Source organism: Amycolatopsis sp. lyj-90, assembly GCF_046549035.1.
In the GTDB taxonomy this organism is placed as follows: domain Bacteria; phylum Actinomycetota; class Actinomycetes; order Mycobacteriales; family Pseudonocardiaceae; genus Amycolatopsis.
This window is the reverse complement of the sequence record NZ_JAJPWP010000010.1, coordinates 169,738-281,708: the sequence shown is the minus strand read 5'-3', so window position 1 is coordinate 281,708 and position 111,971 is coordinate 169,738. Positions and strand designations below refer to the sequence as shown.

Genomic DNA, 111,971 nt, shown 5'->3' with positions numbered 1-111,971 from the left:
AAGGAGCCACCGATGTCTCTTCGACGCATTCTCGCGGCGGTCGCCGCCACCTTCGCCGCCACCACGGTCGCCGTGGTCGTCCCGGCCCAGTCCGCCTCCGCCGCGGACTGCGTGGCACCGTGGAACGCGAGCTCGGTCTACTGGGGCGGCAACTCCGCCTCCCACAACGGGCACAACTGGTCCGCGAAATGGTGGACGCAGAACGAAACCCCGGGTACGGCGCAGGTATGGGCCGATCAGGGCACCTGTGGCGGCGGTTCGCAGAACCCGTCCGGTTTCGTGGTCAGCGAAGCCCAGTTCAACCAGATGTTCCCGAGCCGGAACTCCTTCTACACCTACAACGGCCTGGTCACCGCTCTCAGCGCGTACCCGGCCTTCGCGGGCACCGGCAGCGACACCGTCAAGAAGCAGGAGGCGGCGGCCTTCCTGGCGAACGTCAGCCACGAGACCGGCGGCCTGGTCCACGTCGTCGAGCAGAACCAGGCGAACTACCCGCACTACTGCGACACGAGCCAGTCCTACGGCTGCCCGGCGGGCAACGCCGCGTACTACGGCCGCGGCCCGATCCAGCTGAGCTGGAACTTCAACTACAAGGCCGCCGGCGACGCGCTGGGCCTGCCGCTGCTGACCAACCCGTGGCTGGTGCAGAACGACGCGGCCGTCGCCTGGAAGACCGGCATCTGGTACTGGATGACGCAGAACGGCCCCGGCACGATGACCCCGCACGACGCGATGGTCAACAGCCGCGGCTTCGGCGAGACCATCCGCAGCATCAACGGGAGCCTCGAGTGCAACGGTGGTAACCCCGGCCAGGTCCAGAGCCGCGTGAACAAGTACCAGCAGTTCACCGGCATCCTCGGCGTCAACCCCGGTGGCAACCTGTCCTGCTGACCCACCCGAAGAGCTGAAGGGGCCCTTCACCGCATGCGATGCGGCGAAGGGCCCCTTCGTCACTCAAGGGAGTTCAGCAGCCGCCGCAACGAGGCGTCCAGGACGCCGAGATCCTCGCCCAGCGGCGAAAGCAGCTTCGCGACGTTCGCGGTGTGCTCGGTCATCGCGGCGTCGACGACCTCGAACCCGCGCTCGGTCAGCGTGACCCGGAAGCTGCGCCGGTCCTCGGGGTCGAGCGCGCGCTCGACCAGCCCCGCCGACTCGAGCCTGTCGATCCGGCTGGTCATCCCGGCCCTGGACATCATCAGCGTCGCCGACAGCTCCGACGGGATGAGCGTGTACGGCTTCCCCGACCGCCTAAGCGCCGCGAGCACGTCGAACTCACCCTGCTTCAAGCCATGTTTCACGAACACGGCTTCCACCATCGGCGTGGTCAGCAGTACCGCGCGGCCGAGCCGCCCGGCGACCCCGATCGCGGTCAAGTCCAGTTCCGGTCGCTCACGCCGCCAGGCGCCGACCACCGCGTCGATCGCGTCGGCGTTTCGCTCTTCGTTCACGGGCCCAGTCTATTCGACGGGAGATAGTTTGACAGCGAACTATCAGCAGTGGAACTATCTGGGCATGAACCAGCGCATCGAAACCCGCGAACCCGTCCTCGTCCGCGCAGACGAAGCCGAAACCGTCGGCGCGGCCCCCACACTCGTCACCCTGCTAGCCGACGTCTCGACCACAGGCGGAGTGATGAGCAGTGCGAGAACACAACTAGGCGTCGGCGCCGATGGAGCGGCGCCGCACTATCACACCGGCTCGTCCGAGATGTTCTTCATGCTCGGAGGAAAGCTGGAAGTCCTTGTGGGAGAAGAGATCGTCACCGTTTCCGAGGGCGACATGCTCGTCGTCCCACCGCTGACCACGCACGCCTTCCGCGCGACCGTGGACTCCTCGGCGGACGTGCTGATCGTGTTCATCCCCGGCGTGGAACGGTTCGACTACTTCCGGCTCCTGGAGAAGGTCGGGCACGGCAAAGCGACCGTCCAGGATCTCTTGGACAGCCAGGAAAAATTCGACAACCACTTCACCGAGAGTCCAGTGTGGACGGAGACCGCGAAGGCCCGTCAGTAGCCGCGCGGCGGGTATCCCGGCGGCGGTCCGTACGGCCCGGGCGGCGGATACTGCTGCGGTGGATATCCGGGCTGCGGGTACTGCGGTTGCGGATAGTGGGGCGGCGGGTACTGCGGCTGTGGGTACTGGGGCGGCGGATATCCGGGCTGGTACGGCTGCTGGCCGTACTGCGGCGGAGGCGGATGTTGCTGCGGGTAACCGGGATTCTGCGGTGGATACGGCTGCTGCGGATACTGGGGCTGCTGCGGAGGTGGCGCGGCGGGCTGCCCGCCACCGAGGTGGAACGGCAGCACCGAAACCAGCTGCGCGAGCCTGCCCAGCGTCGCGAGCACCTCGTCCGGTTTGGTCCGGCCGAACGTCGGATTCTCGACATAGACCAGTTCCGCCCCCACCAGCGACCACGTGTGCAGCTTCGACGACCGCATCAGGCCGGCGACCTGCGGTGTGAGCACCTGGACCGCGACGTTCGGATCCGTGTCGATCAGCTTGTACCAGCGGTTGAACTTCCGGTCCGCCGTGGCGGGCTCGGGGTACTGCTCGACGTCCCAAGCGGATTCGATACTCGACACGATCTGGAAGTTCGGCATCGGCGCGGGCAGGGTGATCACCCAGACCGAGTCGATCGAGAGCGTGTCGAGTTCGTTGACCTTCTTGTTCGTCCACCGGGTGTGCACGCTCGTGACCGTCGGGCGGCGGTGGTAGTCGAAAACGTTGAACCGCAACCCTTGGTAGGCACCGCTCAGCGCGCCGAACGCGATCCGCTTGTCCCCGCGCTGGTTGAACGGCAGCACCGTCCAGCGTTCCAGGAGGTTCGGCGCGTCCGGGCTGAACTCCCACCCGTACTGACCGGACATCGCGTAGCGCTCGGCGTTCGTCGCCTCGATCCGCTTGGCTTCGTTCGTTTCCATGACCGGACCAGGCTAGCTGGAATAGGTCGCGGTCACCGGCGCGTGATCCGACCAGCGCTGGTCGTAGGACTCGGCGCGCTCGACCACGACGGAGGTGCACCGCTCGGCGAGGCCGGGGGTGGCGATCTGACAGTCGATACGCCAGCCCGAGTCGTTGTCGAACGCCTTCCCGCGGTACGACCACCAGGTATACGGGCCGGGGCCTTCCGGATCGAGTTTGCGCTGCACGTCGACGTAACCGGCCTCGGTGAACACGCGGCCGAGCCACTCGCGCTCCTCCGGCAGGAAGCCCGAGCTCTTCTGGTTCCCGCGCCAGTTCTTCAGGTCGCTGTTCTCGTAGGCGATGTTCCAGTCGCCCACGACGACGACCTCACGGCCGTCGGCCGCCGCCTTGGCGCGCAAGTCGACGAGGTACGGCAAGAACGCCGCCATGAAGCGTTCCTTCTCGTCCTGACGCGGGGTGCCGACGTCGCCACTGGGCAGGTACAGGCTCGCGACCACGACGTTCGGCAGGTGGATCTCGGCGTAGCGGCCGCTGTCCTCGAATTCCGGCTCGCCGAAACCGATGCGGACCTCGTCCGGCTCGGCACGGCTGAAGAGCATGACGCCGTTGCGCCCCTTCTGCGCCGACGGCGCGTGCACCACGTGCCAGCCTTCGGGCGCGGCGGCACCGGCCGGGAGCTCCTTGAGCTCGGCCCGTACCTCCTGGCAGGCGACGACGTCGGCTTTGGTGGAGCCGAGCCACTCGATGAAGCCCTTTTTCGCGGCGGCGCGGAGGCCGTTGACATTCACAGTGGAGACGGTCAGCACCCTTCGCACGCTACCCGGAGGGTCCGACAGATTCGTCAGGGGTTGAGCCGCGCGGAGAGATCCCGTTCGTAGCGGTCCGAGATCTTCCGCAGCGACGGGCCCATGGTGAACTCCAGCAACCGCAGGAATCCGTGCGTCTCGATGACGACGTCGCAGATCACCTCGGTCCCGGTGCCGGTGCTCTTGAGATGCCAGGCGCCCGACACGGTGACCGGGCCCGGATCCAGCGTGCGGAACGCGACTTCGGCCGGCTTGTCGGCGCGGGTCAACTCGACTTCGCTGTCGATTTCCTTGCCTCGCGGTTTCACCCGCTGGTGGTATTTCGCACCCGGCGTGCCGACCTCTCCGGACGCGAGCGAGCACGACACGACGTCGAAGCGCCATTCCGGCTGGTTGGTGAAGTCGGCGAGATAGGCGTAGACCTCGTCGATCGGCTTCGGGGTGACGACCCGGCTCTGGACCTGCTTCATGACGGACCTCCGGTCACGAAGTCGCCGGAAAGCGCGCGCCGTTACCGCGAGGGTTCTGCGAGACTGCGCGCATGAGCGAGCTGACCGTGCTGGGCAGCTGCGGCGCTTGGCCGGAGCCCGGCCGGGCCTGCGCCGGGTTCCTCCTGGTCCACGAGGGTTTCAAGATCGTGCTCGACCTCGGCTACGGCGCCGCGTCGCGGCTGTTCGAGCACTGCCCGGGCGGCCGGGTCGACGCGGTGGTGGTCACGCACGAACACCCTGATCACTGCGCCGACGTGAGCGCGCTCGGCCGTGCCCGCGCCTACGGGCTGCCGGACGAGCCGAGGATCCCGCTGCACTGCACGCCGGGAACGGTCCGGCGGCTCGAAGCGCTGGAGCCGCGGCCGCATCCGACGACGATTTTCGACGTGTCCGGCCTCGGCCCGCCGCGAGAGGTCGGGCCGTTCCGGATGACCACGTTCTTACTGCCGCACCATGTGCCGAACTACGGGGTCCGCCTGACCGCGCCCGGGCTCACCGTCGCGTACACCGGTGACAGCGGGCCCAGCCCGATCCTGGCGGAGCTCGCGCGCGACGCCGACCTGCTCATCGCCGACGCCACGCTGCAGGGCCCGTCTCCCGACGAGACGCCGCGGCTGGTTTCGACGGCGGGCGAGGCCGGGTACTGGGCCGAACGCGGGGGTGCCCGGCGACTGCTGCTGACCCACTTCTGGCCCGGTTCCGACCGCGAAGTCTCGGTGGCGGAGGCGCGGGAGGAGTTCAGCGGCGAGGTACTGGCGGCCGAGGAAGGCACCCACCTGCGTTTAGCGGGCTAAACGCGATCCCGCAGGTCAGCGCCCACTCGCGTTTAGCGGGCTAAACGCGATCCGGCAGGTCAAGGGCCGCATTTGGACCCTTCGACCGGGGGCGCGAACTGGGCGGAGACCCATTTGCCCTCGGCGATCTTGCGGAAGCCGTTCTCGACCACCGGTTGCGCGTCGATCTTCGCGTCCTTGACGTACTTGCCGACGATCTTCTGCCCGCCGGGGGTGTCGCGCGCGTTGAGCACGTCGGCCGTCACCACGACCTGGCAACCGGTCGGGCTCGATGCGCTCGACTCCCTGTCTTGTCCCGAAATGGCGACGACGACGATCAGCGCCGCACCGGCGCCGAGGAACAAGACCGGTTTCGAGATGGCCATGATGGTCACTCCTCGAACAAGGGAATCGTTTTCTGCCTCGACCAGAGTGGCAGAAGCCGGGGCGGTCGCCCAGTTCCCTGATTGCCAACCACCCGGAGGCGCCAACCGAACGGCGCTCGCGCTACCCACCGTCACAACGGGGCCGGGATACGTGAAGGCCCCCTCCCGCGAGGAAGGGGGCCTTCACGTACTTACCGCGAAACTCAGCCCTGGGCGATCTTCTTGGCCAGGTTGTCGTCCAGCGTCGCGAGGAACTCCTCGGTGGTCTGGAACGCCTGGTCCTTGCTGATCAGCAGCGCGAGGTCCTTGGTCATCTTGCCGCTCTCGACGGTCTCGACGACGACCTTCTCCAGCTTGTTCGCGAACCCGATCAGCTCCTGGTTCGAGTCCAGCTTGCCGCGGTGCTCGAGGCCCCGGGTCCACGCGTAGATGGACGCGATCGGGTTGGTCGAGGTCGGCTTGCCCTGCTGGTGCTGGCGGTAGTGCCGGGTCACCGTGCCGTGCGCGGCCTCGGCCTCGACGGTCCTGCCGTCCGGGGTGCGCAGCACCGACGTCATCAGGCCCAGCGAGCCGAAGCCCTGCGCGACCGTGTCGGACTGGACGTCACCGTCGTAGTTCTTGCAGGCCCAGACGTAGCCGCCTTCCCACTTCATCGCCGCGGCGACCATGTCGTCGATCAGGCGGTGCTCGTAGGAGATGCCCTTGGCGTCGAAGTCGGCCTTGAACTCGGCCTGGTAGATCTCCTCGAACACGTCCTTGAACATGCCGTCGTAGGCCTTCAGGATGGTGTTCTTGGTCGACATGTAGACCGGGTACTCACGGTCGAGGCCGTACTGCAGCGAGGCGCGCGCGAAGTCCTCGATGGACTTGCGGTAGTTGTACATCCCCATGGCGACGCCGCCGCCCTCGGGGAACTTCGCGACCTCGAACTCCATCGGCTCGGAGCCGTCGTCCGGGGTGTAGCTGATGGTCAGCGTGCCGGGACCGGGGACCTTGAAGTTGGTCGCCTTGTACTGGTCACCGTGCGCGTGACGGCCGATGATGATCGGCTTGGTCCAGCCCGGCACCAGGCGCGGGATGTTCTGGATGACGATCGGCTCGCGGAAGATCACGCCGCCGAGGATGTTGCGGATCGTGCCGTTCGGCGAGAGCCACATCTTCTTCAGGCCGAACTCTTCGACGCGCGCCTCGTCCGGCGTGATCGTGGCGCACTTGACGCCGACGCCGTGCTTCTTGATCGCGTTGGCCGAATCGATGGTGACCTGGTCGTCGGTGCGGTCCCGCTCCTCGATGCCCAGGTCGTAGTACTCCAGGTCCACGTCCAGGTACGGGTGGATCAGCCTGTCCTTGATGAACTGCCAAATGATGCGGGTCATCTCATCGCCGTCGAGCTCGACGACGGTGCCCTGGACCTTGATCTTGGCCATGAGCAGCGGTGCTCCTTCCGCGGATCTTCGCGTTCTTCTTAAGTCTCCGGTAGCGGTACAAGCGTACTGCTTAACCGCGCTGGATGGTTCCAGTAGTGGTGGGTATCAAGTCTCCACGAGGCCGATGTGGCCGACGTCACCCGGTCGGACGACGGCCATCCGGCCGTCACGGGACACCGGGGAACCGCGACATCATCGAACCGCACTCCACATCTGGCACAGCCGGCCACCGGAAAGGGCGGTCCCCATGTCCACCAACCCCTACGCGGTGCCACCGCACGAGCAGCCGCCCGCGCCGGAGCCGTACCTCCAGCCTAGGCAAAGCAGCCGCGCCGTGCCTCGCGTGATCAGCGCCCTCGGCGGGGTCCTGCTCACCCCGGTCGCGCTCGGGCTGGTGATCTACGGCGGCTCGCGGCTGCAGCGGATGTACGCGCAGGCCTACACCGTCGGCGAAGACCCGCTGGGCTTGATCCTGATGATCGTCGGCGGCCTTCTCCTGCTCGGCGTCGCGCTCCTCGGCGTGCTGTCCGGCCTCGGGCCGGTGCTCGGCGGGCTGATCTGGGGAGTGGTGCCGGGGCTGACCACGCTCCTGGGCGGGCAGAGCGTCATGAGCACCATGTACGACATCGGCGGCCGCGAACTCGGCGTCGGCCTGGTGACCTGGCTGGTCATGGGCGCCCTGTTCGGCAGCGGCTTCCTCTTGGCGGGGGCAGGCATGGTCGGCACCCTCACCCGGCGCCGCCCCGGATCGCGTTCAGCGGGCTGAACGCGATCCGCGGAGATCGAAGTGAACCGGGTGGGCCTCGGATCCGTAGTCCGGATCAGGGAGGTGGCCCGCCCATGTCATCGCACCGGTACGTCGCGGAGTACGACGACGAGGACTACCAAGAGTACGGCGAGTACGAGCAGCAACCGAAAGACCCGCGAAGGCCCTACGAGGACGTCGAGTCGTACGAACCGTACGAGCCGCCTTTCGACGACGACCTGGGCGTCGAAGACAGCCGTGCCGGCCGTGGCGTGCGCCGGGTGCTCAGCGGCGCGGGCGGCCTGATCCTGACGCCGGTCGCCCTCGGCCTGCTGGCTTGGGGCGGCCTGCGGCAGCAGATGCTCGTCCAGGCGACGCTCAGCACCCAGCGTGACGTCTTCAGCATCGGCCTGCTCGTCGGCGGCGGGATCCTGCTGCTGGCGGTCGGGCTGCTCGGCGCGCTCTCGGCGACCGGCCCGATCCTCGGCGGCCTGGTCTGGGGCATCGCACCCGGCGTGGCCACCGCCGCGGTCCCGGAATGGGGCTTCCGCCTGGTGAAGTACCTGCCGCAGAACGACGTCACCTTCGGCGTCACGAGCTGGCTGTTCATCGGCGGGTTGCTCGGCACGGGCTTCCTCCTCGTCGGCGCGGGCCTCGCGTCGAGACTCGCCCGGCGGCGCCGCTGACCGGGCTGGGACCATCGGCGCATGGGTTTGTTCACCGTTCCTGAAGCCCGCGCCGAACTCGCCCGGCTACGCCCCGTGCTCGACGAGCTCGTCCGCCTCCGCGCCGACGCGGCCGAACTCGCCGCGGCGCTGCGCCCCGGCGGCCGGGAGACCGCGCTCGGCGGGATGCCGGAGTGGAAGGCCGCGCAGGCCAGGCTGGACGATTTGATGACCACGGTCCAGCGAACGGGTGCGGAGCTGAAGGGGTTCGCCCCGCTCCTGATCGACTTCCCCGCCGAGCTCGACGGCGTCGACGTCCTGCTCTGCTGGCTCGAGGGCGACCGGGAACTGTGCTGGTACCACCGCGCAGACCTGGGTTTCGCCGGCAGGCGCCGCCTCCCGGACAGGGTCGCCGTCGTGACCGAGGAGATCGCGGCAGGTCTCTTCGACGGCGTCGCCGCCCACTACGACGAAGACACCTTTCACGGCCTCGTGGCCGACGCGCTCGTCAACGGCCTTGGCCGCACGGCTCCCGAACGCGTTCTCGACGTCGCGACCGGGACCGGCGCGGCCGCGTTCGCCGCGCTGCGCCTGGAGCCGGGCGAAGTGCTCGCGATCGACATCTCGCCGGGCATGATCGCCCGAGCCGAGACGAAGGCCGTGACGCGCGATCCCGGCAAGCTCATCACCTGGCAGGTCGCCTCGGCGGTCCCGTCGCCGGTGGAGGACGACGGTGCGGACGCCGTGCTGTGCGCCTCTTCGCTGCATTTCCTCGGCGCGGCCGCGCTCCGCGACTGGCTGCGGGCACTGCGCCCCGGCGGCCGCGTGGGCTTCAGCCTGCCGCTGGCATCGGCGTTCCGGCCGTCGGAGGCGTTCGCCGCGATCGTCCCCACCGACCTGAAGCTGCCGGAAACCGAGGACGACGCGGCGGAACTGGCCTCCGAAGCGGGCTTCACCGAGGTGACCGTGAAGCGCCTCGACGTCGAGTCAGGCGGCAGGGTCCGGTCGGTGTTCGTGGTGCACGCGACCAAACCCTGAGCGGACCTACAGCGGCGCGAAGAACGGCACGCACTTGGGCGCGGGCGCGCCCGCCGGATCGAGGGCCTTGAGGATCAGGCTCGTCACGTTCGGGTCGATCGCCTGGCTCAGATGCCCGGACACGTCCACTCCGCAGCGGTCCTGCAGCACGATGTCGGTCGTCCCCGGTTCGCCCAGCACCCCGCTGGTGTACGGCGTGACCACTCGATCGTGGCGGCTCACGATGCTCGTGTAGGTCGGCCCCGGCACGCTCACGCCACCACGGGCGAGGTCGTCGAGGAAGTCCGAAGGCGCGAGGTATTCGCGGCACGCCCCGCATACGCCGTCGGCGAGCAGATCGAGGCCGGGCAGCGAAAGCACGGCCCTGGCCAGCCCGGAAAGGCCGTTGAGCGACGTGCCCTTGAAGTTCGAGCCGAAGCCGACGAAGTGCTTCACCTTCTCCGCACCACCCTCGAACTTGAGGTAGTACGCGGGCATCGTCGTGCCCTCGGAGTGGCCGACGATGTCGACCTTGTCCGCGCCGGTGCTCGATCGCACGCGGTCCACGAACGCGCCGAGTTCGACGGCGCTCTTCCGCATGGAGCCGAGCCCGCCGAACAACTGTCCACCCAGGACGGTCGCGCCGTAGGTCAGCGAGTAGACGCAGTAGCCGGCGCTCTTGAGCTTCGGCGCGTGGTAGAACCAGTTGGTCGTCGCGTTGCCGCCGAGGCCGTGCACCAGCACGACGGGCTCGGGGTGCTTCGCGCTCGGCTTGCACGACCAGTCGTTCCAGCCGCTCGACGGGGCCGCGCTCGCGACGGCCGGGGCGGCGATCGTGAACGTCAAAGCCGCGACAAGCGTGGTGAGGATCCTTCTGGTCTTCGTGGCACCGCCGTTGGTGACCCGAGCCCGCATCCCTGCCTCCGGTTACTCGTCAGTATGTGATGCGAGTCATCATGCGTCACAAACCGGCGACCGGAACCGGGAGAACGACCAGACTTACCCGCCACGCCTTGTGACAGATCACAAGGGCAGCAGCACTCGTCGTTCGATCGGACTGGACATGACGATCGACGTCGTCGTCGCCCCCAGCGTGGACAGGTCTTCGAGCAGGTCCTCCAGATGCGTGGTGTCTCGGACGGCGATCTTGAGGATCCAGCAGTCCTCCCCCACCACGTGGTGCAGTTCGAGGATTTCGGGGCGGTCCATGAGCTTCCGGGTGCGCGGATGCCGGACGGTGAACCCGCTGTGCGGCGCCATCCGCACGAACGCCCGCAGCCCGAGACCGACCCCGGACGGCGAAACGAGCGCCGCGTAGCCGGTGATCGTGCCATCGGCTTCGAGGCGTTTGACGCGTTCGCCGACGGCGGCCGGGCTCAGGGAGACGCGGCGGCCGAGCTCACTCAGGGTGATGCGCCCTTCCTCCTGGAGGAGTTCGAGGAGTCGCCTGTCGATCACGTCCAGTGAGCTTTCAGTGGAATCGCGATTTGACCGAGCTTCTTTCAGTGATTCCGCTGATTCGCCCATGTTCTCCCCTTCAAGCGGCTGGATCACCAACGTAACACTGGTCAGCATGAAGAAAGTGCTCGTTCTGGGCGGAAGCCGGTACTTCGGCCGCGGGGTGGTCGAGCGGCTGCGCGACGCCGGACTGGACGTCACCGTGCTCAACCGCGGCTCCACTCCCGCGCCGACCGGCGTCGCCCACCTGATCGCCGACCGCGACGACGAGGCCGGGCTGAAGGCCGCGCTGGGTTCCCGTTCCTTCGACGTCGTGCTCGACCAGGTCTGCTACACCCCGGTCCAAGCGGGCATCGCCCGCCGCGTCATCCGGACGGACCGGTACGTGATGACCTCGACGATCGACGTCTACGACCAGGTCCGGGCGGACACCCCGATGGCCGAATCGCTGGTCTCCCGGTCTCCTGTCGACGTCGGACTTCCTTGGCACGACGCGGATTTCCTAGAAGCGCACTACGGCGAAGGCAAGCGCCAGGCGGAGGCCGTTTTCGCCGACGGTGACGTGGAGTTCGCCTCGGTACGGGTCGCGCACGTCCTCGGCGGCGACGATTTCACCGGACGGCTGCGCCACTACGTCGAACGGCTGGACGTGGGCGACGTCGTCGAGATCCACGCGGAACCGCGGCCGTCGACGTTCATCCACGCGGATGAGATCGCGGACTTCCTGGCCTGGGCCACGCGCGCGGACTTCACCGGCCCGGTCAACGCCGGTTCGCACGGCGAGCTGTCCGCGCTGGATCTCGTCGCCGCCGTCACCGCCGAGCCCCGGTTCAAGATCGTCGAGCGGGACGCTTCGCCGTTCTCCTTCGACCGGTACGCCGTCCTGGACACCTCGCGCGCGACGGATCTCGGCTTTTCGTTCTCCACCACCACCGATTGGCTCGGCGAAGCCATCGAAAACCTCAGAAAGGCTTGAGCGAATGCGCTACCGCAGCATCGGAGACGTCGAAGTGAGCGCGATCGGCCTCGGCGCGATGCCGTTGTCGATCGAGGGCCGCCCGGACGCCGTCCGCGCGATCGCCACGATCCACGCCGCGCTCGACGCCGGGGTCACGCTGATCGACACGGCCGACTCCTATCACTGGCACGCGGGGGAAACCGGGCACAACGAGGTGCTGATCGCCGAGGCGCTGGCGGGCTACGGCGGCGACCCGGACGCGGTGCTCGTCGCGACCAAGGGCGGTCGCGGCAGGCCCGGTGACGGCTCGTGGACCGTCACCGGGACGCCCGCGCATCTCAAGAACGCCTGCGAAGGCTCGCTGAAACGGCTCGGCGTCGACGCGATCGGGCTCTACCAGTTGCACAAGCCCGACGAGAACGTGCCGTGGGCGGAATCCGTCGGCGCGATCAAGGAACTGGCCGACGAAGGCAAGATCCGGCTCGCCGGAGTGTCCAATGTGTCCAGTGCGCAGATTCTCGAAGCGCGGGAGATCCTCGGCGGGAAACTGGTTTCGGTGCAGAACGAGCACTCGCCCGCGAATCTGACGCACGAACCCGAGCTGGCGCTGTGCACCGAACTCGGCCTCGCCTACCTGCCGTGGGGTCCGCTCGGCGGGATCGGCGGGGAATTCCTTGCCGTGGCGGAGGAACACGGCGTCAGCCCGCAGCGGGTGTGCCTGGCTTGGCTGCTCGCGAAGTCGCCGTCGATGATCGCGATCCCCGGCTCGACGAGGCCCGCGACGATCCGCGATTCGGCGGCCGCCGCCGACCTCGTGCTCACCGCCGGCGACCTGGCTCGCCTGCCGTGATCAGGCACTGGCCACCAGCGTCACGCCCATGGCGATCATCATCGCGGCGACCAGGCCGTCCAGCATCCGCCACGACGACGGCTTGCGGAAGAACCCGCTGAGCAGCCTCGCGCCGAAGCCGAGCGCGAGGAACCAGAGCACGCTGGCGGACACCGCCCCGACCCCGAACGCCCACCGGCCGCCGCCGTGCCCCGCCGCGATCGCGCCGAGCAGGAGCAGCGTGTCGAGGTACACGTGGGGGTTCAGCCAGGTGATCGCCAGCGTGGTCAGCACGATGCGGCGCAGGGACCCGCCGGTCTCCGGACCACCGGTTTCCAGCGCCGACGGCTTGAACGCGCGACGGGCCGCGAGAGCGCCGTAGCAAAGCAGGAAAGCACCGCCGACCAGGGCGACGATGGTCAGGGCTTCGGGCGAGGTCCCCACCAGCGCGCCGACCCCGCCGACGCCGAGGCTGACCAGGATGACGTCCGAGACGATGCAGATCAGGACCACCACGGGAACCGCTTCACGCCGGATGCCCTGGCGCAGCACGAACGCGTTCTGCGCGCCGATCGCGACGATGAGGGCCATGGTGGCGCCGAACCCGGCGACCGCGCTGAGCAGAACGTTTCCCATACGAAGGACACTAGGAAGCGGATAGTCAACAGTACAGCTAAAGATTCTTACGTAACATTAGCGTTCGTGACGAAAGAATTGCCGCTGGACCTCGTCCGCACGCTGCTGGCGGTCGCCGACGAAGGCACGTTCGACGCGGCGGCCTCGGCCCTGCACGTGACCCCGTCGGCGATCAGCCAGCGCGTGAAAGCGCTCGAACAACGCACCGGCCGGGTACTGCTGATCCGCACGAAACCGGTGCGCCTGACCGAATCCGGGCAGGCGGTCGTGCGCTTCGGCCGTCAGCTGGCCCTGCTGGAGGCCGACACCCGGGCCGAACTCGGCCTGACCGCCGACGACGAACCGGTCCGGATGCCGATCGCGGTGAACGCCGATTCGCTCGCGACGTGGTTCCTGCCGGCGCTCACGCGGGTGTCGTTCGACCAGAAGATCTGCTTCGAGCTGCATCGCGAGGATCAGGACCACACCACGACCCTGTTGCGGGAAGGCCAGGTGATGGCGGCCGTGACGTCGTCACCCGATCCGGTCGCCGGGTGTTCGGTGCACCGGCTCGGGCACATGCGCTACCTGGCCGTGGCGAGCCCGGCGCTCGGCACGGACCTCGACCTCGCCGAGGCCCCCGTCGTCGTCTTCGGCCGCCGAGACGACCTCCAAGACCGCTTCGCGCGCGAGCGGGGCACGATCGCGAGCTCGCTGCGGCACTGTGTCCCGTCGTCCGAAGGGTTCTACGACGCTGTCGCCGCCGGGATGGGCTGGGGCATGGTGCCGCTCACGCAGATCGGCGACCGCCTGCGCGACGGCACCTTCGTCTGCCTGGACCCGGACCACCCGATCGACGTACCGCTGTTCTGGCAGCGGTGGAAACTCGACTCCCCCGCGCTGGCGGCGGTGTCGGCCGCCGTCACCGCCGCGGCCGCGGACCTGCTCGTCGACCCACACGGATGAGGACGCGCACATTGCGCTCAACGCAACTATCGCAGCGAACAACTATATTCTATTCTTTCTGAAATCAGCTTATCAATCGCCTCCGCAACCTTCAAGAGAAAGATTAGATAGTCGCGCACTTCGGAATAGACAGGCTTTTCAGTCAAGTCGCCATGCGCAATTTTATTTCTTTTACCCACGATCTCTTGCAGCTTAACGCCAACATTGACGTTTGGTAAACTCCCCCGCGAGCACACGTATCCTTGAATGTCACCAATGGGATCTTCGACTCCTGTTAACACTAATGCCGCTCCCAGCGACTCAGGGCCCGCATTAGTAAATTGTCGCGCAAGAATTGCGCCCGAAATCAATTTCGGGTTAATACTTCGATCTTCGTCCCATAAATCAGAGTAGACAGCAAAGAGACGGCGAGTACGGAGGGCACGCTGCTTCCTGTCATCAGTCCGGGAAAGCTCTTGTATTCTCTCTTTGGTAAAGAGCTCCAACAGGGCATCTGGCACCCTCCGAGAAGGTGGTTTGGCATCACATATGGCGTCCACAAACTCTGCGAGCGACGACTTCACGAAGCCCTCAAAGTGAGCAACAAGCATGACTAGACCAGCTCGCGATAGGGCATTCTTCAGATCTCGACTATCCCGTCGATCTCCGGGCTCAGGGAGAGACTTTTCAGGGCGCTCTTCAGCCCTCAAAAGAATCTCAACTTCCTGCATACTGTCAATAAAGCTTTTCAAGGACTCCGTTTTGTAATCACCCATCAGAAGCCTCACTTGAGCGCAATCAGCGGAAGATCACATGGAACTCCTATGCGTTTCAAGCCGTCGGCAAATGCATGAGTCCTGGTTCGCATTCTAAGTCGGTCAGCTGTCGCTCGGCCAATCGCCGTACTAAAGTCGTCGTCAGTTATGAGCTGCTGCCGAAGCTGACGGACTTGATCCCCATTCTTAATCGCTTGAGATCTATCCGCATAAGCCAGCGGCAGCATGATTGCATCAAAGAGCGCCTTATTAAAGGCGCCGAGCTGCTTGCCCGCGCTCTTGGCAGGCAGCCGGAAAGCTTCTTTTCCAAAAATGTAAGACACAGTTCTACAAGTGTCTTCAAAAACTTGGAGTTCACCCTTCTTGGGGCGCTCCTTCCTATGATCGCGCATGTATCCGTTCAACAGTTGCCGCAGCGGTGGCCTATATGAGCTAAAGTCGTCATACAATGCGAAGAACCTCAAAGCAAGCTCGGCGTACTCCATTCGCTGATTCTGTAGCCCACCCAGAATTCCCGTGAAGTACGCATTTTCCGCCAGCTCCTTAAGCGATGTATTTAGCTCCCCGCGATAGATGCAATTCCGCAGCTCTTGATGCGCCAGCCTGGCAGAACCAGTATTAAGCCTCTCGAAGACATCAAATTTAATGTCGGGATGCGAGTCCTCCGTGATAACAATACAGCGCACTGTCCGATTTTGAAGTCGACGCTGGTCCTTGGGTGACATCTGTGAAAATGTCAGCCCGTCCAGCTCCCGAAGAACAGATACACCCCGCAAAGGAAATTCGTCCTCTAAAAACTTCTTGATCGTAGTTATTCGCTGAAGGCCGTCGATCACCTCATAGGTACCATCTTCATTTTCTGCAAAATAGCAAACCGGGACCGGGATGTTGATCAAAAAACTCTCAATCAGCCTGCTCGCCTTGGCGCGATCCCATACATACTTTCTTTGATACTCGATATTCAACAAAAGTCGACTGCGATCAATGTCGTCAACCAACGTGGCAAGCGAAAGATCGTAAGGTTGAGTAACTAGCCGACGCTCAGAAAGACTTATCTCCAAGGGTTCCGATTGATCATCGGCGCCATCCACGTCAAGATCATTTTCGAAGAGGTCTTCCTGCACGCCTTGCTCCCACCCTCATGCCTTCGTTGAACTCGAAAACTTAGCCCACCCACTCGCCGTTTTCCAGGGAAATAAGGCTCTACCACCGATCTGGATCAGCGGTAGAGCCGCAATGCCGCAGGTGACGTTGGGTCCCAGTCATGAGATCCTGGGCGCATGACGCGCGCATTGCACCTGGTCGGGGACGAGGAAGCGGACCGGCTGCTGACCGAAGACCCGTTCGCGCTGCTCGTCGGGATGCTTCTCGACCAGCAGTTCCCGATGGAACACGCGTTCCGCGGCCCGCAGAAGATCGCGGACCGGATGGACGGTTTCGACATCAAGAAGATCCACGCGATGGACACCGAGACCTTTGTCGAGCTCTGTGTGGTCCCGCCCGCGATCCACCGCTACGGCGGTTCGATGGCCCGGCGCGTGAAGGACCTCGCGGAGCACGTCGTCGAACACTACGACGGCGACGCCGCCGGGATCTGGACCGCCGGACGCCCCAAGCCGGACGGCCCCGAGGTCCTCAAGCGGCTCAAGGCGCTGCCCGGCTACGGCGACCAGAAGGCCGCGATCTTCCTCGCGCTGCTCGGCAAACAGCTCGGCGTGCAGCCGAAGGGCTGGCGCGCGGCCACCGGCTCCTACGGCGACCGCGGCTCCCGGCGTTCGATCGCCGACGTCGTCGACACGAAAACCCTCGGCGAGGTGCGGGCGTTCAAGAAGGCGGCGAAGGCCGCTGCCAAGGCGCCCGCGAAGTAGCTACTTCTTCGCGGCTCCTGGCCAAGGCCCCGGCGTCTCCGCGGGCAGTTCGGCCTGCTCGGTTTCGGTGCGGAACAGCCGGAAGCCGCGGGCCTGGTAGTTCTTGAGCGCGGCGGGGCCGTCGGTGGTGCAGGTGTGGACGGTCACGCGACGCGTCGCCGTCTTGCCTGGCCAGCGCTCCGCGAGCGCCCAGGCCTCCCGGAGCGCGACGGTGAGCAGGTGCCCTCCGATGCCCTTCCCGACGAAGGACGACATCAGGCCGAAGTACGCCAGTTCGACGTCACCATCGCCGCTGCCGTCGAGTTCGAAGTAGCCGCACGGCGTTCCCTGCGCGTACGCGACCCAGGTCTCGACGCCCGGCTTCTCCAGCCACTCGATCCACTGCGACCACGTCCAGCCGAGCCTGTCGATCCAGAACCAGTCGCCGCCGACGGCGGAGTAGAGGTAGCGGTTCAGCTCGGGGCTGACCAGCTCGGCGCGGGTGACCGTCACCGGGACGGCGGGCGGTTTCGCCGCGCTCAGGTCGTCCGGCGAGGTCTGTTCGAGGTGCCAGGTCGTGATCTCCATCCGGGCATCATTTCAGCCACACCCGCAGCGGCCCGAGTGCCGTGTAGCCGTTCCGCAGGGCCGCGTCGAGATCGTCGCCGCGTTCGTAGCCGGTGATCGGCGAACCGGGGAAACTCGCCGCGACGGCCGAGGTCGCGCCACGCCAGGCGTCGTCGAGAGCGCCGCGAGTGTGCAAATTGGACAGTCCGGCGAAGTCGCCGTCACGGTTGGCCGTCACCCCCGAGGCACCGTCGGACCACACCGCGACGGACGGATCGCCGAACCGGTCATCGTCCCGGGACCAGCCCGGTTCGAGGGACACCTGGGCCGTACGGCTGATCCACGTGGCTTCGAAGAGCACCTCGAAACCCTCGTGCGAAAGATCGAGGCAGCCGAAGCTGTCCTTCACCGAACAGCCCGGCGAAGTGTCGATCCCTTCCAGCACTTCCGGCATCGTCGCGTCCGGCGTCAGGGTCACCGCGTCCGGGTACAGCGGTGGCGTCCGGCGTGCCGACTTCCAGACGTGACGGGTGAAGGTCCCCGCGAATCCGTGTGCCCGGCAGACCGTGTCGCACCAGCGGGCGTTGACGCGCGCGGCGTCCGCTACGCCCGCGCGAACCACAGGACGTCCGGTTCACCTTGCGGCACCGGGATCTTCAGCTCCCGCACCTCACTGAACCGCGCTCGCAGCCGCCTCGCGAACGACGGCGCCGACTCCGCGCTCCACACCGCGAGCACGCCGCCGGGCCGCAGCCGCGCGGCGAGCATGTCGAGCCCGTCGCTCCGGTACAGCTTCGCGTTGCCGTCGGTGACCGTCCACTCAGGACCGTTGTCGATGTCCAGGCACAGCGCGTCGAACCGCTCCTCCGTCCGGCGCAACCACTTCACCAGATCGGCCTCGACGACGGTGACCCGCTCGTCGGAAAGGGCGTCGTCGTGGACGTCCTTGAGCGGGCCCTCGCGGTTCCAGCCGATCACCGCGGCTTCGCGCTCGACGACCACGATCTCGCCGACACCGGGGTGATCCAGCGCGGCGCGCAGCGAATAGCCGACGCCGAGGCCGCCGATCAGCATGCGCGCCTTGCCCGGCACCAGATCGGCGGCCACCGAGACGAGCAGCCGTTCGGATTCCCCGTTCCGGGTGTCCATCAGGAAGACACCGTTGGCGATGACCTCGAAATCGTTCCCGGCCCGGCGAAGTACCAATTCGCCGCTCTTCCCCGCCACTGTGTCGAGCACGTCGGTCATCCGGGCAGCTTATCGGCGACGGTCACAGCAGGCCCGCCATTTTGTACAACACGAGACTGCCCGCGACGGCGACGTTGAGGCTCGCCCCGATGCCCACCATCGGGATTTCGACGACGGTGTCGAGCAGATCGAGCGCTTCCGGCGGAATGCCCTGTTGCTCGTGGCCCAGCACGACGATCGTCCGGCCCCGTGCGGACGGGAGATCGGCGAGGCGCACGGCTTCGTCGGCCAGTTCGACACCGACGATCGCCGTGCCCGCCGCCCGCTCCCGCGTCAGCCAGCCCGGCGGGTCGTGGACCCAGTGCACACAAGCCGGGCGCCGCAACGTGTTCCCGCGGCGCAGTGCCTCCGGCACCCACGGAAACCTCGGCACGGCGAGGCAGGCGCCCACCGCGTCACAGGTTCGCAAAAGGGTGCCGAGATTCGCGCCGTGCAGCGGCCACAGCGGTGCCGCGACGAGATGTCCCCAGCAGGAGTGGGTTTTCCTTCTTCTGGCCGCACGCAGTTCCGACGGTGTGCGGACCCGGATCGACGGGCTCACCGGCCGTGAGGCGTCGCGCCTCCAAGGATTTCGAGGATCATGCCCACACTGTAGCGGGATCACCTCCGGCACTCCTAACCTTGAAGCCTCGGAGGTGGTAGTCATGCAGGCGACCGTCGGAGACGAGATCCACGTGCACGGGCGCACGGTGGGATCCGTTGGACAGCGCGGCGAAATCCTCGAAGTACGCGGCGAACACGGTGGCCCGCCGTATCTCGTCCGGTTCACCGACGGGCACGAAGGACTGGTCTTCCCCGGTCCTGATTGCGTGGTCCAGTCCCGCGGCGATTAGGCGTCACTCGGCCAAAGCGGGCTGCCTCACGCGGCTTCGCCAGCCCGCCACGACCACGAGAGCGGCGATCGCGGTCAGTACCGCCGCGATCTCGGGCAGCAGGAGCGGTCCGCCGCCGCTGAGCACCGCTCCCCCGACCAGGCCGGAGAGGCCGACGCCGAGATAGATGGCGGACGCGTTGAGGGAGAGGACGAGACCGGCGTTCTGGCTGGAGAGTTCGATCAGGCGGTGCTGGATTGGCGGGTTGATCGACCAGGTGGCCAGTCCCCAGAGGAACAGCACGAAGGCCGCGCCCGCGATGCTGGTCGCCACCAGCGGCAACAGCGCGAGGACCACGGTGATCCCGGCGAACACGACCAGCAGCGGTCCCCTGGCGCCCCAGCGGTCGGTCGCGCGGCCGCCGAGGACGTTGCCGAGCGCGCCGCCGGCGCCGTAGACGAACAGCAGCAGGCTGACCGTCGTGCCGTGGACGCCCGCCGTGGCGGACAGGACCGGCGAGATGAAGGTGTAGACGGAGAACGCGGCGAGGCAGCCGAGCACGGTCGCGCCGAGCATGGCGAGGACGCGCGGGTCCTTGGCGACGGTGAACCGTTCGGCCAGGCGGACCGGAGGCGGCGCCGGGACGGCGGGCAAGACCATCCGGACCGCGAAGGCGCCGAAAAGCGAGAAGGCCGCGACGAGTCCGAAGACGGCCTGGTAGCCGACGCTCTGCGAAAGCACGCTGCCGAGCGGGACCCCCAGGATCGTCGCGATGGTCAGGCCGCCGAAGACGAGCGCGACCGCGCGGCCCCGGCGTTCCGGCGAGGTGAGTTCGGCGGCGACGGCGCTCGCGGCCGGGGTGAAGACCGCCGCGCCGATCGCGGTCACGACCCGCGCGAGGAGCAGGGTCACGTAGCCGGGTGCGAGGGCGGCGAGGGCGTTGCCGATGGCGGTGACGACGAGGGCGGCGACCAGGAGCGTCCGCCGTTCCCAGCGGCCCGTGACCGCGGCGAACAGCGGTGAGCCGACGGCGTACGCGATGGCGAAGGCGGTGACCAGTTGCGCGGCGGCGGTCTCGGAGACCCCGAGCTCACCGGTCAGCGCGGGCAGCAGCCCGGCGACGACGTAGCCGCTGGTGCCGACCGCGAAGGTGCCGAGCGCCAGCACCGCGGTCCTGGGTGGTGCGAAAGTCATGACTCCCCAGCTCCAGACCCCCTTTTGCGCCCGGTCCCGCTCCCAGCCGAGATCGCGATTAGGGGGCGGAAGTCGCTCCGGGCCCCGGTCGCCCAGGTGCCGCCCGGATCGCGATTAGCCCGCGAAAGTCGACCTGGGTCGCGGGGCACCCGGCCGGCGCCGGATCGCGTTTAGCCCGCTAAAGGCGCATGGGGGTCGTTGTTCGACGGTTGTCGTAGTTCGATGGAGACCGTACTACGAACTCGCGGAAAGTTCGAGGGGCGTCGTACTATGGACGGATGGCCGCGACCACGACCCCGCAGTACGTCTACCCCGGGCAGGACGAGATCCGGATCGAGGCGGTCCTCTCCGCACTCGCCGACCCGGTGCGGCTCGACATGGTCCGCCAGCTGGCCGAACCCGGCACCGAGATCTCGTGCAGCGGTTTCGACGTCGCCGTGACCAAGTCCACACTCACTCATCACCTGCGCACCCTGCGCGAAGCAGGCATCATCATGGGCCGCCAGCAGGGCACCGCGCGCTACAACTCCTTGCGCCGCAACGATCTCGACGAGCTCTTCCCCGGCCTCCTCCAGGGAGTGCTCGCCGCCCGCCGCTGAGGGTGGGCAGCCTCACCCGAAACCGGGATGACAAAAGCCCCCGTGATCCGTTGAACTGGACGCAGGACAGCTCGTCGACGTCGGGGCCGAACGCGCTGTCTTCTTTTGTGTCCGAGACCTAAATCGATTCAGTTGCCCATCCGCGACGGTGGGCGAGTAATCGTTTACTCACGTACGACCCTCGAAGGGAGAGCCGTGCCCGTCGCGCTGCTCGCGCTCGCCATCGGTGCCTTCGGCATCGGGACCACCGAATTCGTCATGATGGGCGTGCTGCCCGAAGCCGCCGCCGATTTCGGCGTGTCGATCCCGTCCGCCGGCTACCTGATCTCCGGTTACGCCCTCGGCGTCGTGGTCGGCGCCCCGCTGCTCACCGCGGTCGCCGTCCGGCTGCCGCGCAAGACCATGCTGCTGGCGATGATGGGGCTGTTCACGCTCGGCAACGTCCTCTTCGCACTGTCGCCGAACCAGGAGTTCGGCGTCGCCTTCCGCTTCCTCGCCGGCCTGCCGCACGGCGCGTTCTTCGGCGCCGGCGCGGTCGTCGCGTCCAGCCTGGCCAAGCCGGGCGAACGCGCCAAGGCCGTCTCGATGATGTTCATGGGCCTGACCCTGGCCAACGTCGTCGGCGTCCCGCTGGGGACGCTGCTCGGCCAGAAGGTCGGCTGGCGCGCGACCTTCGGCGTCGTCGCGGTGATCGGCCTGGTCGCCATGGCCGCGATCGCGAAACTGGTCCCCCACCAGGGCAAACCGGTCGAGCCATCGCTGCGCGGCGAACTCGGCGCCTTCCGCCGTCCGCAGGTGTGGCTCGCGCTCGCGATCGTCACCTTCGGCCTGGGCGGCGTGTTCGCCTGCCTGTCCTACATCGCGCCGATGCTGACCGACGTCACCGGCTACTCGCCGTCGGACGTCACCCTGCTGCTCTCGCTGGCCGGGGTCGGCATGACGATCGGCAACTACCTCGGCGGCAGACTCGCCGACAAGGCGCTGATGCCGAGCCTCTACGTCTCGCTGTTCGGACTGGCCACGGTGCTGGCGATCTTCACCTTCACCGCGAACGGGAAGGTCGGCGCGGCGGTGACGATCTTCTTCGTCGGCCTCGCCGGTTTCATGATCGGCCCGATGATGCAGGCCCGGATCATGGAGAAGGCCGGCGGGACGCCGTCGCTGGTCTCCGCGGCCGTGCAGTCGGCGTTCAACATCGCGAACTCGATCGGCGCCTACCTCGGCGGCCTGGTGATCGCGGGCGGCCTCGGCCTGGTCGCCCCCAACTGGGTCGGCGCCTCGCTGGCCGTGCTGGGACTTTCGCTGGCCGTCGTCTCCGGTGGCCTCGACCGCCGCGAAGCCCGGCTCACGCCCGCCATGGCCTCCTGATCGGCCACCGGCGGTCCTCTCAGGACAGAGGGCCGCCGGTGATCGTGAAGGCGATGAAAAGGATCAAGACAGAAAGCGCGCCATAAGTCAGGACGTCGACCGGCTTGCCCCGGATCGCCAGCAGCCCGGCCTTCGCGTTCGGCAGGACCGCCCTCAGCAGCCCCGCGAGCATCAGCGCCCCGCCGATCAGCGCGGCCCCCTGACGCCAGTGGTACTGCCCGATCCGCAGGGCGGCGACGGCCACCACCAGCATCACCAGCAGGAACGGCAGGTGATGGAGCAGTGCCCCACGGTCACGCCGCTGTCCGGCCAACGTCATCAGTCCTCGTCCTTCACGGCCTCGCGGGCAAATCGGGTCACGCCGTCAGTATCCCGGGTGAGTCATCCGGCAGCAGGTCAGGGCGTCTTCCACATTGTCAAGAGCGGCAAAACCCACATGCGGGGTGCACACGAGCGCGGATACGGTCAAAATGTGACCGTGGCACAACCGACGACTCAGCTGAACGCGACCGAGCAGGACACCCTGGTCAAGCAGATCGGCCTCGCCCTGCTGCGGGCCGCGCCTCGTGATTGGCGGAAGGTGACCGCCGAGTACCGAGCCGTCGGCAGGTACCACGAGATGACCGGCGAGATCATCACCGAGGACGGCACCGCGCACGAGTGGGTCGCGACCCACGACATCGCGACGCTGTTCGGCAGGCTGCGTGCCGGGATGTACCGCGACGGCCGCGGCACCTGGTTCAACGCCCGGTACCAGCTCGATCACCCGTCCAGCTACAACCTCGAGTACAACCGCGACGAGCCCCAGTGGCGCCTCGCGCCGCCTCCGCAGGCACTCTCCGACGAACTGCGCATGTTCCCCCGCTCCGAGGAGAACGTGCCCGAATGGCTGATCCGGCGCATGTCCGGCCTCAGCCCCGAGCAGCCCGGACCGCATTTCCGCATCGCCCGCATCTTCGACACCATCGGCCCGGCCGGGCGTCCGGTGATCAACCGGCCCGACCTGGAGATCGAGGAGCAGGACAGGCTGCTCGAATACCTCGACCACGCGCCGCTGGTGGTCACCGAGCGCGGCTACGACATCGACAGGCTCGCGCAGACCCCCGAGGCCACCGTCCCGGTCGCCTTCCACAGCGACGGACAGTGGATCTGGCCCGCCGCCGTCAACTTCTACCTGCGCGAGTACGGCGTTTCGCCGGAGCTCGACCTGATCGACCACGTCCGGCAGAACGGCTTCACGCTGCCGGAGGTCGACGACCCGACGCTGCAGGCCGCTGCGGGGTACCTCACCCGGGGGAATCCGCCCCCGCAGCAGCGCCCCAACGGCCCGGGTGGCCCCAACGGCGGCCCGGGTGGGCCCGGGGGCCCGCCTCCGCAGGGCCCGCCCCAGAACGGCCTCTCGCAGAACGGCCCAGGACCGAACGGACCCGTGCCGCCGCAGCAGCCCGCGGTCAACCAGGGCGGGCCCGGTCAGCCGGGACCCAACGGTCCCGCGGGTCCCGGCCCGAACCAGGCCGCTCAGCCGCCCGTCCCGCCGCCGCACCAGCAGGGCCCGGACCCCGCGGTGGTGGCGGCCGCGGCCGCGGCACCGGTCGCCGCCGCGGCGGCCGTTCCCGCGGCCGAGGCGAGCGTTCCGGACCAGGCCGAGCAGGCCCAGCGGTACGAAGAGGACTACGACACCCAGGACTACCAAGCGCAGGACTTCCACGAAGCCGCCGCCGAGCAGCAGTACGAAGCCGGCTACGAGGACCAGTACGCGCACGAAGAGGCGCCCTTCCGCGAGTCCGAACAGGACGCGTACACCGACGAGGCCCGACAGGACGACGCGCCGCATCAGCACGCGGAGCCCGAGCCGGAGCCTCAGGTCGCCGACCCGGAGGCCACCACGTACGCGCGGGCCCCGCAGGTCGACGCCTACGAGCAGCCTCGCGAGGAAGCTCAGGACGCGTACCCCTCGCAGGAGGAGAACCAGCCGTACACGCCCCCCGAGCTGGAGTCGACCACCGGCTACACGCCCGTCGAGCAGGCCGACGCCGGTCCTGAGCTGCCCCTCCTGACGCACGACGCGGAGCCCGACGTTCCTCCGCTCTCGGACTCCGAGGTCACGCAGGTCGACGGCCCACCGCAGGAGCGGGGGACCTTTGCTACCGCCCCTGTGTCCCGCCCGGAGCCCGAACCGCAGCGTGAAGAAGCGCCGCGCCGCGCCGCCCCGGAGCGGCCTCGCCGCGACGAGCACCCGGTGCCGGCGCTGAACGAGCTGCAGTCGAAGTTCGACGACCTCGACGTGCCCGAAGACGTCTACCGCATCGGCGGCCCCGCGGAGCACGGCTGGAGCGTCGAGCAGGTGGACGGCGGCGGCTGGCGGGTCGGCTGGTACGACGGGAAGCTGACCAATCCGGCGGTGTTCGGTGACGCCGAGGACGCGGCCGCGTTCATGCTCGGCAAGGTCCTGCTGAACCCGAACGGTGCTCCGCCCGCCGACGAGCCGCACTTCGACGAGCCTGCCGCCGTCGAAGAGCAGCCGGTCGAGGAGCCGCCTCCGGCTCCGGCCCGGCCCGTGCTGACGACGCTCTCCCCCGAGATCGCGACCGGTTCCCATCCGGTGCCGCCGCGGGAGTCGATCCCGGCACAGGAGCAGACGGCGTTCACGACGGCCGAGGAACTGCTCGGGGACGATCTGGACGACGAGCCCGCCCCCGCACCGGTCCCGCCCGCGCCTCCGGTGCGGCCGCCGAACCCGGCGCTGGCGAGCCCGCCGCCCGCCCCGCCCCGGCGCGAACCACCGGTGACGCCGCCTCCGCCGCCGATGCGGCGCGAGGAACCGGCCCGCCCGCAGGTCTCGGCGGCCGGACCTCCCGACGCCAAGCAGAACTGGCCGATCTCGCCGCTCAACGGCGAGCCGCCGCTGACGCTGTTCCGCGGCAAGGAACTGCGTGAGCTGCCCGCGGGCAGCGAGCTGGACCGCTTCGGTGGCCCGAACGGCAACCTGACCTACGCGGCCGGGACGCCGTTCGAGGAGCGCTCGCTCGTGCCGGAGTGGGTGAACCGGCCGTACCACGTGTACCGCGTGCAACGTCCGCTCGAAGCGCTGGCCGGTGTCGCGATCCCGTGGTTCAACCAGCCCGGTGGTGGGTCGGCGTACCTGCTGCCGGCGTCCATCGAGGAACTGCTCGCCGAGGGCGACCTCATCGAGCTGGACCCGGGCGAACCGCCGATCGACTAGTCACCTCGCGTGCTATGAAAGGCCCGTTACTTGCAAAATTTGCAAGTAACGGGCCTTTCATAGCGTCCAGGGGGTCAGTGGATGACGAGGCCGTGTGCGGCGGCGTAGGCCACCGCGGTCTCGGTGTCGACGTGGACGCCCGCGAGATTCGCCTGCACCAGGCCGTTGGCGTCGATCCGCGCTCCGCGCAGGTCGGCACCTTCGAATTTCGCTCCGGCCAGCCGGGCACCGGTGAGGTCGGCGCCGCGCAGATCGGCGCCGGTGAGGTCCGCCTCGGTCAGGTTGGCCTCGCGCAGCCGCAGCCCGGAGAGATCCACTTTGGACAGTCGATTGCGGCTCAGCGAGACCAGCGAGAGATCGCATTCGGTGAACGCGACCTTCTGGAATCGGCAGTCCACAAAGGACGATCCGAGCATCGAACAGGAGCTCCACCGGGTACCGGCGAGCACACTGCGGTCGAAGGTGCAGGACCGGAACGCCGACGCCTCGTGGCGTGAGCCCTCGAAGTCGACCTTGGTGAAGTCGCATTGGTCGAAGGTGCAGCCCTGGGTGCGCAGCCCGCGCAGGTCGGCCTCGGTGAAGTCACAGCCGACGAAACTGCGTTTTTCCCACCATTGCTGGGAAAGGACGGCTTCTCGGTAGTCTTCCGCGGTCTCGATCACCCGTTCAGGATCGCATACCCGCTCAAGCCCAGGTGATCCCGTCGAACAACGCGCGCAGCTTCGCCGCCCGCGCCCCCGACGACGCGGCGATCCAGCCGATACGGCCGAGCAGATGGGCACGGAAGTCCGGATGCGCGGCCCGGTTCTGCGCCTCCGGCCCGGTCCGGACGCAGTTGTGGAGCAGCGCGCGCAGGGCGTCGTAGTCGGCGCGCGTCGCGGCGGGCGCGCTGTTGACCACCAGGCCCGCGACCCGTTGCCGCTGGTGTGCGCCCGCGATCGACGTCTTGTCGTCCCGCAGCCGGAAGCCCTCGTCGGTCACGATCCGCCGGACGCCGGGCAGCAACCGGTGCAACGGCAGGAAATCCCCGGAGAACGCCAGATCGTCGGCGTACCGCGTGTAGGCCGCGCCCAGTGACCGTGCGAGACCGTCGAGCCGCCGGTCCAGATGGTGCGTGACCGCGTTCGCCACCGCGGGCGAGGACGGCGCGCCTTGCGGCAGATGCGTGGCCGCCAGGTTCCTCAGCAGCCGCACCCGCGCGGGATCCCGCCGCCCCTCGGGCACGGCGGCGAGAACGTCGGGCGGGGCGGCCGTGGTGAGCACGCCCGCGAGGGCTTCCGCCACGGCGGGCGGGTACCCGGCGAGCGCGAGCAGGGCCGAGATCCGGCGCGCGGACACCGCCGGGAAGAACCCTTCGAGATCCATCCTGACCACGGTCTCCCGGCCGGCGTGCGGGGTGGCGCACGACATCGCCGAACGTCCGCGCCGGAACCCGTGTGCGGCCTCGTGCACCGGCAGCGCCTCGACGACGTGCCGCAGGATCCGCCGCTGCAGTTCGGCGAGCCGCGGCTTCGGCCGCTCGATGAGCCGCACCCCGCCCGAAGCGGTCGGGATCCACCGGTGGCCGTAGTGCCGGACCGGATCGGCCGCGCGCCGGCGCCGGTTCCAGCCCTTCGTGTCGGCGAACCACGAGAGTTCACCGGTCGTCAGGTCGAGCGCGGCGGCGCAGTCGTCGAAGGTCGCCCAGCGGGCCACCTGCCACCGCCAGACCGGCATCGGCCCGAGGAGCGACGCGGAGGTGACTTTTCTCCTGTCATCCGCGCGGACCCGTACGCGAAGCATGCCGCGCTCGCGCGGGGCGCCGTGTCTCGCTGTCGTCTTGCTCCCCGGGGTTGCCCCGGAGTGGGTGGTGATCCACCGGCTCACCTCCGCGTCGCTGTCACCACCCTACCGACTTCAGCGACTCGGAATGATCTTCGAACCCGAGACGTACCGCATGGCCTCGATGAACTTCGGGTCGTTCATGCGGCGTTCCATCTCGGGGAAGTCGAGGTCGACCAGCCGGGTCTGGATCCACCACAGGTTGCCGAACGGGTCGCGGACCCGGCCGACGCGGTCACCGAAGAAGAGCTCGGTCTGCTTCGTGACCTCTTCGGCGCCCGCCTCGACGGCCCGGCGCTGCGTCTCCACGCTGTCCTCGACGTAGAGCCGCAGGTACGCCGGGGTCTCGATCCAGTCGTCCTGCGCGTCGAACAGCATGACGACCGAGTCGCCGACGCGGACCTCGGCGTGCCCGATCTTCCCGCCCTCGACGTACACCGGCTCGCCCATCAGCTCGGCGTCGAAGACCCGCTTGAGGAAGTCGATCACGCCCGCGGTGTCGCGCGAGATGATCCACGGGGTGACCGAGTGGTAGCCGGCGGGGATGGGGTTGCTCATCAGGGTTCTCCTCAGTCGTCGTGGTGCGTTGAGAAGAACGCTAAAGGGCGTATAGGACAGATCTTGTCCTAATGCGATTTCAGCAGGAACGAGGGCTTCGTGTCCCGCCACTCCGGCATGTCCAGCGCGTTGAGCGCCTCGACGATCCGCTTCTCCTCGTACCGGAAATGCGTCTCCATGATCGCCGTGAGGCCGTCGAGTTCCCGCTGGACGTGCAGGATCTCGGCCGGGCTCGACGCCGGGCCGACGCCGCCGACCAGTTCTTCGAGCCGTTCGATGATCCCGGTCATGACGTCGTGGTCGTGCGCGAGTTCTTCGAGCACCGGCCGCAGTTCGGGATATTTCTCCGACAGCACGAGGAAAGCGCCGCCGTCCTCCCCGGTGTGATGCCTGGTCAGCGCCGAGCAGAAGGTGAGGCAATGCGCGCGAAGATCGCGCAGCCGCTCGGCACGCCCGTCCGCGACCGACCCGAGGTCGTCGTGCAGCGTGGCCAGCTCTTTACGCAGCCAATTGTGAACCTGAACGAGTTGATTTCCGAACGCCGTCAACCGGCCGTTCGATGAAGAAGGGGTTTCCATGATTTCCCATGGTCCGACGCCTCCGCGCCCACGACGGTCTCTTTGCCGGGTGCACTGCGACGTTGATCGAACTACAACATGGACACCGCCGGGCCGTCAAGTGAGGTCAATGGAAGTCACGGGACTTGGCGGTGATCCGCAGCGGCAGGTGCCGGATCTGTTCGGCGAGGACGTTCACCACCTCCCCGGTGCGCTCGACCACACCCCGGATCAGCAGCGCCGGACTGCCGCGCGCGACCCGGTGATAGCGCTGCCACACGCCCATCGTGCAGATGATGTTGATCATCCCCGTCTCGTCCTCGAGGTTCATGAAGGTGACACCGCCCGCGGTCGCCGGCCGCTGGCGATGGGTCACCGCGCCACCGGTCAGCACCCGCGTGCCGTGCGGGACCTCGCGCAGGCCCGCCGCCGTGACGACGCCGAGTTCGTCGAGATTCTCCCGGATGAACTGGGTCGGGAAGCTGTCCGGCGACACCCCGGTGGCCCAGACATCCGCGGCCGCGACGTCGATTTCGTCCATCCCCGGCAACATCGGCGCCTTGACACCGGTGGCGAGACCGGGGAGTTTCTCCAGGCTTTCGTCGGCGACCGCGCCCGCCGCCCAGAGCGCGCTCCGCCTGCTCTCGCCGAAACAACCGAACGCGCCCGCCGTGGCCAGCGCCTCGACCTGAGGTTTGGTCAGCCGCACCCGCCGGGCGACCTCGGGCAGATCCGCGAACGGGCCGCCGCGCTCTCGCTCTTCGACGATCACCTTCGCCAGGTTCTCGCCGATCATCCGCACGGTGGACAGGCCGCCCCGCACGGCGAGCAGTTCTCCCCCTTCCGGCAACGGTTCCAGCGTCGCGTGCGGGAGGCTCGCGTTGATGTCGGGGCCCAGCACCTTCACCCCGTGCCGCCGCGCGTCGGCGACCAGCGACTGCGGCGAGTAGAACCCCATCGGCTGTGCGCGCAGCAGCCCGGCCAGGAACGCGTCCGGGTGGTAGTACTTGAAGTACGCGCTCGCGAACACCAGCAGGGCGAAACTCAGCGCGTGACTCTCCGGGAAACCGAAATTCGCGAACGCCTTGAGCTTGCCGAAGATCTTCTCCGCGAGCTCCTCACCGATGTCGTGCTTCGCCGCGCCTTCGAGGAATCGGCGTTTGAGCCGTTCCATCTTCTGCTCGGAACGCTTCGCACCCATGGCGTGCCGTAACTGATCGGCCTCCGCCGGGGTGAAATCGGCGACGTCGAGGGCGATCTGCATCATCTGTTCCTGGAACAACGGGACGCCGAGGGTCTTCTTCAGCGCGTTCTCCAGTTTCGGATGGTCGAAATCCCATTTCTCCTGCTCGTTCTTGCGCCGGATGTAGGGATGCACCGAACCGCCCTGGATCGGACCGGGCCGAATGAGCGCGACCTCGACCGCGAGGTCGTAGAACTTCTTGGGACGCAAGCGGGGCAGGGTGGCCAGCTGCGCGCGGCTCTCCACTTGGAAAACGCCGATCGCGTCGGCACGGCAGAGCATTTCGTAGACGTTCTGATCCTTGAGATCCAATTCGGAGATGTCGACCTCTTCCCCTTTGTGGTCGTGAACCAGATCTATCATATAGTGCAGGGCCGACAACATCCCGAGTCCGAGCAGATCGAATTTGACCAGTCCCGCGGCGGCGCAGTCGTCCTTCTCCCACTGCACGACACTGCGGTTCTCCATCCTGGCCCATTCGATCGGCACCACCTCGCTCACCGGCTGTTGGCAGATCACCATGCCGCCGGAATGAATGCCGAGATGCCGGGGGAAGTCTTCGAGTGCGCAAGCGAGTTCGACGACTTCGCCGGGAATGTCGTGATCGTGGTCCTTCTCCGTGGACCGCAACGCGCCCCATCGGTCGATCTGTTTGCTCCACGCGTCCTGCTGGCCGGGTGAATATCCCAGTGCCCGCGCCGCGTCGCGGACCGCGGACCGCGCCCGGTAGGTGATCACGTTCGCCACCTGCGCGGTGTTCAGCCGCCCGTATTTTTCGTAGACGTACTGGATCGCCTCTTCGCGGCGGTCGGATTCGATGTCGAGGTCGATGTCCGGATAACCGTCGCGGTCGGGGGCGAGGAACCGTTCGAAGAGCAGTCCGTAGCGCACGGCGTCGACCTTGGTGATGCCGAGCGCGTAACAGACCGCGGAATTCGCGGCCGAACCCCGGCCCTGGCAGAGGATGTCGTTATCCCGGCAGAACCGCACGATGTCCCAGACGATCAGGAAGTAGCCGGGGAAGCCCAGCTTTTCGATGATCTCCAGTTCGTGCGCGATCAGCTTCCGGGCTTTTCGGCGGTACTCGGCGGTCTTGTTCTTCTCGTGGTCCTTCGCGCCCTTGAGAGTGAGTTCCTTCAGGTAGGACGCTTCGGTGTACCCCGCCGGAACGTCGAACGGCGGCAGCTTCGGTTCGATGTGATGCAGTTCGAACGCGCATTCCCGGCCGAGCAGCGCCGCGCGCTGCACCGCACCCGGGTACCGCGCGAAGATCTCGGCCATCTCCTCCCCCGACCGCAGGAACGCCGTCCCCGCGGCGGGCAGCCAGCCCTCCATGTCCGCCAGGCCCCGCCGGGCGCGGATCGCACTGAGCGCGTCGGCGAGCGGGGCCCGCTCCGGCCGCGCGTAATGCGCCGCCGTGGTCGCCACCGTCGGCAGCCCGAATTCCGCGGCCATCTCGCTCAGCAGGTCGTTGTGCGTGCTGTCCAAGGGGAGGCTGTGGTCGATGAGTTCGACGTAGACGTTCTCCCGGCCGAAGCAGTCGATGAGTTCCTTCAGTTTCTCCACGGCCGCGACGGGACCTCCGGCGACGAGGGCCTTGCGCACCGCGCCCTTGCGGCAGCCGGTGAGCACGACGCACTTCCCGTTGACCTCTTCGGCGACCGCGCGCAGGTCGTAGACCGGCCTGCCTTTCTCGGCTCTTTCCTTGGGCGACAAGGATTCCCTGTCGAAGCCGTACAGCTGCCCGGCGGTGATCGCGCGGTTCAGGCTCAGGTAGCCGTCCTGTTTCTTGGCCAGTAAGAGGAGGTGCTCGCCTTCGGGATCGGCGAACCCGTTCTGCGGTCCGGACAGGCCGAAGCTGAGCTCCGTGCCGAAGACGGTGTGCACGCCCAGTTCCCTCGCCGCTTCCGCGAAGCGCACCACGCCGTACATGCCGTCGTGATCGGTGAGGGCGATCGCGTCCAGGCCCAGCCGCGCGGCCTCCTCCACCAGTTCCTCGGGATGGCTCGCCCCGTCGAGGAAGCTGAAGTTCGAATGGCAGTGCAGTTCGGCGTACGGCACCCGGCGCGCGGTGGCCCCGTCGTCCTCGCCGATCTGCCCCGCCAAGTCGGGGGGACGCTCGTAGCCCTCCCGTTTGGCGCTCCAGGCGGGGCTGTCACCGCCGTCGCCGCGCTGGACCTCGCCCGCGAGTTCGCGGGCGAGGTCCTTCCACGGCTTCGGTGGGTTGTTCCAGCCCATCGGTCACCGATTCTCGATCGAGCGTCTCGGCGGGGGGACGAACACTTCCGCTCGCGGGACGCACGCCGCCCAGGCCGTGTCCAACTCGGCACGCTGTACCGGGATGGCCGGTTCCTCCAGCCATCGCCGCACCAGCCGCGTGTACTCCTCGTCCATGGTCAGTCGTACTTCCCTTCCAGCGTCCACATCGGGTTTTCGTGGTGTTCGAAGCGGAGCAGCACCGCCTCCTCCGCGTCCGGCCCGTCGGCCAGCAGCACCTGCAACCGGATCCGGGTCCCCGACCGCGCGTGGCCCGCCCCGGCCCGGACGCCGACCAGCCACGGCCCCGCCCAGGCGAGGACCTGGCGCGGCTCACCGCCCTCGAAGCTCACGAGGAACGGTGTGGCGGTGACCCGGCGCCGCGCGGTGATCTCCACGACGCTCCCGTGTTCGTCCAGCACCTGGGCGGGCACCGGCCGGGGGAACACCGTCGCCGGGGAAGGCGACGGGAGCCGTCCGGCCCAGTTCGCGTCCGCCAGCGCCGACCTCTCCCGCCTGTCGCCCCACGGCACCAACCGGACACGCTCGGCGGGATCGCGGCCGCCGTCGAGCACCGCGGTGAAGACGCTCTCCGGGCCGAGCAACCCCTGCACCCGCACCAGGGCACGGGCGGCGCGCTCGCCGGACATGCCTTCGTCCTCTATGGACGGACGCAGCGCGCCCGCCGCACCTGCCTGCCACAACCCGAGCTGCAGCGACCGGCCCTCGACGGTCTCCTCCGGCTCCAGCCGCAGCCGCACGACGCCGGATCGGGGCCGCGCCGAGGTGTCCCGGACCTTCAGCCAGCCTTCGAACTGCCAGCGCACCCTGTCCGCGACGCCGGACGGGGTCAGCGGTTCGGCACAGCGCCACACTCTGCCGAGTTGTTCGCCGGTCTCGGTGGTGGCGTAGATGCCGAGGCGGGTACAGGCCAGCCCGTGCGCGGCGAGCCCGGCGTGGAAGCGCTCACCGAGCCCCTTCGCCACGAACGCGGCGGCGTCGACCCTGTCGATCGGCGAGTCGAACGCCTTCGCGAGCGAGAGTTCCGGCGGTGGACGGCGGCGCAGCGGCGGACGTTCGGACCGCCCTCGTGCCAGCCGGTGAGCGAGGACGCCCTCCATCCCGAAACGCGCGGAGACGTCGCTTTCGCCGAGCGCCGCGAAGGCACCCAGCGTGCGAAGTCCCAGCTGCCGGAGCAAGGTGACCAGCTCGGTTCGCCCTGCTTCGGGCTGATCGAGCTCGCGAATGGGCAACGGGGCGAGGAAATCCGCGGTCTCGCCCGGCTCGACCAGTGTCGAGCGGCGGGCCGCGAGCGTCGCGGCGAACAGGCCGTCGGCGACGCCGACCTGACATTCCACCCCCGCCGCCACGGACACCTCGTCCACCAGCCTTTCGAGGAGACCGTGCTCGCCGCCGAAGTAACCGGCCGCGCCGTCGACCGGGACGGCGACGATCCCCGGGCGGACGACCTCGACGCCGACCGCCAGCTCCTCCACCGCCTGCGCGACGGACTCGAAGAGCCGGGCGTCACGACCGTCGTCCTCGCCGAAGACCGCCAGATCCGGGCAGGAGGACTGGGCCTCGCGCCGCCGCATTCCGCGACGGACGCCGAATCCCCTGGCCACCGCCGTACAGGCGACCACGCGGTTCGCCGAGAAGACCGCGGCCGGACGGCCGACGGGCTCGCCCGCGACGGCTGCGGCGGCGACCGCGGGCCAGTCCGGGCACCACAGCACCAGCATGCGTACAGGTGGGTTCACGCCGTCCCCCACCTCGCCGCGGTCGCGGTGGGGAAGTCGGCCTTCTCGACTTCGCCCTCGCCGGGGAACCGCAGCAGCGCCGACATCGGCCGGGCGGCCGCACCCCGGCCACCGGCCCGCACCTCGACCTCACGGGTCCGCAGGTAGCCCGAGCCGCCGCCGGTGAAGCCCGTCCAGCGCGCGCGACGGCAGCTCAGTTCGACCTCCGCACCGGGCCAGGAACCCAGCGAAAGCAGCACCGAGCCACGGTTGCGCGCGCGGGCGGACAGCCGTCTCGCCACGTCGGGCCGGGCGAGCCCCGGACCGACGACCACGAGGTCGAAGCCGTCGAGCAGGGCCGCGGTCACCGCCGGGAACTCGGCACCGGGGCGGGGGACCAGCGCGAGCCTGCCCACCTCGACCCCGAGTTCCGCGGCGGCGACCACCCCGAGCGCGGGCAGGCCGACCGCGACCGCCCACGCACCGCCGGCGGTGGCGGCGGCGAGCAGGGTGAGCATCAATGACGTGGACCCCAGCACCGAAACGGTGCTCCCGCGCCGGAGCCCCGCAGCGGGCAGCAGACCGGACAACGCCGCGGACACCGGGAGCACCCTTCCCGTCGTCCTCGCGTGTTCGGCCGCGGAAGCCACGCCACTGGCCGTGCTCACTCCTGGCAAAGCCGCCAGCCTCGCCAACGGCAAGGCCCGTGCTTCGACCACCTCCGCTGTCACCGGACCTCGCCTCCCCACGACACCTGAACCGTCCTTTGTGGACGGTTTGAGGGTGCCACGGGGAAGGCGGCACATCGAACGCCTGTTCGATGTCTCCAGTACACCGGTCGGCGCAGCGGTTGTCAAGCGATGAGGGAACCGTCACCGGACCTGTCATCCTGGACGCCATGTCTTCGGAAGCCTTGCGCCGCGCGCTGTCCGACCCCGGCGAACCACCGCTGCGTCCGCTGCCGGACGAGGTCGCCGCCCTGCTGGAGCAGTTGGCCGCTCCCCCGCGGCTCGCCGCCCATCTGCGTGCGGTCCACGACGTGGCCCGCACGCTGGCCGACTGGCTGGAGAAGGAGTATCCGGCGGTGGACCTCGACCGCGAAGCGGCCCTTTTCGGCGCCGCGGTCCACGACATCGGCAAGACGGTTCATCCCGGGGAGCTGTCCGGACCCGGCTCCGCGCATGAGCAGGCGGGCTACGAACTCCTTCTGACCCGAGGAATCAGCGAAGAGCGGGCTCGATTCGCGCGAACGCACGCCGCCTGGCGTGAAGGCGTCGGCGTCGAGGATCTGCTCGTCAGCATCGCGGACAAGATATGGAAGGCGAAGCGCGTCGAGGATCTCGAACAGCTGCTGGTCGACCGCCTGACCGTCGCGAGTGGACAGTCGCCGTGGGAGGTCTTCATGGCGCTGGACGACCTGCTCGACCGGATCGCGGCAGACGCCGACGGGAGGCTCGCCTTCCAGGCGCGCCACCCCGTCGACGGCTGATCGGTCAGGCCACGCGAGGCAGCGGGGCCGGGTGATGGCGCCGGAAAGCGGGCGCGGAAGTGCCCGGCTCGCCGTGCAGCCAGTCGTAGAGGAAGTGGAACTCCGGCCCGAACCGGCTCGCCTCGGCGTTCGACCGCTCCGGTGACGTGGACGGCCAGCGACCGGTCTCGACGCGGTCCCGCAGCAAGCGCAACGCCGTCAGCTCCTCGGCCGCGGTGTGTTGACAGTGCCCGCCCCGGTTCACGAAAACCTGCCGGATCCGGGCGGGATCGACGCGGTCGCCATAGGTCCGCTCGTGCTCGGGGGCGACGCCGTCACCGATCGGGTGCAGCGTGACGATCGGCTGGTGGCCGCGTCCCGTCGGCGTTCCGACGCGGTCGAGCAGCCGGGTGGCGGCGTGGTCGGCCTTGACACGGGGCGCGGCGGCGAGCTTGGCCAGATCGGCGCCGAGGTCCAGGCCCGCGGCGCGGTAAGCCTGCTTCACGAGGTCACGTTCACTCGACCGGGCGAGCAGGCCGCCGTAGTCCACTCCGGTGTTCCCGGTCGGGTTGCCACCGGTCTGCTTCTCCAGATCGGCACGGTGCTCGCCCCAGGAAAGCTGGTCGTAGACCGCTTGGACGAACTTCGCCTGCTGGCGGATCTGCTCGGTGACGTCCGCGGAGCGGGGATGGTGCGCCGTCGACCAGCCGGGGACGTCGGCGAACGCGTTGGCGAGGGCGAGCCGCGCCCGTCCGCCGGGTGATTCCAGTGCCTTCGCGATCACCTGATGGGCTTTCGCGAGGTTCGCCCGCGGGTCGGCGATACGGACGATCTCGAGTTCGGGCGCCAGCAGCGTCCGGACCGCGAACCCGAGGTCCAGCGCCTGGCCGAACAACGCGGAGCCGCCGGCGACGGGACCGCACATCGCCAGTGCGCCGTCGATCCGATGCGGGAGCCGCTCGGACAGCAGGACCGCGTTGAGCCCGCCACCGGAAGCTCCCCAGGTGAGCACTTGGGCCGGGCGCCCGACGTTGCGGTCGAACCAGGACAGCAACGCCGTCTGATCGTGAACGGCTTCCCGGGCGGAGAAGCCGTTCGGCTTGCTGTAGAGCGACGCGGCCAGCGCATACCCCTCGCCGAGGAGGACGGGCTTGGCCTCCGGCCGGTTGGCGAGCTCGATCTCTTCGGGAACGTAGCCCGGCGGGTAGATCCCGTGGTTGTACAGCAGGAGCTTGCCGTTCCAGTTCGACGGCACCTCGACCCGGTACCGGGCGCCGTCGATCGCTCCGGTGTGGACACGGACGTCGTCCGTGGCGAGGGCGGGCGCACCGGTGACGATCAGCGCGGCGGCCAGGATTCCTGTCAACGTCATGCCGGAAATGCTGGCAGCGCAAGGCTTCGCGGGAATCCGTCGAGACGCGGCTTCTCGCCTACGCTTCCCGACGTACGAGCTCTTCCGCCAATTCGACGACGATCCCCTCAGGGCTGCGGACGTAGCAAAGCCGGTAGCTGTCCTCGTACTGGACCAGTTCACCGACGAGTTCGGCGCCGTGCGGCCGCAAACGCTCGAGGGCGTCGTCGATGTCCTCCACGGAGAACACGAAGTGACGGATGCCGGGCGTGTTCATCGGAGCGCGTGAATCGTCTGCCTGACCGGACGACGTCCGGTACTTGATGAGCTCCACACCGCCCTGGCCGTCCGGTGGCCGCAGCACCGCGATGTCCGTCCGGACCCCTTTCAACCCGGTGAGGCGATCGACCGTGTCACCCTCGAGCGACGCCTCGCCTTCCAGTTCGAGACCGAGTGCGATGAAGAACCCCTTGGCCGCTTCGAGGTCGTGGACGACCACGCCGACGTGTTCCAGTTTCTTGAGTGCCATGACAGTTCCTTTCAGGCGCTCTGACGGCGCATGAGCTCTTCGACGGCGGTGGGCAGTGTGGTCTCGAAGTCGATGAGCTTGACCCAGGTCGGGGTCACCACGATCCGGACCATGCCGTCGTAGAGCGACCGCACCTGCTTCTCCCACTCGACCCGCTGCTCGGGCGTCATCTCGTAGGTGCCGCTCCACTGCATGTACTCGTCGGGGATGCCGTCGACGTAGTCCAGCTCGACGGTGCCGCGGAGGAGCAGGATCTTCGGCGGGTGCGATTCGGTGTCGATGGTCAGGGCGACGGCGGGGTTGCGGCGCAGCGACGGCAGCTTCGGCGCGTTCGTCGGAGTGCACATGACGATCTCCTTGCCGTTCCAGTGGATGCCGATCGGGATCGACCGCGGCGTGCCGTCGAGCGCGGTGTAGGCCAGCCGGGCCAGGTCCCGGGCCAGGAGCTCCTGGCTGAGCGGGCGGTTCAGGATCTCGTCGATCGTGTTCTGCTGCATGTCGCTCTCCTCGGGTCGCTGTCTTCGCGGACACCCCAGGGACGCCGCCGTCCTCCGCACTTCGACACTCCAGAATGTGACCCGCATCACATCGCCTTTAGCGGGCTAAACGCGATCCGTTTGTCGAAAGCGCCCCCGGCCAGGCGTCGCCTCTATGAAGGCACACGAGAGAGGACAGTCATGGCGAAGAAATCCGAGGTCCGCTTCGAGGGCTTGATGCCCACCACGCCCGCCGACACCTGGGCCGCGATCACCACGGGCAGCGGCGGATGGCTCTGGCCGATCCGGTACGAGCCTCGCGACGGCGGCACCGAATCCGGCCTCACCCCGAACGGCGGCATGGTGACCGTCTGGAAACCGTCGAAACACTTCGTCACCTATGCCGAAGACGAGAAGGGCTGGTTCAACACCCTCGAGTACGTCCTCGAACCGAAGGACGGCGGCACGTACCTGCGCTACGAGCACACCACCGTCTTCGACGACTGGGCCGTCGACTACGACGCGTGCGAGCGTCACACGGCGTTCTACTACCACTCGCTGAGCGAATACCTGACGCACTTCAACCGGCGTCAGGCGAGGTACTTCAAGGCCGACGCGCCCGAAGCGTCGACGGCTCCGGAGGCGTTCGAGGCCGTGCGGGTGGCGATCGGCGCGACGGTCGCGGGCGATCAGGTGCGCTTCGAGGTGCCGGGCGCCGGCACCGTCGAAGGCGTCGTCGACTACCTGACGCCCGAATTCATCGGCGTCCGGACCGAAGACGCGCTGTACCGCTTCTACGGCCGGAACGCCTGGGGCTGGTCTGTCGGCATCGGCCATCACCTGTTCGCCGAAGACGCTGACGCGGACAAGGCCGAGAAGGCGTGGACGGCCTGGCTGAACGGCCTGTACGCCTAGCGGGGCAGGTTCTTCGCGAGCTCGGCGCCGACGGACTTCGCCGCTTCGGCGGACTCCGCGGGCGGGATCGGCGAGTTCGTGAAGAACCCCTTGTCCCAGCCCTTGTAGGTGACGAGGACGACGTACACGCCCTGGGTGAACCGCAGTTCGGCGCCACTGAAGGCACTGTCGGTGTCCAGGGAGACGAGAACCGCCTTCTCCCCGATCCCCTGCACCTGCTGCTGGCGCTCGGACGGCGCGGCCGACCCGACGGAGGACTTCGCCGCCCGCTCCTGGGCGTCCGGTCCTTCGTGGCGATAGACCATGACCTGGAGGGTGCGGTCGTGGACGTTGTCGCCGTCCGGCGCCGACCAGGAGCAGCCGACCTGCTTGGTGACGATGTCACCGGCCTTGATCTCGTTCTCGCGGGTGCCTTGGAAGCTGTTGGTGACCGTTTTGTTCAGGGCCTCCGGGGAGACCTTGCACTCGGTGGGCGGCTGCTCGGAGACCGGCGCCTTGCCGACCGACGAGTAGTACTCCGACGCGAAGATGCCGCCGGGGATGCCCAGTCCGAGCAGCACCACGCCGCCCACGATCAGGCCGACGATCAGCCCGGTCTTTTTCTTCTTGGGCGGCTGCCCGTAACCCGGCGTCGGCGGGCCGTACCCGGGCGGCGGACCGTATCCCGGGCCACCGGGTGCGCCGTACCCCGGGGGCGGGCCGTAACCCGGCTGCTGCCCGTAGCCCGGCTGGCCTCCTTGCCCAGGTGGCGGGCCCTGACCCGGTCCCTGGCCGTACCCCTGCGGCGGCTGGTGCACCGATCCTCCTAGCGATCCTCGCGTACGCGCGCGTCGCGATTAGCCCGCTAAAGGCGACACGCGGCCAGCATGGCACGGCGGCCCGGGGCGCGGGTGGCCAATGGGGCCGGCCCACCGAATCGAAGGCGACCACCTTGCCCCCGGAACGCCTTTAGCGGGCTAAACGCGATCGGCCGGATCGCGTTTAGCCCGCTAAAGGCGCTTTGACGTCAGTGAGCGAAGTGGCGCGTACCGGTGAGGTACAGGGTGACCCCGGCGGCCTCGGCGGCGGCGATGACCTCGGCGTCACGGATCGAGCCGCCCGGCTGGACGACGGCGCGGACACCGGCCTCCAGCAGGACCTCGAGCCCGTCCGGGAACGGGAAGAAGGCGTCCGAAGCGGCGACGGCGCCCTTCGCCCGGTCTCCCGCCCGCGAGACCGCGAGCCGCGAGGAGTCGACCCGGTTGACCTGGCCCATGCCGACGCCGACGGTCGCGCCGTCGTTCGCCAGCAGGATCGCGTTCGACTTCACCGCGCGCAGCGAACGCCACGCGAACTCGAGGTCGGCCAGCGTCCGCTCGTCGGCGGCCGCGCCGGTGGCCAGCGTCCAGTTCGCCGGGTCGTCGCCCTCGGCGGCGATCGTGTCGACGGTCTGCACCAGCACGCCGCCGGAGATCGGCCGGAACTCGATCGGATCCGGCGAAGTGATCGCGGGCAGCTTCAGCAGCCGCACGTTCTTCTTGCGCTGCAGGATCTCCAGCGCCTCGGCGTCGAAGTCCGGGGCCAGGACGACCTCGGTGAACACCTCGGAGATCTGCTCGGCGGCCTCGCGGCTCACCGGCCGGTTGGTCGCGATCACCCCGCCGTAGGCCGAAACCGGGTCGCAGGCGTGCGCCTTCCGGTGTGCCTCGGCGATGTCCTCGCCGACGGCGATCCCGCACGGGTTGGCGTGCTTGATGATCGCGACGGCCGGGGCCTCGAAGTCGTAGGCGGCGCGGCGCGCGGCGTCGGTGTCGACGTAGTTGTTGTACGACATGGCCTTGCCGTGCAGCTGTTCCGCGTGCGCGAGGCCGGGACGCCAGTGCTTGTACAGCGCGGCCTTCTGGTGCGGGTTCTCGCCGTAGCGCAGCACGTCGCCGCGTTCCCACGTCGCGCCGGTGAAGTCCGGGAAACCGGAGTCGTCCGCGGGCGCGTAGACGTTGGCGAACCACGCGGCGACGGCGGTGTCGTACGCCGCGGTGTGCGCGTAGGCCTGGGCGGCGAGCCGCTTGCGGTCGGCCAGCTCGAAACCACCGGCGGCGACGCGCTCCAGCACCCAGCCGTAGCGGGACGGGTCGACCACGACGGCGACGCTGCTGTGGTTCTTCGCCGCCGCACGCACCATCGCCGGGCCGCCGATGTCGATGTTCTCGACGCAGTCCTCCGGGCTCGCGCCCGAGGCGACGGTCTGTGTGAACGGGTACAGGTTGACCACGAGCAGGTCGAACGGCGCGATGTCCAGCTGCTTGAGCTGCTCGACGTGCTCCGGGCGGTCACGGTCGGCGAGCAGGCCCGCGTGCACGCGCGGGTGCAGCGTCTTGACCCGGCCGTCGAGGGACTCGGGGAACCCGGTGACCTCTTCGACCGGCGTCACCGGCACCCCGGCGTTCGCGATGACCTTCGCCGTGCCGCCGGTCGACACGATCTCGACACCCGCCGCGTGCAGCCCGGTGGCGAGTTCGAGCAGGCCGGCCTTGTCCGAGACGCCGATCAGCGCGCGCCGGACGGGACGCTGTCCCTGTGCGGTACTCACGAAAACCTCACCTTTCGTCCCTCGACCGCGCACCCGCTCCGGCCGAGCTTTTCGATCGTTTCCACCAGGAGCCTGCGTTCCACGGCCTTGATCCGCTCGTGCAGGACGTGCTCGTCGTCATCGGATTCCACGATCACCGGCTCCTGCGCGATGATCGGCCCGGTGTCGACTCCGGCGTCGACGAAATGGACCGTCGACCCGGTGATCTTGACGGCCATCGCCAGCGCGTCGGCCACGGCGTGCGCGCCGGGGAACGACGGCAGCAACGCCGGATGCGTGTTGATCACGCGGCCGGGGAACCGCGCGAGGAATTCGGCGCCGAGGATCTTCATGAACCCCGCCGAGACGACCAGGTCGGGCTGGTAGGCGGCGACGGCTTCGGTGATCGCCTTGTCCCAGGCCTCGCGGTCCGGATGATCGGCCATCCGCACGGTGAACGACGGCACGTCGGCGCGTTCGGCCCGCGTGAGCGCCTCGATCCCGGTGCGGTCGGCTCCGACGGCGACCACCTTCGCCGGGAAGTTCGGCTTTTCGACGGCGTCGAGCACGGCTTGCAACAGCGTGCCGGACCCGGACGCGAGGACGACGAGCTTCACCGGAGTGGGCAGGTCCAACCGACTAGCCAGAACGGGCTCCTTGCCACGGCGGTACGCACTCGGGCGTACGGCGCTTCACCTGGTCGCGACAACCCTAACGGTCGCCGCCGGGCGCGCTTTCGTCGCCGGACCCGTCGGTGGACTCGGTCACAGCGTCGTCGACGACACCGTCCTGCTCGGGCTCGGTTTCGGGCTCTGGTTCCACCGGGGTCTCGTCGTCGTCCTCACCCAGCTCGCGGGCGAGTTCCGCCTCGGCCTCGTCGTCGAATTCGTCGTCGTCGACGGTTTCGGCTCCGGTTTCGGGTTCGGTTTCGTCAGCCGCTTCGTCCTCTTCGGACTCGACGGCTTCCTCCTCGACTTCGGCGAGGTCTTCGGCGCCGGGTTCCCCTGGCGACTCGGGAGCCTCGTGCGCTCCGGCGAAGAACGCGACGAAACCGCCGGGGATGACGATCCAGCAGAAGGCGATCACCGACGCGACCCCGACCGGCACGCTGACCGGGTCGAACGGCCCGTCGCCGAGCCTGCCGCCGGCGAGGGTCCCGAGGACGACGCAGCCGAACGCGACGAGCGCGCCCGCGACGGCGACCGCCCGCATCCGCAGCATCGGATCCTCGTCGATCGTGCGGATCTTCCAGCCGACGAGCGCGCCGGCCAGCGCGGGCAGGAGCAGCAACGCGGGCCACCAGACAGCGTGGTGCGACGGGATCCCCGCCAGCACGGGCACCCCCGGCAGCTGTCCCTCCCGGTAGCCGAACATGCCGACGGTCAGCGAACCGACCGAGAACCCCGGCCCGGTGGTGAAGGACAGCGCGGCGACGACCGCGTTCGGCAGGTACGCCACGGAAAGCGCGAACAGACCGAAGCTCGCACCGAAAGCGGGCTCGAACAGACTGTCCACAGTGGACCACGAGAGCGCGGTGGCCGCGGTGAACACCACGGCGCCACTGGCGATCATCGCGGCGAGACCGAGCGCGCCCGCCCGCAGGCCTCGGACGGCCACCGGGTCGAACCGGTCCCGCACCGCGGCCGGAAGCCCACAAGTCTTGGCGATTCCCGCGACGGCGGCGAGCCCGGCGAAGAGCCCCGGCACGCAGAACGCGGTCAGCGGGTTGACCCCGATCGGCGATCCGCCGGCCAGCAGGGCGATGAGCACGCCGAACAGCGCGTGCGCCCCGGCTATCACCGTCACCACCGGGACCGCGTCCGCCGGGGTCCGGCCGCCGAACCGACGCGTGGCCCGCGCGGCCGCCCTCGCCGCGAGCCACCCGACGACGAGCGTCGGCAGCAGCGGCAGCACGCCGAGCGGATGACCGGCGAGTTCGAGTTCCACCTGCCAGGAAGCGAGCCAGCCCGGCCCGGCGGCGAGCAGCGCGCCGGTGGCGGAGAACCGGGACCGGTCGGCCGTGAACGCGACCACCGCGAGCACGGCCGCGACGGCGGTATAGGAGAAGAGCAAAGGCGCGCAGGCCGCGGCGAGCAACACCCGAACCCGCTTCGCCCTGGACACCTCCGGCTCGGGGACGAGGTCGCTCACCGGCTCTTCGCCCGGCGGGCGTTCGTCGCGGGTGAGCAGCTTCATGATCCGCACCATGACATCCGGACTGGGCCGTCCGGGTGAGGCACGCCGCCGCCGGGCGGCGGGCGTGGCCCAACCCACCCGGTCGGGTAACCCGGAAAACGAAAGCACCCGCTGTGACACGGAGAGTCACAGCGGGTGCTTTTGCGTGCGAGAGGTCAGCTCTGCCGGTCGAAACCGCCCGGCGGCGTGCCCGGGTTCTGGCCCTGCTCCGAGGACGGCGGCTGCTGGAAGAACTGGCCCTGCTGCGGCGCGTACGTCGTGGCCTGCTGGCCCGGCGGCTGCGTGACCGGCGGCTGGAACCCGCCCGGCTGCGCGAACGGGCCGGACGGCTCACCCTGCGGCTGGCCCTGCTGCTGCCCCGCCCCGGGGAACGGCTGGACCTGGGTGGCGGCCGGGCCCTGCTGACCCGGCTGGCCGAACGGACCCTGCGGGCCCTGCTGCGGGAACTGCTGGCTGTAGGGAGCCTGCGGCGCCTGCTGCTGCGGCTTCGCGGCGGGCAGCTTGAGGACGTCGTGCTCGAACAGCAGCGCCGCGACCGCGACCAGCATCTGCAGGATGCCGAGGATCAGGACCACGGTGAGGATGCCGGGAAGCGAGACCTCCGGGCGGCCCTCCCCGCCGTCGACGGTCGGGTAGCCGATGACCAGGTCCAGCGCGCCGAACGCGCCGAGAACGCTGAACAACGCGGCGAACGGCAGCGTCTTCGGGCCGCGCGGCAACGCGTGCAGCGCCGCGAGCAGACCGGAGACCAGGAGGAAGACCGACACCTCCTTGGCCGCGTCGGCCTCGTCGGAGAAGCCGATGAAGAACTGCACCAGGCCGAGGACGGTGACGGCGAGCGCGAGCAGCAGCGCCAGGTTCAGCGGGCTCGCCGGTGACGACGGCACCTGCTGCTGCGGGAAGGCTCCCGAGCCTGGGTGGGGCTGAGGGGGTTGCTGGCCGCCACCCTGCTGGGGGTAGCCGGGCCCACCGCTGGGATAGGACATCCGAATGCTCTCCTGTCGTTGGACCGGCACCCCGGGGCGCGCGGGACTCCCGGGACAAACGAGGCGGCTGTGATGCTCGAACGCTAGCGCACGCACGGTCACCCCACGCCTCGGGCTCTGAGACGTCTGTACACCCGATCGGGTTCCACGCGGAACCCCCTCGGCGACGCCCGTTTCGCGTTTAGCCCGCTAAACGCGCTCCGGTGGCCGGATCGCGATTAGGGGGCTGAACGCAAGTCGGCGGGCCGGGCACCTGGTGAGGCGCCCGGCCCGCCGGGGAATGCGTCAGTCTCCGAAGGATCAGAGGCTGTTGTACAGCTCGCGCGCCAGGACGGCGGTCTCGCTCGGGGTCTTCCCGACCTTGACACCGGCGGCCTCGAGGGCCTCCTTCTTGGCGGCGGCCGTGCCGGAGGAGCCGGAGACGATGGCGCCGGCGTGGCCCATCGTCTTGCCCTCGGGCGCGGTGAAGCCCGCGACGTAGCCGACGACCGGCTTCGTCACGTTGTCCTTGATGTAGGCCGCGGCGCGCTCTTCGGCATCGCCACCGATCTCGCCGATCATCACGATGACCTTGGTCTCGGGGTCCGCCTCGAACGCCTCGAGGGCGTCGATGTGCGTGGTGCCGATGATCGGGTCGCCGCCGATGCCGACACCGGTCGAGAAACCGATGTCACGCAGCTCGTACATCATCTGGTAGGTCAGCGTGCCCGACTTCGACACGAGACCGATCGGGCCGGCACCGGTGATGTCGGCCGGGATGATGCCCGCGTTCGACTTGCCGGGGCTGATCACGCCGGGGCAGTTCGGCCCGATGATGCGGGTCTTGTTGCCCGTCGCGACCGCGTGCGCCCAGAAGTAGGCCGAGTCGTGCACCGGGATGCCCTCGGTGATCACCACGGCGAGCGGGATCTCGGCGTCGATCGCCTCGATGACCGCGTCCTTGGCGAACTTCGGCGGCACGAAGATGACCGAAACGTCGGCGCCGGTCTCCTTGATGGCCTCCTCGACCGTGCCGAACACGGTGAGGTCCTTGCCCTCGACGGAGACGGTCTGGCCGGCCTTGCGGGCGTTGACGCCACCCACGATGTTCGTGCCGGACTTCAGCATCTTCGTCGCGTGCTTCATGCCCTCGGAGCCGGTGAGCCCCTGGACGATGACCTTGCTGTTCTCGTTGATGAAGATCGACATCTCACGCACCTGCCGCGGCGAGCTCGGCGGCCTTGTCGGCCGCGTTGTCCATTGTGTCCACCACGGTGACCAGCGGGTGGTTCGCGTCGGCCAGGATCTGACGACCCTCGATGACGTTGTTGCCGTCCAGCCGCACGACGAGCGGCTTGGTGGCCTCGTCGCCCAGGATCTTCAGCGCCTCGACGATGCCGTTCGCGACCGCGTCGCAAGCGGTGATGCCACCGAAGACGTTGACGAACACGCTCTTCACGTCGGTGTCGTTGAGGATGACGTCCAGACCGGCCGCCATGACCTCGGCCGAAGCGCCGCCGCCGATGTCGAGGAAGTTGGCGGGCTTGACGCCGCCGTGCTTCTCGCCCGCGTAGGCCACGACGTCCAAAGTGGACATCACGAGGCCCGCGCCGTTGCCGATGATGCCGACCTCGCCGTCGAGCTTGACGTAGTTGAGGTCCTTGGCCTTGGCCTTCGCCTCGAGCGGGTTCTCCGCGTCCTTGTCGACCAGGGCCTCGTGGCCCGGCTGACGGAACGAGGCGTTCTCGTCGAGGGTGACCTTGCCGTCGAGGGCGATGATCTTGTCCTGCGGGTCACGGACCAGCGGGTTGACCTCGACCAGCGTCGCGTCCTCGGAGACGAAGGTCTCCCAGAGCTTCACGACGACGTCGGCGGCCTCGTCGACCACGTTCTCCGGGAACTTGCCCGCGGTCAGGATCTCGACGGCCTTCGCCTTGTCGACACCGATGATCGCGTCGACCGGGATCTTCGCGAGCGCTTCGGGGCGCTCGACGGCCAGCTGCTCGATCTCCACGCCGCCTTCGGCCGAAGCCATCGCGAGGAAGGTGCGGTTCGCACGGTCCAGCAGGAAGGAGAAGTAGTACTCCTCGGCGATGTCCGAGGCTTCGGCCACGAGCACGCGACGCGTGATGTGGCCCTTGATGTCGAGACCGAGGATCGCCTCGGCCTTTTCCGCGGCCTCGTCCGGCGTCTGGGCCAGCTTGACGCCGCCGGCCTTGCCGCGGCCGCCGGTCTTGACCTGCGCCTTGATGACGACCTGGTTGCCGATCTTCTCGGCGGTGGCCTTGGCTTCTTCGGGGGTGTTTGCCACGGCACCCGGCAGAACCGGTACTCCGTGGGCGGCGAAGAGATCCCTCGCCTGGTATTCGTAGAGGTCCACTACTCCAGTCTCCTGACGACACGCCACTGTGGTGGTCCGTTGCCGGACCGCGCTGTCGGACCAGTCGAGGTTAGCGACCTGCGCAGAAGCAGGGGACTCCGCACCTGGTGAAGTCGGTCACCGTACGCGGTCAGACGGTGTTTCCACGGTGTGAGACCGCACACCGGAGACCCAGTTCGCCGCCTCTTCCAGGCTTTCGAAAGCGTTCTCGAACTTGCTCGGGCCGTTACCGACCGCGAAGAGGAGGACGTCCGGGAGCGCTTCGGCGAGCCCCTCCGGCTCACTCGCGCCCCGCACGACGCCGAGGATGTCCGGATCCTCCTGTTCGGCCGTCCGGACCAAGTGCTCGAGGGTGTCGAGACGACCGGCGTAGACGACCTCGACCCCGTCGTCGCGCAGCAGTCGGCCGAGCACGGCGGCCGAACCTTCCTCGACGCCGAACTCGGCCAGCACCACGCGAAGGAGACGGCGCGTCACTCGGACCGCCGCGAGCCCACGACGGCCATCCCGGCCGCGACGAGGGAGACGACGGCGGCGCCCAGCGCGAGCCAGAACCCGATCCCCGCCGAAGAGCCGTCGTACTCCGAGCCGACGAGCGACAGTTCCGCCGCGCGCAGGCCGAGCACCAGCGCGGCACCGGCCAACGCGGCCGCGGCCGCGATCGGCCTCGAACGCACGACGAGCGCGTACAGCCCGAGCACGACCGCGAGGGCGCCGAGCAGGCCCCACGACGCCGCGCCGAAGTCCGACCACAGACCCGGGGCGGTGTAGCCGGGCGCGGTGAACACGGGCGTGCCGAACGCGGCGATCGCCAGCACCGCCGCCGCGACGACCGGGGTGAGCACGGCGCCGTTCGCTCGCGGTTCGTCCATTCCACCGTCGTCCGAGTCGTCGCGCTCCACCACGCCGGTGATCACGGCGGCGAGCGCCGCGACGGCCGCCAGCGCGAGCGCGACGAAGGTCCAGGTGACGCCTGGGCCCGCCGAGTAGCCGACCTTGTCGGGCAACGGCAGCGGCAGATCGACGCCGAACAGTGCCGGATCGACAGCCTTGTCCTCGGTCACGGACAAGGCCGCGCTCAGCACGGCCGCCCCCGCGAGGACGACCCCGGCCCACGTGGCCGCGACGACTCCCCTGGCGAACGCCGAGAGCCGCGGCACGAACACGAACAGGGCGGGCACGGCGAGCACGACGGCCGCGCCGAGCAGCAGCCAGCGCGACGGTGTCTCCGGGACGGGCGTCTCACCGTTGGCCGTCAGTACCGGGGTCAGCGCACCCGCGACCGCGGCCGCGGCGGCGAGCAGCGCCAGGCCGCCGGTGGCCAGCCGCCACCAGAACAGTCCTGGCAGCCTGGCCTCGCCTGCCAGGTCACCGGTGACCGCCTCGCCGGCTTCCGCGACGTCGAACCTGGTGAAGGCCAGGCCGAACAGCCCGAGGCCCGCGACGGTCACCAGCACCGAACCCGGCGCGACCGAGAGCCGGTCCACGACCAGCCCCGCGACCACCGGCGGCATCCCGACCGCGAGCGCCGCCAGGCCCGCGCCCGCGAACCCGCCCTTGCCGACCCCGGCCGAGGGGGAGCTCACCGCCACGAGCACGGTCAGCGGCAGCAGGGCCGCGAGCAGCAGGTACCCGGCCATCGCGACCGTCGGTCCCTCGAAAGCGTTCTTGGCCAGGAGGTACGCGTTGCCCGACCCCAGGGGCGCGAGCAGCAGGCCGATCCCGCCCGCCACGCCGAGCACGGGCCCGAGCAGCCGCCAACGGCGATGTCCGTCGAGCTCACCGGCCAGTTCGGCCTCGTCGCGAGCGGTCCCCGCGGCGAACGCCCCGGCGGCGAGGGTGAGGAGGTGGCCCGCCACCAGCGGCCACAGCCCCGGCCCCGCCGGGGGCAACGCGAGCAGGCGATCGGCGAGGAACAGTTCCGGCCGCGCGGCGAGGGATCCGTCCGCGAGTAACTGAAGATCCAGCAGCAGCCGTCCGGGCGCGAGCGCGGTCAGACCGAGCACCAGCCCCGCCGTGAGTCCCGGACGTCCCGTCGACACCGCGTAGAGCACGGCCACCGCGGGCGCGAGGGCCAGCACGACCAGCAACGGCGCGGCGGTGAACCCGGGCGAACCGCCCCGGACGACGGGCATCAGCGCGCCGACGGCCAGTGCGACCGCTCCGGCGGACACCAGCCCCGCCGACAGCACGAGCGCTCGCGGGCGGGCGCCCGGTTCGCTCCGGAGAAGTTCGGCGGACGCGGTCCCGGGGACGGCCTGCCCGGCGGAGTTGTCATCGGGGTGCCGTGAGCGCGAAGTCATCGACGGCGACGCTAGCAAGCCGGGCCCACCCAGGCCCGCCAGCAGGGGGATCGCGGGCCTCACCGGTACTCGGCCGGGCCTCGCCGGACCGCTCGGTGCACTCACCGAAGGCCTGGATCGCGGTAAACGTCCTTCAACATCACCGGGCAACCGGTTATTTCCCTCGTTTGCCTCCTTTTCGGCCCTCCGGTACCCCCGAACGGCCGCTTGATCTTGTAACGCAAATCACAAGGTTACGAGTAAACCTCCTCTAACTTTGGGTAATCTTCACTGGATAACGGCCAGATCGCCGTCGCCCGATCGGCCGAGGGTGCGGTCAAATCTTGCTGATCGGGGTGCCGCTTCGTTACTGTCCCCAGGTCCCCATTACAGTCAGATCACGAATGAGAGCACCGAACGAACCACCCCCGAGGTCGTTCACCGGGTTCCCCCGCCCGGGCTCTTGATCCGACTCCCCGAACATGGAAGGCCCCGTCTTGGCTTCACACCGCTCCCCCGGCGGCCAAGCTCCTTCCCCGGCGCTCGAGAACGCACTCGATGGTGCGGTCGTTCGCGTCCGGGGCTCGCACCGACTGTCGCCCCCGTCCTCGGCCCTTCGTGGCCGTGTCGTGGTCGCAGCCGTCGCTGCCGGCGCCTTCGCGGCCGCCGCTGCCGGGCAGACCCTGAAGTCCGTTTCGGAATCCTCCGACGCCGCCGTCACGCCGCTGGCCAGCGCGCAGGACGCGAGCGCCTCGTTCGCCCTCGGCGGTGGAGCCGGTGGCGGTGCCCCGGAGCTGCTGCCGACCAGCCAGTCGGCGAACGCCTCCGCCGAGGCCCAGAAGCTCTCGGACAACAACAGCATCACCCAAGCCCGTGTGAAGCGTGAGGCCGAAGCGGCCCGCAAGGCCGAAGAAGAGGCCAAGCGCCCCAAGACCTGCATGCCGACCAAGGGCACCTTCACCTCGGGCTTCGGCGCCCGGTGGGGCACGAGCCACCTCGGCATCGACCTCGCGGCCCCGATCGGCACCCCGATCGTCGCGGCCTCCGACGGCACGGTCATCGAGGCTGGCCCGGCCAGCGGTTTCGGCCTCTGGGTCAAGGTCCAGCTCTCCGACGGCACCGTTCACGTCTACGGCCACATGAACTCGTTCTCCGTCCGCGAAGGCCAGAAGGTCAAGTGCGGCGAGGAGATCGCCGAGGTCGGCAACCGTGGCCAGAGCACCGGCCCGCACCTGCACTTCGAGGTGTGGCAGAACGGCTCCAAGAAGATCGACCCGCGCCCGTGGCTCGCCGCCCGTGGCGTCAGCGTCGGCTGATCGAGCCTCTTTCCCGCTTTTCGCATCCCGGCCGGTAACGCCGGAAGCACCGGCGCGCCGGGCAACGAAGCCCTGGCGCGCCTTCAGGACCTCCGCTCCCCCCGTTTCGGGCACAAGGGAGCGTCGAAGGTCTTCTGGCTCGGAGCACGGCCGGCTTTCCAGGCCCTCAACGGGCTCATGTGACGCCACCGGGCAGTTTCCGGGCGAAGTACCCCACGACGACCTGCCACCCCGTGCAGAGTCCCGCCGGGCGCCGTTCGATCGGCCGCCATCCGGCGAAGAACCCGTGGGAAGAACGCCGGTACCCGGCTGATCGCGGCCCGAACGACCATCGCCGCGCGTGCCCGGATCCGACACACCGTCCGGCCCCGACCGGTTCGTGCGTCCGCGGTAACGCGCGCCAGGCCGCGACCAGCCTGAGCACTTCCGGCGGTTCCGGACCCCGATCCGGTCCCGCCCCTTCTTCAACACCCCGCAAGTACTCCAGTACCCCACTGGAGAAAAAACCAAACAAGACCCCGACCACATCGTGTGCCTCCTCCCCGTCCCGGGGGGGGCACACCGGCTTGCCCAGCATACCCCAGCGCATCGAACTCGTGTTCGATGGCACAGGTATACGGGAAGGGTCCGACAGTTTTCGGGCGCGGCAAAGAAACCGCAGGTCAGCGCTACAGTTTGACCATCGGGACGCTGCCGATGAGCATCAGCCGGACCTTGCCGGCGGCACCGAAGTCGATCGTCGCGGTGGCCCGGGGTCCGGCGCCGTCGCAGGCGATGACGGTCCCGAGGCCGTACTTGTCGTGGCTGACCCTGTCGCCGACGTCGAGCTTGAGCGCGACGGTGTCCTTCCAGCCCTTGCCGAACGGGCTCGTGCCCGCCGACCTCGACGGCGACGCGGAGCCGCCGCCACGGCTTCCCCACGTCGTCGCGGCGCGCGGCGAGCCACCCGACGAACCGAAACCGCCGGAGGACGACGACGGCGCGAGCCTGCGCCAATCGACCAGGTCGGCGGGAAGCTCGTCGAGGAACCGCGAAGCCGGGTTCATCTGCGGCTGACCCCAGGCCGAGCGCACCATCGAACGGGAGACGTACAGCCGCTTCCTGGCGCGCGTGATCGCGACGTAGGCGAGCCGTCGTTCCTCGGCCAATTCGGTCGGGTCACCGAGCGCGCGCATGTGCGGGAAGATCCCGTCTTCCCAGCCCGTGCCGAAGACGACCGGGTACTCGAGGCCCTTCGCGGTGTGCACGGTCATCAGCGTGACCACGCCCGCGTCGTGCCCGTCGCCGTCCTCGCCGCCGTCGGCCGCGGGAATCGAGTCCGCGTCCGCGACCAGAGACACCCGCTCCAGGAACGCAGGAAGCGAACCCGGCTCCGGCACTCCCGCATCGGCGGGTTCCGCCTCGGGAAGCTCTCCGTCCGGACCGGCGACCTCGGCGGTGAATTCGGTGAACTCCCGCGCGACGGTGACGAGTTCCGTCAGGTTCTCCACCCGCGACGCGTCCTGCGGGTCTTCGGACTCCTCGAGTTCCGCGCGGTAGCCCGTGCGCTCCAGGACCGCTTCGAGGATGTCCGCGACCTCGGCGCCGCTCTCGGCGACCTCGCCGAGTTCGTCCAGCAGCTCGACGAAACCGGTGATCGCCTTGGCGGAGCGCGGGTTCAGCAGCGGCACCTCACCGTTGACGGCACCGCGCAGCGCCTGCGCGAACGAGATGCGCTCCCGCTCGGCGTAGGTCGCGATGACCGCTTCGGCGCGGTCGCCGATGCCGCGTTTGGGAACGTTGAGGACGCGGCGCAGGCTGACCGTGTCCTCCGGGTTCGCCAGCACCCGCAGATACGCGAGCATGTCCCGGACCTCGCGCCGCTCGTAGAACCGCACGCCGCCGACGACCTTGTAAGGCAGGCCGAGGCGGATGAAGATCTCTTCGAAGACGCGCGACTGGTTGTTGGTGCGGTAGAAGACCGCGACGTCGGAGTAGTCCGCCTCGCCCTTGTCCGCCAGCGCGTCGATCTCGCCCGCGACGAACGCCGCTTCGTCGTGCTCGTTGTCCGCGACGTAGCCGACGATCTTCTCGCCGTCGCCGGAATCGGTCCACAGCCGCTTCGCGCGCCTGTTCGGGTTGCGCGCGATGACCGCGTTCGCCGCGTTCAGGATCGTCTGGGTCGAGCGGTAGTTCTGTTCCAGCAACACGGTCCGCGCGTTCGGGAAGTCGCGTTCGAATTCCTCGATGTTGCGGATGGTCGCGCCGCGGAAGGCGTAGATCGACTGGTCCGCGTCACCCACGACGCACAGTTCGGCGGGCTCGAGCCCGGCCTCGTTCTCCTCGGTGCCGACCAGTTCGCGGATCAGCGTGTACTGCGCGTGGTTCGTGTCCTGGTACTCGTCGACCAGCACGTGCCGGAACCGCCGCCGGTAGTACTCGGCGACGTCCGGGAAGGTCTGCAGGAGTTCGACCGTCCGCATGATGAGGTCGTCGAAGTCGAACGCGTTGGCCTGGTTGAGCCGTCGCTGGTACTCGACGTAGACCTCGGCGACGCGGCGCTCGAGGTCGTTGCCCGCGTCGGCGACCGCCGTGTCCGGGTCGATCAGTTCGTTCTTGAGGTTCGAGATGTTCACGGCCAGCGTGCGCGCCGCGTACTTCTTCGGATCGATGTCGAGATCGCGGGCGACGAGCGTGATGAGCCGCTTCGTGTCGTCCGAGTCGTAGATGGAGAAACTCGACGACATCTCCAGCGTTTTGGCCTCACGGCGCAGGATCCGCACGCACATGGAGTGGAACGTCGACACCCACATGGCGTTCGCGCGGCGGCCGACGAGGTCGCTCACCCGCTCCCGCATCTCCGCGGCCGCCTTGTTGGTGAACGTGATCGCCATAATCTGGCCGGGGTGCACGTGCCGCTCGGCCAGCAGATACGCGATCCGCCTGGTCAGCACCCGGGTCTTGCCCGAACCCGCGCCCGCCACGACCAGCAGCGGTGAGCCCGCGTGGGTCACGGCCTCGCGCTGCGCCGGGTTCAGGTCGTCGAGCAGGTCGGAGTGCCGGGACTTGGCCGGGCCGTCCGCTGGGAGATCGAAGAGGGTGTTCATCGCCGGTCCACGCTACAGCGCCGGGCGTAGGCGCCGTTGCCGCCTGCCGTCCGACGCGCGGGCGGTGTTCGCGGCGGAGGATCGGATGCCATGGACACCAACGGAATTCCCTCCCGGCTCCGGGCCGCCGACGCCGACCGCGAGCGGGTCGCCTCGCTCATCCAGGCCGCCGGCGGCGAAGGCCGTCTCAGCCTCGAAGAAGTAGAAGACCGGCTGGGCACTGTGTATTCCACCAAGTACACGGACGAACTGGCCGCGCTCACCTCGGATCTGCCGAAACCCGTGCCGAAGCGGCGCGCGGTCGTCTTCGGGCATCGGGCGGTGCGGATCCACCTCGCGGTCGCCGTCGCGCTCTCGGTGCTGCTGATCGTCCGCTGGACGGTTTCGGGGGTGCCGTTCTTCTGGCCCGCGATGCCGATGTTCTGGCTGGCCATGAGCGTCCTGGTACACGCCCGCGTCCGCGGAGCGCGACGTGATTTCGGCCGGGGTGACGGCGTCGCTGTGGCATAATGATCGGTATGCGGCACGCGACGCGATTTTTTTACGGGACCCGGACTCCGGCTCCCGTGATCGCATAGTGCCTGATTGCCATCACCCGAAGCCCCGGAGTCCTCGGACCTCGGGGCTTTCGCTGTTCCGGGGGCCAGCAGGGAATCCGGACCGAAGAGAGGTCCCGATGAACACCACACAGAAGCCGGACGCCGAAGGCCCGATCGCGTCGGCCGAGGAGATCGGTGAGCTCCGCAAGGAGATCGACTGGCTCGACGGCGAGATCCTGCGGCTGGTCAAACGCCGCGTCGAGGTCTCCAAGACGATCGGCGCGACCAGGATGGCCGCGGGGGGCACCAAGATCGTCTACAACCGCGAGATGGACGTGCTGGCGCGCTACCGCGAGCTCGGGCCGGAAGGGCGTCAGCTGGCGATGGCCCTGTTGAACCTGGGCCGGGGCAGGCTCGGACGGTAGGCGACAGCAGGCTTCGGGGCTCGTGGTGGTCACCAGGTCGCGTTTCGGGTTGGCGCCATGGGTGCCTTGGTCACTTACCGGCTTCTGACCGCGGTCGTCCATGGGGCCCTTCACACCTTCCCCAAGTACATGAAGGCCCCCTTCACTGCGCTAGACGCAAGGAAGGGGGCCTTCATGTACTTCAGGGCGGCCACGGCGCCGGTACCGAATGGGACCCCGCACCCGCGTCACGATTGCGTGCAGTGAGGCGAAACTCAGGGTGTTCCCCGAGCCATGACGGCTCGGGACCAGGCAAACTGGACACATGATTAACCTCATCGCCGTGATCATCGCGATCGCCGGTGTCCTCGCGGCATTGGGCCATCTCGGTTACCTCGCCATGCTGAACAACGCGGCGGGTAAGCGCGCGGGCGGCACCCCCATCGCCCAGTACGTCAAATCCCGCTGGCCGATCGCAGCGGGTACCACCGCGGCCTCTTTGTTCGCGTGGTTGCTCACTAGTGGGGGAACGCCGCTCGACATCATCGCCATTTTGCTTGCAGCGGGTAGCGGAATCACCGCCACCAAAGCCTTGCAATCGACCCAGCAGAAGTACCGCAGCGGCAACTGAACGGCTTCACCTGCCCGGATAGCACTGCGTAACGTCACCGAGGCCCGTTCGGCCGCGCCCGACCGAGTGAAACATCTGCAACTTGCAGAGCGGGTGAAGACTTGCGGGTGTCGAGCTTTTAGTGTGGATCCCGTGAGGACCCTTGCGTCTGGGTCGGGCGATGCCCGAATGGCGCGCGGGGGCATCGGCCCCGCGCGTCCACAGTCGCATGCGCGTGCATTTGCTCACGAGAGTGCCCGGGAGTCTGCAAGCGAGGGATCCCGTGAAACCGCTGCTCCGTTCGGCTTAATCGGTGTCACATCGCCGTCAGGGGCGGCCCATGAGGGGGTCGCTCGGACATGAACGGCTGGGTGGGACACCAGGAACGGGACGGCGCCGCACACGCGGGCCGTCACCGGGCGGGCGGCACTGAAAGCTGGACACCACCCGTGCCGCCACGGCGGCAGCGCCCGACCGGGCACGGGCATCACGCGCACAGCGAGTTCGCCCCGCCCTCCACCGGTTCCCTGCCCCTGCCGCCACCGCGGAACAGGAGGGCGCCGAGCCCCGGCTATGCCCCAACGAGCGGCCTGCTGCCGCTCCCCCAGCCCGCTCGCGAGGTGCCCGTGGAACGCCCGGCCCGCGTCGAGGTCTCGTTCACCGAACCCGTGCTGTCCCCCGCCGAAGAACGGCGTGTGAAGGCGGCCCAGCGCACGAAGGTGACACTGACCGCGCCCGCTCCCCGCCGTCCCGAACCGGTGGAGATCGACGACGGTGACGACGACATCCGCGTCTATGTGGCCCCTCCCCTCGACGGCCTGAGCACCTTCGACCTCGGATCGGTGCCCGCTTCGGTGACCCCGCCGAAGACCTGGCGCAAGGCCGCCTGGTTCGCCGCGGCCGCGTCCGCGCTGGTGGTCGTCGGCCTCCTCTTCGCCGGTTCGTTCCTGGTCGGCAAGCCCGCTCCGGAACAGCAGAGCCAAGGCGGCTGGCCCGGCTACCGCGGCGGCAGCCCGCTGACCAACGAAGGTCTCGCCGGGAACGGCGACCCGGCCACGCCGCCGCAGGGTGGCGCGGCGGGCAACCCGTCCGGTTCCGAAACCGACTCCTCCCCCCAGGACGACCGCAGTTCCGCCAACTCCGGCACCTCCACGGACGACGACGCCACCGGCGACGGCGGGTCGCGGCCCGACGCGGGCGGGCCGGCCACGACCGGGCGGCCCGCGCCGTCGTCGAGCGACCGGCCGCAGAAGCCGCCGATCATGCCCGCCGACCGCACCACCACGACCTCCCCCTGGTACGCGTCGCAGCCGGACGCGCAGGCGATGGGCGACAACACCGAGGTCTTCCTCAACTCCGTCACCACGAACCCGAACGAAGCCGCCGCGGTGACCTCCGGCGGCCTGCGCGAAGAAGGTGCGCAGGGCCTCCGTGAGCGCTACGCCGACGTCGCCTACTTCGAGGTGAAGAAGGTCAGCATCGACCAGCGCCGCGGGGTCACGGTCAACACCGTCGAGGTCACTCACAAAGACGGCACGAAGACCATGGAGCAGCGCACGCTGACCTTCGGTGACGACGACAAGATCGTCGACGACGGCATGTAGGTGCCACGCACGTGCAAGTGTCCTGTTCCTCTGCACGTGCGGTGCGGCGAGCGGTTGTCCCTGGTCCGGGTGGGTGACCTAAGCTGCCGTTCGTCGTATCGCGACGGCATTCCGGCGATAGAGCCTGGCCGCGGACCGTCTCGACAGGGTTACCTGGCGACTGCAGGGTCCGCACCGTTCAGAAGACGGCCGCGCGGACCAAAGGCGTCGGCCGAACGGCCCAGCGCCTGCCCCGGACCCAGAGCGAGGAATTTCGTGCTTGATCGACAGCGCATACGGCGTGAGGACGCCGTACGTGTCGAGGACGTCATCCCGGAAGAGATCCTGAACGACACCCGCGTCGACCGCGAGTACCTCGAGCAGGTCTTCCGGGAGCCGCAGAAGTTCGTTCCTTCCCGCTCTCGCGAAGAGCCGTCTCCGCGACCCGAGCCCGAAGAAGAGCCGGAAAGCCGCACGGCCCGGCGGGCCAAGCTGGCCGGCCTGGTCGCCGCCGGGCTGCTGGTCGCGGGCGCCGTCGTCACCGCGGGAGTCCTCGCGGGCACCCAGCGGCAGAACCCGGCACCGGGCGCCGCCGCACCCGAGGTGATGAGCGGAGCCGCCGCGCTCGGCGGGCTCGCCGTCCCGGACGCTTCCGAATCGCAGCGCAAGCAGGAGACACCGACTCCCGCGGGCACCAGCACGACGGCCCAGCCGTCCTCGGGCACCGGCCAGGGTTCGGTCCCTCGGCGAGGTTCGGCGTCCAGCAGCACCAGTTCGCAGCCTGTCGCCAAACCCGCCGCGGTCAGCACGGCCGAGGGCAAGCTCGACGCGGTCCGGAAGTTCTACCAGACCGTCGACGCGGATCCCTACGGCGCGATGTCGCTGCTCACGCCGGTGCTGGCCGAGTCCGAAGCGGGCAGGCTGATCCAGGGGTGGAGCGCGATGGACGCCATCCAGATCCAGGATCTCCGTGAACAGGCCGACGGCACGATCCTCGCCGTGGTGACCATGCGCAATCCGGACGGCGGCCTGTTGCGGGTCACCCAGGTGCTCGAATTCGCCGACGAGACGACGGGCCTGATCACCGACGCCCGGCTGCTGTCCGCGCAGCACATGTGACGAATACCCGGCGTTGAACGGCCCTCTACCCAGGGCGATCAGAGCGTACCGCGTGTGTGTGCGCAGAGTGAGCGCCTAGCCTTGTCACGAGTCGGTCTCGGAAAAGCCGGCACACAGACCACTACATGTGCATACGCTCCAACGCTGTGGCGTGCTGAAGGCCGCACCGCGTGCGCGGACGACTCCGCGACGTGAAGACGGAGCCCAAAGGGAGGTCGCGTGAGCGACGAGGGTCGCCTGGTCGCCGGTCGATATCGCATCGCCGGGCGGATCGGCACGGGCGCGATGGGTGCCGTCTGGCAAGCGCACGACGAGGTACTCGGCCGCACGGTGGCGATCAAGCAGCTGCTGCTGCAACCCGGCCTCGAGGCTCACGACGCCGAAGACGCCCGCCAGCGCACGATGCGCGAGGGCCGGATCGCCGCCAGGCTGCACCATCCGAACGCCATCTCGGTGTTCGACGTGGTCACCGACGACAACGGTCAGCCGTGCCTGATCATGGAATACCTGAACTCCACCAGCCTCGCCCAGGAGCTGCAGGAGCACCGGACGCTGCCACCGATCGAGGTGGCCAGGATCGGCGCGCAGGTCGCGGCGGCGCTGACCGAGGCGCACGCGGTCGGCATCGTGCACCGGGACATCAAGCCCGGCAACATCCTGCTGGCACCCAACGGCACCGTGAAGATCACCGACTTCGGCATCTCGCGGGCCAAGGACGACGTCACGGTCACGAAGACCGGGATGATCGCCGGAACCCCCGCCTACCTGGCGCCCGAGGTGGCCATCGGCGGCGATCCCGGCCCGGAGTCCGATGTCTTCTCGCTCGGCTCGACGCTCTACGCGGCCTGCGAGGGCCAGCCGCCGTTCGGCCTCAGCGAGAACACGCTGAGCCTGCTGCACGCGGTCGCGGCCGGGCAGATCATCCCGCCGCGCCAGTCCGGCCCGCTCGCGAGCGTGCTGGCCGTGCTGCTGCACCCGGAGATCCGGCACCGTCCCACCGCCGAAGAGTGCGAGGAGCTCCTCGCCGCCGTCGCGCGGGGTGAAACGCCGCTGGGCGGTCCCGCGGACGAGACCCTGCTCGCCGCCCCGGTCGCGGGCGCGCTCGCGGGCGCGGGCGTGACCCAGGCGCTCGACAGCGAATCGGCCGGGCACTCGGGCTCGCTCCTCGACGAACAGGCCGCGGCGGGTTCGTACTACGACGAAGACGACTACCACCAGCCTGCCGCGTCGAGGTACCCGGAAGACGACTACGACGGGTACGACAACTACGACGAGACGGCTCTGCTGTCCGAACGCGGTCACCCCGGCGGCCCGACGCCCACGCGCGCCGTCCCGATCCCCGCGGGTGACTACGTCGACGATCCCTACGACGACGACTACGACAGCCCGCCTCCGCCTCCGCCGCCGCCTCCCACCCGGGCGAAGACCAGCCCGGTGGACGAGGACGACGACGAGAAGCCGGGCGCGTGGAAGAAGCCCGCGATCATCGGCGGTGTCGTGGTCGTGGCGCTGGCCGCGCTGGGCTTCTGGCTGCTGAGCCCGAACAACCCGGAGACGCCCGCGCAGGTGGGGAACTCCTCGACGAAGCCGACCCCGTCGGCGACGTCCTCGGCTCCCGAGACGACGGAATCGCCGTCGGAGACGCAGTCGGCCGAGCCGCCCAAGGAGACGGCGAGCTCGTCGAAGAAGACTTCGACCAAGGCGACCCAGACGGACGAGCCGGATCGGCCGACCACACCGAAGTCGACTCCGAAGACGACCCCCACGCCGACTCCGACGAAGACGCCGACACCCACTCCGTCCGACACACCGACACCACCGGCCTCGACCCCGGCCGGAACGTGATCCGAGGCAACAATTGAGTTCTGAAGGTTCCATCGTCGGCGGCCGGTACCGCCTGGACCAGCCCATCGGGCGTGGCCGGGCGGGCATCGTGTGGCTGGCGTTCGACACACGCCTGCTCCGCACGGTCGCGATGAAGCGCATGTACCTGCCCGTCGGCCTTCCGACGGACCGGGCGGAACAGGCCAAGGCCGTCGTCGTCCAAGAGGGCAAGGACGCGGCCAAGTTCGAGCACGCCACCGCGATCAAGGTGTACGACGTGCTGCCCGACGGTCCGGACGTGTGGCTGGTGATGGAGTACATCCCGTCGCGCGGGATGTCGACCTTCCTGGCCGAGCACGGCAGGCTGACCGCGGAGCAGGCCGCCGCGCTGGGCATCATGCTCGGCCGCGCGCTGGCCGCGATGCACGAGGCCGGGGTGGTGCACCGGACCGTCGAGCCGGGCACGATCCTGCTGGCCGACGACGGCGGCGTGAAGCTCACCGACATCGGCATCACCGGTGGCGGCGCGAGTCCCGCGTACCGGGCGCCCGAGGTGGCGCGCGGCGAACCGGCGACTTCGGCGTCCGACGTGTTCTCGCTGGGTGCGACGCTGTACACGGCCGTCGAGGGTGTGCCGCCGTTCGGCGAGGACGGCCAGTCTTCGGAACGGCCGCCGCAGACCGCCGGTCCGCTGGCCGGTGCGCTGCGCAAGATGCTGCGGGCCGAGCCGGACGTGCGGCCGACGATGGCCGACACCGTCCGCTCGCTGGGCGCGATCACCGAGGGGCGGCAGACGGCGTTCATCCCGCCGACGGCGCCCGCCATGCCGACGATGCCCGCCTCGATGCCGTTCCCGATGCACCAGGCACCTCAGCAGCAGGCACCTCAGCAGCCGCCGGTTCCGCAGTTCCCCCAGCACCAGCCGCAGCAGTATCAGCCGCCGCAACAGCCGCAGCAGTACGTGCCACCGGCACCGCCGCAGCAGCAGTACACTCCCGCGGCGGCGCCGGCCGCGGCGAAATCGCCCGACACCCGCAAGTGGCTGATCACGGCGGGCGCCGTCGTGGCGGCGATCCTCCTCGGTGTGCTGTTCGCGGAACTGTTCCTGATTTAAGCTAGAGCCGCTCGAGAACCAGCGTCACCAGTTCGACGGGACGGCTGAGGAACGGGCTGTGGCTCGCCCGCCAGGTCACCTGCGTTTCGCACCGGGCGGCGAAGTGGGCGACCATTTCCGGTGCCAGCGCCCGGTCTTCGGAGCAGGTGATGTAGGTGTTCGGAGTGTCCTTCCAGGCCGCCCCGATCGGCGATTCGGTGAAGATCGAGACGGGCTCCGGGCGCAGCAGGGCCGTGGCCCGCTCGGCGACGGCGTCCGAGCAGTCGGCGTACAGCGCCTCGCGGACGGCGGCGAGATCGAGGTGCGTCATCCCCGCGTCGTCGAAGGTCAGGGGCAGTGACTCCGGTTCGCGGCCGGTTTCCTCTTTGACGCGGTCGATCCAGTACTGAGCGGTCTCACCCGGTTCGCTGACGATCGCGGCCAGGAGGATCAGGTGGGAGACCCCCTGGAGCCCGCTGGCGATCACTCCACCATAGGAATGCCCGAGCACCACCGGCGGTTCGGCCGCCTTGTCGACGATTTCCTGGACGATCCGGGTGGACTCGGCGACCGGACGTGCGCCGATGTCGGGGACGGTGACCTCGGCGCCTTCCTGTCGCAGGCGCTCGGCGACGTCGTCGAAATGGGCAGGCTGGTGCCAAGAGCCGTGCAGGATGATCAGGGGACGCACGGGAGTCCTTTCGCCAGGCGGAGTTCGTGACTTCCTTGCCAGGCTGTCGACCGCCGGCCCGGCTGTTCAAGCTCAGCCGGTTTTCGTGCCCATCTGATCCCGGTTGTCTGTCCGGTCAGGCCGCCTTCGCCGCTTCTCGGATCGCGCTGAGGAACCTTCGCACCGCGGGATGTTCCCTGGCGTGCGCGGCGACGGCCGCGTGGATGGAGCGCACCGGATCGGGGCGGCGGACCTTGCGGATGGCGACACCGGGATGCGGGGCGCCGAGACCGAGTTCCGGGATCAGCGCGACCCCGAGCCCGGCGGCCACGAACCCTTGTGCCGTCTGGTAATCCTCGGATTCGACGACATGGTTCGGAGCGAATCCCGCCGCACCGCAGGCATCGAGCAGGATGTCGCGGCAAGCGCCGGGAAGACCGTCGACACCGACCCACGGATCCTCCGCGAGTTCCCCGAGATCGAGGACGCGCTTGCGGGCGAGCCGGTGGTTCTTCGGCAGGATCGCGCGGTACGGGTCGTCGAGGAGGTGGATGTACTCGACGCCCTTGACCCGGGGAGTGCTGGTGGGGAGCACGATCATCGCGACGTCGGCCTTGCCGGACTCGATGTCGGGCATCGAATCGTCGGGCTCGACCAGCTTGAGGTCGAGGCGGACGCCCGGGAAGTCCCGGCGCAGCGCGGCGACGGCCAAGGGCACCAGGGAAGCGCCAGCCGTGGCGAAGTAGCGGATCGCGAGCCTGCCGGTGCGGCCTTCCTTGAGTTCGGTGAGCGCGGCCTCGGCCTTGGCGAGCTGGGTGCTCAGCGTTTCCGCGTGTTCGGACAGCAGCGAACCGGCGGGCGTCGGGCGCACGCCGCGGCCGACGCGTTCGAGCAGTTCGACGCCGGCTTCCCTTTCCAGGGTGGACAATTGCTGGCTGATCGCGGAAGGTGTGTAGCCAAGGTTCCTGGCGGCGGCGGTGATCGAACCGCTGCTGATCACGGCTCGGAGGACCTGCATGCGGCGGACGTCCAGCATGGTCCGATCTTACAGTTCTTCTTAAGGCTCCCTGCAGTTATTTTCGCTTGTCCTTACGCGTCGGCGCGGTGAAGCTGAGCCAGGCACTTAAGGAGGACCGGGTGGGCGAGACGAAGACCCTGCTGCGGATCGGCGCGCTGGCGCTCATGTGGGGATCGAGTTTCTTCTGGATCAAACTGGGGCTGGGCGCGTTCTCGCCGGTGCAGCTGGTGCTGGCGCGGGTGGCGCTCGGCGCGGCGGTGCTGATCGGGCTCTGCTACCTCGGGCGCGACAGGCTGCCGTCGGGGCGGCGGATCTGGGGACATCTGACCGTCGCGGCGTTCTTCCACAACGCGCTGCCGTTCCTGCTGTTCGCGTGGGGTGAGCTGACCGTCGACTCCGGGATCACCGGGGTGCTGAACTCGACGACGCCGCTCTGGGTGCTGCTGGCCACGCCGATGCTGGGCACGCGGACGAAGATGACCGCGATCCGCGTCGCCGGGCTGGTCGTCGGGCTCGCCGGGATCCTGCTGATCTTCGCGCCGTGGGAGGCCTCGGGGCTGCTCAGCTGGGGCGCGCTGGCCTGCCTCGCGGCGGCCGCGAGCTACGGGTTCGCGTTCGTCTACGAGGGCAAGTACCTGACCGGCACCGGAGACTCACCGATGTCGCTGGCGGGCGGGCAGATGCTGGTCGCGACCGGGTTCCTGCTGCTGGCGATGCCGATGGGCGGGTTTTCGCCGGTGCACCTGAGCACCGGCGCGATCGTCGCGGTGGTGATCCTGGGGATCGGGTCGACCGGGATCGCGTTCGCGCTGAACTACCAGCTCCTCGCGAGCGAGGGCGCCGTCGCGGCGTCGATCGTCGGGTACCTGCTGCCGGTGGTTTCGGTGCTGCTGGGGGCAATGTTCCTGGCCGAGCCGCTCAACTTCCGGGTGATCGCCGGGATGGTCGTCGTGCTGGGCGGCGTCGCGCTGACCCGGCTCCGCCCGAAGGAGCGGGGGACCTTTGCTGCCGCCCCGGTGGTGGAGCGGCCGCTGGCGATCGCCGGGGAGACGGCGCCGTGACCTGCGTTTAGCGGGCTAATCGCGATCCGGCCGGTCCCCAGCCACCCGGGACCGGCGGGCGCGCCTTTAGCGGGCTAATCGCGATGCGGTGGGGCCTGGGGGCTCGCCGGATCGCGTTTAGCCCGCTAAACGCGATCCGGTGCCAGGGTCGCGAGGACGAGCATGGCGGCGAGCACGATCTCGACCCAGAAGTAGAGCCAGCTCGGGTAGAACCGCTCGGGCCGCTCCGCGAACCGGGCGACCAGCCGCCCGAAGGCCATCCCGGCGAGCGCGACGGCCACCGCGATCGCGGCGCCCCGCTGGATCCCGCCGACGTCGAACGCCGCGAAACCGAGCAGCACGGCGATCGCCACCCCGAAGCCGCCGTAGACCGCGCGCACCTCGGTCCGCGCGGTCGCGGAGTCCAGTTTGATGCCGAACGGCCGGATCAGCCGCCTCGGCGCGGCGAGCCCGAGCAGCCCCATCCCCAGGAAGAACACGGCCACCAGGCCGATGAGAACAGGCGCCATCTAGACGAGGCGCCGGTCGGAAGCCCAGCGCGAAAGCTCGTACCGGTTCGAAAGCTGCGTCTTCCGCAGAACGCTCGAAACGTGCGTCTCGACGGTCTTCACCGAGATGAACAGCTCGGACGCGATCTCCTTGTACGCGTACCCGCGCGCGAGCAGCCGCAGCACGTCGCGTTCCCGCGGCGTCAGCAGGTCCAGGTCCGGGTCGCTGATCGGCGCGGAACCCGGCCGGTCGGCGAACGCGTCGAGCACGAACCCGGCCAGCCGCGGCGAGAACACCGCGTCACCGTCGGAGACCCGCACGACGGCGCGAACGAGTTCCTTCGACGAGATCGTCTTCGTGACGTAACCACGGGCCCCGGCCCGGATCACGGCGATCACGTCCTCCGCCGCGTCGGAAACCGACAGCGCGAGGAACACAACATCCGGAAGTTCCGGGCGGATCCGGCGCAGCACCTCGGCGCCGCCGCCGTCCGGCATGTGCACGTCGAGCAGCACGACCTGCGGCTTGGTCCGGGCGATCCCCGCGACCGCCTCGGCCACCGAGCCCGCCTCGCCGACCACGCGCACGTCGTCGGTGATCGAGTCCAGTTCGGTGCGCACGCCCGCCCGGAAAAGCGCGTGGTCGTCGACGAGGAAGACCTTGACCGGTTCTCGCGTCTGCTGGTTCTCCGTCACGATGCTCCCTCACTCGCCCTGTCCCGTGAGCATAGCGACCTCACGCCGCGCCCTTCCCCGCTTTGACCGGCATCTCCAGCTGGACCTCGGTTCCTTCACCCGGTGCGGTACGCAGTTTGAGCTTCCCGCCGTGCCGCTCCATCCGGCCGCGGATCGAATCCGCGAGACCGTGCCGATCGCTCGGCACGACGTCGGGGTCGAACCCCTTGCCCCTGTCGCGCACGAAAACCGTCACCGCTGTCGGCTCGACCTCGGCGTACACGCTGACCTCGTCGACGCCCGCGTGCTTGGCGGCGTTGACGATCGCTTCGCGGGCCGCCTGGACCAGCGCGGTCAGTGGCTCGTTCAGCGTGGCCTCCCCCACGACCACCTGCTGCACCGAAATCGCGAACGCGTCCTCGACCTCGCCGCACGCGGCCGCGAGCACCTCGGACAGCTGCCCGCTGACAGCTTCCTCTTCGGTCTTCTGGCTCTTGCCGTATCCCGTCGGCCCGTACAGCCAGCCACGCAGTTCGCGTTCCTGACCACGCGCGAGCCTGGCGACCTCACGCGGCGACTCCGCCTGCTTCTGGATCAGCGCGAGGGTCTGCAGGACGGAGTCGTGCAGGTGCGCGGCGATCTCGGCGCGTTCGTCGGTGCGGACACGGGCGGTGCGCTCGTCGGAGAGGTCGCGGACCAGGCGCAGCCAGAACGGGACGGTCAGCACGGCCACCCCGAACAGCGTCGCGATCACCGCGACCAGCGCGAACTTGACCTGGTCGATGCTGCCGCTCTGCAGGACGACGACGCCGATCCCGGTCATCACCAACGCGACACCCGCGACGACGCGGATCGCGGCCGACCAGCCCCCGCCGCCAAGGAACGCCCCGGCGACACTGCCCTTCCCGCTGAGACGCCAGCGCCTCCGCTGCGACTCGTCGGCCTCACGCCAGACGACGGCCGCACCGATCATGGCCAGCGCCAGCGGGATGGCGACCCAGCCGCTGATCAGGCCGGTCAGCGTGCCGCTGGCGACGGCGAGGCCGACCCCCAGCGCCATCAGGCCGAAAGCCTGCTGCTTTTCCTTCGGGGCGGACTTCTCCGGCGCGGCTTCACCGGACTGCTGCTGGACGAAAACCCAAAGCAGGCCGTACGCGAGTAAGCCGGTGCCGTTCAGCGCGGCCAGCAGCGCGAACGCCGTCCGGACCCAGAGCACCTTGACGCCGAGGTGGTCGGCGAGGCCGCCGGCGACACCCGCGATGGCGCGGCCGGAGCGGCGGCGGTACATCTTGGGCGGCTCGAACGGGGCCGGGGACAGGCTGCCGGGCACGGGCACCGGAGGGCGCTCGATGATCATCGGCTTCACCTGCGTGGTGAGCTCGTCGGGGGCGGATTCCTGCACGTTCTCCATGGTCACACGGAGCACGGAACCGATCCATCGGGGAAACCCCTGACTCTTCCCGCTGGGGGAAACCTCAGGGGACTTCCCGGATGTGGCGGGGGTCGGCCGGAGCGCATTCTTTGTGGCATGAGTGGGAGTGAGACACACACGCCGAAGCACGGCCCAGCGGCCGGCTTCGAAGCGACCGTCAAGGATTTCTGGCGGAGCAGGCCGGTACGCCCGGCACACGGCCGCAAGTTCGCCGGTGTCGCCGCGGGAATCGGCTACCGGTACGGCATCGACCCGACCGTGGTCCGGGTGGCGCTGGTCGCCGCGACCGTGTTCGGCGGCTTCGGTGTCTTCATCTACCTGCTGGGCTGGTTGTTCCTGCCGCAGGAGGGCGACAGCGTTTCCGCGTTCGAAGGCCTGATCGGCCGGGGCAGGACCTCGAGTTCGCCCGCGTTCGCGGTGCTGCTGCTGATCCTGCTGCTCCCCGGGCTCTCCTGGACCTTCAGCGGCGGCTGGCTGACCGACGGCACCGGGCTGATCGGTTTCGCGCTGATGGCCGTCGCGCTGTACTTGCTGCACCGCAACCGCGGGCAGTTCAACCGGCCGGTGCCGCCCGCCCCGGCTCAGCCGACCGCGGCGTTCTCGATGGCGTCGGCATCTACGGCGACCTCCGCTTCGGCGGCGACCGAGGGTGGCTGGGACCCGCTCGCGGCCGACCCGTCCGCTTGGGACCTGCCGAACGCGTATCAGTCCGGCGGTCTGCCGCCGCAGAGCCCTCCGCCGCCTCCGGCTCCGCCGGTGCCTCGCGGCCGGAAGTCGAAGATCGGCGCCGCGACCTTCGGGGTCGCCGTGCTGGTCGGCGGCGTGGGCACCGTCCTGGGCTTGGACGGCGAAGCGTGGTTCACCCTGCAGCACGTCATCGGGCTCACCCTGGGTGTGGTCGGGATCGGGCTGGTGGCCGGTTCGTTCGTGCGGGGCGGTCGCGGGCTGATCGGGCTGGCGGTGCCGCTGGCGATCGTCGGGATGGCGCTGACCACGGTGCCGTTCGACAACTTCTCCGTGAAGGGCGGCCTCGGCGACCTGAAGGCGACGCCGAGCGCGGCGTCCGATGTGCTGCCGGAGTACCGCCACTCGGCGGGCGACATCGACCTCGACCTGACCAAGCTGCCCGCGGGGGCCTCGGTGACCACGAAGGTCTCCAACGGGGCGGGCAACTCGACGGTGCTCGTGCCGACGGGTGCCGAAGTGAAGGTCACCTGTGAGACGGGGGCGGGCGAAGTCGACTGCCTCGGCCAGTCCCGCTCGGGGGTCGGTGAGGACGCCGTCGACTTCACCTCGGCGGGCACCAACGGCCAGAAGATCGTCCTGCAGGTCAAGAACAGTGTCGGAAACGTGGAGGTGCGTCGTGGCTGAGTACGACTACGACAACTACGACAGCACACAGACCCAGTCGGCCCAGCCCGCGAAGCGCGGGGTGGACGTCTTCACCCTGATCGTCGGGATCGCGACGCTGCTGGTGTCGGGTTACGTCCTCTCGGACGGCTCCTCGTGGCTCCCGCAGTTCGACTTCCGCTGGGTGATGGCGGGCGGCGCGATCTTCGTCGGCCTCCTGCTTCTCGCCGCTTCGTTGCGCAAGAGCCGCCGCTAGCGGCCCCGCTCACGATCCACTCCACTCCGAAGGCCCCGGCCCCTCGCCGGGGCCTTCGCCTTGCCCCAGGGCCGCGCGACTTTAGCCCCCTAATCGCGATCCGATGGGCCTCGGGCACCCGAGGGACCCAGAGCGCGTTTAGCGGGCTAAACGCGATCCGGGTCGCGCAGGTGCCCTGGGTCGCCAGATCGCGATTAGGGGGCTAAACGCAAGTCGGAGCGGGTGCGGGTCACTCCCACTCGATGGTGCCCGGCGGCTTGGACGTGACGTCCAGGACCACCCGGTTCACCTCGGCGACCTCGTTGGTGATGCGGGTCGAGATCCGCTCCAGGACCTCGTAGGGCAGCCGCGTCCAGTCCGCGGTCATCGCGTCCTCGGACGACACCGGCCGCAGCACGATCGGGTGCCCGTAGGTCCGCCCGTCGCCCTGGACACCGACGCTGCGGACGTCGGCCAGCAGCACCACCGGGCACTGCCAGATCTCGCCGTCCAGCCCGGCCGCGGTGAGTTCTTCGCGCGCGATGGCGTCGGCCGCGCGCAGCGTCTCGAGACGCTCGGCGTCGACGGCGCCGATGATCCGGATACCGAGACCCGGGCCGGGGAACGGCTGCCGCTGCACGATCGTCTCCGGTAGCCCGAGCTCCAGCCCGACGCGCCGCACCTCGTCCTTGAACAGCAGGCGCAGCGGCTCGACGAGCTCGAACTGCAGGTCGTCGGGCAGCCCGCCGACGTTGTGGTGGCTCTTGATGTTCGCCGCGCCCTCGCCGCCGCCGGACTCGACGACGTCCGGGTACAGCGTGCCCTGGACCAGGAACTTGTAGTCGCCCTCGGCCTTGAGGTCGCGCTCGGCCTGCTCGAACACGCGGATGAACTCGCGGCCGATGATCTTGCGCTTCTCTTCCGGGTCGGTGACCCCGGCCAGCGCGTCGAGGAACCGCTCGCGCGCGTCGACGGTCACCAGGTTGACCCCGGTCGCGGCGACGAAATCGCGCTCGACCTGGGTGCGCTCACCGGAGCGAAGCAGGCCGTGGTCGACGAACACGCAGGTCAGCCGGTCACCGATGGCCCGCTGGACCAGCGCGGCCGCCACGGCCGAGTCGACGCCGCCGGAAAGCCCGCAGATCGCCCGTCCGTCACCGACCTGGTCGGCGATGCGCTTGACCTGGTCGTCGACGATGGACGACGTCGTCCACTGCGGACGGATGCCCGCGATGTCGTGCAGGAAGCGGCGAAGCACCTCTTGTCCGTGCGGCGAGTGGTGCACCTCGGGGTGGTACTGAACGCCGGCGAAGCGGCGCTCGACGTCTTCGAACCCGGCGACGGCGGCACCGTCACTCGAAGCGGTCACGGTGGCGCCCTCGGGGGCCTTGGTGACGCTGTCGTTGTGGCTCATCCAGGCGGGCTGGTTGTTCGGCAGCCCGGCGTGCAGGACGCCACCCTCGCCGGTGACGCGGACCTCGGTGCGGCCGAACTCGCGGATCCCGGTCGGCTCGACGGTGCCGCCGAGTGCCTGCGCGAGCACCTGGTGGCCGTAGCAGATGCCGAGGATCGGCACGCCCGCGTCGACCAGCCCGGGGGCTAGCGCGGGGGCGTTCTCCGCGTACACGCTGGAAGGACCACCGGAAAGGATGATCGCGGCCGGATCCTTCGCGAGGATGTCCTCGGCGGTGGCGGTGTGCGGGACGACCTCGGAGTAGACCTGAGCCTCGCGCACACGGCGCGCGATCAGCTGCGCGTACTGCGCCCCGAAGTCCACGACGATTACCGGACCGGTGGGACTGGGCACCTGAAACCTCCAGATCAGAGCAGTACGCTTCCCCACCATCGTCCCAGGTGGGCCGGGTCACCTCGCCGCCAACCCCCTCACGATTCAGGACAGCGGCTGACCGCTAGGGGCCCTACCGTCGGCGGACATGAGCATCGACTGGAGCAAGGAACTCTCCGAACAGCTCGAGTGGCACTGGACGCAGCACTTCCGCCCGCGGCTGGACACCCTCACCGACGACGAATACCTCTGGGAACCCGCCGAGGACTGCTGGTCGATCCGCCCTCAGGAGGACGGCCGCCTGATGATCGATTGGGCGTATCCGGAGCCGTCACCGCCCCCGGTGACGACGATCGCCTGGCGCCTCGCCCACATCGTCATCGGCGTCTTCGCGATGCGGAACGCCTCGCACTTCGGCGCCGAACCCGTCGACTACCAGACCTTCCCGTACGCGGCCTCCGCCAAGGAGGCACTGGAGCAGCTCGACGACGCCTACACGCGCTGGCGCGACGGCGTCCGCGGCCTCACCGCCGAAGATCTCGAGCGCCCCTGCGGCGAGGCCGAGGGCCCCTATGCGGAGTACCCGTTCGTGGCCCTGGTCCTGCACATCAACCGGGAGGCCATCCACCACGGGGCCGAGGTTCTCCTGCTGCGCGACCTCTACGCGCGTCGCGTTTAGCCCGCTAAACGCGCTCCCCGGCCCGCGTCGCGTTTAGCGGGCTAAACGCGACGCGCTCATACTGAGGCGAGCCCAGGAAAGGACCCGTCTTGCGAGCGACAGTCATCTACGGCGCCGGCGACGTACGCGTCGAGACCGTCCCGGACCCGAAACTGAGCGAGCCGACCGACGCCCTTCTCCGCGTCGTCCGCTCCTGCATCTGCGGCAGCGACCTCTGGCCGTACGGCAGCATGCCCGCGCGCGACCGCGGCGTCCGGATCGGGCACGAGTTCCTCGGCGTCATCGAGGCCGTCGGCTCCGACGTCACCACGCTCAAGACCGGCGACCTGGTCGTCGCGCCCTTCGTCTACTCCGACAACACCTGCCAGTTCTGCCGCGAAGGCCTCCACACCTCGTGCGTCCACGGCGGCTTCTGGGGCGCGAAGGGCGTCGACGCAGGTCAGGGCGAGGCCGTCCGCGTCCCGCAGGCCGACGGCACCCTCGTGAAACTGCCGCACACCGAGGACGACGACCTGCTCGCGGGGCTCCTCACCCTGTCCGACGTCTTCCCGACCGGCCACCACGCCGCGACCAAGGCGGGCGTGAACGAGCGCACGACGGTCACCGTCATCGGCGACGGCGCCGTCGGGCTCTCAGCGGTGCTCGCCGCGAAACGCCTCGGCGCCGAGCGCATCATCCTGATGGGCCGTCATCAGGCCCGCACGGACCTCGGCCGCGAGTTCGGCGCGACGGACGTCGTGTCCGAGCGCGGCGACGAAGGCATCGAGAAGGTCCGAGAGCTCACGAACGGCGAAGGCACCCACACCGTTCTCGAGTGCGTCGGCACGAAGCCCGCCTTCGAGATGGGCGTCGGCGCGGTCCGCCCCGGCGGCACGATCAGCCGCGTCGGCGTGCCGCAGTACGACGAGGGCCCGATCGGCCCGCCGCTCTTCCGCCGCAACATCACCGTCACCGGCGGCGTCGCCCCCGCCCGCCACTACATCCCCGAACTGCTCGACGACGTCGTCGAGGGCAGGTACCAGCCGGGCAAGGTGTTCGACCGGACCATCGGGCTCGAAGAGGTCCCCGAGGGCTACCGCGCGATGGCGGACCGCGAAGCGCTCAAGGTGCTCGTCAAGCCCTGACTGGAATACCTTGTCATCCATGGACATGATCACCCCGGAGCCGCGCCCCGCCTGGATCGCAGGCCGCGCCGAGCAGGGCGCTTCGACGCTCACCGTGCACCACCCGTTCGACGGAAGCGAAGTCGCCACCGTCGCGGTGCCCGGACCGGAGCAGGTCGAACGAGCGGTGAGCGCGGCGGCGAGCGTCGCGAAGGAGTTCCGGCGGTCCTCGGCGCACAGCCGCGCTTCGGCGCTCGATCACGTTTCGCGGGTTCTCGCCGGCCGCGCCGAGGAGATCGCCGAGGTCATCACCGCCGAGAACGGCAAACCGCTCAAGTGGGCCGACGCCGAGGTGCGGCGCGCGGTGTCGGTCTTCCGGATCGCGGCCGAAGAGGCCCGCCGGTTCAGCGGTGACCTGCAACGCCTGGACACCGACCCGGCGGGCGAGGGCAGGCTGGCGCTCACCCGCCGGATCCCGCGCGGCCCGGTGCTGGGCATCGCGCCGTTCAACTTCCCGCTGAACCTGGTGGCGCACAAGGTCGCGCCGTCGCTCGCGGTCGGCGCGCCGATCATCGTCAAACCCGCGCCGCGAACGCCCCTCTCCGCGCTGATCCTCGGCGAGATCCTGGCCGAGACGGAACTGCCGGAAGGCGCGTTCTCAGTGCTGCCTCTCGGTAACGAGGAGACTTCGGCGCTGGTCGCGGATCCCCGGCTGCCGGTGGTGTCGTTCACCGGTTCGGGTCCGGTCGGCTGGTCGCTGGCGGACGCCGCGCCGCGCAAGCACGTCGTGCTCGAACTCGGCGGCAACGCGGCCGCCGTCGTGCTCCGCGACTGGCCGGATCCCGAAGGCGCCGCGCACCGCATCGCGACCTTCGGCAACTACCAGGCCGGGCAGTCCTGCATCGCGGTCCAGCGGGTGATCGTCGAGCGCGAGGTCGCCGAAGAGTTCGTGCCCGCGTTGGTGGAAGCCGTGCGGGACCAGCGAACCGGTGACCCTTACGACAAGAACACCGACGTGGGACCGGTCGTCGACGAGGCCGCCGCGGAGCGGATCGTGGCCTGGATCGACGAAGCCGTCGCCGCGGGCGCGAAGATCCTCACCGGCGGCAAGCGGGACGGCGCGACGGTGGAGCCGACCGTGCTCACCGACGTCCCACCGTCCACAAAGGCCTGGGCCGAGGAAATCTTCGGACCGGTGCTCGCCGTGTCCATTGTGGATGGTGTCGACGAGGCTTTCGCTTCGGTCAACGAATCCGCTTACGGCTTGCAGGCCGGGGTGTTCACTCGCGACGTGCATCTCGCCTTCTACGCGTCGACCGAACTCGAGGTCGGCGGCGTGATCATCGGCGACGTGCCGTCCTACCGCGCGGACCAGATGCCGTACGGCGGTGTCAAGGGATCGGGCGTCGGCAGGGAAGGTGTGCTCGCCGCGATGCACGACCTCACCGAGGAACGGGTCACCGTCTTCACCGGCATCGACCTCTAGGCCGGGGTGACGGCCTGCGCGAAACCGAACACCTTGTCCGGGTCGTAGGTCTTCGCCACCTGCTTGAGGCGGGTGGCGTTGTCGCCGTAGTAGGCCGTCATCCAGTCGGGCAGGGCGGGGTCGATGTAATTGACGTAGCCCCCGCTCAGCCCGATCCCCGTCACCACTTCGGCGACGGAATCCGTTGCCAGGGAACGATTGCGCGTATCCGCCTGACTGTAGATCTGCACGCTGCCGATCGCCTTCCGATGCCAGAAGGCGGTGGCGTCCGGGGCGATGTCGGCGACCGCTCCGCCGAGACCGTCGACCAGGAGGTCCATTCCTCGCCTGCCGTTGAGGATCGACGTCAGCTTGGCGGGATCCACCGCTTCACCGAGAATCCGCGATGAGGCCACAAAGGACTGACGATTCTCACTGCCGGAGAAGTATTTCATGGCACCGAGATAGTCGAGTTGCTTCACCGTCCGCGTGCCCTTGACCTTGCCGGTCAGCTTGTCGAGTTCCCGGCCCAGCGAGGCGGAATCGCCGACGTAGCAGCCGGAAACCCGCGCACCGACCGGAGAACCTCCCGACAGCACGACGTTCGCCCACAACTCCGGCGGCGCCTCGGGCAGCCATCGCTGCCACTCGGCGAGAACCTCGTTCGCACTCCCCGCCGGGAAATGCAGGGAGAAGACCGAAACGACCGACGGCGACGGATCGGTGCGGAAGGTGAACGAGGTGACGACACCGAAGTTGCCGCCGCCTCCCCCGCGCAACGCCCAGAACAACTCGGGCTCGGAATCGGCCGACGCCGTCCGGAGTTTCCCGTCCGCCGTGACGACCTGCGCCGACACCAGATGATCACAGGTGAGTCCGTATTTACGGGCGAGGACACCGATTCCGCCACCGAGCGTCAGCCCTGCGATGCCGACACTGGGGCAGGACCCCGCCGGCAGGCAGCGTCCCGCACCGCCGAGTGCAGCATAGACATCCTTGAGTTTCGCGCCCGCGCCGATCACGACCTGCTCACCTTGAACGTCCACTGAGGACATTCCGCCGAGGTCGATCATCAAGCCGCCATCAGGAACGGAATAGCCCGCGTAACTGTGGCCGCCACTGCGAGCGGCGATCGGCACGCGTCGCGCGGCCGCTTCGATCGCCGCCTGCACGTCTTCCGGTTTGGCACATTTCGCGATCGCGGCGGGCTTGAGGCCGTCGAAGGCCGGATTGAACACGCGTTTGGCGTTCTCGTAGCCGGAATCACCCGGCAAGAGCAGCGAGACCTTGTTCCGCAAGGCCGCCCAGTCCGGCGGGCCGGACGGCGGCGCGACACTGGAACTCGGCGGCAGCGAGGTTCCGGGAGCCGAGGTGGGCGCTTGCGCGGGAGGCGCGGCGGAACACGCCGTCGCGGCCGCCCCCGCCGCGGCCGCGCCGGCGAGTTTGAGGAAGTTCCTTCGCCCCAACTTCATACTTGTGAAGACGCGTGGACGCCGGTCTGGTTGCCGGGCTCACCCGACCGAGTCAGAGCCAATGCGGCAGCGGCGGCACTTCGCCGTCCAAAGTGGACCCATCGGAGCGGCCGGTGATCCAGGCGAGGACGTCACCGGGCGCGCCGGTCACCTTGGCCGGTTCGCCGGTACCCATCCGCCATTCGTGCCGCGTCCCGTCGCCGTCGACGGCGACCAGGAGGACCGCGGGCAGTCCGTCGCCGTACCAGGCGATCGCACCGCTCACCACCACCTCGAACTCCCGGCCGAGCAACCCGGAGACCCGGTCGAAGTCGTAACCGGAGTCCAGGTCGACGAGGTGGATCGAGGTTTCGGACAGCCGTTTGAGCAGCACTCCCTCACCGGTGAGGCGATTGCCCAGCCGATCACGGGCTTCACCCGTCCACGCCTCGTCCGGCATGGACGCGGCCAGCTCCGCGAACCGCTCACCGGAGTCCACGACGTCGGCGACGATCACCGCGGCGGAGCGGTCGGCTCCGGCCTCGATGCCCTCGTCGCGAGCCGTGGCCGTGGCGTACATCGGCGTCTCGACGCCGGTCTTCGCCCAGGTCAACAGGTTGCCGAGGCCGTCGGCGTTGCGCGCGACGTGCGAGAGCAGATGCGCCCTCGTCCAGCCGGGCAACGCGCTGGGGGCATGCACGGCGTCCTCGCCGAGGCCGCGGGCCACGAGCGCCCATTCGTCATGCAGGGCGCGGACGCGATCGAGCAGGACGTGGGCGCGTTCTGAGGCGGTCACGCCCTTGAATCTAGCGCCGAAGGGCCGCCGGTGCGTCGGCTGGAACTGACGGGTTCTTGGGCGCGATCGGCTCCAGACGCGCGTACGGCAGCTCCTGCGACGGCCGATTGTCCGTTTCGCCCTTGTTGGGCCACAGCGAGAACGCGCGCTCGGCCTGTGCGGTGATGGTCAGCGAGGGGTTGACGCCGAGGTTGGCGGTGATCGCCGATCCATCCACAATGGACAGACCGGGGTAGTTGAAGACCCGGTGGTACGGGTCGATCACGCCGTTGTCGGCCGCCGTGCCGATCGGCGCGCCACCGATGAAGTGCGCCGTCAGCGGGATGTCGAAGATCTCGCCCCAGGTGCCGCCCGCCATCCCGCCGATCCGTTCGGCGGTGCGGAGGTTGGCCTCGTGCCCGGCGGGGATGAAGCTGGGGTTCGGCTCGCCGTGGCCCTGCTTGGACGTGTACTTGCGGCGGCCGAAGAGACCGCGCTTGGTGTAGGTGGTGATGGAGTTGTCGAGGCTCTGCATCACCAGCAGGATCACCGTGCGCTCGCTCCAGCGGTAGCCGTTGAGCAGGCGGACCGTCTGGACCGGGTGCTTGACCATGAAGTTGACGGCCTGGCGCCAGCGCGGGACCGCCGAATCGCCTTCGGTGGCGATGGTCTGGAGCAGGCTCATCGCGTTGCTGCCCTTGCCGTAGCGGACCGGCTCGATGTGCGTGTTGTCGTCGGGGTGGATCGACGACGTGATCGCGACGCCGCGGCTGAAGTTCCGCTCCTCGTCGACCGAGGTGCGGGCGGCGCCGATGATGGCCTCGGAGTTGGTGCGGGTCAGCTCGCCGAGGCGCGGTGAGAGCTTCGGCAGCTTGGCGGTGTCGCGCATGCCGTGGAGCAGGTTCTGCGTCCCCCACGTGCCGGCGGCGAGCACCACCTGCGAGGCGGTGAGCTTGTGGCGGAACTTGCGCGAGGTCGTCCCGGTCTTCTTGATGCTCACCTCGTACCCACCTGCGTTCAGCGGGCTGATCGCGCTCACGGTGGTGAGCGGGATGACCTTCGCGCCGTCCTTCTCCGCGAGGTAGAGGTAGTTCTTGACCAGGGTGTTCTTGGCGCCGACGCGGCAGCCGGTCATGCAGGCGCCGCATTCGGTGCAGCCGGTGCGCGCGGGGCCCGCGCCGCCGAAGTACGGGTCCTCGGCACGCTCCCCCGGCTTGCCGAAGTACACGCCGACGGGCGTCGGGTGGTACGAACCGGCGACGCCCATGTCCTCGGCGACGCCCTTCATCACCACGTCCGACGGCGTGACGCTGGGATTGGTGACGACGCCCAGCATGCGGCTGGCCTGGTCGTAGTGCGGTCCGAGCTCGGACTCCCAGTCGGTGATGTGGGACCACTGCGGGTCGACGTAGAACGGCTTCAGCGGGCGGTACAGCGTGTTCGCGTAGACCAGCGAGCCGCCGCCGACGCCCGCGCCTGCGAGCACCATGACGTCCTTGAGCATGTGGATGCGCTGGATGCCGAAGCAGCCGACCTGGGGCGCCCAGACGTAGCGGCGAAGGTCCCAGGACGTCTTCGCGAACTCGTCGTCGGCGAAGCGGCGGCCCGCCTCGATGACGGCTACGCGGTAGCCCTTTTCGGTCAGGCGGAGGGCAGCGACACTGCCGCCGAACCCGGAGCCGACGACGATCACGTCGTAGTCGAAGTCGTCTTCAGTGGTGGTGTTACTGGCAGTCACACCCTCGACTGTAACCCCGGCCACCCCTTCTGACCAGAGGTAAGTTACTGGCCGGTTACCTTCCACCCGGATGGTGCATGCTCGGAGTCGTGATCGACGAATTCGCGAAGGAATACCTGCACGGCGATCTGAAAGAGATCCGTGAGGCGATGCTCCGGAAGCTCGACGGGCTGTCCGAGTACGACATCCGCCGCCCCCTGACCTCGACCGGAACCAACCTTCTCGGCCTGGTCAAACACCTGGCGGCCTGGGAGGCCCGCTACTTCGGCGAGGTCTTCGGCCGGCCGTTCCCCGGGGCCATCCCCGAGCGGGGTACCGACCTGTGGGCGACCGAGCACGAAACCCGCGAGGAGATCATCAGTCTCTACCGGCACGCCTGGGAGCACGCCGACGCGACCATCGCCGCGCTCGCCGTCGACTCGCCCGGCCACGTGCCCTGGTGGCCGCGTCCCGACGTGAAGCTGTTCAACGTGCTGGTCCACATCCTCACCGAGACCAACCGGCACGCCGGACACGCCGACATCCTGCGGGAACAGCTGGACGGCCAAGTGGAAAGCCCGTCCCGGCCGGGACAGGACGCGACGTTCTGGGCGGACCGGCGCGCGGAAATCGAACGTGCGGCCAAGGCGGCGCCGGATCGCGTTTAGCGGGCTAAACGCGATCCGACCGTCACCTCACCCAGCCAGGGTCACGAGGCCCAGGGCTGCGTCTTGACGAAGACGTCGGGAGCCCGCAGATCGAGCGCACCGTGGTACGAGGAGCCCCTGCTGCAGAACGAACCCGTGCTGACGTTCGAGCCGTCGGCCGGGGAGGTCGCACTGAGCACTTCCGACTCGTTCTTGACCACGGCGACGACTTCACGGCTCAGCAGGTTCTTCCCCTCGGCGTGGAAGCACTGGGTGTCGTTGTTCCGCCAGAGGATGACCGTCCGGCCATAACCCGCCTGCTGGACGACCGCGGTGTAACTGGCGGCCTGCGCCGCCGGCGCGGACACCACCGCCAGTCCCGAAATCGCCACTGCCCCCAGCAGCACGGCACGAACCTTACGCAGCATCGATGATCCCTCCAGTAACTATCACCAAGGCCAAATGGCCTAGCGGGAGCACCTTATCGGCGGAAGATCATCTTTGTCCTGAATACGGACGAATCCGGCACCGACCGTGGCACCGGATCGCGTTTAGCGGGCTAAACGCGATCCGGAGCCGGGGGCGGATGTCAGCGGCGCACGGTCAGACCGACGCGCTGGAACTCCTTCAGGTCCGAGTAGCCCGTCTTCGCCATCGCGCGGCGAAGCGCGCCGAAGAGGTTCACGACGCCCTCAGCGTCCGAGGACGGCCCGAAGAGGAGCGTCTTGAGGTCGACGGCGTAGTCCGGGCCCAGGGCCACGCGAGAACGCGGCAGGGACGGGTGTGCGGCCGCGGACGTCCAGTAGAGCCCCTGTCCCGGAGCCTCGGAGGCGGCGGCCAGCGGCGCGCCCAGCATGACTGCGTCGGCACCGCAGGCGATGGCCTTGGCGATGTCGCCCGACACGCTCATGCCGCCGTCGGCGAGCACGTGCACGTACCGGCCGCCGGTCTCGTCGAGGTAGTCACGGCGCGCGGCGGCGGCGTCGACGATCGCGGTCGCCATCGGCGTCCCGATCCCGAGCACGCTGTCGGTGCTCGTCACGCCGCGGCTGGCACCGTGACCGACGATGACGCCGGCCGCGCCGGTGCGCATCAGGTGCATCGCGGTGCGGTAGTCGCTGACGCCGCCCGCGATCACCGGGACGTCGAGCCGTCCGATGAAGTCCTTCAGGTCCAGCGGCTCGGCGTCGCGCTGGACGTGCTCGGCCGAGATGATCGTGCCCTGCACGACCAGGATCTCGACGCCCGCCGCCAGCAGGTCCGGCGTGAGCTCGGCAGCGTGCTGCGGGCTGACCCGCGCGGCCACCGTGACGCCGGATTCGCGGACCGTCTTGATCGCCTCGGTCAGCAGGTCCAGCCGGATCGGGGCGGAGTGCAGTTCCTGCAGCTCACGCACGATCGCGGTCGGGTCCGAAGTGTCCTCGGCCGCCCGGACGAGGCGGAAGATCGCGTCCTCGACGTTCGGGTGCCGCGCCCAGAGCCCTTCGGCGTTGAGGACGCCCAACCCACCGAGCTCGCCGACGGCCACCGCGGTCCCCGGCGACACGATCGCGTCGGTGGGGTGCGTGACCAGCGGCAGCTCGAACCGGTACGCGTCGATCTGCCAGGCGGTGGACACGACCGAAGACGACCGGGTGCGCCGCGACGGCACGATCTCCACGTCATCGAGGTCATACGCCCGCCGCGCGGTGCGGCCCATGCCGATCTCGACCAGATCCCGCACGTCAAGTCCCTTCTCAACGACGACCGTTACACCCCATTGTCGCTAGGCCGCGTGGGTGACCTGCGCACGGGGCTCCCGAACCGGCCCCGAAGTCACACCAACCCCACCTGCCTCACCAGTTTCACGTTTAGCCCGCTAAAGGCGCGCCGGTGGGGCGAGTGGGGCTGGAGGGTCAGAACGAGACCTTCTCCACGGAGTCGGTCCGGAGGACGGATTCCTGCGAGAACGCCTTCTTGTAGTCGGTCCGGATCTCCTCGATCTCCCGGTTCGCGTCGCGGTCGCTGAAGGGATAAACGACGACGATCACCTTCGACTTCTCCCGCGAGATCTTCCCGTCCGAGCCGCGCCACTGCCCGCGTCCGGTCAGCTCGGTGAACCCGTCCGGGAACCGCGGCGTGACGACCTTGTCGGTGAAGGCGGTGAACTCGGCGTCGGTCAGCTCCCCGCCGCCCGGCTTCGTCGTGCCGAAGTACAGCTCGGTGCGCTTCCACAGGTCACCCGGCGACGCCTGGAGCCCGGCGACGTCGGCGGCTTGGACCGGCGCGGCGGAAGCGGTGGGGACGGCCGAGGCCGCCACTCCGCCGCCGAGCCCGAGCGCCGCGGCGGCGAAGACGGCCAGCGCGGTCCGCCGTGAAGTGGTCAGCGAGAAAGACATCGGGTTCCTCCCAGGAGACTTGATCAGCGGACCAAGTCTCCTGGGAACGGAACCGGATGGGTAAGTGTCCTAAAGGGCGGACTAACGGGTGGTGTAGTTCGGCGCCTCGACGGTCATCGTGATGTCGTGCGGGTGGCTCTCCTTGAGCCCGGCCGCGGTGATCCGCACCAGCTGCGCCTCCTGCAGCTCGGGGATCGTCGACGCACCCGCGTAGCCCATCCCCGACCGCAGCCCGCCCACCAGCTGGTGGACGACGTTCGCGAGCGGCCCGCGGAACGGGATCCGTCCCTCGATGCCCTCGGGGACCAGCTTGTCCTCGCTCAGCACGTCGTCCTGCGCGTAGCGGTCCTTCGAGTAGGACTTCGCCTGGCCGCGCGACTGCATGGCGCCCAGCGAGCCCATGCCGCGGTAGGTCTTGAACTGCTTGCCGTTGACCAGGATCAGGTCACCGGGCGATTCGGCGGTGCCCGCGAGCAGGCTGCCGAGCATCACGGTGGACGCGCCGGACGCGATCGCCTTCGCGATGTCGCCCGAGTACTGGATGCCGCCGTCGCCGATCACCGGGATCCCGGCCGGGCGAGCGGCCTGGTCGGCCTCGTAGATCGCGGAGATCTGCGGCACACCGACCCCGGCGACGATGCGGGTGGTGCAGATGGAGCCCGGGCCGACGCCGACCTTGATCCCGTCCGCACCCGCTTCCACCAGCGCCTGCGCGCCCGCGCGGGTCGCGACGTTGCCGCCGACGATGTCGACGGTGTCGCCCAGTTCCTTCTTCAGCAGCGCGACGGTCTCGACGACGGCGCGGGAGTGCCCGTGCGCGGTGTCGACCATCAGCACGTCGACCCCGGCGTCGGCCAGCGCCATCGCGCGCTTGTGCCCGTCCGGGCCGACGCCGACGGCGGCACCGACGATCAGGCGGCCGTTGGTGTCCTTGGAGGCGTTGGGGTACTGCTCGGTCTTCACGAAGTCCTTGACCGTGATCAGCCCGCGCAGCTTGCCGGCGCCGTCGACGATCGGCAGCTTCTCGATCTTGTGACGGCGCAGCAGCCCGAGCGCGGCTTCCGCGGTGACGCCGACCTGCGCGGTGACCAGCGGCAGCTTCGTCATCACCTCGTGCACCGCACGGGTGTAGTCGACCTCGAACCGCATGTCGCGGTTGGTGATGATGCCCACGAGCGTCCCGGCGGCGTCCGTCACCGGCACGCCGGAGATCCGGAACCGCGCGCAGAGCGCGTCGACCTCGGCGAGGGTGTCTTCAGGCGAGCACGTGACCGGGTCGGTCACCATGCCTGCTTCAGAGCGCTTCACGACCTCGACGGCGGACGCCTGGTCGTCGATCGGCAGGTTGCGCTGCAGCACGCCCATCCCGCCCTGGCGCGCCATGGCGATCGCCATGCGGCCTTCGGTGACCGTGTCCATGGCGGCGGAGACCAGCGGGATGTTCAGGGTGACGTTGCGGGAGAGCCGGGTGCGGGTGCTGACCGCACTGGGCACCACGTCGGACTCGGCCGGCAGCAGCAGCACGTCGTCGAAGGTCAGCCCGAGCATGGCGAACTTGCTCGGGACGGGGGCGGTGACGCTGTCGCTGGTCATAGCAGGCGAGGGGCCTTCCTAGCGGTGACTAATGGGGGCCGCCGTGGCTGAGGACATCACGGCGAGGGCCTGCCCCTCATGATATCCGGGCCGGGCGGCCGCCCGGCCCGGGTGGGCGCCCGGTAGCGTGCAGGCGTGCCGCAAGATGCGTTGCCCCCAGACCCGTTCGCGGATGACCCGGACGACCCGGCCCGCGCGTTCATCGACGACGCCGACCGGCTCGACGAGCCGATCAGCGACGAAGAGCGCACCGAGTTGCTGGCCGACCTCTCCGATCTCGCCGTCTACCAGGCGCTTCTCGAACCGCGCGGGGTACGCGGGATCGTGGTCGACTGCGGTGAATGCGACGAACCCCACTATCACGACTGGCATCTGCTGCGCGCCAGTCTCGAGCAGCTGCTCGCCGACGGCCGGATGCGACCGCACGAGCCCGCGTTCGATCCGAACCCCGGTGACTACGTGAGCTGGGACTACTGCCGCGGTTTCGCGGACGGCGTCACGGCCAACGAGAGCGCCTACTGATCGCGTTTAGCCCGCTAAAGGCGATTTGGGACTTACGCGAAAGGGCCTGGTGAGAGGGATCTCACCAGGCCCTTCGGCGTTCTTGGGGTGTTACGGCGTCTCGACCGCGGCGCCCGGCGCCTGTGCTCCGGCACCCGGCGACGGCTCGTTACGCGAGCCACCGGGGTCGTTGCCCGAGGCGGGCGGCGTCGTCGACGTGGTGGGCGGCGGAGGCTCACTCGTCGTGGTCGGCGGAGTCGGGGTGGGAGTCGTGGTGCCCGGCAGGCTCGTCCCCGGGTTGCCGCCTCCGGGCAGCGACGTCGGCGGAGCGGTCGGCTGCGGAGTGGGCTGCGGGGTCGTCGCGACCGGGGTCTGCGTCGGCGACTGCTGATCCGGCGGCAGGGGCTGCTGGCCGGGGTTCTGCAGCTGGGCGCTCAACTGGCGATGCTGTTCGAGCAGCTGATCGCGGTTTTCTTCGTCCGTCACCTGGCTCAGCGCGGCCTGGGCCTCGTCGAGCGCCTTGCGCGCGTCGTCGAGGCGTCCACCGGCGAGCGCGAGGTTGGCCTTCTCGAGATCGAGTTTGGCCGCCGCAGCGGCCTCGACCGACCGGGCGTGGTCGGCGTAAAGCACCTTGGTCAGGCCCCAGAGCGTGTCACCAGGCTGCGCGTCCTTCGCGGCGAGACCGGTACCGGCGAAGGCGATGGCCAGGACGGCCGCCGCGGCGGCCACCGGGACCAGCAGCCGGCGTCTTCCCCCGTGTTTGCGGGCGAGCGCGGCCGTCTTCACCGTGACGACGGCGGTGTCGACGTCGACGAGTTCCGCGAGCGGTTCGCTGTCGATGTCACGCCGCCAGGCCAGCAGGAGCGCGTTGAGCTCCTGATCGCCGAGGTCGTCGGCCATCTTCGGGTCCGAGCCGCCGAGAGCGTCGAGCAGCGCGTCATCGGCCTGAACGGCCGAAAGATCAGCGGCGAACTCCGCCTCGGAAGACGTCAGCCCTCTTTCGAAGGCCGTCAGTTCACGATCGGTCCCAGGGGAGAACCGATGGTCGCGATCGGTCACTCAGATCACCTCCTCAGCGGCCAGAACCTTACGTAGGCGCGCCAGGGCGCGATGCTGGGCCACCCGGACGGCGCCGGGGGTGGACCCCACGGCTTCGGCCGTCTCTTCGGCGGACAGTCCGACGACGACACGCAAGACGACGATCTCGCGCTGTTTGTCGGGAAGTACACGGAGCAGCTGCGACATACGCTCGTTCAGCTCGCCTTGGAGGGCACGCTGCTCAGGACCGACGCCGCCCTCGATCTCGTCGGGGACTTCGGCGACCGGTTCGGCGCGGTTACGGGCGGCGGCGCGATGTGCGTCGGCCACCTTGTGCTGGGCGATCCCGTAGACGAAGGCCAGGAACGGGCGGCCCTGATCACGGTACGAAGGCAATGCCGTGAGCACCGCGAGACACACCTCCTGAGCAACGTCGTCTGCGGAAGCGAACGAACGCTCCTGCCTGCCAACCCGAGCGCGGCAGTACCGCACTACCAAAGGACGGATGGCCGCCAGCAACCGCTCGACCGCTTGAGGATCACCCTCAACAGCAGCGGCGACCGGCTCATCCAGTCCATCCCCCACATTGGCCATCGCAGACAACAGTCCCAGTGTTACGTATAGGTGTGCAAAGAGTCCGGCGTGTGACTTCGGAGGCCACTACCGGTGATAGCTACCGTACCGCCCGGGCCCGCCGCCTTCGCTGACGGCCGCCATCGGCGCGCCGCCTTCCGGCGAGCACGCTGAGACCCGGGTCTTCCTGGTTCCCTTCGCTCGTAGTCGAAATTTCAACGAGCCGGAACGCAGTGGGGTACGACGGTCCACCCGAAGGCGGACACGCTCGGGCAAGACTGCCCGAGCGGTGAGCATAAAGGCACGAAGCGTGACAGGGAACACAGGTACGGGCCAGGGGGTTCGCCCCCGGCCCGTTGTCACCCGTTGCGCAATCCAGCCAGCGAAATCAGGAAAGCATTGTCAGGAAACAAGTCCACGGCGGAATCCGTGGGCGACCGCCTGAGCACGGTCTCGCACGCCGAGCTTGCGGAACAAGCGGCGCGCGTGGGTTTTCACGGTGTCTTCGGACAGGTACAGCTCGCGGCCGATCTGTCCGTTGCTCTTGCCCTGGCTCATCCCGCGGAGCACCTGAAGCTCGCGCTCGGTGAGCTGGACACCGGGGTCGGACGGCTGGCGCGGCGCCGGCACCGAAGTGCTGGCGAGGGTGTGCGCCAGTGCGGCGACCAGCTCGGGACGCGAGGCGTCCCAACGCAGGTAGCCGCGGGCTCCGCCGGCGATGGCGGCGGCGATGCTGCCCGCATCGTCCGGGGCGCCGAACACGATCACGTTCGCTTGGGGGTTCGCCGAGACGAGCCGCCTGGTGGCTTCGACGCCAGTCGGGACAGCGCGCTGGGTACCGACCAGCACGACGTCGACCGGCTGACGGGAGTACCGGGCCAGCAGCTCGTCACCGTGCGCTACGCAGTCGATGCGACTGACCCCTGGGACCGCGGACATCACTCGAGTGAGCCCTTCGCGGACACTGCGTCGGTCGTCGCAGATCAAGACCGTCGTCACGGGGTTTCCTTCCTGCAGCCGGGTGACATTCCACTTCCCCTATCGGACGCTTTAGCCCGAACCTTGACACGATCCGGTGGCTTTTTTTGAAAACTCTTAGCCCAGTTGCCGGAATGGGCCCTCCAACAGGCTAGACGCCCCCGGCGGGGACCCATGGGGATTCCCGGGCGAGCCACCTCCCGCAAGGATCTGCGTGCCGTAACACTGCGTGCAACAGTTCGGGCACTCTGAATCGATACTCATCGGCGTGTCCTGCCCCCAGGTCGGCCGCGAGCAGGCAGGCCACCCACAGAAGTGAATTGAATTCGTATTTATCGGCGGTTTCGCGAGCGCTCTCGACCAGCGCCTTCGCCCGCTCCCGCTGAGCGGAACTCGCATTCGCGATCGTCACGCCGAGTACAAGCTGTGATTTGACGACATGTCGGCACGCGCCCCGGAGCCGCGCGGTTTCCCACGCCATTTCCGCAGGTGCGATCCCCGCCTCGGAATTGTTACTCGCCAGTTCGATTTCCGCGCCCACCCAACCGGCCCTGGTGCGGCTCCGCCAGTTGCCGGTGTGCAACCCCGCACTTGCCACCAGGCGCCGGGCGGCGGCCAGCCTTCCCCGCCCGAGGTTGTCCGCCGCGAGACCGAGGAAGGCGTCCGCCCGGGCCCCCTCGGCGTCCAGGCCGTCGGGATCGGGTTCGCCCCGTGGCACCTCGATCGCCAGCGCGAGCGCCTCACCGTCGAGCACGAGGGCCGCCGCGTGCCCGCCCAACTGCCGTCGATGCGACGCCAGCGTGCTCGCGGCCAACGACGCGAGCACCGGGTCCTTGCTCGTGCGCAAACCGTTCAGCAGGGTGGCCGCCGCCGCGTACCGGCCGCGTCCGCCGAGCACGATCGCGGCGAGCAGCCGTCCGCGAGGCGACGCGGGCACCTCGAAGGGTTTCGGCGGCGGCACGCCGTCGCCGAAAGCGGCGGACCGCAAGGACGCTTCCATCGGTCCTTTCTATCGCCTCGCACCGACAAGAACGTGCTCGATCCGGTCGGCGGCCGTCGTCAGCTCGCCGAGCAGTTCGATCTTGTCCGGGAGGGTCGCGGGATCCCAGCCGGGACCGCAGGCGAACAGCCTGCTGCGCTGACGGCCGCGGGACACCCTGGCGAACAGCCGCGGGTCCGCGGTCGCGCGCCTGCCCGACCACAGCACCACCGCGGCCGGGACGCTGCGGCGGACGGTCACCGCGAGCACCTCGGCCGGCAGGGAGGCGCCGAACAGTTGCGCCCCGATCCGGCGTCCGGCGAGTGCCGCGGCGAGGGCGTACATCGGCATGTTGTCGCGTTCGTCCGGGACGCAGGTCAGCAGGACCGGCCGCTGGTTGCGCGGTTCGCGGAGCACCGGCGTCGCGCGGACGAGGGCGGCGTACACGCATTCGGCGAGCAGGTACTCGACCTCGGCTCCGGCACTGACCCCGCGCCAGCGGGCGCCGAGCGCCGTCAGGACCGGCGACACGACGCCGGTCCAGGCGGGCAGGACGCCGAGTTCGCGGATCGTGTCGGCGAGCATGCGCTGGACCGCGCCGAAGTCCATCGCGAGCGCGGCGGTGCTCAAGCGTCTGGCGAGGCGCGACGGGACGTCGTGATCCTCGGCCGGCAGCGAAGCGGCCTGTTCCTCCACTTGGACCACAGCGGTTTCGGGGCTCTCCGCCGCCGCCCGGGGCATCTGCTCGAGCGCGTACTTCGCCGCTTCGGCCGTCGAGGCGCCGCGGAGCAACGCGCGCTGCATCAGTTCGAGACGGCCGATGTCGGAGCTGCCGTAGCGGCGGTGACGGCCGTTGGTGTGGCGGCTCGGTCCTACGCCGTATCTGCGGTCCCAGGTTCGCAGGGTGGACGGTGCGACCCCGAGCCGGCGTGCGACGGAGGCCACCGGCAGGGTGGGTTCTTCACTGCTGATCCGAGATCCCACTCGACCCAATATCCAGGCAGGCCGGTGCCCCGGCAACCGGAACGGAAAGTACCGCTCACACATCCGGGGGATGCCTAACGGCTGAATCGTCTTGAATCCCTTGAACAAGTATTGGCGCGCTTCTAACGTTACGGCCGTTGCACCGAATGGAGTAGCCGCAGCGCAGCAGAGCAGGTTAAACGCTTCGACCGAATGACGGAGGCGGTCAGGATGGCGGACACACGCAGGCTCCCGGGACCCAACGCCGATGTATGGGACTGGCAGCTCGAAGGGTCGTGCCGAGGCATGGACAGCGCGTCCTTCTTTCACCCTGACGGCGAACGCGGGCCCGCCAGAGCCCGCCGTGAGGCGAGGGCCAAAGCCGTGTGCCTGGCTTGCCCGGTGCTGGCCATGTGCCGGACCCACGCACTCGCCGTGCACGAGCCCTACGGGATCTGGGGCGGGCTGTCGGAGTCGGAACGCGAGCACATCATCAAGGCGGACAAGCGCACATTGAGCATGTCGAACGGCTGATCCGGCCGGGTCGGCAACGCGGAAGGGGCGGCATCCGGGTGGGGTGCCGCCCTTCCGCACGTCCAGGCCCGGGTGCGCGTCGCGTTTAGCGGGCTAAAGGCGCGCCGGCGGGGTGGTCTGGACGACAAAACGGGGCGGCACTCCGAGTGGAGTACCGCCCCGCTTCGAGGGTGGAACTAGTGCGCGTGGCCGTGGCCGCCCGCGGCGGGCTCCTCGTCGGCCGGCTTCTCGACGACGGAGCTCTCCGTCGTGAGCACGAGCCGGGCGATGGAGGCGGCGTTCGCCACTGCGGACCGGGTCACCTTGACCGGGTCGACGATGCCGGCGGCCAGCAGGTCGGTGAGCTCACCGGTGGCGGCGTTGAAGCCGTGCCCCCAGCTCTGCTCCTGGACCTTGTTCACGATGACAGCGCCCTCGTGGCCCGCGTTGGTCGCGATCCAGAACAGCGGGGCGGACAGCGCGTCGCGGACGATGCGGACACCGGTCGCTTCGTCGCCCTCGAGACCGAGGCCGCCTTCGAGCTCCTTGACCGCGTGCACGAGCGCCGAGCCACCGCCGGGCAGGATGCCCTCTTCGACGGCCGCCTTGGTCGAAGCCACGGCGTCCTCGATGCGGTGCTTACGCTCGTTGAGCTCGGTCTCGGTGGCCGCGCCGACCTTGATCACCGCGACACCGCCGCCGAGCTTCGCCAGCCGCTCCTGCAGCTTCTCGCGGTCCCAGTCGGAGTCGGTGTTCTCGATCTCCTTGCGGATCTGCGAAACGCGCCCGGCGATGTCGTCCTTGGTGCCGGCACCGTCGACGAGCGTGGTGTCGTCCTTGGTGACGACGATCCGGCGCGCGCCGCCCAGCTGGGCGAGCGTGGTCTCGGACAGCTTGTGCCCGATCTCGGCCGAGATGACCTCGCCGCCGGTAACGACCGCGAGGTCGTCCAGGAACGCCTTGCGGCGGTCACCGAAGAACGGCGCCTTGACCGCGACGGCGGTGATCGTCTTGCGCAGCGAGTTCACCACGAGGGTCGACAGCGCTTCGCCGTCCACGTCCTCGGCGATGATCAGCAGCGGCTTCTTGGCCTCGACGACCTTCTCCAGCACCGGGAGCAGGTCGGCCAGGGACGAGATCTTCTCGCGGACCAGCAGGATGAAGGCGTCCTCGAGGATCGCCTTCTGCTCTTCCGGGTTGGTCGCGAAGTGCGCCGACAGGAAACCCTTGTCGAACTGCACACCCTCGGTGATCACGAGCTCGGTCGCCAGCGTGGACGACTCCTCGATCGTGATGACACCGTCTTCGCCGACCCGCTCGACGGCTTCGCCGAGCAGGGCGCCGATGGCCGCGTCACGCGAGGTGACGGTGCCGACCTGGGCGATGTTGTCGCGGCCCTTGACCGGGGTCGCCTTCTCCTTGAGGACCGCGATGACCTTCTCCGCGGCGGCCTCGATGCCGCGGCCGACGGCCGTCGGGTTGGCACCGGCGGCGACGTTGCGCAGGCCGACCTTCACCAGCGACTGCGCGAGCACGGTCGCGGTCGTGGTGCCGTCACCGGCGACGTCGTTGGTCTTGGTGGCGACGCTCTTGGCGAGCTGGGCGCCGAGGTTCTCGAACGGGTCGTCGAGCTCGATCTCGCGAGCGACGGTGACACCGTCGAGGGTGATGGTCGGGCCACCGAACTTCTTGTCGAGCACGACGTGGCGACCACGCGGGCCGAGGGTGACCTTGACCGCGTCGGCGAGCTTGTTCACCCCGCGCTCGAGCGCGCGACGAGCGTCCTCGTCGAAACTGATCTGCTTGGGCATGCCTGTTCCGCTTACCTTCCAGTCTTACTGCTCGGAAAACACGAACGCCCCGTTCCCCGGCAATGCGGGGCCCGGGGCGTCATGCGCTGAGAGCGGACGTCAGTTGATGACGGCCAGCACGTCGCGAGCGGAGAGGATCAAGTAGTCCTCACCGTTGTACTTCACTTCGGTGCCGCCGTACTTGGAGTAGATGACGACGTCGCCGACGGAAACGTCGAGCGGGACGCGGTTGCCCTTGTCGTCGATGCGGCCCGGGCCCACGGCCAGAACCTTGCCCTCCTGGGGCTTCTCCTTGGCGGTGTCGGGGATGACGAGGCCGGAAGCGGTCGTCTCCTCGGCCTCACTCGTCTGGACAACGATCTTGTCCTCGAGCGGCTTGATGTTCACGCTCACCGGGTTGACCTCCACGGTCGTCGAAAGCGTTGGCAGGATGAGTTACGGCTCCTACCACCCCCGCCGTCGCGGGTGCCGGGGCGTGTTCGGGCCGTGCAATTAGCACTCTAGCCATGTGAGTGCCAGCTTCGCAAGGAGGGTCCGATCACCTGGCGAAAACTCGGTCTCCGGGCGCCTGACCGGCCCTTTTGTTCCGCAGGGGTTCCGCGGCGCGCTCGATCGCGCTAGCCCGGCGTGCCCGTCCGTTGACGGCCTCTTGGCCCATAGTGCCGAGTTCGGGCGACGCGTGTGGCGGGCCCACTAGCTTGTGACCGGGCTGGAGGGACGATGTCGCTGCTCCTCGCACGGAACAAGCTCCCGGTGTACCTGCGCCTGATGCGGGCGGACAAGCCGATCGGCGCGCTACTGCTCCTGTGGCCGACGTTGTGGGCGCTGTGGATCGCCGGTCCGCCGTCGCCGTGGATCCTCGCCGCCTTCGTGGCCGGGGTGTGGCTGATGCGCGCGGCGGGCTGCGTGGTGAACGACTACGCGGACCGCGGAGTCGACGGTCACGTCGAGCGCACCGCGAACCGCCCGCTGCCCAGCGGTGCCGCGACGGGGAAAGAGGCGCGTTACCTGTTCGGCGTCCTGGTGCTGCTTTCCTTCCTGGTGGCCATGACGCTCGATCTCTTGACCGTCTCGCTTTCGGTGGTGGCTCTGGCGCTGGCGTGCGCGTACCCCTTCGCGAAGCGCTACACGCATCTGCCGCAGGTGGTACTGGGAGCGGCGTTCGGATGGTCGATCCCGATGGCTTTCGCCGCCACGGAGGGATCCCTGCCGCCGGTTTGCTGGCTTTTGTTCCTCGCCAACCTGTTGTGGGTGGTCGCGTACGACACGCAGTACGCCGCCGTCGACCGGGACGACGACCTGAAGATCGGCGTGAAGTCCACGGCGATCCTGTTCGGCCGTCACGACAGGCTGGCCATCGGTGTTCTGCAGGGCGCGATGCTGGTGCTCATGGTGACGGTCGGCCGGGTGAGCTCGCTCGGCTGGAAGTTCCATCTGGCCGTCGTGGTCGCGGGCGCGCTGTTCGTCCACCAGCAGAAGTTGACCGCCCGTCGCGAGCGCGACGGCTACTTCCGGGCGTTCATGAACAACAACCAGGTCGGGATGGTGCTCTTCCTGGGCCTGCTGGCGGATCGCGTTTAGCCCGCTGAAGTCGCTCGCCCGTCCCCGCCGTCCGGATCGCGATCAGCCCGCTGAACGCAAGTCCGCCAGGTCGCTCACCAGGGCGTCGGGGTCGACGGAGGCGAGGGCCGCGCGCTTCTTGGGCGTGACCGCCAGGGCGACTGAAGCGACGCCCGCGGCGCGAGCGGCGAGGACGTCCGCGGCGGAGTCGCCGATCATCACGCACTGCCCGGGCGAAGCACCGAGAGCGCGCATCGCGGCCTCGATCAGTGTCGGGTTCGGCTTCAGTTGTCCCGGGTCGCTCGTGCTCCTCGCACTGATCCGGCGAACGTGCTCAGCGAGCTCGTACAACGTGAGGAACGACCGGATCGCGTCGACGGAGTTGTTGCTGACGATCGTCACCGTGAAGCCCTGCGCGACCCACTCGCGGATCGTCTCCTGCGCGCCCGGCGCGGGCGCGATCAGCGAGACGGCCTCCCCCTCCAGGCGGCTGAGCTGCCGCTCGACGACGTGCGCGGTGTTCGGACCGCATGACCACGCGTACTTCAGCACGTCGAACGGATCGGCGGTGGCACGCACGTCTGCGGGCAGATCAGGTCCGACGAGGCTTTTGAGCCGATCAGCCACCTCCCGCGCCGGCAGTTCGGCGAACACGTCGCACACCGGCCCGTCGAAATCGAGGAAGACATGGTCCTTCTCCTGCAGAAGCTCCTTCACCCCGGTCATGCCCCCACCTTGCCACCGGATCGCGTTTAGCCCGCTGAACGCAAGTCTTGGACAGACCTTACGGACGGGGCGGGTTTCTGGTTAGGTTCCGACCATTGGGGTCGGTCCTGTACAGCAGACCTAGACACTGGGGGTACACGCCCATGCCGCGTCCCTTCCGTCCCGCTGCCCTCGAACCGCTCCGGCGCCGGTCCAAACGGACCGCCGGACTCGCGGTCCTCACCCTCGCAGCCGGACTCCTCGCCGCCATCCCCGCCGACGCCGCCCCAGCGGATCAGCAGCGTCAGCGGGACTTCGCGGCCGCCGCGCGGGAGTTCGGCATCCCCGAACACGTCCTGCTCGGCGTCTCCTTCCTGGAATCCCGCTGGGACTTCAACGCCGGCACCCCGAGCACGTCCGCCGGCTACGGCCCGATGCACCTGACCGACCTGCGCGAAGCGGGCGCCGGCACGCATCACGACGAAGGCGGGGAGGACCCGCGCGGCGACGACGCCCGCCAGGCGAAACTCCCGGCGACACCGGCGCCGAAGCCTCCCCCACCCGGCCTCCAGACCATCGACGAGGCGTCCGCGCTGATCGGCCAAGACGTCGCGACGCTGCGTACGAACACCACGCAGAACATCCGCGGTGGCGCCGCTCTTCTGGCGAAGTACCAACGCGAAGCGGGTGACTGGTACGACGCCGTCGCGCGCTACAGCGGCGCGAAGGACAAAGCGGGAGCGCAGTCCTTCGCCGACGAAGTCTTCGACACCATCTCCAAGGGCGTCAGCCGCAAGACCGACGACGGCCAGAGTGTCGCTCTCGCCGCGACGCCGACGAGCGCGCCGCGCGCGCAGGCCGACGTCTCGAAGGCGGAGTGCCCGAAGAAGCTCTCGTGCCTTTCGGTGCCGGCGCCGTACCAGGAGTTGCCGAACAACGACTACGGCAACCACGACAAGGCGGATCGGCCGAAGAGCCAGAAGGTCGAATACATCATCATCCACGACACCGAGGGTTACTGGGACACGGCGATGGACCTCGTCACCGACCCGACGTACGTGAGCTGGCACTACACGATCCGCTCCGCCGACGGCCAGATCGCACAGCACGTGCCGACCAAGGACGTCGCCTGGCACGCGGGCAACTGGTACGTCAACGCGAAGTCCGTCGGCATCGAGCACGAGGGCTTCGCCGCGAAGGGCACTTGGTACACGGAGGCGATGTACCGCACCTCCGCGAAGCTCGTCGGCTACCTCGCGCGGAAGTACGACGTCCCGCTCGACCGCGCGCACATCCTCGGCCACGACAACGTCCCGGGCACGATCCCCTCGACCATCAAGGGCATGCACTGGGATCCGGGCCCGTACTGGGACTGGTCGCACTACTTCGACCTGATGGGCGCTCCCCTGTCCGGCTTCGGGCGTCCCGGTTCGCCGCTGGTGACCATCACGCCGGACTTCGCGACGAACCAGCCCGCGTTCACCGGCTGCGAGACCGCCGGAAAGCCTTGCCCGGCAAGGGGTTCCGGTTCTGTCGTGCTGCGTAGCGAGCCGAACGACGCGGCGCCGCTGCTCAAGGACATCGGCCTGCGCCCGGACGGTTCGGCGAGCACGATGGCCGTCTCCGACATCGGCAGCCGGGCGGAGACCGGCCAGCGCTACGTCGTCGCCGAGCGGCGTGACGGCTGGACGGCGATCTGGTACCTCGGCCAGAAGGGCTGGTTCCGCGACGCGCGCACGACGAGCCCGGCGTTCGGTCTGGTCGTCACCCCGAAGCCCGGACTGGAGACCGTGCCGGTGTTCGGGCGCGCGTACCCCGAGCCTGAGGCCTACCCGGCGAACGTGCCGGCGCAGCAGGTCGTCCCGCTGCCGTACACCTTCTCGGCGGGGCAGCGGTACTCGGTCGGCAACGTGCTCGGCTCCGAGTACTACTGGGCGACGACGTTCGATCCGGCCAACCACGTGGTCGTCAAGGGCAAGACGCGGTACGTGCAGATCCAGTTCGGACATCGCGTCGCCTTCGTGAAGGCGGACGACGTCCGGATCCTGCCCGCCTTCTGACCACCTGACCCGGATCGCGTTCAGCCAGCTGAACGCGATCCGGGTCAGGAGTCGAGCGCGACCTTGACCCCGGGAGCGTGCTCGGTGTTCCGCCGCGTCTTCGACCAGCCGTTCCGGCGGCGCACCAGGCGGAACAGCGCCCGCCACGACGTGATGTAGAACGTGTAGATGTACAGCGCGTAGGCGAAGCCCATCCCGATCCCGCGCAGGACATTGCGGCTCTTCAGGCATTTGAACTGGTAGATCGGGCCCCACACGATGAACGGCAGCAGCCCGAACGAGCCGTAGATCGCGAACAGGATCCAAGCGCCGTCGTCGGCGAACCAGGTCCACACCTGCGCCGGATCCCCCGCGGTGGTGAAGAGCAGCAGGATGAACGGGATCGGGTACAGCAGCGAGCCGAGCAACTGCATCCACGGCTGCGCGAGGTAGTACATCATCTCCGCCGCGCCCAGCGTGCTCACGTGCGGCGAATCCCAGATCCGCCGCAGGTACCGCGAACACTGCATCGTGCCCTGGCCCCAGCGCGTGCGCTGCACCAGGAATCGCCGGAGGCTGTACAGCCCTTCCTGTTTCACATGGGAATCCGGCGTGTAGCCGGTCCGCCAGCCCGCGGTCAGCAGGTGCACGCCGAGTTCGAAATCCTCCAGCAGCGAACCACGCCAGGGCTGTCCGTCCGGCCCCGCGATCGAGTCCAATGCGGACAGTCGGGTGAACTGACCGTTGCCGCCCATGGAGATCGTACCGGTGAACCCGCGCGAGGTCTGGATCGCCGCGATGGCCGTGCGGAACTCGAGATCCTGCATCTGGGCCAGCTTCAGCCCGAAGGCGCGCGAGAACCAGTTCCTCCCCGGCGGCCGGGTGTCGGCGTTGCCCATCCAGACGTCGAGTTGCACGGCGCCGATCGTCTCGTCGCCGAACAGGTGGTCCGCGGCGCACACTTCGAGGCAGTTCTCCGCCGGGCGGCCGTCCGCGTCGACCACCACGACGACCACGTCCTCCCGGCTCGCGTCCGGGCCCATCCAGTCGTTGAGCGCCTGGTAGGCGGCGTTGAGCGCGTCGCCCTTGCCCGTCCTCGCCTCCGGACGGCGCCGGGGAACCAGGTGCAGGTAAGGGTCGTAGCCGCCGTTGCGCCGCCAGATCGACTTGACCACCCGGGCCGTGCGGTCCTCGGAGTCGTCGTCGACGACCCAGACGTGCGCGTGCCGGAACGTCGAACGCAGGTACTGCACCGTTTCGCGGATGACGCTCTGTTCGTCCCGGCACGGAACGAAGAAGTGCCAGGTGAAATCGGCGACGTCACCGACGGGTGCGGGCTTGCGCCGCAGGTACGGCACGACGATCACGACCACGTACACGATGAACGCCACGCTCATGGTGAGCGCGAACGCCTGGGTGATCGCGAGCAGGATCTTGAGCGAGCCGCCGCCCATCAGACGGCCCCGCGCTCGGCACGGGACTTGCGGGTGCCCAGCCAGACGAAGAGCACGAGGGCGACCGCGCCGCCGAGGACGCTCACCATCGAACCGAGCAAAGTGTGACCCCAGTAATAACCTTCGTCCACGCCGAGCCAGTTCACGAGTCCGACGATCGCCAAAACCCTCATCTGATTGACAAGAATCACCGCGATCGCCGAAATGGCCAGCGACACGAACAGTCTCTTCGCATTTCGCGGACGGAAATACAACATGACGGCGGTCACCAGTAAGAGTGGTAGCAACATGAATGCCGAAGAGCATTCCGGCGTCATTCTTAACCCGAGTGGAGTATCGCCCGACAACCCAAAGTAGACCGTCTCGCGCTCACCCGCGACAAAGACACCCGATGTGGTGATGACCCTCAGTATCAGCCCGGAGAGTTGCACCTCGAACACGCGGTAGACGCGTTCGGCCAGCACCAGACCTGCCGCGACGGCGATGACCGCCAGCACGGCGACACGCAGTGGGAACCGACTGGAACTGGGCAAAGGAGCGCTCGCGACGGCCACGGTGACCCTCTCAGGAAAGACGCTGCGGACGATGGGATTCGACGAAGCGGACAGGCACCTCGCTGACGAGGTTAAGCGAGCGCTAACCGGTCCTTTCGCCCGGGGTTCGCAATTCCAGTGCGATCATGGGGCCTTTCGGCACGATCGTGGACTAACTGACTAGGCCGAACGAGTGATGCTCTCCGCGACCTGCGGATAATGGCATCGAAACCACCTGATCCGGTGATCCTGGATTTTTTCTGTGCAATTTAAGAAACACTCGGCGATAGACGATCCGCGAGCCGAATCAGGCCACCCGGGATTCGTCCGCAACGGTCACGCCCATGCGACGACCGGAGAAAACCCCACGAATCAATTCGGAGGACCAGTTGAAGAACACGCACCTCTTGCGACGAGGCGGATTGCTCGCCGCTGTGGTGGTGAGCGTTGCCCTCGCCGGCGCGGTACCCGCCTCGGCGGCCCCCGGTGACGGCTCCGCGTATGGCGTCAAGGTCGATGTATCGCTCCTCGGCCTCGACGCGGTGAAGGCCGGGCCGCTCGCCGAAGCGAAGACCTCGGGGCCGACCACCAACAGCCTCGCGACGGTCAACCTCGCCGGTGTGCTGACCGCGGGCGCGATCAACACCGAGGCCAAACGCGACGACAACTCCGGCGCGGTGACGGCCAAGGCCAGCACTGCCGATGTCGGGCTGCCGCTGCTCAAGGCAGCCCTCGGCAACGTCGGCGTCAAGGCCGTCGAAGCCACCTGCACCGCCACCCAGAAGGGTGTGCAGGGCGCGACCAGCCTGGTCGCCCCGAACCTCGGCAGTGTGGGCGCCGTCGACACGACGCCGGCACCGAACACCCAGATCAAGGTCGCTCTCGGCCTCGTCAACGTCGCGACGATCACCCTCAACGAGCAGATCAAGAACGCCGACGGCAGCCTGACCGTCAACGCGATCCACGTGAAGCTGCTGGGCGGCGTCGTCGGGGCTCTCGGCTCCGGTGACGTGATCGTCTCGTCGGCCACCTGTGGCCCGGCCGGCCTGCCCGTGCCGCTCGCTTCGGGCGCGGGGCTGTGGATCGGTCTCGGTCTGCTCGGTGCCATCGCCGTTCCGGTCGGTATCCGCGTCGTCCGCAACCGGCGTCCGGCGACCACCGCCTGACCTGGGTGAAGTGAGGTCCAGATGTACAAGTTGCCTGGCGCCGGAGTCGGCGTCGCCGGTGGTGGGGTGGGTGCCCTCGCCGCCACCGGGGCCGACGTCGGCTGGTGGCTGGCCGTCGGCGTGATCCTGCTGGTTCTCGGAACCATCGCGGTCATCGCCGGCTACCGCCGCACGAAACGGCTCGGCAAGGTGGGGAGCTGATCGCTCCCTTCGGCAGGACCGGCCGCCGGCGTGGGCCCTTCGCACGCCGGCGGCCGCCACCGGAGTTTTCCGGGACACTCGAAATCGTGGACGAGGAGCGCGAACGCGTGGATGTGATGTTGCTGGCCGGGACCCGGCCGGAGGCGGTCAAGATCGCGCCGCTGGCACTGGCGCTGGCGGAGCACCCGCACCTCCGGCCCTTCGTGGTCCACAGTGGACAGCACCAGGGCATGGTCGAGCAGGCGCTGATCCCGTTCGGCCTGCCCGTCGATGCCTGGCTCGACACCCCACCACGGACCACGGGCACGCAGGCCGAACTCGTTTCCGGACTGCTCCCCGCGCTCGACGCGATGCTGCGACGGGTCGCGCCGTCGGCGGTCGTCGTGCAGGGTGACACGACGACGGGGCTGGCGGGCGCGCTCGCCGCGTTCTGGCTGGGCATCCCGGTCGTGCATCTCGAAGCGGGACTGCGCACGCACGACCTCGCCGCGCCGTTCCCCGAAGAGGGCACGCGGCAGATGATCTCGCGCATCGCCGCCCTGCACCTCGCGCCGACCCCGGGTGCCGCGGCCGCACTGCGCACGGAGGGTGTTCCGCGCCAACGGATCGCCGTCACCGGCAATACCGTCGTCGACGCCGTGATCGCGATCGCCGAACGGGATCTCCCGGCGAGGGACACCGCGCTCGCGTTGCTGGAGATGGAGATCGCCGAGGCGAACGAACGCCTCGTGCTCGTGACGTCGCACCGGCGTGAGTCCTGGGGTGAGCCGCTGAGCCGGACGCTCGCCGCCATCGAACTGATCGTCGCCGAGCACGCCGACGTCCAGGTGCTGTTCCCGGTGCACCCCAATCCGGCCGTGCGAGAGCAGGTCTTGACCGCGCTCGGCGGGACACCACGGGTGACGATCACCGAGCCGCTCGAGTATCCCGATCTCGTGCGCGCGCTGCGGCTGGCCGAACTCGTCCTGACCGATTCCGGTGGTATCCAAGAAGAAGCGCCGACCTTCGGCACACCCGTCCTCGTACTCCGTGAGGTCACCGAACGGCGCGAGGCGATCGAGGCGGGCTGCGCCTGGCTGGTCGGGACGGACACCGCCCTCATCGCCGACACCGCCGCGAAGATCCTGCGCGGCGATCTGCATCCGACGCACACCGGAAACCCTTACGGCGACGGCAATGCCGCCGCTTTGACGGTGGCCGCGCTGGAGGAACTGCTCAACCTCGCCCCGGCGCCGCGCACCGCCGCCGAATTGCGCTAGATCGAGACGATCTGGACCGGCAGCGCCGGATTCGCGGAGAAGTCGAGCGATGCCCGCGGACGTCCGGCGGCGACCACGTGCGCGCCGAGCGCGGCGATCATCGCGCCGTTGTCGGTGCACAGGCGCGGCCGCGGGACTCGCAGCGTGATACCGGCCTCCGCGCACCGTTCGGCTGCGAGTTCGGACAACCGTGAATTCGCCGCCACACCACCGGAAATCACCAGCGTGTCCACGCCGTGTTCCTTGGCCGCGCGGATCGCCTTCCTGGTGAGAACGTCGGCGACGGCCTCCTGGAACGACGCGGCGACGTCGTCGACAGGGATCTCCTCGCCGCGGCGCTCGGCGCCCTCGACCCACCGTGCGACGGCGGTTTTCAAGCCGGAGAAGGAAAAGTCGAACTTGGCGTCGCGCGGCCCGGTCATCCCGCGCGGGAAAGCGATGGCCTTGCCGTCACCGTTTTTGGCCGCTTTGTCGATGGGCGGGCCGCCGGGGTAGGGCAGGCCGAGGACGCGGGCGACCTTGTCGTAGGCCTCGCCCGCCGCGTCGTCCACAGTGGACCCGAGTTCGGTGATCTCGGACGCGATGTCGTCCACCAGAAGCAATTGCGTGTGCCCGCCGGAGACGAGCAGGGCGAGACAGCGCTCGGGGAGCGGTCCGTGCTGGAGGGTGTCGACGGCGATGTGCCCGGCGAGATGGTTGACGCCGTAGAGCGGGATGTCCAGTGCCGCGGCGTAAGCCTTGGCCGCGGCGACGCCGACCAGGAGCGCGCCGGCGAGGCCGGGTCCGGCGGTGACCGCGATGGCGTCCACATCGGACAGTTTCAGCCCGGCCTTCGCGAAGGCTCGCTCGACTGTGGGGACCATCGCCTCCAGATGCGCGCGGCTGGCGACCTCGGGGACGACGCCGCCGAAGCGGGCGTGCTGATCGACGCTGGAGGCGACCTCGTCGGCGAGGAGCTCGACCGTGTTGTCGTCGTGCAGGCGGACGAGGCCGACGCCGGTCTCGTCGCACGAACTCTCGATGCCCATGATGATGCGTGGCATCAGCCCGCCACCTCGTCTCGGACCTGGGCCCGCGGGCGGGCCATCGTGTAGGCGTCGGCGCCGGAAGGCTGGTAGTAGCGCTTCCGGAGGCCGACGCGTTCGAAACCGTGTCGTTCGTAGAGCGTGATCGCCGCTTCGTTGTCGGTGCGGACCTCGAGGAACACCGGCGCGGCGAGCTCGTCCGCACGAACGAGGAGAGCCTTCAGCAGCGTGGTGCCGATCCCGTTGCGCTGCCAGCCCGGGTCGACGCCGATCGTGTGGATGCTCGTCTCGTAGTCGCCGCGGCGGCCGACGACGGCGAGCCCGGCGTAGCCGATGACCTCGTCGCTTTCGTCCGGGCGCGCGACGAGATAGTGACCGCCGGCGTCGAGTTCCGCGTGGAAGGCGTAGGCGCTCCACGGTGAATCGCCGGGGAAGAGAATTTTCTCTATCTCGACACAGCGGGGAATATCCTTGCGGCGTAAGGGTTCCAGCCTCACGGCGTGGTCACCTTCTTGCGCGCGGCCGGTTCGACGGCGTCCGGGCGACGGAGATAGAGCGGGGTGAGCGGGGCGGGGTCGCTTCCGTTTTGGAGTGCCTCACGAGCGGCCTTGACCAGCCCTGCGGGTGACGGGAAGCGCGGCTCGATCGGCTGGACGCCGAGGGCGTCCGCGTAGAGGAGGGCGCCGTCGCCCGCCGCGACCTTGATGGCGGTCTCGAGCTCGGCCGGTCGCTGGACGTGCGGACCGTCGGTGCGGGAACCGTCGGCGGCGTACGCGGCCCAGTAGACCTCGCGCCGCCTCGCGTCGGTGAGGACGAGGAAGGGCGCTTCGCCGGGGGCGACGTCGGCGGCGATCGCGTCGAGGCTGCAGACCGGGTGGGCCGGGATGCCGAGGGCGTGGGCGAGCGACGCGGCGGTCGCCATGCCGGCGCGAAGGCCGGTGAAGGGGCCTGGGCCGACGCCGCAGACGATGGCGTCGAGGTCGCGAAGCGTGACGCCCGCGGCCTTGACCGCTTCGAGGGCGTGGGGCGTGATCAGCTCGCCGTGTGCGCGCGGGTCGACCGTCACGCGGTCGCCGCGGGATTCGAGCGTGTCGCCGTCCAGGGCGACGAGGCCCGCGGTGACCGCCGGGGTCGAGGTGTCGATGGCCAGTACCAGCACGGTTACCCAGCCTACGACCAGCGCCCCGGAGTGCGTTTAGCGGCCTAAGTGCGATCCGGGACCGTGGCCGCTCCCCTGCCGTCAGATCGCGTTTAGCCCGCTAAACGCGCTCCTTCGCTCCAGCCCCGCGTCCCGGCGCCGGATCGCGATTAGGGGGCGAAAGTCGCTCCCGCCGGGCCGCCCGCCGACCTCGGCCCAGATCGCGATTAGGGGGCTAAACGCACGTCGGCGGCAGGAGGGAGCAGGGGTGTGAACCAGGTCGCAGGGGTGAAGGCGGGCGGAACGGTACGGTTCGGCGAGGGCCCTCGCGCCCCGCCTGGCGGAGTCGAGCAGGAGGTCACACGGTGCCCGATCGGTTGTTCCCCACGCTGGCGAGCGGCTCCGACAAGGAGGCCCTCCGTTTCGGCGGCACCTCCCTGACCTACGCCGAGGTCGCGGCCGTCGCCGGCACCCTCGCCCGCGACCTCCCGAGCGGCCGCGTCGCCGTCTGGGCGACACCGACCGTGCACACCAGCGTCGCCGTGATCGCCGCGCTGCTCGCCGGCGTCCCCGCCATCCCGCTCAACCCGAAGATCGGCGAGCGCGAACTCGCGCACATCCTCGCCGACAGCGAGCCCGTCCTCGTCCTCGCCGAACCGGGCGCCGACCTGCCCGCCGGCCTCCACGACCTGCCACGCCGCGACATCCCCCTCGAAGGCGCGCCCGTCGATCTCCCCGCGGAACCGGACGCCGAAGCCCCGGCGCTGATCGTCTACACCTCCGGCACCACCGGCCCGCCCAAGGGTGTCGTCCTCCCCCGCCGCGCGATCTCGACCACCCTCGACGCCCTCGAAGACGCCTGGGAGTGGACCGGCGACGACGTGCTGGTCCACGGCCTCCCGCTGTTCCACGTCCACGGCCTGATCCTCGGCATCCTCGGACCGCTCCGGCGCGGCGGCTCGGTCCGGCATCTCGGCCGTTTCTCCACCGAGGGCGCCGCACGCGAACTCGCGACCGGAGCGACGATGATGTTCGGCGTCCCGACCATGTACCACCGCATCGCGGGCGAAGTCGGCGACAACCCGTCACTCGCCGAGGCTCTCAGCGGTGCCCGGCTGCTCGTCTCCGGATCGGCAGCGCTGCCCGTCCACGACCACCAGCGCATCACCGCGGCGACCGGCCAGCGCGTGATCGAGCGCTACGGGATGACCGAGACCCTCATGAACACCAGCGTTCGCGCCGACGGCGAGCGTGTCCCCGGCACCGTCGGCGTCCCGCTGGGCGGCGTCGAGCTGCGACTCGTGGACGAGGCGGGAAGGCCCGTCGAGGAGATCGAGACCGTCGGCGAAATCCAGGTCCGCGGGCCGAACCTGTTCACCGAGTACCTCAACCGCCCCGACGCCACCGAAGCCGCCTTCGACAACGGCTGGTTCCGGACCGGCGACATGGCGACCCGCGACGCGGCCGGCTACGTGAAGATCGTCGGCCGGAAGGCCACGGACCTGATCAAAAGCGGTGGCTACAAGATCGGCGCGGGCGAAATCGAGAACGCGCTCATGGAACATCCCGGTGTCGCGGAGGTCGCGGTGACCGGTGAGCCCGATGACGATCTGGGCGAGCGCATCGTGGCCTGGGTAGTGCCTGACGGAGAACGCCCGACGGAGTCGGAACTCGCCGACCACGTCTCGCGCCTGCTGTCGCCGCACAAACGGCCTCGCGTGGTCCGCTACCTGGAGGCGTTGCCGCGCAACGACATGGGCAAGGTCCTGAAGCGAGCGCTCGGATGAGCAGGGCTTCGGCGCGGTCCGTCATCAAGGAGATCGCGACCGGTTTCGAAGATCTGGACGTTCCGCGTTCCGACGAGCCGGAAGACGGGCCGATCGGCTGGCCGGGGTACCGCGCGGCACGTGAAGCCGCCGCGGAGCGATCGGGCGAAGACGAGTCGGTCGTCTGCGGAACCGCCAAGATCGGCGAAGTCGAGGCGGTCGTGGTCGCCTTCGAATTCGGTTTCCTGGGCGGGTCGATCGGTCAGCGGACTGGTGATCGCGTCGAGGCGGCGTTCGCGCGGGCGATGGAGTCCCGGTTGCCGGTGGTTTCGCTGATCGCGACTGGCGGCAGCCGGATGCAGCACGGGATGCGCGCGCTTTCGCAGTTGCAGCGCATCGCGCGGGCGGCGGCCGGAGCCCGGTCGGTGCCGCAGATCTCGGTGCTGCGCGATCCGACCACGGGCGGCGGCTGGGCGACACTCGGTGCGAGCGCCGACGTCATTCTCGCGTTGCCCGGGGCCCAGGTCGGTTTCGCCGGTTCCCGGGTTCGGCCGCCTGACGCGCCCGCGGAGGCGTACACGGCCGAAGCGAAGCTCGCGTGGGGCCAGGTCGACAGGATCGTGCAGCCCGCCGACCTTCCCGCGGTGCTGGAACGGTGGGTGCGCTTGCTGACTTCGCCGACGACTGAAGCCGCTGAGCCTCCCGGCGCGCTCGGGTCGGCGGGACTGCCCGACAGCGGGTGGGCTGCGGTTCAGGCGGCACGCTCCGCTGATCGGCCACGGGCGGCCGAGTACCTCGACGCGTACTTCGACTGGCGCGAGGACGTCTCGGGTGACAGGTGCGGCGGAGTCGACTCCGGCGTCTTGTGCGGCTTCGGCCGACGAGACGGCCGGACGATCGCGTACGCGGCGCAGTGCGGGACGGCGACGCTGCCCGCGGGCTTCCGCACGGCCGCGCGGCTGGTGCGGCTCGCGTCGAGGCTCGGGATCCCGGTACTCACGCTGGTCGACACCCCCGGTGCGGCGAACGACGCGGCGGCCGAGCGGGCCGGGGCCGGGGCTGCGATCGCGGAACTGTTCGAGGCGGTCGCGAGCGCGGCTGTGCCGATCACGACGCTGGTGATCGGCGAAGGCGGATCGGGTGGCGCGCTCGCGTTCGCGGCACCGGGATCGACCTGGGTGACGCCCAACGCGTACTTCTCGGTCACGACGCCCGAGGCGGCCGCGGCGATCCTCAAGCTGCCCGCCGACGACGTCCCCACTCTCGCGGACCGGCTGCGGCTACGTCCCCAAGACCTGGTCGACCTGGGAATCGCGCGTTCCGTGGTCGGCCCGGCGGAGCGCGTTTAGCGGGCTAAACGCGATCCGCGCGGGTGATTGAAAAATCATCGATACCTTCCGTGTCGACGTCCTTTGCGGCCTTTCGGCGCGGAATGGGAAGCGACAAACGGTCGGAGATCGGCGCTGAGCGGACGCGTTGCGCGAAGCATGACCATCTGCATGTGCGAATGCCGCTTTCGAATGTCCGTTACTGAACATTTCTCTCCGCGCCGATAACTGCAATCCACTCGATAGCGTGAATTCGGCACACTCTAGGTGTACTCAGCTCCCACCATCTCGCCAAGGTGCGTGTTACCCACGACCGCAACTACTCTTTCGAGTTACAGCAGCGAAATCCGATGACCCGGGGTGAAGTGCGCCGACCGCTCGGCGCAAGAAGCAGCAACCTTTCACCTACCGCCCCGTAGGTCCGGAAAGTTCGTCCACAATGGCTTGTGTTGCGGCTAGGCAACAGCCGAATGCCGCACAAAAAGGAAGCGGCTCCCCGGGCAAGGGGGAGCCGCTTTGCGGTTCAACAGCTCCATCAACCCGAATTAGTCCTATGGAGGCGTCAAACATGCCCAGCGTAGCGCCGTGTTCCGGCGGTATGCCAGAGGAGCCACCCCAGTCGCAGGCGATGACCCCGGATACGAACCAGGATCACCGCGGCGGGTGTCACCCGGCAGAAGTCACTCTCGACGAATTGCTCGATCTGGCGGGCGAACCGGTCGGCATGGTCACCGACCCCGCGTGCCGTCGAGTTCATCTGCGTCCCGCGGCCCAGTGGCCCGATTTCTGGCGAAGCACGTTCTTCGGCAGCAAGGAGAACGCCAGGCGTGTCCTGCTCTACTGGTTCGCCTTGATCGCCCCGCTTCTCGCGCTGGCTTTGGTCGCGACGCCCGCCGCGCAAACCGGCGTGCTCGGCCTGTGCGGATTGTGGTGGATTCACCATCGGCGCGGGCCGCGGGCTGAGCCGGCCCCCGCCGTCTAGGGAGGCAGGGTGCGCATGCCGCTGTGGCTACCAGCGGCATGCGCACCCTCAAGCCCGCTTGGGGCATGGAGGGGACGCTTCGCCGGGATGGCCCTGATGCGGCATCCGGGTGAGATCGCGTTTAGCCCGCTAAACGCAAGTCGGGCGTGCGGGACGCCCAGGTGCCGTGCGGCTCCAGGGTGACCACGCGGACATCGTCCTCGCGACGCTCCATGCGCACGACGAGGTAGTCGTCCGAAAGGCGCTCCGCCGCGCCCTCGCCCCATTCGACGACCAGGGCGGACCGCTCGAGCTCAGTGTCGAGGTCCAGGTCGTCCAGCTGCGAGAGATCCCCGCCGAGCCGGTACGCGTCGACGTGCACCAGAGCGACCCCGGCCTCGCCCGCCGGATGCACCCGAGCGATCACGAACGTCGGCGAGCTGACCCGTCCGCCGACGCCGAGACCGTCCGCGATCCCGCGGGTCAGCGTCGTCTTGCCCGCTCCGAGCGGTCCGGCGAGCAGCACCAGGTCGCCCGCGCGCAGTGAACGTCCGAGCGATCGCCCGAAGTCCATGGTCGACTCGGGAGTCGGGAAAGCGAAGTTCATCAGCGCTGCCACCACCAGGTTCGCCGGTCAGGATTTTCACCATCGGTGCCCGTGCACCGCTGCATCAAGTCGATCAGGTGACTGTTCACCAGTTCGGGTTGTTCCAGCTGCACCATGTGCCCCGCGCCGCGTACGCGCACCAGCTCCGCGTCCGGCAGCTCCGCCGCGATCCGCTCCGCGTGCGCGATCGGCGTGAACCGGTCGGAATCTCCGCCGATGACCAGCACGTGCGCGTGCTTCAACCCGGCGAGCGCGGCGTACCGGTTGTGGCTGCCGAGCGTGTCGACGAAGTTCACGAGCCCGCGCACCGGCGTCACTTCGAGCATTTCCAGCATGAAGTCGACGAGTCGCGGAGACACGTCCCGGCTGCCGAAAGCCAGCCTGCGCACGGCTTGCCGGGTCAGCTGCCCTCCGGCGGCGCGCACGAACTCGACGAGTCCGGGCTGCCAGCCCGCCAGCCCGCCGACGCCTCGCGTGAGCGGGTTGTACTTCGAAAGCAGCGATCGCGGCAGTCCCCGAGCACCGACTTCGCCCGCCGCGGTCGCGATGAACGCGACGCCGCCGACGCGGTCGTCGAACAGCTCGGGATGCTCCGCCGCGAGCTCCATGATCACCATGCCGCCCATCGAGTGCCCCATGAGCACGATGGGCCCCTCCGGCACCACCGAGCGCACGACCATGTCGAGGTCGCGCGCCAGCTGCTCGATGGTGCTGGTCTCGGCGGTCGCGGCGCCGGATTGCCCGTGCCCGCGATGGTCGTAATAGACCTGACGCACGCGCGGCAGCTTCAGTGACGCGAGGTCTCGCCGCTGGAAATGCCAGCAGCGCTTCGACAACGCGAAACCGTGCACGCCGACGACGGTCAGCTCCGGTTCGCCCCCATCAGCCGGATCGATCTCCTCGACCGCGAGCGGCGTTCCGTCCTCCGCCGCCACTGTCGATGTCCGGTCCGGTTCAAGATCCCCCAACGGCTCGTCCACGAACGGATCCTCATTCTGCCGCCGCTGCTGTGCGGCGACGGCGATCGCGGCGGCGGTGCCGGTGGCCACCGCCCCGACGCCGCCGACGATGGCCAGCAGTCGTCGTGAAGGTGTCACGAGCCTGCCTCCAGATACGTCCGGTGGATTCGCGGGCGATACATCGAAGTCACGATCTCGTAGTCGATCGTCCCCAGCTTGTCAGCCCATTCCCTGGCCGTGGGCTCACCAAACGTGCCCTGCCCGAAGAGGACCACTTCGCTACCGACTGCGGGTTCGTCGTCTCCGCAGTCGACGACCAGCTGGTCCATGCACACGCGTCCGACCACCGGACGACGGCGTCCGCCGAGCCAGACGTCCATCCGGCCGGACAGCGACCGCGGCACGCCGTCGGCGTATCCGACCGGGACCAGGGCGAGGGTGGTGTCGCGCCCGGCGGTCCAGGTGTGGCCGTAGGAAACCGATTCGCCGGACGCGATCCGCTTGGTGAGCACGACCGACGACTTGAAGGTCATCACGGGGCGCAGGTCCTCGGCGGCGGGGACCGGGTTCAGCCCGTAGATCGCGATCCCGGGGCGGACGAGGTCGAAGTGCAGGTCCGGCCTGGTCAGCACGGCGGCGGAGTTCGCGAGATGCCGCATCGGGTTCAGGCCCGCCGCGCGGGCGATGTCGTAGGCCTCGTCGAACCGCTTCGCCTGCGCGTCGACGGACGGGTGGCCGGGCTCGTCGGCGCAGGCGAGGTGCGACCAGATCGCGACGACGTCGATGAGCGGCTTCGCGGCCGCGGCCGCCTTGACCAGCGCCGGCCATTCCGCAGGTGGGCAGCCATTTCGGGAGAGGCCGGTGTCGATCTTGAGGTGCACCCGGCAGATCGCACTTAGCCCGCTAAAGTCGCGCGCCCGGCGCACGCCATCGGCAACGCGGGCGAGTTCGTCGAGGGAGCTGACGGAGACGTCGATGTCTTCGGCGACCGCGGGTGCGAAGTCGGCTTCAGGGGTGTCGAGCCAGCTGAAGAGCCGGGCGCCGATTCCGGCGCGGCGCAGCTTCAGGGCTTCGTCGAGGGAGCAGGTGCCGAGCCAAGTCGCTCCGCCCTCGACGGCGGCGCGCCCGGCCTCGACGGCTCCGTGGCCGTAGCCGTCGGCCTTGACCACGGCCATCGTCTGGGCCCCGGGGGCACGGGAAGCGAGCAGGGCGACGTTGTGCCGGATGGCGGACAGGTCGATGACGACCTCGGCACGAGGGAAACTGGCGGTCATAACGACCACCAGTTTCCCACGGACCCGGCTCAGGACAGGCGTGCCCCGGTGGTGGCGGAGAACACGTGCAGCTCGTCGGGGCGGACCCGCAGGTGCAGGGTGTCGCCCATCACCGGCGGCTTGCGCGGGTCGACCCGGGTGACGACGTTCGACTTCGTGCCTTCGGCGTCGGTCTCGGCCAGCTTGCCGTAGACGTACGCGTCCGAGCCGAGCTCCTCGACGAGGTCGACCTTGATCGGCAGCGTGCCGTCTTCGCTGGTGGTCACCTCGAGCGATTCCGGCCGGAAGCCGAGGGTGACGGTGTCACCGTCGGCCTTGGCGAGGATCTCGCGGGTCAGCGGCACTCGCGCACCACCGAGCTCGGCACCGTCTTCGGTGAGCTTCGCGGTGACGAGGTTCATCGCGGGCGAGCCGATGAACCCGGCGACGAAAGCGTTTGCGGGCTTGTCGTACAGCGCGCGGGGGGTGTCGCACTGCTGCAGGAGACCGTCCGAGAGCACCGCGACCCGGTCGCCCATCGTCATGGCCTCGACCTGGTCGTGCGTGACGTACACGGTGGTGACGCCGAGACGGCGCTGCAGGGCGGCGATCTGCGTACGCGTGGAGACACGCAGCTTCGCGTCGAGGTTCGACAGCGGCTCGTCCATCAGGAAGACCTGCGGCTCACGCACGATGGCGCGGCCCATCGCGACGCGCTGGCGCTGACCGCCGGAGAGCGCCTTCGGCTTGCGGTCGAGGTACTGCTCGATGTCGAGCAGCTTGGCCGCGTCGAGCACCTTCTGCTTGATCTCCGCGGCCGGACGGCCGGCGATCTTCAGCGCGAAGCCCATGTTCTGGCCGACGGTCATGTGCGGGTACAGCGCGTAGTTCTGGAACACCATCGCGATGTCGCGGGCACGCGGGGGCAGCTGGGTGACGTCGCGGTCTCCGATCCAGACGGCGCCTTCGTCGATGTCCTCGAGGCCGGCGAGCATCCGCAGGCTGGTGGACTTGCCACAGCCGGAAGGCCCGACCAGCACGAGGAATTCGCCGTCGGCGATCTCGAGTTCGAGTGCGTCCACGGCGGGCCGCTCGGAACCGGCGTAGCGCCGGGTCGCCTTGTCGTAGGTGATCGTGGCCATCGGTTCAGTCCTCTTTCGGTTTCGCGGAAATGCCGTGCCCGAGTTCGCGGGCCTCGAGATGCCGTTGCTGGATCCGGTGTCCCTCGGCGCGGTCCGCCTCGGTCGGTTCGAGCGGGGTGGTGCCGTGGTCTTCCTGCCAGCGGGGAGGTTCCGAGCTGGAAGCGAGGGCCCAGGCCGCCTGCCGCGCGGCACCGACCGCGACGTACTCGGCGACCTCGGGGATGACGACGGGCACGCCGAACACGATCGGCGCGACCGCGCGGACGGCGGCCGACTGCGCGCCACCGCCGATCAGCAGCACTCGACGGACTTCGAGGCCCTGCTCGCGAAGGGCGTCGAGACCGGCTGCGAGTCCGCACAGCATGCCTTCGACGGCGGCGCGGGCGAGGTTCTCGGACGACATGTTCGCGCGGGTCAGCCCGAAGAGCGTGCCCTTGGCGTCCGGGAGGTTCGGCGTCCGCTCACCGTCGAGGTAGGGCAGGAAGGTGAGGCCGCCGGAGCCCGGCGCGGCCGCGAGGGCCAGCGCGTCGAACTCCGCGAGTTCGACGCCGAGCATCGCGGACGTGGCGGTGAGCACGCGGGCGGCGTTGAGCGTGCAGGCGAGCGGCAGGAACCGGCCGGTGGCGTCGGCGAATCCGGCGACGATGCCGGACGGGTCGGCGCTAGCGGTCTCGGAGACACCGAAGACGGTGCCGCTGGTGCCCAGCGAGACCACGACGTCGCCGGGGACCAGTTCGAGGCCGAGCGCGGCGGCCATGTTGTCGCCTGTCCCCGCCGAGACCAGGATCCCGTCCGGGGTGTGGCCTGCGGCTTCGGCGGGACCGAGGACCTTGGGCAGTTCGGGCGTGCGGCCGCCGAAGGCGTGCGAGAGAAGGTCCTGGCGGTACTCGCCGGTGGCGGGTGAGAAGTACCCGGTGCCGGAGGCGTCGCCGCGGTCGGTGACCGGCTCGGCGCCTTCGCCCAGCAACCGCCAGGTCAGCCAGTCGTGCGGGAGCAGGACGCGGGCGACGCGATCGGCCAGCTCGGGCTCGTTCTCGGCCATCCACCGCAGCTTCGTGACGGTGAAGCTGGCCACCGGCAGTGAGCCGACGGACTTCGCCCAGTTCTCGGGACCGAGTTCGCGGCCGAGGTCTTCGGCGGCCTTGGCGGACCGGGTGTCGTTCCACAGCAACGCGGGCCGGACGACCTCGCCGTCTTCGTCGAGGGTGACCATGCCGTGCTGCTGACCGCCGATGCCGATGGCGGCGACGCCGTCGAGCAGGCCGTCCGTGGCCTCGCGGAACGCGTCCCACCACGCGGAGGGGGCGACTTCGGTGCCATCGGGGTGCGAAGCGCGGCCGGTGCGGACGATCTCGCCGGTTTCCGCGTCGCACACGACGACCTTCGTCGACTGGGTCGACGAGTCGATTCCGGCGACCAGGTCAGAACTCATATTCCGGGCCCTCCGGTGCGCATTCGACCTGCTCGATGGCCGTTCCGGCGAGCAGCGCCGCCTCGATCTCCTCGGTCGGCGCCTCTTCGTCGGTGATCAGGAGGTCGTAGTCGCCGATGTCGCCGTGCGCGAAGGTGGCGGTGCGGCCGAACTTGGAGTTGTCGACGACCAGGACGTTGTGGCTCGCGGTGCGCAGCGCGGCCTTCTTGAGCGCGGCGTAGTCCTGGACGGGGTGGAACAGACGGCCGACCGCGACCGCGGCGACGGAGACGAACGCGATGTCGGCGTGCGTGCGCTCGAGGAACGCGAGAACGTCCGGACCGGCGCACGAGTCGTACTCGTGGTGGTACCGGCCGCCGGCGAGCACGACCTCGACGCTCTTGACCGGGCCGAGGATGCGGGCGGCTTCGAGCGAGTTGGTGATGACGGTGAGGTCTTCGATCGCGCCGAGGCGGCGGACGAGCGGGAAGAGCGTCGTCGAATCGTCGACGAAGACCGTCTGGCCGGAGTGGACGTGTGCCGCGGCGGCCTCGCCCAGCGTGTCCTTCGTGGCCTGGTTGAAGGTGTCACGGAAACGGGCGGCCGACTCCATGGTGGTCGCCGGGTAGGCCTCGACCTTGCCGCGCAGTTTGCGGAGGAGGCGGCGCTCGGCGAGTTCGTCGAGGTCGCGGTGCATCGTCATCAGGCTGACGCCGAAGCGGGTGGTGAGATCGTCGATGCGGACTTCGCCGGTGGCGATGACGTGGTCGAGGATCTCCTGGCGCCGGTGCTCGACGGCGGCGTCCGAGGGCCTGGTCTTAGACATGGGCGACACCGTTCACGACCCGGACCATCACGGTCTCGGCGGGGTGGGTGTCGGCGCTCACACCTGCTTCTTACCAGATTATTCGCCGAGAGTTAACACGTAACTCGATAACTCTCGCATTTCCCCTCACGCCACCGAAGTGCGTTTAGCCCCCTAAGTGCGATCTGGAGGCGGGTGCCCGCAGAGTGCACTTAGGGGGCTAAACGCACGTCAGGGCGCCAGAGAACGGACGGACCGGATGGCGTCCGAGACGGCGCCGAGGATGCCGGAAGCCGAGGTCGGCGCGCCGTCGGCGGCCAGTGACCCGGCGAGTGAGTGGACGTGCGCGGCGGCGCCTGCCGCCAGCCACGGATCGAGCCCGGCCGCGAGCAGCGCGCCGATGAGACCGGACAGCACGTCCCCCGATCCCGCCGTCGCGAGCCACGATCCCCGCGGCGTGTTCACCAGCGCGCGTCCGTCCGGCGCCGCGACCACCGTGCAATGCCCCTTCAAGAGCACGACGGCGTCGTACTTCCGCGCGGCCGCCCGCGCCGCCGTGACCCGGTCCGCTCCCGGCGGCGAACCCATCAGCCGCTCGAACTCCCCCGCGTGCGGGGTCAGCACGAGCGGCGTGTCCGGATCGCGCGCGTCGAGCACGTCGGGCGAGCGCGAGATGATCGTCGTCGCGTCGGCGTCCGCGCACACCGGCACGCCACGCCCGAGCACGAACCGCAGGACGTCACGCCCCTCGTGCCCCGTCCCGATCCCCGGCCCGACGACCCACGCCTGCACCCGTCCGGCATCGGTCACCGACCCCGTCGCGATGACGTCGGGCCAGCGCCCGCGCACCACGTCGGCGGCGTGCCCGGCGTACCGCACCAGTCCGGACGTCGCCCGCACGGCGGCGCCCGCCGCAAGCACGGCCGCACCCGGGTACGTCGCGGATCCCGCGGCCACCCCGACCACGCCTTGGCTGTACTTGTCGTCGCCCGGCCCCGGCACCGGCCACGCCGCCGCGACGTCGGCCGTGTCGAGCCGCCGCAGATCGGGTTCGCCGAGTTCCGGTCGCAAGCCGATGTCGACCAGGGCGACCTCGCCGCAGGACCCGGGCGCGAGGACGTGCACCGGTTTGAGCGCGCCGAAAGTGACCGTGCGGTCGGCGACGACCGCCGGACCGTCGACGGCACCGGTGTCCGGGTCCACCCCGCTCGGCAGATCGACGGCCAGCACGGGCGAACTCACGTGCTCCAGCAGCGCGGCGGCATCCGCCCTCAGTGGCCCTCGCGCCGAGATCCCGCCGATCCCGTCGAGGACGAGGTCCGCCCGACTAATCCAATGTGGACCGTCCTCAACGGACACCACCCTGCCGCCGGATCGCTTCAAGGCGGCCAAACCCGGGCCGTGAGCGCGTTCAGGCTTCAGCAGGATCGCCGAGACGGCCACATTGCGGCGGCGCAGGAACGCGCCGGCCCACAAGGCGTCACCGCCGTTGTTGCCCGACCCGACGAGCAGCGTCACCCGCCGTCCGGACACCGAACCCGTGTGGTCTTGCAGCATCGCCGCGGCGTGCACCGCAAGGCCAAACGCCGCTCGCCGCATGAGCCCGCCGTCGGGAGTGACGGCGAGCAACCGGTCCTCCGCCGCGCGAATCCGTTCCGTGGTCCAGATTCCCTGCACGACGCCTCCGGTCCTTACTCGACGGTGACCGACTTCGCCAGGTTACGCGGCTTGTCGACGTCGTACCCGCGCGTACGGGCGATTTCCGCGGCCAGCACCTGCAGCGGAACCGTCGAAACCAGCGGCTGCAGCAGCGTCGGCACGGCCGGGATCTCGATCAGCTCGTCGGCGAACGGGCGGACGGTCTCGTCGCCCTCCTCCGCGATCACGATCGTGCGGGCGCCGCGCGCCTGGATCTCGCTGATGTTCGACACCAGCTTCGAGTGCAGCACCGCGCGCCCCTTCGGCGACGGCATCACCACGACGACGGGCAGGCCGTCTTCGATCAGCGCGATCGGGCCGTGCTTGAGCTCACCGGCGGCGAAGCCTTCGGCGTGCATGTACGCCAGTTCCTTGAGCTTCAGCGCGCCTTCGAGGGCGACCGGGAAACCGACGTGACGGCCGAGGAACAGCACGGCTTTCGAGTCGGCGATACGGCGGCCGAGGTCGCGGACCTGGTCCACAGTGGACAGCACCTTCTGCACCGCGGCGGGCATGGCCTCGAGCTCGGCGAACTCGCGGGCGACCTCGT

General features: G+C 69.1%; 112 protein-coding genes (1 of these 112 running past the window's edge). 41 read left to right on the top strand and 71 right to left on the bottom strand.

What is annotated here, in order from left to right; all coding sequences use genetic code 11:
* Positions 1–12: 12 nt before the first annotated feature.
* On the top strand, positions 13–891 hold the full coding sequence (locus ACLJPX_RS34430; protein ID WP_410604535.1) for a glycoside hydrolase family 19 protein: 879 nt from the start codon (positions 13–15) through the stop codon (positions 889–891).
* Between the two features lie 59 nt (positions 892–950).
* Here the strand turns inward: ACLJPX_RS34430 and ACLJPX_RS34425 are convergent, their stop codons facing one another.
* Positions 951–1,448: a MarR family winged helix-turn-helix transcriptional regulator gene (locus ACLJPX_RS34425; RefSeq protein ID WP_410604534.1), complete on the bottom strand. Its 498-nt coding sequence runs from the start codon at positions 1,446–1,448 to the stop codon at positions 951–953.
* Between the two features lie 64 nt (positions 1,449–1,512).
* Here ACLJPX_RS34425 and ACLJPX_RS34420 point away from each other — a divergent pair, with 64 nt between their 5' ends.
* Positions 1,513–2,013, top strand: a complete 501-nt coding sequence (locus ACLJPX_RS34420) for a cupin domain-containing protein (RefSeq protein WP_410604616.1) — start codon at positions 1,513–1,515, stop codon at positions 2,011–2,013.
* On the opposite strand, the gene ACLJPX_RS34415 is transcribed toward ACLJPX_RS34420, so the two are convergent.
* The 3 genes from ACLJPX_RS34415 to ACLJPX_RS34405 are packed head-to-tail and all read right to left on the bottom strand — an operon-like array spanning position 2,007 to position 4,201.
* Positions 2,007–2,921 (bottom strand): hypothetical protein, encoded by a 915-nt coding sequence (locus ACLJPX_RS34415; RefSeq protein ID WP_410604533.1) that lies wholly within the window; start codon positions 2,919–2,921, stop codon positions 2,007–2,009. The genes ACLJPX_RS34420 and ACLJPX_RS34415 overlap by 7 nt on opposite strands.
* A gap of 12 nt (positions 2,922–2,933) precedes the next feature.
* Entirely contained in the window at positions 2,934–3,740 is an 807-nt protein-coding gene (locus tag ACLJPX_RS34410; RefSeq protein ID WP_410604532.1) for an exodeoxyribonuclease III, read from the bottom strand.
* 26 nt (positions 3,741–3,766) lie between these two features.
* Positions 3,767–4,201: an SRPBCC family protein gene (locus tag ACLJPX_RS34405; protein ID WP_410604531.1), complete on the bottom strand. Its 435-nt coding sequence runs from the start codon at positions 4,199–4,201 to the stop codon at positions 3,767–3,769.
* 71 nt (positions 4,202–4,272) lie between these two features.
* Here ACLJPX_RS34405 and ACLJPX_RS34400 point away from each other — a divergent pair, with 71 nt between their 5' ends.
* Entirely contained in the window at positions 4,273–5,016 is a 744-nt protein-coding gene (locus tag ACLJPX_RS34400; RefSeq protein ID WP_410604530.1) for an MBL fold metallo-hydrolase, read from the top strand.
* A gap of 59 nt (positions 5,017–5,075) precedes the next feature.
* Here the strand turns inward: ACLJPX_RS34400 and ACLJPX_RS34395 are convergent, their stop codons facing one another.
* Both ACLJPX_RS34395 and ACLJPX_RS34390 read right to left on the bottom strand, forming a co-directional pair.
* Positions 5,076–5,381, bottom strand: a complete 306-nt coding sequence (locus ACLJPX_RS34395) for a hypothetical protein (protein ID WP_101613722.1) — start codon at positions 5,379–5,381, stop codon at positions 5,076–5,078.
* A 203-nt stretch (positions 5,382–5,584) separates the two neighbouring features.
* Positions 5,585–6,808, bottom strand: coding sequence for an NADP-dependent isocitrate dehydrogenase (locus tag ACLJPX_RS34390; protein WP_101612287.1), 1,224 nt, complete (start codon positions 6,806–6,808; stop codon positions 5,585–5,587).
* A 247-nt stretch (positions 6,809–7,055) separates the two neighbouring features.
* Here ACLJPX_RS34390 and ACLJPX_RS34385 point away from each other — a divergent pair, with 247 nt between their 5' ends.
* From ACLJPX_RS34385 to ACLJPX_RS34375, 3 genes are all read left to right on the top strand, one after another.
* Positions 7,056–7,574 carry a hypothetical protein gene (locus ACLJPX_RS34385; RefSeq protein ID WP_410604529.1) on the top strand — a complete coding sequence of 173 codons (519 nt, stop codon included), beginning with the start codon at positions 7,056–7,058 and terminating at the stop codon, positions 7,572–7,574.
* Positions 7,575–7,648: 74 nt separating this feature from the next.
* Positions 7,649–8,239: a hypothetical protein gene (locus tag ACLJPX_RS34380; RefSeq protein ID WP_410604528.1), complete on the top strand. Its 591-nt coding sequence runs from the start codon at positions 7,649–7,651 to the stop codon at positions 8,237–8,239.
* Positions 8,240–8,260: 21 nt separating this feature from the next.
* Entirely contained in the window at positions 8,261–9,256 is a 996-nt protein-coding gene (locus ACLJPX_RS34375) for a DUF2203 family protein (protein WP_410604527.1), read from the top strand.
* Positions 9,257–9,262: 6 nt separating this feature from the next.
* On the opposite strand, the gene ACLJPX_RS34370 is transcribed toward ACLJPX_RS34375, so the two are convergent.
* Both ACLJPX_RS34370 and ACLJPX_RS34365 read right to left on the bottom strand, forming a co-directional pair.
* Positions 9,263–10,150 carry an esterase/lipase family protein gene (locus ACLJPX_RS34370; RefSeq protein WP_101612284.1) on the bottom strand — a complete coding sequence of 296 codons (888 nt, stop codon included), beginning with the start codon at positions 10,148–10,150 and terminating at the stop codon, positions 9,263–9,265.
* A gap of 108 nt (positions 10,151–10,258) precedes the next feature.
* Positions 10,259–10,693 carry an Lrp/AsnC family transcriptional regulator gene (locus tag ACLJPX_RS34365; RefSeq protein WP_410604526.1) on the bottom strand — a complete coding sequence of 145 codons (435 nt, stop codon included), beginning with the start codon at positions 10,691–10,693 and terminating at the stop codon, positions 10,259–10,261.
* Positions 10,694–10,808: 115 nt separating this feature from the next.
* Here ACLJPX_RS34365 and ACLJPX_RS34360 point away from each other — a divergent pair, with 115 nt between their 5' ends.
* Together ACLJPX_RS34360 and ACLJPX_RS34355 are read left to right on the top strand one after the other, a co-directional pair.
* On the top strand, positions 10,809–11,669 hold the full coding sequence (locus ACLJPX_RS34360; protein ID WP_410604525.1) for an NAD-dependent epimerase/dehydratase family protein: 861 nt from the start codon (positions 10,809–10,811) through the stop codon (positions 11,667–11,669).
* Between the two features lie 4 nt (positions 11,670–11,673).
* Positions 11,674–12,501: an aldo/keto reductase gene (locus tag ACLJPX_RS34355; RefSeq protein ID WP_410604524.1), complete on the top strand. Its 828-nt coding sequence runs from the start codon at positions 11,674–11,676 to the stop codon at positions 12,499–12,501.
* On the opposite strand, the gene ACLJPX_RS34350 is transcribed toward ACLJPX_RS34355, so the two are convergent.
* Positions 12,502–13,116: a LysE/ArgO family amino acid transporter gene (locus ACLJPX_RS34350; RefSeq protein ID WP_410604523.1), complete on the bottom strand. Its 615-nt coding sequence runs from the start codon at positions 13,114–13,116 to the stop codon at positions 12,502–12,504.
* Positions 13,117–13,182: 66 nt separating this feature from the next.
* Between ACLJPX_RS34350 and ACLJPX_RS34345 the strand changes: the two genes are divergently transcribed.
* Positions 13,183–14,061, top strand: a complete 879-nt coding sequence (locus tag ACLJPX_RS34345) for a LysR family transcriptional regulator ArgP (protein WP_410604522.1) — start codon at positions 13,183–13,185, stop codon at positions 14,059–14,061.
* Positions 14,062–14,087: 26 nt separating this feature from the next.
* On the opposite strand, the gene ACLJPX_RS34340 is transcribed toward ACLJPX_RS34345, so the two are convergent.
* Positions 14,088–14,816, bottom strand: coding sequence for an MAE_28990/MAE_18760 family HEPN-like nuclease (locus tag ACLJPX_RS34340; protein WP_410604521.1), 729 nt, complete (start codon positions 14,814–14,816; stop codon positions 14,088–14,090).
* An 8-nt stretch (positions 14,817–14,824) separates the two neighbouring features.
* On the bottom strand, positions 14,825–15,940 hold the full coding sequence (locus ACLJPX_RS34335; protein WP_410604520.1) for a DUF262 domain-containing protein: 1,116 nt from the start codon (positions 15,938–15,940) through the stop codon (positions 14,825–14,827).
* Positions 15,941–16,096: 156 nt separating this feature from the next.
* On the opposite strand from ACLJPX_RS34335, the gene ACLJPX_RS34330 reads away from it, so the two are divergent.
* Positions 16,097–16,684, top strand: a complete 588-nt coding sequence (locus ACLJPX_RS34330; RefSeq protein WP_410604519.1) for an HhH-GPD-type base excision DNA repair protein — start codon at positions 16,097–16,099, stop codon at positions 16,682–16,684.
* On the opposite strand, the gene ACLJPX_RS34325 is transcribed toward ACLJPX_RS34330, so the two are convergent.
* The 4 genes from ACLJPX_RS34325 to ACLJPX_RS34310 are packed head-to-tail and all read right to left on the bottom strand — an operon-like array spanning position 16,685 to position 19,019.
* On the bottom strand, positions 16,685–17,251 hold the full coding sequence (locus tag ACLJPX_RS34325) for a GNAT family N-acetyltransferase (protein ID WP_410604518.1): 567 nt from the start codon (positions 17,249–17,251) through the stop codon (positions 16,685–16,687).
* Between the two features lie 7 nt (positions 17,252–17,258).
* Positions 17,259–17,852, bottom strand: a complete 594-nt coding sequence (locus ACLJPX_RS34320; RefSeq protein ID WP_410604517.1) for a hypothetical protein — start codon at positions 17,850–17,852, stop codon at positions 17,259–17,261.
* A complete protein-coding gene (locus ACLJPX_RS34315) occupies positions 17,834–18,478 on the bottom strand; it encodes a spermidine synthase (protein WP_101612275.1) in 645 nt (214 codons plus the stop codon). The genes ACLJPX_RS34320 and ACLJPX_RS34315 overlap by 19 nt, the downstream gene beginning before the upstream one ends.
* Before the next feature lie 22 nt (positions 18,479–18,500).
* On the bottom strand, positions 18,501–19,019 hold the full coding sequence (locus tag ACLJPX_RS34310) for a TrmH family RNA methyltransferase (RefSeq protein WP_233223092.1): 519 nt from the start codon (positions 19,017–19,019) through the stop codon (positions 18,501–18,503).
* A gap of 103 nt (positions 19,020–19,122) precedes the next feature.
* Here ACLJPX_RS34310 and ACLJPX_RS34305 point away from each other — a divergent pair, with 103 nt between their 5' ends.
* Positions 19,123–19,311 carry a DUF1918 domain-containing protein gene (locus ACLJPX_RS34305; RefSeq protein ID WP_101612274.1) on the top strand — a complete coding sequence of 63 codons (189 nt, stop codon included), beginning with the start codon at positions 19,123–19,125 and terminating at the stop codon, positions 19,309–19,311.
* Positions 19,312–19,314: 3 nt separating this feature from the next.
* Here the strand turns inward: ACLJPX_RS34305 and ACLJPX_RS34300 are convergent, their stop codons facing one another.
* A complete protein-coding gene (locus tag ACLJPX_RS34300; RefSeq protein WP_410604516.1) occupies positions 19,315–20,484 on the bottom strand; it encodes an MFS transporter in 1,170 nt (389 codons plus the stop codon).
* A gap of 278 nt (positions 20,485–20,762) precedes the next feature.
* Between ACLJPX_RS34300 and ACLJPX_RS34295 the strand changes: the two genes are divergently transcribed.
* Complete coding sequence (locus ACLJPX_RS34295) at positions 20,763–21,083, top strand: ArsR/SmtB family transcription factor (protein WP_410604515.1); 321 nt, start codon at positions 20,763–20,765, stop codon at positions 21,081–21,083.
* Between the two features lie 195 nt (positions 21,084–21,278).
* Complete coding sequence (locus tag ACLJPX_RS34290) at positions 21,279–22,451, top strand: MFS transporter (protein ID WP_410604514.1); 1,173 nt, start codon at positions 21,279–21,281, stop codon at positions 22,449–22,451.
* A gap of 19 nt (positions 22,452–22,470) precedes the next feature.
* Here ACLJPX_RS34290 and ACLJPX_RS34285 read toward each other — a convergent pair whose 3' ends face one another.
* A complete protein-coding gene (locus ACLJPX_RS34285) occupies positions 22,471–22,770 on the bottom strand; it encodes a DUF3017 domain-containing protein (protein ID WP_101612270.1) in 300 nt (99 codons plus the stop codon).
* Positions 22,771–22,887: 117 nt separating this feature from the next.
* Here ACLJPX_RS34285 and ACLJPX_RS34280 point away from each other — a divergent pair, with 117 nt between their 5' ends.
* Positions 22,888–25,674: a glycohydrolase toxin TNT-related protein gene (locus ACLJPX_RS34280; RefSeq protein WP_410604513.1), complete on the top strand. Its 2,787-nt coding sequence runs from the start codon at positions 22,888–22,890 to the stop codon at positions 25,672–25,674.
* 74 nt (positions 25,675–25,748) lie between these two features.
* On the opposite strand, the gene ACLJPX_RS34275 is transcribed toward ACLJPX_RS34280, so the two are convergent.
* The 7 genes from ACLJPX_RS34275 to ACLJPX_RS34245 all read right to left on the bottom strand — a co-directional run bounded on the left by ACLJPX_RS34275 (position 25,749) and on the right by ACLJPX_RS34245 (position 34,579).
* Positions 25,749–26,336, bottom strand: a complete 588-nt coding sequence (locus ACLJPX_RS34275) for a pentapeptide repeat-containing protein (protein ID WP_410604512.1) — start codon at positions 26,334–26,336, stop codon at positions 25,749–25,751.
* Positions 26,337–26,358: 22 nt separating this feature from the next.
* A complete protein-coding gene (locus tag ACLJPX_RS34270) occupies positions 26,359–27,390 on the bottom strand; it encodes a reverse transcriptase family protein (RefSeq protein ID WP_410604511.1) in 1,032 nt (343 codons plus the stop codon).
* Between the two features lie 180 nt (positions 27,391–27,570).
* On the bottom strand, positions 27,571–28,053 hold the full coding sequence (locus ACLJPX_RS34265) for a VOC family protein (protein WP_410604510.1): 483 nt from the start codon (positions 28,051–28,053) through the stop codon (positions 27,571–27,573).
* Between the two features lie 68 nt (positions 28,054–28,121).
* Positions 28,122–28,631 carry a hemerythrin domain-containing protein gene (locus ACLJPX_RS34260; protein ID WP_410604509.1) on the bottom strand — a complete coding sequence of 170 codons (510 nt, stop codon included), beginning with the start codon at positions 28,629–28,631 and terminating at the stop codon, positions 28,122–28,124.
* A gap of 106 nt (positions 28,632–28,737) precedes the next feature.
* Positions 28,738–32,091 carry an error-prone DNA polymerase gene (locus tag ACLJPX_RS34255; protein ID WP_410604508.1) on the bottom strand — a complete coding sequence of 1,118 codons (3,354 nt, stop codon included), beginning with the start codon at positions 32,089–32,091 and terminating at the stop codon, positions 28,738–28,740.
* 158 nt (positions 32,092–32,249) lie between these two features.
* Positions 32,250–33,851 (bottom strand): DNA polymerase Y family protein, encoded by a 1,602-nt coding sequence (locus ACLJPX_RS34250; RefSeq protein WP_410604615.1) that lies wholly within the window; start codon positions 33,849–33,851, stop codon positions 32,250–32,252.
* Between the two features lie 14 nt (positions 33,852–33,865).
* Positions 33,866–34,579, bottom strand: coding sequence for a hypothetical protein (locus ACLJPX_RS34245; protein WP_410604507.1), 714 nt, complete (start codon positions 34,577–34,579; stop codon positions 33,866–33,868).
* Between the two features lie 167 nt (positions 34,580–34,746).
* On the opposite strand from ACLJPX_RS34245, the gene ACLJPX_RS34240 reads away from it, so the two are divergent.
* A complete protein-coding gene (locus ACLJPX_RS34240) occupies positions 34,747–35,337 on the top strand; it encodes an HD domain-containing protein (protein ID WP_410604506.1) in 591 nt (196 codons plus the stop codon).
* Between the two features lie 4 nt (positions 35,338–35,341).
* Here ACLJPX_RS34240 and ACLJPX_RS34235 read toward each other — a convergent pair whose 3' ends face one another.
* Genes ACLJPX_RS34235 through ACLJPX_RS34225 form a run of 3 tightly spaced genes read right to left on the bottom strand, consistent with a single transcriptional unit; the run spans position 35,342 to position 37,693 of the window.
* Positions 35,342–36,688: a DUF6351 family protein gene (locus ACLJPX_RS34235; protein WP_410604505.1), complete on the bottom strand. Its 1,347-nt coding sequence runs from the start codon at positions 36,686–36,688 to the stop codon at positions 35,342–35,344.
* Between the two features lie 58 nt (positions 36,689–36,746).
* The gene (locus ACLJPX_RS34230; RefSeq protein ID WP_410604504.1) at positions 36,747–37,196 is read right to left on the bottom strand and encodes a VOC family protein; all 450 of its coding nucleotides are present in this window, start codon (positions 37,194–37,196) and stop codon (positions 36,747–36,749) included.
* Positions 37,197–37,207: 11 nt separating this feature from the next.
* Positions 37,208–37,693, bottom strand: coding sequence for a pyridoxamine 5'-phosphate oxidase family protein (locus ACLJPX_RS34225; RefSeq protein WP_410604503.1), 486 nt, complete (start codon positions 37,691–37,693; stop codon positions 37,208–37,210).
* Positions 37,694–37,873: 180 nt separating this feature from the next.
* Here ACLJPX_RS34225 and ACLJPX_RS34220 point away from each other — a divergent pair, with 180 nt between their 5' ends.
* Positions 37,874–38,587 (top strand): SRPBCC domain-containing protein, encoded by a 714-nt coding sequence (locus ACLJPX_RS34220; protein WP_410604502.1) that lies wholly within the window; start codon positions 37,874–37,876, stop codon positions 38,585–38,587.
* On the opposite strand, the gene ACLJPX_RS34215 is transcribed toward ACLJPX_RS34220, so the two are convergent.
* The 9 genes from ACLJPX_RS34215 to ACLJPX_RS34175 all read right to left on the bottom strand — a co-directional run bounded on the left by ACLJPX_RS34215 (position 38,584) and on the right by ACLJPX_RS34175 (position 48,979).
* The gene (locus ACLJPX_RS34215; protein ID WP_410604501.1) at positions 38,584–39,384 is read right to left on the bottom strand and encodes a hypothetical protein; all 801 of its coding nucleotides are present in this window, start codon (positions 39,382–39,384) and stop codon (positions 38,584–38,586) included. The genes ACLJPX_RS34220 and ACLJPX_RS34215 overlap by 4 nt on opposite strands.
* Positions 39,385–39,593: 209 nt before the next feature.
* Positions 39,594–41,156 (bottom strand): bifunctional phosphoribosylaminoimidazolecarboxamide formyltransferase/IMP cyclohydrolase, encoded by a 1,563-nt coding sequence (gene purH / locus ACLJPX_RS34210; RefSeq protein ID WP_410604500.1) that lies wholly within the window; start codon positions 41,154–41,156, stop codon positions 39,594–39,596.
* A complete protein-coding gene (purN, locus tag ACLJPX_RS34205; RefSeq protein ID WP_101612254.1) occupies positions 41,153–41,770 on the bottom strand; it encodes a phosphoribosylglycinamide formyltransferase in 618 nt (205 codons plus the stop codon). The genes purH and purN overlap by 4 nt, the downstream gene beginning before the upstream one ends.
* A 76-nt stretch (positions 41,771–41,846) precedes the next feature.
* A complete protein-coding gene (locus tag ACLJPX_RS34200) occupies positions 41,847–43,343 on the bottom strand; it encodes a DUF6350 family protein (RefSeq protein ID WP_410604499.1) in 1,497 nt (498 codons plus the stop codon).
* 143 nt (positions 43,344–43,486) lie between these two features.
* On the bottom strand, positions 43,487–44,317 hold the full coding sequence (locus tag ACLJPX_RS34195) for a DUF5336 domain-containing protein (RefSeq protein WP_410604498.1): 831 nt from the start codon (positions 44,315–44,317) through the stop codon (positions 43,487–43,489).
* Between the two features lie 300 nt (positions 44,318–44,617).
* Positions 44,618–45,505, bottom strand: coding sequence for a succinate--CoA ligase subunit alpha (sucD, locus tag ACLJPX_RS34190; protein WP_076163092.1), 888 nt, complete (start codon positions 45,503–45,505; stop codon positions 44,618–44,620).
* Between the two features lies 1 nt (position 45,506).
* Positions 45,507–46,676: an ADP-forming succinate--CoA ligase subunit beta gene (gene sucC, locus ACLJPX_RS34185; RefSeq protein ID WP_101612251.1), complete on the bottom strand. Its 1,170-nt coding sequence runs from the start codon at positions 46,674–46,676 to the stop codon at positions 45,507–45,509.
* A 117-nt stretch (positions 46,677–46,793) separates the two neighbouring features.
* Positions 46,794–47,153, bottom strand: coding sequence for a hypothetical protein (locus ACLJPX_RS34180; protein ID WP_410604497.1), 360 nt, complete (start codon positions 47,151–47,153; stop codon positions 46,794–46,796).
* Positions 47,150–48,979 carry a hypothetical protein gene (locus tag ACLJPX_RS34175; protein ID WP_410604496.1) on the bottom strand — a complete coding sequence of 610 codons (1,830 nt, stop codon included), beginning with the start codon at positions 48,977–48,979 and terminating at the stop codon, positions 47,150–47,152. Before ACLJPX_RS34175 ends, ACLJPX_RS34180 begins: the two co-directional genes overlap by 4 nt.
* Before the next feature lie 608 nt (positions 48,980–49,587).
* On the opposite strand from ACLJPX_RS34175, the gene ACLJPX_RS34170 reads away from it, so the two are divergent.
* Positions 49,588–50,274, top strand: a complete 687-nt coding sequence (locus tag ACLJPX_RS34170; RefSeq protein ID WP_101612249.1) for a M23 family metallopeptidase — start codon at positions 49,588–49,590, stop codon at positions 50,272–50,274.
* Positions 50,275–50,942: 668 nt separating this feature from the next.
* Here ACLJPX_RS34170 and pcrA read toward each other — a convergent pair.
* Positions 50,943–53,360 carry a DNA helicase PcrA gene (gene pcrA / locus ACLJPX_RS34165; RefSeq protein WP_410604495.1) on the bottom strand — a complete coding sequence of 806 codons (2,418 nt, stop codon included), beginning with the start codon at positions 53,358–53,360 and terminating at the stop codon, positions 50,943–50,945.
* 90 nt (positions 53,361–53,450) lie between these two features.
* Between pcrA and ACLJPX_RS34160 the strand changes: the two genes are divergently transcribed.
* From ACLJPX_RS34160 to ACLJPX_RS34130, 7 genes are all read left to right on the top strand, one after another.
* The gene (locus ACLJPX_RS34160; RefSeq protein WP_410604494.1) at positions 53,451–53,870 is read left to right on the top strand and encodes a DUF1707 domain-containing protein; all 420 of its coding nucleotides are present in this window, start codon (positions 53,451–53,453) and stop codon (positions 53,868–53,870) included.
* Between the two features lie 166 nt (positions 53,871–54,036).
* Positions 54,037–54,324, top strand: coding sequence for a chorismate mutase (locus tag ACLJPX_RS34155; RefSeq protein ID WP_101612246.1), 288 nt, complete (start codon positions 54,037–54,039; stop codon positions 54,322–54,324).
* Between the two features lie 304 nt (positions 54,325–54,628).
* Positions 54,629–54,934 carry a hypothetical protein gene (locus tag ACLJPX_RS34150; RefSeq protein ID WP_101612245.1) on the top strand — a complete coding sequence of 102 codons (306 nt, stop codon included), beginning with the start codon at positions 54,629–54,631 and terminating at the stop codon, positions 54,932–54,934.
* Between the two features lie 338 nt (positions 54,935–55,272).
* The gene (locus tag ACLJPX_RS34145; protein ID WP_410604493.1) at positions 55,273–56,517 is read left to right on the top strand and encodes a hypothetical protein; all 1,245 of its coding nucleotides are present in this window, start codon (positions 55,273–55,275) and stop codon (positions 56,515–56,517) included.
* A 255-nt stretch (positions 56,518–56,772) separates the two neighbouring features.
* Positions 56,773–57,615, top strand: a complete 843-nt coding sequence (locus tag ACLJPX_RS34140; protein ID WP_410604492.1) for a hypothetical protein — start codon at positions 56,773–56,775, stop codon at positions 57,613–57,615.
* Between the two features lie 219 nt (positions 57,616–57,834).
* Entirely contained in the window at positions 57,835–59,460 is a 1,626-nt protein-coding gene (locus ACLJPX_RS34135; protein ID WP_410604491.1) for a serine/threonine-protein kinase, read from the top strand.
* Positions 59,461–59,473: 13 nt separating this feature from the next.
* Positions 59,474–60,553 carry a serine/threonine-protein kinase gene (locus ACLJPX_RS34130; RefSeq protein ID WP_410604490.1) on the top strand — a complete coding sequence of 360 codons (1,080 nt, stop codon included), beginning with the start codon at positions 59,474–59,476 and terminating at the stop codon, positions 60,551–60,553.
* 1 nt (position 60,554) lies between these two features.
* Here ACLJPX_RS34130 and ACLJPX_RS34125 read toward each other — a convergent pair whose 3' ends face one another.
* On the bottom strand, positions 60,555–61,223 hold the full coding sequence (locus ACLJPX_RS34125) for a lipase family alpha/beta hydrolase (RefSeq protein WP_410604489.1): 669 nt from the start codon (positions 61,221–61,223) through the stop codon (positions 60,555–60,557).
* A gap of 115 nt (positions 61,224–61,338) precedes the next feature.
* Positions 61,339–62,238 carry a LysR family transcriptional regulator gene (locus ACLJPX_RS34120; protein ID WP_410604488.1) on the bottom strand — a complete coding sequence of 300 codons (900 nt, stop codon included), beginning with the start codon at positions 62,236–62,238 and terminating at the stop codon, positions 61,339–61,341.
* 101 nt (positions 62,239–62,339) lie between these two features.
* On the opposite strand from ACLJPX_RS34120, the gene ACLJPX_RS34115 reads away from it, so the two are divergent.
* A complete protein-coding gene (locus ACLJPX_RS34115; RefSeq protein WP_410604487.1) occupies positions 62,340–63,281 on the top strand; it encodes a DMT family transporter in 942 nt (313 codons plus the stop codon).
* 125 nt (positions 63,282–63,406) lie between these two features.
* Here ACLJPX_RS34115 and ACLJPX_RS34110 read toward each other — a convergent pair whose 3' ends face one another.
* The 3 genes from ACLJPX_RS34110 to ACLJPX_RS34100 are packed head-to-tail and all read right to left on the bottom strand — an operon-like array spanning position 63,407 to position 65,861.
* The gene (locus tag ACLJPX_RS34110) at positions 63,407–63,790 is read right to left on the bottom strand and encodes a DUF4345 domain-containing protein (protein ID WP_410604486.1); all 384 of its coding nucleotides are present in this window, start codon (positions 63,788–63,790) and stop codon (positions 63,407–63,409) included.
* Positions 63,791–64,465: a response regulator gene (locus ACLJPX_RS34105; protein ID WP_076163075.1), complete on the bottom strand. Its 675-nt coding sequence runs from the start codon at positions 64,463–64,465 to the stop codon at positions 63,791–63,793. It abuts the gene before it with no gap.
* A gap of 40 nt (positions 64,466–64,505) precedes the next feature.
* The gene (locus ACLJPX_RS34100) at positions 64,506–65,861 is read right to left on the bottom strand and encodes a PspC domain-containing protein (RefSeq protein WP_410604614.1); all 1,356 of its coding nucleotides are present in this window, start codon (positions 65,859–65,861) and stop codon (positions 64,506–64,508) included.
* A 111-nt stretch (positions 65,862–65,972) separates the two neighbouring features.
* Between ACLJPX_RS34100 and ACLJPX_RS34095 the strand changes: the two genes are divergently transcribed.
* Together ACLJPX_RS34095 and ACLJPX_RS34090 are read left to right on the top strand one after the other, a co-directional pair.
* Positions 65,973–67,247 carry a PspC domain-containing protein gene (locus tag ACLJPX_RS34095; protein WP_410604485.1) on the top strand — a complete coding sequence of 425 codons (1,275 nt, stop codon included), beginning with the start codon at positions 65,973–65,975 and terminating at the stop codon, positions 67,245–67,247.
* Positions 67,240–67,482 (top strand): hypothetical protein, encoded by a 243-nt coding sequence (locus ACLJPX_RS34090; RefSeq protein ID WP_410604484.1) that lies wholly within the window; start codon positions 67,240–67,242, stop codon positions 67,480–67,482. Before ACLJPX_RS34095 ends, ACLJPX_RS34090 begins: the two co-directional genes overlap by 8 nt.
* A gap of 229 nt (positions 67,483–67,711) precedes the next feature.
* On the opposite strand, the gene guaA is transcribed toward ACLJPX_RS34090, so the two are convergent.
* Positions 67,712–69,268, bottom strand: coding sequence for a glutamine-hydrolyzing GMP synthase (gene guaA, locus ACLJPX_RS34085; RefSeq protein ID WP_410604483.1), 1,557 nt, complete (start codon positions 69,266–69,268; stop codon positions 67,712–67,714).
* Between the two features lie 127 nt (positions 69,269–69,395).
* Between guaA and ACLJPX_RS34080 the strand changes: the two genes are divergently transcribed.
* From ACLJPX_RS34080 to ACLJPX_RS34070, 3 genes are all read left to right on the top strand, one after another.
* Entirely contained in the window at positions 69,396–69,926 is a 531-nt protein-coding gene (locus tag ACLJPX_RS34080; protein WP_410604482.1) for a DinB family protein, read from the top strand.
* An 89-nt stretch (positions 69,927–70,015) separates the two neighbouring features.
* Positions 70,016–71,050, top strand: a complete 1,035-nt coding sequence (locus ACLJPX_RS34075; protein WP_410604481.1) for a zinc-dependent alcohol dehydrogenase family protein — start codon at positions 70,016–70,018, stop codon at positions 71,048–71,050.
* Positions 71,051–71,069: 19 nt separating this feature from the next.
* On the top strand, positions 71,070–72,515 hold the full coding sequence (locus ACLJPX_RS34070; protein ID WP_410604480.1) for an aldehyde dehydrogenase family protein: 1,446 nt from the start codon (positions 71,070–71,072) through the stop codon (positions 72,513–72,515).
* Here ACLJPX_RS34070 and ACLJPX_RS34065 read toward each other — a convergent pair.
* From ACLJPX_RS34065 to ACLJPX_RS34055, 3 genes are read right to left on the bottom strand one after another with little or no spacing between them, the layout of a single operon-like run.
* Positions 72,512–73,966 carry an FAD-binding oxidoreductase gene (locus tag ACLJPX_RS34065; RefSeq protein WP_410604479.1) on the bottom strand — a complete coding sequence of 485 codons (1,455 nt, stop codon included), beginning with the start codon at positions 73,964–73,966 and terminating at the stop codon, positions 72,512–72,514. The genes ACLJPX_RS34070 and ACLJPX_RS34065 overlap by 4 nt on opposite strands.
* A gap of 52 nt (positions 73,967–74,018) precedes the next feature.
* Positions 74,019–74,741: a maleylpyruvate isomerase N-terminal domain-containing protein gene (locus tag ACLJPX_RS34060; RefSeq protein ID WP_410604478.1), complete on the bottom strand. Its 723-nt coding sequence runs from the start codon at positions 74,739–74,741 to the stop codon at positions 74,019–74,021.
* 10 nt (positions 74,742–74,751) lie between these two features.
* A complete protein-coding gene (locus ACLJPX_RS34055; RefSeq protein WP_410604477.1) occupies positions 74,752–76,458 on the bottom strand; it encodes a GMC oxidoreductase in 1,707 nt (568 codons plus the stop codon).
* A gap of 77 nt (positions 76,459–76,535) precedes the next feature.
* On the opposite strand from ACLJPX_RS34055, the gene ACLJPX_RS34050 reads away from it, so the two are divergent.
* The gene (locus ACLJPX_RS34050) at positions 76,536–77,105 is read left to right on the top strand and encodes a DinB family protein (RefSeq protein ID WP_410604476.1); all 570 of its coding nucleotides are present in this window, start codon (positions 76,536–76,538) and stop codon (positions 77,103–77,105) included.
* A gap of 41 nt (positions 77,106–77,146) precedes the next feature.
* On the opposite strand, the gene ACLJPX_RS34045 is transcribed toward ACLJPX_RS34050, so the two are convergent.
* The 4 genes from ACLJPX_RS34045 to guaB all read right to left on the bottom strand — a co-directional run bounded on the left by ACLJPX_RS34045 (position 77,147) and on the right by guaB (position 81,055).
* Positions 77,147–77,512: a hypothetical protein gene (locus ACLJPX_RS34045; protein ID WP_410604475.1), complete on the bottom strand. Its 366-nt coding sequence runs from the start codon at positions 77,510–77,512 to the stop codon at positions 77,147–77,149.
* A 161-nt stretch (positions 77,513–77,673) separates the two neighbouring features.
* Positions 77,674–78,807: a GuaB3 family IMP dehydrogenase-related protein gene (locus ACLJPX_RS34040; protein ID WP_101612227.1), complete on the bottom strand. Its 1,134-nt coding sequence runs from the start codon at positions 78,805–78,807 to the stop codon at positions 77,674–77,676.
* A 172-nt stretch (positions 78,808–78,979) separates the two neighbouring features.
* Positions 78,980–79,462, bottom strand: coding sequence for a DUF3574 domain-containing protein (locus tag ACLJPX_RS34035; RefSeq protein WP_410604474.1), 483 nt, complete (start codon positions 79,460–79,462; stop codon positions 78,980–78,982).
* Between the two features lie 81 nt (positions 79,463–79,543).
* Entirely contained in the window at positions 79,544–81,055 is a 1,512-nt protein-coding gene (gene guaB / locus ACLJPX_RS34030; protein WP_410604473.1) for an IMP dehydrogenase, read from the bottom strand.
* 135 nt (positions 81,056–81,190) lie between these two features.
* On the opposite strand from guaB, the gene ACLJPX_RS34025 reads away from it, so the two are divergent.
* The gene (locus ACLJPX_RS34025) at positions 81,191–81,577 is read left to right on the top strand and encodes a DUF5319 domain-containing protein (protein WP_005166667.1); all 387 of its coding nucleotides are present in this window, start codon (positions 81,191–81,193) and stop codon (positions 81,575–81,577) included.
* A 90-nt stretch (positions 81,578–81,667) separates the two neighbouring features.
* On the opposite strand, the gene ACLJPX_RS34020 is transcribed toward ACLJPX_RS34025, so the two are convergent.
* The 5 genes from ACLJPX_RS34020 to ACLJPX_RS34000 form a co-directional block, all read right to left on the bottom strand.
* Positions 81,668–82,615, bottom strand: a complete 948-nt coding sequence (locus tag ACLJPX_RS34020; protein ID WP_410604472.1) for an anti-sigma-D factor RsdA — start codon at positions 82,613–82,615, stop codon at positions 81,668–81,670.
* Complete coding sequence (locus tag ACLJPX_RS34015) at positions 82,616–83,188, bottom strand: sigma-70 family RNA polymerase sigma factor (RefSeq protein ID WP_037314832.1); 573 nt, start codon at positions 83,186–83,188, stop codon at positions 82,616–82,618.
* 381 nt (positions 83,189–83,569) lie between these two features.
* Positions 83,570–84,166, bottom strand: coding sequence for a response regulator transcription factor (locus ACLJPX_RS34010; protein ID WP_003073605.1), 597 nt, complete (start codon positions 84,164–84,166; stop codon positions 83,570–83,572).
* 130 nt (positions 84,167–84,296) lie between these two features.
* Positions 84,297–85,145 (bottom strand): hypothetical protein, encoded by an 849-nt coding sequence (locus tag ACLJPX_RS34005; protein ID WP_410604471.1) that lies wholly within the window; start codon positions 85,143–85,145, stop codon positions 84,297–84,299.
* Positions 85,146–85,154: 9 nt separating this feature from the next.
* The gene (locus tag ACLJPX_RS34000) at positions 85,155–86,069 is read right to left on the bottom strand and encodes a MerR family transcriptional regulator (RefSeq protein WP_410604613.1); all 915 of its coding nucleotides are present in this window, start codon (positions 86,067–86,069) and stop codon (positions 85,155–85,157) included.
* A gap of 249 nt (positions 86,070–86,318) precedes the next feature.
* Between ACLJPX_RS34000 and ACLJPX_RS33995 the strand changes: the two genes are divergently transcribed.
* Complete coding sequence (locus tag ACLJPX_RS33995) at positions 86,319–86,621, top strand: WhiB family transcriptional regulator (protein WP_037315007.1); 303 nt, start codon at positions 86,319–86,321, stop codon at positions 86,619–86,621.
* A 176-nt stretch (positions 86,622–86,797) separates the two neighbouring features.
* Here ACLJPX_RS33995 and groL read toward each other — a convergent pair whose 3' ends face one another.
* A complete protein-coding gene (gene groL / locus ACLJPX_RS33990) occupies positions 86,798–88,411 on the bottom strand; it encodes a chaperonin GroEL (protein WP_410604470.1) in 1,614 nt (537 codons plus the stop codon).
* A gap of 99 nt (positions 88,412–88,510) precedes the next feature.
* Positions 88,511–88,804 (bottom strand): co-chaperone GroES, encoded by a 294-nt coding sequence (gene groES, locus ACLJPX_RS33985; protein WP_007031106.1) that lies wholly within the window; start codon positions 88,802–88,804, stop codon positions 88,511–88,513.
* Positions 88,805–89,131: 327 nt separating this feature from the next.
* Between groES and ubiA the strand changes: the two genes are divergently transcribed.
* Positions 89,132–89,992 carry a 4-hydroxybenzoate octaprenyltransferase gene (ubiA, locus tag ACLJPX_RS33980; RefSeq protein ID WP_410604469.1) on the top strand — a complete coding sequence of 287 codons (861 nt, stop codon included), beginning with the start codon at positions 89,132–89,134 and terminating at the stop codon, positions 89,990–89,992.
* 42 nt (positions 89,993–90,034) lie between these two features.
* Here ubiA and ACLJPX_RS33975 read toward each other — a convergent pair whose 3' ends face one another.
* Positions 90,035–90,697 (bottom strand): HAD family hydrolase, encoded by a 663-nt coding sequence (locus ACLJPX_RS33975; protein ID WP_410604468.1) that lies wholly within the window; start codon positions 90,695–90,697, stop codon positions 90,035–90,037.
* A 143-nt stretch (positions 90,698–90,840) separates the two neighbouring features.
* Between ACLJPX_RS33975 and ACLJPX_RS33970 the strand changes: the two genes are divergently transcribed.
* Positions 90,841–92,736 carry an N-acetylmuramoyl-L-alanine amidase gene (locus tag ACLJPX_RS33970; RefSeq protein ID WP_410604467.1) on the top strand — a complete coding sequence of 632 codons (1,896 nt, stop codon included), beginning with the start codon at positions 90,841–90,843 and terminating at the stop codon, positions 92,734–92,736.
* A gap of 44 nt (positions 92,737–92,780) precedes the next feature.
* Here the strand turns inward: ACLJPX_RS33970 and ACLJPX_RS33965 are convergent, their stop codons facing one another.
* Both ACLJPX_RS33965 and xrtP read right to left on the bottom strand, forming a co-directional pair.
* Entirely contained in the window at positions 92,781–94,169 is a 1,389-nt protein-coding gene (locus ACLJPX_RS33965) for a glycosyltransferase (protein ID WP_410604466.1), read from the bottom strand.
* On the bottom strand, positions 94,169–94,666 hold the full coding sequence (gene xrtP, locus ACLJPX_RS33960) for an exosortase P (RefSeq protein WP_410604465.1): 498 nt from the start codon (positions 94,664–94,666) through the stop codon (positions 94,169–94,171). The genes ACLJPX_RS33965 and xrtP overlap by 1 nt, the downstream gene beginning before the upstream one ends.
* A gap of 425 nt (positions 94,667–95,091) precedes the next feature.
* Here xrtP and ACLJPX_RS33955 point away from each other — a divergent pair, with 425 nt between their 5' ends.
* The 3 genes from ACLJPX_RS33955 (at position 95,092) to wecB (ending at position 97,328) form a co-directional block, all read left to right on the top strand.
* Positions 95,092–95,868, top strand: a complete 777-nt coding sequence (locus tag ACLJPX_RS33955) for a choice-of-anchor P family protein (protein ID WP_410604464.1) — start codon at positions 95,092–95,094, stop codon at positions 95,866–95,868.
* A gap of 21 nt (positions 95,869–95,889) precedes the next feature.
* A complete protein-coding gene (locus ACLJPX_RS33950; protein ID WP_044855691.1) occupies positions 95,890–96,069 on the top strand; it encodes an LPXTG cell wall anchor domain-containing protein in 180 nt (59 codons plus the stop codon).
* A 107-nt stretch (positions 96,070–96,176) separates the two neighbouring features.
* Positions 96,177–97,328 (top strand): non-hydrolyzing UDP-N-acetylglucosamine 2-epimerase, encoded by a 1,152-nt coding sequence (gene wecB, locus ACLJPX_RS33945; RefSeq protein ID WP_410604612.1) that lies wholly within the window; start codon positions 96,177–96,179, stop codon positions 97,326–97,328.
* Here the strand turns inward: wecB and tsaD are convergent.
* The 3 genes from tsaD to tsaB are packed head-to-tail and all read right to left on the bottom strand — an operon-like array spanning position 97,325 to position 99,512.
* Positions 97,325–98,371, bottom strand: a complete 1,047-nt coding sequence (tsaD, locus tag ACLJPX_RS33940; protein WP_410604463.1) for a tRNA (adenosine(37)-N6)-threonylcarbamoyltransferase complex transferase subunit TsaD — start codon at positions 98,369–98,371, stop codon at positions 97,325–97,327. The two genes, wecB and tsaD, sit on opposite strands and share 4 nt — an antisense overlap.
* Positions 98,371–98,850: a ribosomal protein S18-alanine N-acetyltransferase gene (gene rimI, locus ACLJPX_RS33935; protein WP_101612215.1), complete on the bottom strand. Its 480-nt coding sequence runs from the start codon at positions 98,848–98,850 to the stop codon at positions 98,371–98,373. The genes tsaD and rimI overlap by 1 nt, the downstream gene beginning before the upstream one ends.
* Positions 98,847–99,512 (bottom strand): tRNA (adenosine(37)-N6)-threonylcarbamoyltransferase complex dimerization subunit type 1 TsaB, encoded by a 666-nt coding sequence (gene tsaB, locus ACLJPX_RS33930; RefSeq protein WP_101612214.1) that lies wholly within the window; start codon positions 99,510–99,512, stop codon positions 98,847–98,849. Before tsaB ends, rimI begins: the two co-directional genes overlap by 4 nt.
* A gap of 344 nt (positions 99,513–99,856) precedes the next feature.
* On the opposite strand from tsaB, the gene ACLJPX_RS33925 reads away from it, so the two are divergent.
* The 3 genes from ACLJPX_RS33925 to ACLJPX_RS33915 all read left to right on the top strand — a co-directional run bounded on the left by ACLJPX_RS33925 (position 99,857) and on the right by ACLJPX_RS33915 (position 103,567).
* Positions 99,857–101,278 (top strand): acyl-CoA synthetase, encoded by a 1,422-nt coding sequence (locus ACLJPX_RS33925; RefSeq protein ID WP_410604462.1) that lies wholly within the window; start codon positions 99,857–99,859, stop codon positions 101,276–101,278.
* On the top strand, positions 101,275–102,606 hold the full coding sequence (locus tag ACLJPX_RS33920; protein WP_410604461.1) for a carboxyl transferase domain-containing protein: 1,332 nt from the start codon (positions 101,275–101,277) through the stop codon (positions 102,604–102,606). Before ACLJPX_RS33925 ends, ACLJPX_RS33920 begins: the two co-directional genes overlap by 4 nt.
* Before the next feature lie 673 nt (positions 102,607–103,279).
* Positions 103,280–103,567 carry a hypothetical protein gene (locus ACLJPX_RS33915; protein ID WP_102906591.1) on the top strand — a complete coding sequence of 96 codons (288 nt, stop codon included), beginning with the start codon at positions 103,280–103,282 and terminating at the stop codon, positions 103,565–103,567.
* A 121-nt stretch (positions 103,568–103,688) separates the two neighbouring features.
* On the opposite strand, the gene tsaE is transcribed toward ACLJPX_RS33915, so the two are convergent.
* The 8 genes from tsaE to glmS all read right to left on the bottom strand — a co-directional run.
* Positions 103,689–104,153, bottom strand: coding sequence for a tRNA (adenosine(37)-N6)-threonylcarbamoyltransferase complex ATPase subunit type 1 TsaE (tsaE, locus tag ACLJPX_RS33910; RefSeq protein WP_168214489.1), 465 nt, complete (start codon positions 104,151–104,153; stop codon positions 103,689–103,691).
* On the bottom strand, positions 104,153–105,250 hold the full coding sequence (locus ACLJPX_RS33905; RefSeq protein ID WP_410604460.1) for an alpha/beta fold hydrolase: 1,098 nt from the start codon (positions 105,248–105,250) through the stop codon (positions 104,153–104,155). The genes tsaE and ACLJPX_RS33905 overlap by 1 nt, the downstream gene beginning before the upstream one ends.
* The gene (gene alr / locus ACLJPX_RS33900; RefSeq protein WP_410604459.1) at positions 105,247–106,386 is read right to left on the bottom strand and encodes an alanine racemase; all 1,140 of its coding nucleotides are present in this window, start codon (positions 106,384–106,386) and stop codon (positions 105,247–105,249) included. The genes ACLJPX_RS33905 and alr overlap by 4 nt, the downstream gene beginning before the upstream one ends.
* A 29-nt stretch (positions 106,387–106,415) precedes the next feature.
* Positions 106,416–107,507 carry an ABC transporter ATP-binding protein gene (locus ACLJPX_RS33895; protein WP_101612209.1) on the bottom strand — a complete coding sequence of 364 codons (1,092 nt, stop codon included), beginning with the start codon at positions 107,505–107,507 and terminating at the stop codon, positions 106,416–106,418.
* A 4-nt stretch (positions 107,508–107,511) separates the two neighbouring features.
* Positions 107,512–108,939: a xylulokinase gene (xylB, locus tag ACLJPX_RS33890; protein ID WP_410604458.1), complete on the bottom strand. Its 1,428-nt coding sequence runs from the start codon at positions 108,937–108,939 to the stop codon at positions 107,512–107,514.
* The gene (locus ACLJPX_RS33885; protein WP_410604457.1) at positions 108,929–109,744 is read right to left on the bottom strand and encodes a DeoR/GlpR family DNA-binding transcription regulator; all 816 of its coding nucleotides are present in this window, start codon (positions 109,742–109,744) and stop codon (positions 108,929–108,931) included. The genes xylB and ACLJPX_RS33885 overlap by 11 nt, the downstream gene beginning before the upstream one ends.
* 210 nt (positions 109,745–109,954) lie before the next feature.
* The gene (locus tag ACLJPX_RS33880) at positions 109,955–111,400 is read right to left on the bottom strand and encodes an NAD(P)H-hydrate dehydratase (RefSeq protein ID WP_410604456.1); all 1,446 of its coding nucleotides are present in this window, start codon (positions 111,398–111,400) and stop codon (positions 109,955–109,957) included.
* Between the two features lie 14 nt (positions 111,401–111,414).
* Positions 111,415–111,971: the end of a glutamine--fructose-6-phosphate transaminase (isomerizing) gene (glmS, locus tag ACLJPX_RS33875; protein ID WP_410604455.1), read on the bottom strand. The gene runs 1,306 nt beyond the window's last position; the window shows 557 of its 1,863 coding nt (coding positions 1,307–1,863); its start codon lies beyond the right edge, outside the window — the gene reads right to left on this strand; it ends in the stop codon at positions 111,415–111,417.

Coding starts and splice junctions, on each gene's coding strand:
- xylB (WP_410604458.1), bottom strand. CDS start 108,939: ATGAGTTCTGACCTGGTCGCCGGAATCGACTCGTCGACCCAGTCGACG.
- ACLJPX_RS34255 (WP_410604508.1), bottom strand. CDS start 32,091: ATGGGCTGGAACAACCCACCGAAGCCGTGGAAGGACCTCGCCCGCGAA.
- ACLJPX_RS34150 (WP_101612245.1), top strand. CDS start 54,629: ATGATTAACCTCATCGCCGTGATCATCGCGATCGCCGGTGTCCTCGCG.
- ACLJPX_RS34405 (WP_410604531.1), bottom strand. CDS start 4,201: ATGAAGCAGGTCCAGAGCCGGGTCGTCACCCCGAAGCCGATCGACGAG.
- ACLJPX_RS34160 (WP_410604494.1), top strand. CDS start 53,451: ATGGACACCAACGGAATTCCCTCCCGGCTCCGGGCCGCCGACGCCGAC.
- ACLJPX_RS34305 (WP_101612274.1), top strand. CDS start 19,123: ATGCAGGCGACCGTCGGAGACGAGATCCACGTGCACGGGCGCACGGTG.
- ACLJPX_RS34360 (WP_410604525.1), top strand. CDS start 10,809: ATGAAGAAAGTGCTCGTTCTGGGCGGAAGCCGGTACTTCGGCCGCGGG.
- ACLJPX_RS34285 (WP_101612270.1), bottom strand. CDS start 22,770: ATGACGTTGGCCGGACAGCGGCGTGACCGTGGGGCACTGCTCCATCAC.
- ACLJPX_RS34385 (WP_410604529.1), top strand. CDS start 7,056: ATGTCCACCAACCCCTACGCGGTGCCACCGCACGAGCAGCCGCCCGCG.
- ACLJPX_RS34195 (WP_410604498.1), bottom strand. CDS start 44,317: ATGTCCTATCCCAGCGGTGGGCCCGGCTACCCCCAGCAGGGTGGCGGC.
- ACLJPX_RS34340 (WP_410604521.1), bottom strand. CDS start 14,816: ATGGGTGATTACAAAACGGAGTCCTTGAAAAGCTTTATTGACAGTATG.
- ACLJPX_RS33885 (WP_410604457.1), bottom strand. CDS start 109,744: ATGTCTAAGACCAGGCCCTCGGACGCCGCCGTCGAGCACCGGCGCCAG.
- ACLJPX_RS34050 (WP_410604476.1), top strand. CDS start 76,536: ATGCTCGGAGTCGTGATCGACGAATTCGCGAAGGAATACCTGCACGGC.
- ACLJPX_RS34350 (WP_410604523.1), bottom strand. CDS start 13,116: ATGGGAAACGTTCTGCTCAGCGCGGTCGCCGGGTTCGGCGCCACCATG.
- ACLJPX_RS33895 (WP_101612209.1), bottom strand. CDS start 107,507: ATGGCCACGATCACCTACGACAAGGCGACCCGGCGCTACGCCGGTTCC.
- ACLJPX_RS33970 (WP_410604467.1), top strand. CDS start 90,841: ATGCCGCGTCCCTTCCGTCCCGCTGCCCTCGAACCGCTCCGGCGCCGG.
- ACLJPX_RS34260 (WP_410604509.1), bottom strand. CDS start 28,631: ATGGAAACCCCTTCTTCATCGAACGGCCGGTTGACGGCGTTCGGAAAT.
- ACLJPX_RS34065 (WP_410604479.1), bottom strand. CDS start 73,966: ATGAAGTTGGGGCGAAGGAACTTCCTCAAACTCGCCGGCGCGGCCGCG.
- alr (WP_410604459.1), bottom strand. CDS start 106,386: ATGACCGCCAGTTTCCCTCGTGCCGAGGTCGTCATCGACCTGTCCGCC.
- ACLJPX_RS34390 (WP_101612287.1), bottom strand. CDS start 6,808: ATGGCCAAGATCAAGGTCCAGGGCACCGTCGTCGAGCTCGACGGCGAT.
- ACLJPX_RS34080 (WP_410604482.1), top strand. CDS start 69,396: ATGAGCATCGACTGGAGCAAGGAACTCTCCGAACAGCTCGAGTGGCAC.
- ACLJPX_RS34145 (WP_410604493.1), top strand. CDS start 55,273: ATGAACGGCTGGGTGGGACACCAGGAACGGGACGGCGCCGCACACGCG.
- ACLJPX_RS34315 (WP_101612275.1), bottom strand. CDS start 18,478: ATGACCGACGTGCTCGACACAGTGGCGGGGAAGAGCGGCGAATTGGTA.
- ACLJPX_RS34325 (WP_410604518.1), bottom strand. CDS start 17,251: ATGGAGATCACGACCTGGCACCTCGAACAGACCTCGCCGGACGACCTG.
- guaB (WP_410604473.1), bottom strand. CDS start 81,055: ATGACCAGCGACAGCGTCACCGCCCCCGTCCCGAGCAAGTTCGCCATG.
- ACLJPX_RS34330 (WP_410604519.1), top strand. CDS start 16,097: ATGACGCGCGCATTGCACCTGGTCGGGGACGAGGAAGCGGACCGGCTG.
- ACLJPX_RS34200 (WP_410604499.1), bottom strand. CDS start 43,343: ATGGTGCGGATCATGAAGCTGCTCACCCGCGACGAACGCCCGCCGGGC.
- ACLJPX_RS34240 (WP_410604506.1), top strand. CDS start 34,747: ATGTCTTCGGAAGCCTTGCGCCGCGCGCTGTCCGACCCCGGCGAACCA.
- ACLJPX_RS34280 (WP_410604513.1), top strand. CDS start 22,888: ATGCGGGGTGCACACGAGCGCGGATACGGTCAAAATGTGACCGTGGCA.
- ACLJPX_RS34380 (WP_410604528.1), top strand. CDS start 7,649: ATGTCATCGCACCGGTACGTCGCGGAGTACGACGACGAGGACTACCAA.
- ACLJPX_RS34175 (WP_410604496.1), bottom strand. CDS start 48,979: ATGACTTCGCGCTCACGGCACCCCGATGACAACTCCGCCGGGCAGGCC.
- ubiA (WP_410604469.1), top strand. CDS start 89,132: ATGTCGCTGCTCCTCGCACGGAACAAGCTCCCGGTGTACCTGCGCCTG.
- ACLJPX_RS34265 (WP_410604510.1), bottom strand. CDS start 28,053: ATGAGCAACCCCATCCCCGCCGGCTACCACTCGGTCACCCCGTGGATC.
- ACLJPX_RS34005 (WP_410604471.1), bottom strand. CDS start 85,145: ATGGAAGCGTCCTTGCGGTCCGCCGCTTTCGGCGACGGCGTGCCGCCG.
- ACLJPX_RS34270 (WP_410604511.1), bottom strand. CDS start 27,390: ATGCCGGTCTGGCGGTGGCAGGTGGCCCGCTGGGCGACCTTCGACGAC.
- ACLJPX_RS34045 (WP_410604475.1), bottom strand. CDS start 77,512: ATGCTGCGTAAGGTTCGTGCCGTGCTGCTGGGGGCAGTGGCGATTTCG.
- ACLJPX_RS34355 (WP_410604524.1), top strand. CDS start 11,674: ATGCGCTACCGCAGCATCGGAGACGTCGAAGTGAGCGCGATCGGCCTC.
- ACLJPX_RS34295 (WP_410604515.1), top strand. CDS start 20,763: ATGGCCGCGACCACGACCCCGCAGTACGTCTACCCCGGGCAGGACGAG.
- ACLJPX_RS34070 (WP_410604480.1), top strand. CDS start 71,070: ATGGACATGATCACCCCGGAGCCGCGCCCCGCCTGGATCGCAGGCCGC.
- groL (WP_410604470.1), bottom strand. CDS start 88,411: ATGCCCAAGCAGATCAGTTTCGACGAGGACGCTCGTCGCGCGCTCGAG.
- ACLJPX_RS34110 (WP_410604486.1), bottom strand. CDS start 63,790: ATGGCGCCTGTTCTCATCGGCCTGGTGGCCGTGTTCTTCCTGGGGATG.
- ACLJPX_RS34225 (WP_410604503.1), bottom strand. CDS start 37,693: ATGCAGCAGAACACGATCGACGAGATCCTGAACCGCCCGCTCAGCCAG.
- ACLJPX_RS34155 (WP_101612246.1), top strand. CDS start 54,037: ATGAACACCACACAGAAGCCGGACGCCGAAGGCCCGATCGCGTCGGCC.
- ACLJPX_RS34095 (WP_410604485.1), top strand. CDS start 65,973: ATGAGTGGGAGTGAGACACACACGCCGAAGCACGGCCCAGCGGCCGGC.
- sucD (WP_076163092.1), bottom strand. CDS start 45,505: ATGTCGATCTTCATCAACGAGAACAGCAAGGTCATCGTCCAGGGGCTC.
- ACLJPX_RS34420 (WP_410604616.1), top strand. CDS start 1,513: ATGAACCAGCGCATCGAAACCCGCGAACCCGTCCTCGTCCGCGCAGAC.
- ACLJPX_RS34415 (WP_410604533.1), bottom strand. CDS start 2,921: ATGGAAACGAACGAAGCCAAGCGGATCGAGGCGACGAACGCCGAGCGC.
- ACLJPX_RS34300 (WP_410604516.1), bottom strand. CDS start 20,484: ATGACTTTCGCACCACCCAGGACCGCGGTGCTGGCGCTCGGCACCTTC.
- ACLJPX_RS33920 (WP_410604461.1), top strand. CDS start 101,275: ATGAGCAGGGCTTCGGCGCGGTCCGTCATCAAGGAGATCGCGACCGGT.
- ACLJPX_RS33950 (WP_044855691.1), top strand. CDS start 95,890: ATGTACAAGTTGCCTGGCGCCGGAGTCGGCGTCGCCGGTGGTGGGGTG.
- ACLJPX_RS34250 (WP_410604615.1), bottom strand. CDS start 33,851: ATGCTGGTGCTGTGGTGCCCGGACTGGCCCGCGGTCGCCGCCGCAGCC.
- ACLJPX_RS33975 (WP_410604468.1), bottom strand. CDS start 90,697: ATGACCGGGGTGAAGGAGCTTCTGCAGGAGAAGGACCATGTCTTCCTC.
- ACLJPX_RS34235 (WP_410604505.1), bottom strand. CDS start 36,688: ATGACGTTGACAGGAATCCTGGCCGCCGCGCTGATCGTCACCGGTGCG.
- pcrA (WP_410604495.1), bottom strand. CDS start 53,360: ATGAACACCCTCTTCGATCTCCCAGCGGACGGCCCGGCCAAGTCCCGG.
- ACLJPX_RS34400 (WP_410604530.1), top strand. CDS start 4,273: ATGAGCGAGCTGACCGTGCTGGGCAGCTGCGGCGCTTGGCCGGAGCCC.
- ACLJPX_RS34430 (WP_410604535.1), top strand. CDS start 13: ATGTCTCTTCGACGCATTCTCGCGGCGGTCGCCGCCACCTTCGCCGCC.
- ACLJPX_RS34375 (WP_410604527.1), top strand. CDS start 8,261: ATGGGTTTGTTCACCGTTCCTGAAGCCCGCGCCGAACTCGCCCGGCTA.
- ACLJPX_RS34395 (WP_101613722.1), bottom strand. CDS start 5,381: ATGGCCATCTCGAAACCGGTCTTGTTCCTCGGCGCCGGTGCGGCGCTG.
- ACLJPX_RS34035 (WP_410604474.1), bottom strand. CDS start 79,462: ATGTCTTTCTCGCTGACCACTTCACGGCGGACCGCGCTGGCCGTCTTC.
- tsaD (WP_410604463.1), bottom strand. CDS start 98,371: ATGCCACGCATCATCATGGGCATCGAGAGTTCGTGCGACGAGACCGGC.
- tsaE (WP_168214489.1), bottom strand. CDS start 104,153: ATGAACTTCGCTTTCCCGACTCCCGAGTCGACCATGGACTTCGGGCGA.
- ACLJPX_RS34230 (WP_410604504.1), bottom strand. CDS start 37,196: ATGGCACTCAAGAAACTGGAACACGTCGGCGTGGTCGTCCACGACCTC.
- ACLJPX_RS33995 (WP_037315007.1), top strand. CDS start 86,319: ATGGCGGACACACGCAGGCTCCCGGGACCCAACGCCGATGTATGGGAC.
- ACLJPX_RS34015 (WP_037314832.1), bottom strand. CDS start 83,188: ATGGCCAATGTGGGGGATGGACTGGATGAGCCGGTCGCCGCTGCTGTT.
- ACLJPX_RS33965 (WP_410604466.1), bottom strand. CDS start 94,169: ATGGGCGGCGGCTCGCTCAAGATCCTGCTCGCGATCACCCAGGCGTTC.
- ACLJPX_RS34120 (WP_410604488.1), bottom strand. CDS start 62,238: ATGCTGGACGTCCGCCGCATGCAGGTCCTCCGAGCCGTGATCAGCAGC.
- ACLJPX_RS34370 (WP_101612284.1), bottom strand. CDS start 10,150: ATGCGGGCTCGGGTCACCAACGGCGGTGCCACGAAGACCAGAAGGATC.
- ACLJPX_RS34220 (WP_410604502.1), top strand. CDS start 37,874: ATGGCGAAGAAATCCGAGGTCCGCTTCGAGGGCTTGATGCCCACCACG.